Source organism: Streptomyces sp. NPDC003379 (assembly GCF_053589195.1).
Genome location: NZ_JBSFRK010000018.1, coordinates 79,182 through 171,290, shown reverse-complemented (window position 1 = coordinate 171,290; position 92,109 = coordinate 79,182). Strand labels below are relative to the sequence as shown.

General features: G+C 71.0%; 80 protein-coding genes, 2 tRNA genes, 3 pseudogenes and 1 riboswitch (1 of these 86 cut by a window edge). Of the genes and pseudogenes, 42 read left to right on the top strand and 43 right to left on the bottom strand.

The window, feature by feature from the left end:
• Window positions 1-163: 163 nt before the first annotated feature.
• Window positions 164-1,561 (top strand): NADP-dependent succinic semialdehyde dehydrogenase, encoded by a 1,398-nt coding sequence (locus ACWDVB_RS20105; RefSeq protein WP_451519629.1) that lies wholly within the window; start codon window positions 164-166, stop codon window positions 1,559-1,561.
• A 27-nt stretch (window positions 1,562-1,588) separates the two neighbouring features.
• On the opposite strand, the gene ACWDVB_RS20100 is transcribed toward ACWDVB_RS20105, so the two are convergent.
• Window positions 1,589-1,816, bottom strand: coding sequence for a DUF5133 domain-containing protein (locus tag ACWDVB_RS20100; RefSeq protein WP_451519628.1), 228 nt, complete (start codon window positions 1,814-1,816; stop codon window positions 1,589-1,591).
• A gap of 162 nt (window positions 1,817-1,978) precedes the next feature.
• Between ACWDVB_RS20100 and ACWDVB_RS20095 the strand changes: the two genes are divergently transcribed.
• Complete coding sequence (locus ACWDVB_RS20095) at window positions 1,979-2,500, top strand: DUF6328 family protein (protein ID WP_451519627.1); 522 nt, start codon at window positions 1,979-1,981, stop codon at window positions 2,498-2,500.
• A 37-nt stretch (window positions 2,501-2,537) separates the two neighbouring features.
• Here the strand turns inward: ACWDVB_RS20095 and ACWDVB_RS20090 are convergent, their stop codons facing one another.
• Window positions 2,538-3,716, bottom strand: a complete 1,179-nt coding sequence (locus ACWDVB_RS20090) for a 4-hydroxybenzoate 3-monooxygenase (protein WP_451519626.1) — start codon at window positions 3,714-3,716, stop codon at window positions 2,538-2,540.
• A 228-nt stretch (window positions 3,717-3,944) separates the two neighbouring features.
• On the opposite strand from ACWDVB_RS20090, the gene ACWDVB_RS20085 reads away from it, so the two are divergent.
• The 3 genes from ACWDVB_RS20085 to ACWDVB_RS20075 are packed head-to-tail and all read left to right on the top strand — an operon-like array spanning window position 3,945 to window position 5,912.
• Window positions 3,945-4,637, top strand: coding sequence for a HemK2/MTQ2 family protein methyltransferase (locus ACWDVB_RS20085; RefSeq protein WP_451519625.1), 693 nt, complete (start codon window positions 3,945-3,947; stop codon window positions 4,635-4,637).
• Window positions 4,621-4,872: a CDGSH iron-sulfur domain-containing protein gene (locus ACWDVB_RS20080; protein ID WP_451519624.1), complete on the top strand. Its 252-nt coding sequence runs from the start codon at window positions 4,621-4,623 to the stop codon at window positions 4,870-4,872. Before ACWDVB_RS20085 ends, ACWDVB_RS20080 begins: the two co-directional genes overlap by 17 nt.
• Window positions 4,869-5,912, top strand: coding sequence for an iron-containing redox enzyme family protein (locus ACWDVB_RS20075; protein WP_451519623.1), 1,044 nt, complete (start codon window positions 4,869-4,871; stop codon window positions 5,910-5,912). The genes ACWDVB_RS20080 and ACWDVB_RS20075 overlap by 4 nt, the downstream gene beginning before the upstream one ends.
• A gap of 17 nt (window positions 5,913-5,929) precedes the next feature.
• On the opposite strand, the gene ACWDVB_RS20070 is transcribed toward ACWDVB_RS20075, so the two are convergent.
• From ACWDVB_RS20070 to ACWDVB_RS20060, 3 genes are all read right to left on the bottom strand, one after another.
• Window positions 5,930-6,061 carry a hypothetical protein gene (locus tag ACWDVB_RS20070; protein WP_451519622.1) on the bottom strand — a complete coding sequence of 44 codons (132 nt, stop codon included), beginning with the start codon at window positions 6,059-6,061 and terminating at the stop codon, window positions 5,930-5,932.
• Window positions 6,062-6,251: 190 nt separating this feature from the next.
• A complete protein-coding gene (locus ACWDVB_RS20065) occupies window positions 6,252-6,689 on the bottom strand; it encodes a hypothetical protein (protein ID WP_451519621.1) in 438 nt (145 codons plus the stop codon).
• Between the two features lie 118 nt (window positions 6,690-6,807).
• Window positions 6,808-7,773, bottom strand: coding sequence for an LLM class F420-dependent oxidoreductase (locus ACWDVB_RS20060; RefSeq protein ID WP_451519620.1), 966 nt, complete (start codon window positions 7,771-7,773; stop codon window positions 6,808-6,810).
• A 172-nt stretch (window positions 7,774-7,945) separates the two neighbouring features.
• On the opposite strand from ACWDVB_RS20060, the gene ACWDVB_RS20055 reads away from it, so the two are divergent.
• Window positions 7,946-9,082 carry a glutamate--cysteine ligase 2 gene (locus tag ACWDVB_RS20055; RefSeq protein WP_451519619.1) on the top strand — a complete coding sequence of 379 codons (1,137 nt, stop codon included), beginning with the start codon at window positions 7,946-7,948 and terminating at the stop codon, window positions 9,080-9,082.
• A 23-nt stretch (window positions 9,083-9,105) separates the two neighbouring features.
• Here the strand turns inward: ACWDVB_RS20055 and ACWDVB_RS20050 are convergent, their stop codons facing one another.
• Window positions 9,106-9,630 (bottom strand): MarR family winged helix-turn-helix transcriptional regulator, encoded by a 525-nt coding sequence (locus ACWDVB_RS20050; protein ID WP_451519618.1) that lies wholly within the window; start codon window positions 9,628-9,630, stop codon window positions 9,106-9,108.
• 125 nt (window positions 9,631-9,755) lie between these two features.
• Here ACWDVB_RS20050 and ACWDVB_RS20045 point away from each other — a divergent pair, with 125 nt between their 5' ends.
• A complete protein-coding gene (locus ACWDVB_RS20045; RefSeq protein WP_451519617.1) occupies window positions 9,756-11,264 on the top strand; it encodes an MFS transporter in 1,509 nt (502 codons plus the stop codon).
• A gap of 148 nt (window positions 11,265-11,412) precedes the next feature.
• On the opposite strand, the gene ACWDVB_RS20040 is transcribed toward ACWDVB_RS20045, so the two are convergent.
• A complete protein-coding gene (locus tag ACWDVB_RS20040; RefSeq protein ID WP_451519616.1) occupies window positions 11,413-12,990 on the bottom strand; it encodes a carbohydrate-binding protein in 1,578 nt (525 codons plus the stop codon).
• Between the two features lie 260 nt (window positions 12,991-13,250).
• On the opposite strand from ACWDVB_RS20040, the gene ACWDVB_RS20035 reads away from it, so the two are divergent.
• The 4 genes from ACWDVB_RS20035 (at window position 13,251) to ACWDVB_RS20020 (ending at window position 16,774) form a co-directional block, all read left to right on the top strand.
• A complete protein-coding gene (locus ACWDVB_RS20035; RefSeq protein WP_451519615.1) occupies window positions 13,251-13,844 on the top strand; it encodes a TetR/AcrR family transcriptional regulator in 594 nt (197 codons plus the stop codon).
• Window positions 13,841-14,713, top strand: a complete 873-nt coding sequence (locus tag ACWDVB_RS20030; RefSeq protein ID WP_451519614.1) for an alpha/beta hydrolase — start codon at window positions 13,841-13,843, stop codon at window positions 14,711-14,713. The genes ACWDVB_RS20035 and ACWDVB_RS20030 overlap by 4 nt, the downstream gene beginning before the upstream one ends.
• Window positions 14,714-14,809: 96 nt before the next feature.
• A complete protein-coding gene (locus tag ACWDVB_RS20025) occupies window positions 14,810-16,507 on the top strand; it encodes a PH domain-containing protein (protein WP_451519613.1) in 1,698 nt (565 codons plus the stop codon).
• Between the two features lie 84 nt (window positions 16,508-16,591).
• Entirely contained in the window at window positions 16,592-16,774 is a 183-nt protein-coding gene (locus tag ACWDVB_RS20020) for a hypothetical protein (protein WP_451519612.1), read from the top strand.
• A 158-nt stretch (window positions 16,775-16,932) separates the two neighbouring features.
• Here ACWDVB_RS20020 and ACWDVB_RS20015 read toward each other — a convergent pair whose 3' ends face one another.
• The 3 genes from ACWDVB_RS20015 to ACWDVB_RS20005 form a co-directional block, all read right to left on the bottom strand.
• A complete protein-coding gene (locus ACWDVB_RS20015) occupies window positions 16,933-17,517 on the bottom strand; it encodes a hypothetical protein (protein WP_451519611.1) in 585 nt (194 codons plus the stop codon).
• Between the two features lie 388 nt (window positions 17,518-17,905).
• On the bottom strand, window positions 17,906-19,813 hold the full coding sequence (locus tag ACWDVB_RS20010) for a protein-arginine deiminase domain-containing protein (protein WP_451611981.1): 1,908 nt from the start codon (window positions 19,811-19,813) through the stop codon (window positions 17,906-17,908).
• Between the two features lie 166 nt (window positions 19,814-19,979).
• Entirely contained in the window at window positions 19,980-20,135 is a 156-nt protein-coding gene (locus ACWDVB_RS20005) for a hypothetical protein (RefSeq protein ID WP_451519609.1), read from the bottom strand.
• A 51-nt stretch (window positions 20,136-20,186) separates the two neighbouring features.
• On the opposite strand from ACWDVB_RS20005, the gene ACWDVB_RS20000 reads away from it, so the two are divergent.
• Window positions 20,187-20,765, top strand: coding sequence for a phosphoesterase (locus tag ACWDVB_RS20000; protein ID WP_451519608.1), 579 nt, complete (start codon window positions 20,187-20,189; stop codon window positions 20,763-20,765).
• Window positions 20,762-22,327 (top strand): alkaline phosphatase D family protein, encoded by a 1,566-nt coding sequence (locus ACWDVB_RS19995; RefSeq protein ID WP_451519607.1) that lies wholly within the window; start codon window positions 20,762-20,764, stop codon window positions 22,325-22,327. The genes ACWDVB_RS20000 and ACWDVB_RS19995 overlap by 4 nt, the downstream gene beginning before the upstream one ends.
• Window positions 22,328-22,389: 62 nt before the next feature.
• Here the strand turns inward: ACWDVB_RS19995 and ACWDVB_RS19990 are convergent, their stop codons facing one another.
• Complete coding sequence (locus ACWDVB_RS19990) at window positions 22,390-23,067, bottom strand: response regulator (protein ID WP_451519872.1); 678 nt, start codon at window positions 23,065-23,067, stop codon at window positions 22,390-22,392.
• A 13-nt stretch (window positions 23,068-23,080) separates the two neighbouring features.
• A complete protein-coding gene (locus ACWDVB_RS19985; protein WP_451519873.1) occupies window positions 23,081-25,360 on the bottom strand; it encodes a sensor histidine kinase in 2,280 nt (759 codons plus the stop codon).
• Between the two features lie 121 nt (window positions 25,361-25,481).
• On the opposite strand from ACWDVB_RS19985, the gene ACWDVB_RS19980 reads away from it, so the two are divergent.
• A complete protein-coding gene (locus tag ACWDVB_RS19980; protein ID WP_451519874.1) occupies window positions 25,482-28,310 on the top strand; it encodes a hypothetical protein in 2,829 nt (942 codons plus the stop codon).
• 69 nt (window positions 28,311-28,379) lie between these two features.
• Here ACWDVB_RS19980 and ACWDVB_RS19975 read toward each other — a convergent pair.
• Window positions 28,380-28,453 (bottom strand) — tRNA-Pro (locus ACWDVB_RS19975).
• Window positions 28,454-28,560: 107 nt separating this feature from the next.
• Between ACWDVB_RS19975 and ACWDVB_RS19970 the strand changes: the two are divergent.
• Window positions 28,561-28,956 (top strand): annotated as a pseudogene (locus tag ACWDVB_RS19970) (DUF309 domain-containing protein); the annotation flags it as partial.
• A gap of 620 nt (window positions 28,957-29,576) precedes the next feature.
• Window positions 29,577-31,646: an MDR family MFS transporter gene (locus tag ACWDVB_RS19965; RefSeq protein WP_451519875.1), complete on the top strand. Its 2,070-nt coding sequence runs from the start codon at window positions 29,577-29,579 to the stop codon at window positions 31,644-31,646.
• 30 nt (window positions 31,647-31,676) lie between these two features.
• On the opposite strand, the gene ACWDVB_RS19960 is transcribed toward ACWDVB_RS19965, so the two are convergent.
• From ACWDVB_RS19960 to ACWDVB_RS19935, 6 genes are all read right to left on the bottom strand, one after another.
• Window positions 31,677-33,191 (bottom strand): long-chain-fatty-acid--CoA ligase, encoded by a 1,515-nt coding sequence (locus tag ACWDVB_RS19960; protein ID WP_451519876.1) that lies wholly within the window; start codon window positions 33,189-33,191, stop codon window positions 31,677-31,679.
• A gap of 205 nt (window positions 33,192-33,396) precedes the next feature.
• Window positions 33,397-34,584 (bottom strand): thiolase family protein, encoded by a 1,188-nt coding sequence (locus ACWDVB_RS19955; RefSeq protein WP_451519029.1) that lies wholly within the window; start codon window positions 34,582-34,584, stop codon window positions 33,397-33,399.
• A gap of 232 nt (window positions 34,585-34,816) precedes the next feature.
• Window positions 34,817-35,317, bottom strand: coding sequence for a MarR family winged helix-turn-helix transcriptional regulator (locus tag ACWDVB_RS19950; protein ID WP_451519030.1), 501 nt, complete (start codon window positions 35,315-35,317; stop codon window positions 34,817-34,819).
• A gap of 140 nt (window positions 35,318-35,457) precedes the next feature.
• Complete coding sequence (locus tag ACWDVB_RS19945) at window positions 35,458-36,681, bottom strand: NAD(P)/FAD-dependent oxidoreductase (RefSeq protein ID WP_451519031.1); 1,224 nt, start codon at window positions 36,679-36,681, stop codon at window positions 35,458-35,460.
• Entirely contained in the window at window positions 36,678-38,126 is a 1,449-nt protein-coding gene (locus tag ACWDVB_RS19940) for an FAD-dependent oxidoreductase (protein ID WP_451519032.1), read from the bottom strand. Before ACWDVB_RS19940 ends, ACWDVB_RS19945 begins: the two co-directional genes overlap by 4 nt.
• On the bottom strand, window positions 38,123-39,586 hold the full coding sequence (locus ACWDVB_RS19935) for an FGGY family carbohydrate kinase (protein ID WP_451519033.1): 1,464 nt from the start codon (window positions 39,584-39,586) through the stop codon (window positions 38,123-38,125). Before ACWDVB_RS19935 ends, ACWDVB_RS19940 begins: the two co-directional genes overlap by 4 nt.
• A gap of 236 nt (window positions 39,587-39,822) precedes the next feature.
• Here ACWDVB_RS19935 and ACWDVB_RS19930 point away from each other — a divergent pair, with 236 nt between their 5' ends.
• Both ACWDVB_RS19930 and ACWDVB_RS19925 read left to right on the top strand, forming a co-directional pair.
• Window positions 39,823-40,815 (top strand): hypothetical protein, encoded by a 993-nt coding sequence (locus ACWDVB_RS19930; protein WP_451519034.1) that lies wholly within the window; start codon window positions 39,823-39,825, stop codon window positions 40,813-40,815.
• Between the two features lie 60 nt (window positions 40,816-40,875).
• On the top strand, window positions 40,876-42,405 hold the full coding sequence (locus tag ACWDVB_RS19925) for an amino acid permease (protein ID WP_451519035.1): 1,530 nt from the start codon (window positions 40,876-40,878) through the stop codon (window positions 42,403-42,405).
• A 6-nt stretch (window positions 42,406-42,411) separates the two neighbouring features.
• On the opposite strand, the gene ACWDVB_RS19920 is transcribed toward ACWDVB_RS19925, so the two are convergent.
• Window positions 42,412-42,804 (bottom strand): DUF6463 family protein, encoded by a 393-nt coding sequence (locus ACWDVB_RS19920; protein ID WP_451519036.1) that lies wholly within the window; start codon window positions 42,802-42,804, stop codon window positions 42,412-42,414.
• A gap of 95 nt (window positions 42,805-42,899) precedes the next feature.
• On the opposite strand from ACWDVB_RS19920, the gene ACWDVB_RS19915 reads away from it, so the two are divergent.
• Window positions 42,900-43,451 carry a TetR/AcrR family transcriptional regulator gene (locus tag ACWDVB_RS19915; protein ID WP_451519037.1) on the top strand — a complete coding sequence of 184 codons (552 nt, stop codon included), beginning with the start codon at window positions 42,900-42,902 and terminating at the stop codon, window positions 43,449-43,451.
• Here the strand turns inward: ACWDVB_RS19915 and ACWDVB_RS19910 are convergent.
• From ACWDVB_RS19910 to ACWDVB_RS19900, 3 genes and pseudogenes are all read right to left on the bottom strand, one after another.
• Window positions 43,448-44,025: pseudogene (locus ACWDVB_RS19910) on the bottom strand (GNAT family N-acetyltransferase). The gene ACWDVB_RS19915 and the pseudogene ACWDVB_RS19910 overlap by 4 nt on opposite strands.
• Window positions 44,026-44,060: 35 nt before the next feature.
• Window positions 44,061-44,795 carry an SDR family oxidoreductase gene (locus tag ACWDVB_RS19905; RefSeq protein WP_451519038.1) on the bottom strand — a complete coding sequence of 245 codons (735 nt, stop codon included), beginning with the start codon at window positions 44,793-44,795 and terminating at the stop codon, window positions 44,061-44,063.
• A gap of 260 nt (window positions 44,796-45,055) precedes the next feature.
• Window positions 45,056-46,414 (bottom strand): radical SAM protein, encoded by a 1,359-nt coding sequence (locus ACWDVB_RS19900; RefSeq protein WP_451519039.1) that lies wholly within the window; start codon window positions 46,412-46,414, stop codon window positions 45,056-45,058.
• 383 nt (window positions 46,415-46,797) lie between these two features.
• On the opposite strand from ACWDVB_RS19900, the gene ACWDVB_RS19895 reads away from it, so the two are divergent.
• Window positions 46,798-48,462, top strand: a complete 1,665-nt coding sequence (locus tag ACWDVB_RS19895; RefSeq protein WP_451519040.1) for a translation initiation factor 2 — start codon at window positions 46,798-46,800, stop codon at window positions 48,460-48,462.
• Window positions 48,463-48,491: 29 nt separating this feature from the next.
• Here ACWDVB_RS19895 and ACWDVB_RS19890 read toward each other — a convergent pair whose 3' ends face one another.
• The 9 genes from ACWDVB_RS19890 to ACWDVB_RS19850 all read right to left on the bottom strand — a co-directional run bounded on the left by ACWDVB_RS19890 (window position 48,492) and on the right by ACWDVB_RS19850 (window position 59,567).
• Window positions 48,492-49,541 carry an aldo/keto reductase gene (locus ACWDVB_RS19890; protein ID WP_451519041.1) on the bottom strand — a complete coding sequence of 350 codons (1,050 nt, stop codon included), beginning with the start codon at window positions 49,539-49,541 and terminating at the stop codon, window positions 48,492-48,494.
• Window positions 49,542-49,692: 151 nt separating this feature from the next.
• Window positions 49,693-51,897 (bottom strand): tetratricopeptide repeat protein, encoded by a 2,205-nt coding sequence (locus ACWDVB_RS19885; protein WP_451519042.1) that lies wholly within the window; start codon window positions 51,895-51,897, stop codon window positions 49,693-49,695.
• A 34-nt stretch (window positions 51,898-51,931) separates the two neighbouring features.
• A complete protein-coding gene (locus ACWDVB_RS19880) occupies window positions 51,932-52,951 on the bottom strand; it encodes a Gfo/Idh/MocA family protein (protein ID WP_451519043.1) in 1,020 nt (339 codons plus the stop codon).
• A complete protein-coding gene (locus ACWDVB_RS19875) occupies window positions 52,948-53,994 on the bottom strand; it encodes a Gfo/Idh/MocA family protein (protein WP_451519044.1) in 1,047 nt (348 codons plus the stop codon). Before ACWDVB_RS19875 ends, ACWDVB_RS19880 begins: the two co-directional genes overlap by 4 nt.
• Window positions 53,995-54,024: 30 nt before the next feature.
• The gene (locus ACWDVB_RS19870) at window positions 54,025-54,861 is read right to left on the bottom strand and encodes a carbohydrate ABC transporter permease (RefSeq protein ID WP_451519045.1); all 837 of its coding nucleotides are present in this window, start codon (window positions 54,859-54,861) and stop codon (window positions 54,025-54,027) included.
• A complete protein-coding gene (locus tag ACWDVB_RS19865) occupies window positions 54,854-55,798 on the bottom strand; it encodes a carbohydrate ABC transporter permease (RefSeq protein ID WP_451519046.1) in 945 nt (314 codons plus the stop codon). Before ACWDVB_RS19865 ends, ACWDVB_RS19870 begins: the two co-directional genes overlap by 8 nt.
• Complete coding sequence (locus ACWDVB_RS19860; RefSeq protein ID WP_451519047.1) at window positions 55,795-57,051, bottom strand: ABC transporter substrate-binding protein; 1,257 nt, start codon at window positions 57,049-57,051, stop codon at window positions 55,795-55,797. The genes ACWDVB_RS19865 and ACWDVB_RS19860 overlap by 4 nt, the downstream gene beginning before the upstream one ends.
• Window positions 57,052-57,132: 81 nt before the next feature.
• Window positions 57,133-58,284 carry an ROK family protein gene (locus tag ACWDVB_RS19855; RefSeq protein WP_451519048.1) on the bottom strand — a complete coding sequence of 384 codons (1,152 nt, stop codon included), beginning with the start codon at window positions 58,282-58,284 and terminating at the stop codon, window positions 57,133-57,135.
• 149 nt (window positions 58,285-58,433) lie between these two features.
• Window positions 58,434-59,567, bottom strand: coding sequence for an amidinotransferase (locus tag ACWDVB_RS19850; protein ID WP_451519049.1), 1,134 nt, complete (start codon window positions 59,565-59,567; stop codon window positions 58,434-58,436).
• A 424-nt stretch (window positions 59,568-59,991) separates the two neighbouring features.
• On the opposite strand from ACWDVB_RS19850, the gene ACWDVB_RS19845 reads away from it, so the two are divergent.
• The gene (locus tag ACWDVB_RS19845; RefSeq protein ID WP_451519050.1) at window positions 59,992-61,083 is read left to right on the top strand and encodes a mechanosensitive ion channel family protein; all 1,092 of its coding nucleotides are present in this window, start codon (window positions 59,992-59,994) and stop codon (window positions 61,081-61,083) included.
• Window positions 61,084-61,288: 205 nt separating this feature from the next.
• Window positions 61,289-62,215, top strand: coding sequence for a cation diffusion facilitator family transporter (locus tag ACWDVB_RS19840; protein ID WP_451519051.1), 927 nt, complete (start codon window positions 61,289-61,291; stop codon window positions 62,213-62,215).
• Here ACWDVB_RS19840 and ACWDVB_RS19835 read toward each other — a convergent pair.
• The gene (locus tag ACWDVB_RS19835; RefSeq protein WP_451519052.1) at window positions 62,212-63,393 is read right to left on the bottom strand and encodes an MFS transporter; all 1,182 of its coding nucleotides are present in this window, start codon (window positions 63,391-63,393) and stop codon (window positions 62,212-62,214) included. The genes ACWDVB_RS19840 and ACWDVB_RS19835 overlap by 4 nt on opposite strands.
• Before the next feature lie 129 nt (window positions 63,394-63,522).
• Here ACWDVB_RS19835 and ACWDVB_RS19830 point away from each other — a divergent pair, with 129 nt between their 5' ends.
• From ACWDVB_RS19830 to ACWDVB_RS19790, 9 genes are all read left to right on the top strand, one after another.
• Window positions 63,523-63,978: a winged helix-turn-helix transcriptional regulator gene (locus ACWDVB_RS19830; protein ID WP_451519053.1), complete on the top strand. Its 456-nt coding sequence runs from the start codon at window positions 63,523-63,525 to the stop codon at window positions 63,976-63,978.
• A 164-nt stretch (window positions 63,979-64,142) separates the two neighbouring features.
• Window positions 64,143-65,354 carry a hypothetical protein gene (locus ACWDVB_RS19825; RefSeq protein ID WP_451519054.1) on the top strand — a complete coding sequence of 404 codons (1,212 nt, stop codon included), beginning with the start codon at window positions 64,143-64,145 and terminating at the stop codon, window positions 65,352-65,354.
• Window positions 65,355-65,557: 203 nt separating this feature from the next.
• Window positions 65,558-66,325: a hypothetical protein gene (locus tag ACWDVB_RS19820; RefSeq protein ID WP_451519055.1), complete on the top strand. Its 768-nt coding sequence runs from the start codon at window positions 65,558-65,560 to the stop codon at window positions 66,323-66,325.
• A gap of 112 nt (window positions 66,326-66,437) precedes the next feature.
• A riboswitch (cobalamin riboswitch) is annotated at window positions 66,438-66,621 on the top strand.
• 30 nt (window positions 66,622-66,651) lie between these two features.
• Complete coding sequence (locus ACWDVB_RS19815; RefSeq protein ID WP_451519056.1) at window positions 66,652-67,419, top strand: energy-coupling factor ABC transporter permease; 768 nt, start codon at window positions 66,652-66,654, stop codon at window positions 67,417-67,419.
• Complete coding sequence (locus ACWDVB_RS19810) at window positions 67,419-67,817, top strand: energy-coupling factor ABC transporter substrate-binding protein (protein ID WP_451519057.1); 399 nt, start codon at window positions 67,419-67,421, stop codon at window positions 67,815-67,817. Before ACWDVB_RS19815 ends, ACWDVB_RS19810 begins: the two co-directional genes overlap by 1 nt.
• Before the next feature lie 6 nt (window positions 67,818-67,823).
• Window positions 67,824-68,573: a cobalt ECF transporter T component CbiQ gene (gene cbiQ / locus ACWDVB_RS19805; protein ID WP_451519058.1), complete on the top strand. Its 750-nt coding sequence runs from the start codon at window positions 67,824-67,826 to the stop codon at window positions 68,571-68,573.
• Window positions 68,570-69,448, top strand: a complete 879-nt coding sequence (locus ACWDVB_RS19800) for an energy-coupling factor ABC transporter ATP-binding protein (RefSeq protein ID WP_451519059.1) — start codon at window positions 68,570-68,572, stop codon at window positions 69,446-69,448. Before cbiQ ends, ACWDVB_RS19800 begins: the two co-directional genes overlap by 4 nt.
• Window positions 69,449-69,935: 487 nt before the next feature.
• Complete coding sequence (locus ACWDVB_RS19795; RefSeq protein ID WP_451519060.1) at window positions 69,936-70,472, top strand: hypothetical protein; 537 nt, start codon at window positions 69,936-69,938, stop codon at window positions 70,470-70,472.
• A gap of 125 nt (window positions 70,473-70,597) precedes the next feature.
• The gene (locus ACWDVB_RS19790) at window positions 70,598-71,863 is read left to right on the top strand and encodes a hypothetical protein (RefSeq protein ID WP_451519061.1); all 1,266 of its coding nucleotides are present in this window, start codon (window positions 70,598-70,600) and stop codon (window positions 71,861-71,863) included.
• 733 nt (window positions 71,864-72,596) lie between these two features.
• Here the strand turns inward: ACWDVB_RS19790 and ACWDVB_RS19785 are convergent.
• Window positions 72,597-73,319, bottom strand: coding sequence for an NUDIX hydrolase (locus tag ACWDVB_RS19785; protein WP_451518195.1), 723 nt, complete (start codon window positions 73,317-73,319; stop codon window positions 72,597-72,599).
• Between the two features lie 646 nt (window positions 73,320-73,965).
• Between ACWDVB_RS19785 and ACWDVB_RS19780 the strand changes: the two genes are divergently transcribed.
• The 4 genes from ACWDVB_RS19780 to ACWDVB_RS19765 all read left to right on the top strand — a co-directional run bounded on the left by ACWDVB_RS19780 (window position 73,966) and on the right by ACWDVB_RS19765 (window position 77,593).
• The gene (locus ACWDVB_RS19780; RefSeq protein WP_451518196.1) at window positions 73,966-75,156 is read left to right on the top strand and encodes a hypothetical protein; all 1,191 of its coding nucleotides are present in this window, start codon (window positions 73,966-73,968) and stop codon (window positions 75,154-75,156) included.
• On the top strand, window positions 75,153-76,070 hold the full coding sequence (locus ACWDVB_RS19775) for a 5'-methylthioadenosine/S-adenosylhomocysteine nucleosidase family protein (protein WP_451518197.1): 918 nt from the start codon (window positions 75,153-75,155) through the stop codon (window positions 76,068-76,070). The genes ACWDVB_RS19780 and ACWDVB_RS19775 overlap by 4 nt, the downstream gene beginning before the upstream one ends.
• 48 nt (window positions 76,071-76,118) lie before the next feature.
• Window positions 76,119-76,778 carry a hypothetical protein gene (locus tag ACWDVB_RS19770; protein WP_451518198.1) on the top strand — a complete coding sequence of 220 codons (660 nt, stop codon included), beginning with the start codon at window positions 76,119-76,121 and terminating at the stop codon, window positions 76,776-76,778.
• Between the two features lie 470 nt (window positions 76,779-77,248).
• The gene (locus tag ACWDVB_RS19765) at window positions 77,249-77,593 is read left to right on the top strand and encodes a hypothetical protein (protein ID WP_451518199.1); all 345 of its coding nucleotides are present in this window, start codon (window positions 77,249-77,251) and stop codon (window positions 77,591-77,593) included.
• 234 nt (window positions 77,594-77,827) lie between these two features.
• Here the strand turns inward: ACWDVB_RS19765 and ACWDVB_RS19760 are convergent, their stop codons facing one another.
• Together ACWDVB_RS19760 and ACWDVB_RS19755 are read right to left on the bottom strand one after the other, a co-directional pair.
• Window positions 77,828-78,214 carry a hypothetical protein gene (locus ACWDVB_RS19760; protein WP_451611980.1) on the bottom strand — a complete coding sequence of 129 codons (387 nt, stop codon included), beginning with the start codon at window positions 78,212-78,214 and terminating at the stop codon, window positions 77,828-77,830.
• 6 nt (window positions 78,215-78,220) lie between these two features.
• The gene (locus tag ACWDVB_RS19755) at window positions 78,221-78,394 is read right to left on the bottom strand and encodes a hypothetical protein (protein WP_451518201.1); all 174 of its coding nucleotides are present in this window, start codon (window positions 78,392-78,394) and stop codon (window positions 78,221-78,223) included.
• On the opposite strand from ACWDVB_RS19755, the gene ACWDVB_RS19750 reads away from it, so the two are divergent.
• Entirely contained in the window at window positions 78,387-79,259 is an 873-nt protein-coding gene (locus ACWDVB_RS19750; protein ID WP_451518202.1) for an Lsr2 family DNA-binding protein, read from the top strand. The two genes, ACWDVB_RS19755 and ACWDVB_RS19750, sit on opposite strands and share 8 nt — an antisense overlap.
• A gap of 985 nt (window positions 79,260-80,244) precedes the next feature.
• A complete protein-coding gene (locus tag ACWDVB_RS19745) occupies window positions 80,245-83,772 on the top strand; it encodes a DEAD/DEAH box helicase (RefSeq protein WP_451518203.1) in 3,528 nt (1,175 codons plus the stop codon).
• Window positions 83,773-83,896: 124 nt separating this feature from the next.
• Here the strand turns inward: ACWDVB_RS19745 and ACWDVB_RS19740 are convergent, their stop codons facing one another.
• Both ACWDVB_RS19740 and ACWDVB_RS19735 read right to left on the bottom strand, forming a co-directional pair.
• Window positions 83,897-84,463: a hypothetical protein gene (locus ACWDVB_RS19740; RefSeq protein WP_451518204.1), complete on the bottom strand. Its 567-nt coding sequence runs from the start codon at window positions 84,461-84,463 to the stop codon at window positions 83,897-83,899.
• 111 nt (window positions 84,464-84,574) lie between these two features.
• Window positions 84,575-85,774: a HEPN-associated N-terminal domain-containing protein gene (locus tag ACWDVB_RS19735; RefSeq protein ID WP_451518205.1), complete on the bottom strand. Its 1,200-nt coding sequence runs from the start codon at window positions 85,772-85,774 to the stop codon at window positions 84,575-84,577.
• A gap of 290 nt (window positions 85,775-86,064) precedes the next feature.
• On the opposite strand from ACWDVB_RS19735, the gene ACWDVB_RS19730 reads away from it, so the two are divergent.
• Together ACWDVB_RS19730 and ACWDVB_RS19725 are read left to right on the top strand one after the other, a co-directional pair.
• Window positions 86,065-86,367 (top strand): hypothetical protein, encoded by a 303-nt coding sequence (locus tag ACWDVB_RS19730; protein WP_451518206.1) that lies wholly within the window; start codon window positions 86,065-86,067, stop codon window positions 86,365-86,367.
• A gap of 301 nt (window positions 86,368-86,668) precedes the next feature.
• On the top strand, window positions 86,669-87,364 hold the full coding sequence (locus ACWDVB_RS19725; RefSeq protein ID WP_451518207.1) for a site-specific integrase: 696 nt from the start codon (window positions 86,669-86,671) through the stop codon (window positions 87,362-87,364).
• On the opposite strand, the gene ACWDVB_RS19720 is transcribed toward ACWDVB_RS19725, so the two are convergent.
• Window positions 87,343-87,419: transfer RNA gene (locus ACWDVB_RS19720), tRNA-Pro, on the bottom strand. The genes ACWDVB_RS19725 and ACWDVB_RS19720 overlap by 22 nt on opposite strands.
• A 137-nt stretch (window positions 87,420-87,556) precedes the next feature.
• On the opposite strand from ACWDVB_RS19720, the gene ACWDVB_RS19715 reads away from it, so the two are divergent.
• Window positions 87,557-88,327, top strand: a complete 771-nt coding sequence (locus ACWDVB_RS19715) for a transketolase (RefSeq protein ID WP_451518208.1) — start codon at window positions 87,557-87,559, stop codon at window positions 88,325-88,327.
• A gap of 54 nt (window positions 88,328-88,381) precedes the next feature.
• Complete coding sequence (locus ACWDVB_RS19710; protein WP_451518209.1) at window positions 88,382-89,308, top strand: transketolase family protein; 927 nt, start codon at window positions 88,382-88,384, stop codon at window positions 89,306-89,308.
• Between the two features lie 11 nt (window positions 89,309-89,319).
• Here ACWDVB_RS19710 and ACWDVB_RS19705 read toward each other — a convergent pair whose 3' ends face one another.
• Both ACWDVB_RS19705 and ACWDVB_RS19700 read right to left on the bottom strand, forming a co-directional pair.
• Window positions 89,320-89,706 (bottom strand): MmcQ/YjbR family DNA-binding protein, encoded by a 387-nt coding sequence (locus ACWDVB_RS19705; RefSeq protein WP_451518210.1) that lies wholly within the window; start codon window positions 89,704-89,706, stop codon window positions 89,320-89,322.
• A gap of 88 nt (window positions 89,707-89,794) precedes the next feature.
• Entirely contained in the window at window positions 89,795-90,796 is a 1,002-nt protein-coding gene (locus tag ACWDVB_RS19700) for an alpha/beta fold hydrolase (RefSeq protein WP_451518211.1), read from the bottom strand.
• Between the two features lie 277 nt (window positions 90,797-91,073).
• Between ACWDVB_RS19700 and ACWDVB_RS19695 the strand changes: the two are divergent.
• Window positions 91,074-91,424 (top strand): annotated as a pseudogene (locus tag ACWDVB_RS19695) (sugar phosphate isomerase/epimerase family protein); the annotation flags it as partial.
• Here ACWDVB_RS19695 and ACWDVB_RS19690 read toward each other — a convergent pair.
• Together ACWDVB_RS19690 and ACWDVB_RS19685 are read right to left on the bottom strand one after the other, a co-directional pair.
• On the bottom strand, window positions 91,376-91,957 hold the full coding sequence (locus ACWDVB_RS19690; RefSeq protein ID WP_451518212.1) for an N-acetyltransferase family protein: 582 nt from the start codon (window positions 91,955-91,957) through the stop codon (window positions 91,376-91,378). The pseudogene ACWDVB_RS19695 and the gene ACWDVB_RS19690 overlap by 49 nt on opposite strands.
• A gap of 134 nt (window positions 91,958-92,091) precedes the next feature.
• A protein-coding gene (locus tag ACWDVB_RS19685) for a helix-turn-helix domain-containing protein (protein WP_451518213.1) crosses the window boundary here: on the bottom strand, window positions 92,092-92,109 show its end. 546 nt of this gene lie beyond the right edge of the window; the window shows 18 of its 564 coding nt (coding positions 547-564); its start codon lies off the right edge, out of view; the stop codon is at window positions 92,092-92,094.

The following is a 92,109-nucleotide window of genomic DNA, read 5'->3' as shown; positions in this document are numbered from 1 at the left end:
CGCCTCACCACCCCGCCCCGGGGGGGCCGGCCCGCCGCGGGGCGTAGCGCGCCGTCCCGACGGGACGGCGCGCTCCGTTTTCTCCGCATGCCCCCGCGCACGCACCGACCTAGTGTGGAACGGCGGCGTGCCGCCGCCCGGCCCCACTCCGAGGAGGAACGGCATGCCCATCGCCACGGTCAACCCCTCCACCGGCGAGACGCTCGAAACCTTCGAGCCGCTCGCACCCGCGGAGATCGAGCACCGCCTGGCGGCGGCCGACACCGCGTACCGTCACCATCGCACCACCGACTTCGCGGAACGCGCCCGGCTGCTCGGCCGCGCCGCCGACCTGCTGGAGGAGGACACCGACACCGTCGCCCGCACCATGACCACGGAGATGGGCAAGCCCGTCAAGGCGGCCAGGGCCGAGGTGGCGAAGTGCGTCAAGGCCATGCGCTGGTACGCCGAGCACGCCGAGGGTCTGCTCGCGGACGAGCATCCCGCGCAGGCCGACGTGGCGGACTCGGGCGCGTCCCGGGCGGTCGTGCACTACCGCCCGCTCGGGGTCGTCCTCGCCGTGATGCCGTGGAACTTCCCGCTCTGGCAGGTCGTACGCTTCGCCGCGCCCGCCCTCATGGCCGGCAACGTCGGCCTGCTCAAGCACGCCTCGAACGTGCCGAGGACGGCCCTGTACCTGGAGGACCTCTTCCGGCGGGCCGGATTCCCCGAGGGCTGCTTCCAGACGCTGCTCGTCGGCTCCGACGCCATCGAGGGCATCCTGCGCGACGACCGGGTGGCCGCCGCGACCCTGACCGGCAGCGAACCCGCCGGCCGCTCGGTGGCGTCCGTCGCCGGCGACGAGATCAAGAAGACCGTCCTGGAACTCGGCGGCAGCGACCCCTACTTGGTGCTGCCGAGCGCCGACGTGGAGCGCGCCGCGCGGACCGCGGTGACCGCCCGGGTGCAGAACAACGGCCAGTCCTGCATCGCCGCCAAGCGCTTCATCGTGCACGCCGACGTCTACGACGCCTTCCGCGAGCGATTCGTCGCAGGGATGCGGGAGCTGACCGTGGGCGACCCGCTGAGCGAGGACACCGACGTCGGCCCGCTCTCCAGCGAGAAGGGCCGCGACGACCTGGAGCAGCTCGTCGACGACGCGCTGGGCCACGGCGCGACCGCGCTCTGCGGCGGACAGCGCCCCAAGGAGCAGGAGCGGGGCTGGTACTACTCCCCCACCGTCCTCGCGGACATCACCCCGCGGATGCGCGTCCACCGCGAGGAGACCTTCGGTCCGGTGGCCACGCTCTACCGCGTGGCCGACCTGGACGAGGCGGTGGAGCTCGCCAACGACACGCCGTTCGGGCTGAGTTCGAACGTGTGGACGCGTGACGACGCCGACATCGCGCGCTGCGTACGGGACCTCCAGGCGGGCGGCGTCTTCTTCAACGGCATGACCGCCTCCCACCCCGGCCTGCCCTTCGGCGGCGTCAAGCGCTCCGGCTACGGGCGGGAGCTCTCGGGCCACGGCATCCGTGAGTTCTGCAACGCCACGACCGTCTGGCACGGCCCGGCAGAGTAGGCGGCCCGCCGGAGCCCGGGCTGCCGGTCAGGCCGACAGCAGCGAATCGTCCGTGATCCTGGCGCCCGGCAGCCGATGGCTGGCGGCCACGAGCGCCGCGTCGACATCGCTGGTGCCGGTGGCCACGCAGAGGCTGTACGCGACGTCCTCGAACTCCTGGCGCCCTTCGGCGCCGCCCCGGTCGGCGTGCAGCACCGCCAGGGCCTTGTAGCGCTCCACCAGGTCCTTCAGCACGGCGGGGTGTGCCAGCAGCACGGGTCCTCCTTCAGATCTCGGGTGTGAACGTCAGGTGCGACGTTCGCTCAGTGGCCCGTCTGCCCGGGCTCGTCCGGTCGAATCACCGGCGCGGCGATGAATCGGCCGCGGAGTCGATCGTTCGGATTGTCGTTTGCCTGGTTGATGGGCAGACTCGGTCCCGTGGACGCGTCGAACAGCAAGCCGGATCAGGGGCCCGGGGCGGAGTGCGGGGACGACGGCCGCCGCGAGACGGAGACCGAGCGCGCCGACCGCCGCTGGACCGAGCTGATCCAGGAAGTGCGGGTGGCCCAGACCGGCGTGCAGATCCTGTTCGGCTTCCTCCTCACCGTGGTCTTCACACCGCGCTACGCGGAGCTGGGCGATGTCGACCGCACGATCTACGTGGTGACCGTGATCCTCGGCTCGACCGCGACGGGCGCCCTCATCGGCCCGGTCTCCTTCCACCGCATGGTCTCGGGCCGCCGCATCAAGCCGCAGGCGGTGGTGTGGGCCTCGCGTCTGACCTTCGTCGGCCTGATCCTGCTCCTCGGCACGCTGACGGCGGCGCTGCTGCTGGTGCTGCGGATCGCCATCGACGACACCGTGGTGCCATGGCTGGTCGGTGGTGTGGTCAGCTGGTATCTGGGGTGCTGGTTCGTGCTGCCCGCCTGGGCGAGGCACCGGCACACGTCGGCGGGCTGACGGGCGTACGCGCGAGGGGTTCCCCGGCGGCCGTACGTCAGTTGTCGGCGTCCTTGCCGATGTACAGCTCGGCGAAGGCGACCGCCGCGGCCGGCGAGCCGAGCAGTCTGCGCAGGCGGGCGTCTGCCGTGCCCGCCGTGAAGGGGTCACCGGACGAGGGCCCGTGCAGGACGTCCGCGAACCACTGGGAGAACTCCTGGTACTGCCAGACCCTGCGCAGACAGACCGCCGAGTAGCCGCGCAGCCCGCGCTCGTCCCCCTTCTCCGAGTACGCGACGAGCGCGTCGCCGAGCAGCAGCGCGTCGTGCAGGGCGAGGTTCATGCCCTTCGCGGCGATCGGGGCCGTGAGGTGGGCGGCGTCGCCCGCGAGGTGCAGCCGCCCGTACGACATGGGCGCGACCACGTAGTTGTGCATGTCCAGGACGCGCTTCTCGATGAGCCGGCCCTCGACGAGCGGCGGCGCGTCGTCGGCGGCCAGCCGCTCGTGCAGTGCGGACCAGACGCGCTCGTGGGGCCAGTTCGCCGGGTCGTCGCCGGGCGGGCACTCCAGGTAGTAGCGGGTGACCTCGGGGCTCCGCGCCATGTGGGCGGCGAAGCCGCGGGGGTGCAGGCCGAAGACGACGCGGTCCGAGGACGGCGGCGCCTCGGCGAGCAGCGCGAGCCAGCCGACGCCGTAGTCGCGCCGGGCGACCGTGGCGTGCTCGGCGGGCACATGGGCGCGCGTCACACCGCGTGCGCCGTCGCACCCCGCGACGGCAGCGCAGTCGATACGTACGCGCTCACCGGTCACCGCCTCCGTGTACGACACGGAGGGCCGGTCCGTGTCGATGCCGTGCAGGGCGACGTCGCGTACACCGAAGCGGATGTCACCGCCCGCGTCGTCGGCGTACGCCCGCACCAGGTCCGTCACCAGCAACGGCTGGGGGTAGACGAAGTGGCGGTGCCCGGACAGTTCGCCGTAGCGGAACACGTGGCGCCGGCCCGCGCTGCGGAACTCGCAGTCGCTGTGCGCCTGCGCGTGGGCCAGGAGCCGGCCGGCCAGCCCTCGGCTCGCCAGGGCGCGTACCGCCCACTCCTCCAGGAAGCCCGCGCGGGGCCGCCGTTCGATGAACTCCCTGCTCTCCGTCTCCAGGACCACGCACTCCACCGAGGCGGCGCGCAGGATGTTGGCGACGGTGAGACCGGCAGGCCCGGCCCCCACGATGACGACTGTCATGCGCAGAGTATGGCGGCACCGCACCGCGGGCAGGAGGGGCGGGCCCCAGCGCACAGGTGTGGATCACAGCCGCGCGGGCACCCAGTGTCAGGACAGACGCAGGAAGCAATCCGCACTGTTCGTGACAAGTCACTACCTGTGACGCCTCAAGTGGTGACCGGGAGCGAACCGGCGGACCGTGGAAGGAGGAGCGCCCCTCGTGGAGTTCTCTCGGACGGGAGATGCCGCATGACCACGCAGACGCGGACGTCGATGCCACCGCCGGTCCGTCCGGCGCACTTGCTCGCCCCACCAGGTGTCTACGCACCCCAGTACGACACCGAACTGCTGACCCGCGCCCTGCACCGCGAGGGCATCGGCGACGGTGCCTCCGTCCTGGACCTGGGGACCGGCACCGGGGCGCTGGCCGTCGCCGCGGCGCGGCGCGGCGCGCGCGTGACGGCCGTCGACATCTCGTGGCGGGCGGTGCTGACCGCGCGCCTCAACGCGCGTCGGTCCGGACAGTCGGTGACCGTGCGCCGCGGCGATCTGGCGGCGGCGCCGAAGGGCCCGTACGACCTCGTGGTCAGCAATCCGCCCTACGTGCCCTCTCCCTCCCCGGCCCTCCCCCGGCGCGGCGCGGCACGGGCGTGGGACGGCGGCCCCGCCGGGCGGGCGATCGTCGACCGTGTCTGCGACGCGGCGCCCCGTGCCCTGCGCCCCGGTGGTGTCCTGCTGATGGTGCACTCCGCGCTGTGCGGCGTCGACGCCTCGCTCGACCGGCTGGCCCGCCTTGGCATGGACGCCAGGGTGAGCGACCGGGAGTTCATCCCGTTGGGGCCCGTGCTGCGCTCCCGCCGTGCGTGGCTGCGCCGACGGAATCTCCTCGCCGACGACGAGACCCACGAAGAGCTGGTGGTCATCCGTGCCGAACTCCGCTGAACGCCCCCGCCGCGTCACGGTCGATCCCGACGGGCCGCTCCTGGTGGAGGGCCCGGTCGAGGTGGTCGGCGACGACGGCACCGTCTTCGCGTCGCGGCGCTTCGCGGTCGCGATCTGCACATGCCGCCGCAGCCGTACGTATCCGTGGTGCGACACCAGCCACCGGCGCCGGGTGAAGCGCGACGGCGGACGACCGGGTACGGCGGGCGACCGGGAAACGGACCCCGCGTCATGACGGCCGCTGTCGAGTCCCGCCTCCACAGTCCCGAACTCCCGGCCGCGCGCGGCGCTCTGTCCCGCGGCGTGGTGGCCGCGCTGCTGCACGACGAGCCCGTCACGGCCTTCGGGCGGCAGGCGGCGAGCGTCGATCCGTACGGAGAAGACCTCCAGCTCGCCCTGTACGTCCTCTACGAACTCCACTACCAGGGCTTTCAGGGCGTGTCCGACGAACGGGAGTGGGACCCGGAGCTGCTGGCCCTGCGGCACGCGCTGGAGCAGCGTTTCCTCGCGGCCCTCCGTGCCGACGTGCCGTCCGGCGCGAGCGCCGAAGAGGCGCTGGCCGCGCTCCTCGTGGAGCCCGTCGGGCACGACGAGGACAGCGTCAGCCACCACCTCCAACGCGACGGCGAGCTGTGGCAGTTGAGGGAGTACGCGGCGCTGCGCTCCCTCTACCACCTCAAGGAGGCCGATCCGCACGCCTGGGTCATTCCGCGGCTGCACGGGCGGGCCAAGGCGGCCATGGTGGCCATCGAGTTCGACGAGTTCGGCGCCGGGCGCCCCGAGGAGATCCACGCCCGCCTCTTCGCCGACCTCATGGCCGATCTGGACCTGGAGACGTCCTACGGCCACTACACCGACGCGGCCCCCGCCGAGGCCCTCGCCCCGGTCAACCTCATGTCCCTGTTCGGGTTGCACCGGGCGCTGCGCGGGGCGCTGGTCGGTCACTTCGCCTCCGTCGAGGTGACCTCGTCGCCAGGTTCGCGGCGGCTCGCCGCGGCGCTGCGGCGCACCGGCGCGGGGCCCGCGGCCCAACGGTTCTACGACGAGCACGTGGAGGCGGACGCCGTGCACGAGCAGGTGGTGCGCCGTGACGTCGTCGGCGGGCTGCTGGCCGCGGAGCCCGCGCTCAACGCCGACGTGGCCTTCGGTGTCCGGGCCACCGGGTTCCTGGAGGACCGCCTCGGCGCTCGGCTGCTGGAATCCTGGCGGGAGCGGCGCAGCGCGCTGCGGGTGCCGCTGCCGGGTACGCCCGGTACGCCCGGCGCGGCAAGGTAGCCATCAGCCGGCCGTCTTCAGCCCTCGACGCCGGTCGCCTCGTGGGCGGAACCCACCGGTTTCGACTCCCGTTCCTCACGTGCCTCGACGCCGCAGCCGGTGAGAGCACCGGGCATGAGCAGCGCCACCGCGAGCAGACCCGGCCTCATCGCGCGCCCCGGTCCTGGTCTCCTTCGCGGCACGCCGGTTCATGGGCTGCCGCGCCCGCCCGTGGTCCGCGTGGGTGCGGGCAGCTTGCGCCACGATGCCCGCACACCGCCGCGGTGCGTGGAACCCTCGCGGCCGACACGCCCCAGTGCGCCCGATCGGGTCCACGCCCACTCAGGCGCTCTCGTCCACTCAGGCGTTCTGGTGCGGCTCCCCGTGCTCGGCGCCGGTCAGGCGCAGCTGCATTTGGATCTCCTGGTCACCGGAGACAGTGCCGGTGGTCTTGACGTCGAAGGCGGACGCGAGCGCCGCGCGCAGCCGGTCCACGGCCACGGGGGCGCCTTGCAGGTCTGCGGTGACGGGGCCGGAGAGCAGGACGCCGGGGACGGAATCCGGGGTGCGGGAGGCGCGGAAGGAGCCGGTCCAGATGGCGGGGTCGGGCCTGCCCGTCTGGCCGGGGGCGTCGTCTCCGCGGTCGGACGGGAAATGGTCGCAGAGCATCTTGAAGACGGTGTCCGCGTCGGCCGCGGAGCACTCGCCGAGGACGACCTGCACCGCATCCGGGGAGTCGGAGTCAGGCTGCTGGTGCTGCCGCTGGTCGGGGGAGGCTTGGTTCGGTGTGTCGTTCACGCTGACTCTCTCCGGTGGGTCGCTGGTGCGGGGTCGCTGGTGCTGGGTCGCTCGGTCGCTGGTGCCTGACGTGTGCCGGGTACCCGGTGGTGCCCCGGGTACCCGGTGGGTCACAGGGTCATAGGTCGCGCAGTGCGGGCAGCAGGTTCTTCTCGGCCCAATCGATGAAGGGGCGCTGCTGGTCGCCGCCGACCTGGACGAGGGCGATCTCCGTGAAGCCCGCCTCGGCGAAGGGGCGTACGGCCTCGACGAAGTCGTCGACGTCGTCGCCGCAGGGGATCTGCTCCGCGATGTCCTGCGGGGTGACGAACTGGGTGGCGCCGGCGAAACCCGAGGGCCCCGGCAGCTCGGAGTTGACCGGCCAGCCGCCGACGGACCACCGGAACTGGTCGTGGGCGCGGGTGACCGCCGCGTCCTTGTCGGTGTCGTAGCAGACGGGCAGCTGACCGACGCGGGGCTTGCCGCCGCCGCCGTGCCGGTCGAAGGAGTCGAGCAGCTCTGCCTTCGGTTCCGTCGCGATGACGAGGTCGGCGAGGCGCCCGGCGAGTGAGCAGGACCGCCCGCCGGAGACCGCGACGCCGATGGGCGGCAGCTCGTCGGGCAGATCCCACAGGCGGGCGTTCGCCACGTCGAAGTGGGTGCCCTGGTGGTTGACGTTCTCCCCGGCGAAGAGCGCGCGGATGATGCCGATGGCCTCTTCGAGCATCTCCAGGCGGGTCTGCGGGGAGGGCCAACCGGCGCCCACGACGTGTTCGTTGAGGTTCTCGCCCGAACCGAGGCCGAGCCGGAAGCGGCCTTCGGAGAGCAGCTGCATCGTCGCGGCCTTCTGTGCGATCACGGCCGGGTGGTAGCGGACGGTCGGGCAGGTCACGTACGTCATCAGGGGAATCCGTGAGGTCGCCTGAGCGGCGGCGCCGAGCACGCTCCACGCGTACGGCGAGTGCCCCTGCGACTCCAGCCACGGAAAGTAGTGGTCGGAGGTGACCGAGAAGTCAAAGCCTGCCTTCTCCGCCGCGACCAGATCCTCGACCAGAGCGCGGGGCCCGGCTTGCTCAGTCATCATTGTGTAGCCGATTTGCACCATAATTCATCGGTTTGCCGAAATGCTTCCGCTGAAACCTACGACAGCCCCGGGGCCGCCGAAGGAGCTGCGGGCGTGGCTGCGGACGCGACTTGCGGGTACCCGGACCACGGTGGCATCCGCCGCCGCGAGAAGGCCACCGGGAGACGGGGCCACGAGAGAGAGGCGTCGTCGCTTGCGCACAGTAGGAGTGGAGGAGGAGCTTCTCCTCATCGACCGCGAGAGCGGTGAGCCGCGGGCGCTGTCCTCGGCCGTCCTGGCACGGGCCGCCAAGGACGCCGCCGAGGTGTCCGGCACCGAGAGGCACGCCGACGACTACCGCGATCCCGAGGACGAGACGTTCGAGAAGGAGCTGCAGGGTCAGCAGCTGGAGTTCGCCACGCAGCCGCGGACGAGCATGGACAGCCTCACGGAGGAGATCGTGCGGTGGCGCTCGGAAGCGGACCGGCACGCGGGTGACCTGGGAGCGGCGGTCGTCGCCCTCGCCACCTCTCCCCTGCCCGTCAGCCCGTCGCTGAACGTGGGCCGGCGTTACGAGTGGATGGAGGAACAGTTCGGGCTCACCACCCAGGAACAGCTGACCGGCGGCTGCCACGTCCATGTCTCGGTCGACTCCGACGAGGAGGGCGTGGCCGTGATCGACCGGATCCGCCCCTGGCTGTCGGTCCTGGTGGCACTGAGCGCCAACTCCCCCTACTGGCAGGGGCACGACACCCGGTACAGCAGCTACCGCAGCAGGGTGTGGGGGCGCTGGCCGATGGCGGGCCCCACTCAGGTCTTCGGTTCCGCCGAGCGGTACGAGGAGCAGGTCCGCGACATGGTCGCCACCGGCGTGCTGCGCGACCGGGGCATGGTCTACTTCGACGCCCGGCTGTCCCACCGCTACCCCACCGTCGAGATCCGGGTCGCGGACGTGTGCCTGGAGGCCTCCACCACCATCCTGGTCGCGACCCTCGCGCGGGCGCTGGTCGAGACGGCCGCACGGGAGTGGCGCGCGGGGCTCGCGCCGGCCGGGCACGACGTCAGCCTGCTGCGCCTCGCCGCGTGGCGAGCGGCACGCTCCGGCCTCGAAGACACCCTGCTGCACCCGCTGACCATGCGGCCCGCGCCCTGCGGCGAGGTGGTGGCGGCGCTCCTGGACCATGCGCGGGACGCCCTGGAGGAGACCGGCGACCTCGACCTGGCCCGCAAGACGGCGGCGGGCCTGCTGGAACACGGCACCGGAGCGCGCGTCCAGCGGGACCTCGTGGAGCGGACGGGCAGTCTGAGCGCGATGGTCGCGGAGTGCGCCCGCCGCACACAGGCGACGTGAGGAGCGGGCCGGTCCCTTGACCCTTACGGGGTGCTGCGGGGGGCGGGGCTCGCGGCGGGTGACACGGAGCTCGCGGCGGGAGACAGGCGGGTGAGCAGGGCCTGGAGGGTGGCTCGCTCCTCGCCGCTCAGCGCGTCGAGCGCCTGGTGGGTGGCGTGCATGGCGGCGCGGATGTTCTCGACCGCGGCCATCCCGTCCTCGGAGAGGGCGACGTTCTTCACCCGGCGGTCGGTGGGGCTCGGTTCGCGGCGGACGAGTCCGCGGCTCTCCAGGCGGTCGATGATGCCGGTCATGTTCGACGCGTCACAGCGGAACGACGCGGCCATCGAGCGCATGGACGCCGGGCCGCCCCGGCGCAGTACGTTCAGCGCCTTGGCCTGGCTGTAGGTGAGGCCATGCGCGGCAGCGGCGGCGGTCACGTCCGCGTAGAGGCCCGCCATGGAGGCCCAGAGCGCGTCGAGCAGGAGGGCGTTGGACACCTCGGGCTGCCTACCCTCGGGCGTCTCGGCGGAGCGGCTGGAGCGGCTTGTTCCGGATGTCTCGGGCATGGTTCCACTCTAACCCGAAACTTGACGACTTCAACTTTCGATGTTTACCTCTATTCAGTTGCTTGAAGACATCAACCTTCTAGGTTCTGCACCTTTCACCCCGCGCTCGATCTACGGAAGTAACCGTGACACCCACACCTCATGCGGCGCACAAACGCCCCGCCGGAGACACCACGCTCGTCCTGGTCCTCGGCCTCGCCGCCATGATCGTCTCGATGATGCAGACCCTCGTCGTACCGATCATGAGCATCATCCAGAACGACCTCGGCACCTCCACCGCCAACGTCAGCTGGGTCACCACCGCGACCCTGCTGTCCGCCGCGGTCTTCACCCCGCTGCTCGGCCGCTTCGGCGACATGCACGGCAAGAAGCCCACCCTGGTCGGGGTGCTGCTGCTGATGATCGCCGGATCGGTGCTGGCCGCCACCACCAGTTCCCTGCTGTGGCTCATCGTCGGCCGCGTGCTCCAGGGCGCCGCCACCGCGATCTTCCCGCTCGCCCTGTCGGTCCTGCGCGAGGAGATGCCGCCGGCGAAGCTGCACGGCGCGATGGCCATGGTCAGCGGCACGCTCGCCGTCGGCAGCGGCCTCGCCCTCGTCGCGGCGGGCCTGCTCACGCAGGGCTCCGACCCCGACTACCACCGGGTGTTCTGGCTCGCCGCCGGCCTCGCGGTCGTCGCCCTTGTCGGCGTCCTGGCGCGCGTTCCGGCCTCGCGGTCCACGACGGGCGGCCGGACCGACTGGCTCGGCGCGGCGACGCTCGCGGCACTGCTCGTCCTGCTCCTGCTGCCGATCTCGCAGGGACACGAGTGGGGCTGGACCTCCGTACGCACCCTCGGCCTGTTCGTCGCGGCCCTCGTCATGGCGGCCGTCTGGACGCTGGTGGAGCGCAAGGTACGCGCACCCATGGTGGACCTGCGGATGTTCGCCCACCGGCCGGTGCTCTTCACCAACCTCGCCGGGCTGTTCCTCGGCTTCGCGATGTTCTCGCAGTTCATCGGCGTCGCGTATCTGGTGCAGATGCCGAAGGAGCTCACCGGGTACGGCTTCGGGGCCTCGGTCCTGCGCTCCTCGGTCGAGTACCTGCTGCCGACCACCGTGATCTCGCTGATCGCCGCGCAGTTCGGCGGCATGCTGGTCGGGCGGATCGGGGCGCGGTTCACTCTGACCATCGGCGCCGTGTTCGGCGTGGCCGGCTTCACCTGGCTGACCGCCGCGCACGACACCTCCGCGTCGATCATCCTCGCCGGCATGCTGATCGGTGTGGCGATCAGCTTCGGCTACGCGGCCATGCCAGCCCTCATCGTGGCGAGCGTCCCGCATCACCAGACCGGCATCGCCAACGGCCTGAACTCCATTTCGCGCTCCGTCGGAAGCGCGATCGCCAGCGCGATCATCACGTCCCTGCTGGCGTCCAAGACCCTTGAGCACCTGCCTGCCGGGGCGCCCGCCCTGCCCGCCGAGAGCCAGTTCACGCTGAGCTTCGCCCTCGCCGGCATCGCGTTCGTACTGATCGTGGTGGTGGCGCTGGTCGGCCTCACCAAGGGCAAGGTCCGGGAGCGCACGCCCGAGAGGGCGGAGAAGACCGCGAAGGTGGAGAACGTCGAGGAGAAGGCCGAGAGCGTCCCGGCCTGACCCGGCACCAGCACGCCCCCCCCGACCCACCCCGACCGGACGGTCCACGAGACCCGGTCGGAGTGCTGGTCGGGGGGCGATTTATTCGCATCCGGATATTCGTATCCGGGTTGCCTATACGGATTCCGTATACGGATTTCGTGTACGGCTACGGCGTCACTTGGTTGCCGCCGAAGGACACGACCAGACGGCCGTCCGCCGCGAAGGACCATTTCAGTGCGCCCGCGTACGCGGAGCACCGGGATCCGTTCGAGCCGGTCCAGAACTGGTTCGAGCCGTCGGCGTCGCCGACCACCTTGTCGTTCGACCCGCTGCCGGTGCGGCACGAGACGTTGTCCCGGAACACCGTGGTGCCGGCGTCGAACGAGAAGTTGCGCTGGACGTTGCCGATGCCGATGTTGCCCGTCATCGACATCTTGCCGGGGTTCCTGTTGTAGGTGAACCCGTGCTTGCTGTTGTTGTAGGCGATGCTGCGGCGGATGACGTGGTCGACGGCGATGTCCTCGCCGCCGAGCTTGTAGCCGTTGCGGTCGCCGTTGGAGTTCACGGTGCCGTCGGAGAGGGTGCCGTTGTTGTGGGAGAGGGAGTCCTCGATGGTCACCGGGCCGATGGCTCCCGTGTCCGTCTTGGTGTAGAGGTCCCAGCCGTCGTCGATGTTGTGGTGGGCGACGGCGTGGCGAAAGACGTTGCCCGGGCCGGTGGTGAGCTTCGAGGCGAAGCCGTCGGCGTCCTCGCCGTCGGAGTCGGCATTGTCGTGCGACTCGGCGCTGAGGATGAGGTTGCCGGACGGCCACTGGTCGCGCGGGGTGCTGGAGGCCATCCGCGACAGCTGCAACCCGGAGTCACGGTTGTGGCGCGTCACGGTGCGCTCGATGATGTTGCCGCTGCCGCCGACGAAGATGCCGTTGTCACCGGCTCGCTCGACGACGATGCCGTTGACGTGCCAGAACTTCCCGTTGAGGGCGAGCCCGCGGTTGGCCGGGTCCTCGGTCATGGCCGAGAAGTTCAGTACGGGGGTCTCGCCCGGGTAGGCGGACAGTTTCGTACGGGCACTGGAGGCGCCGTCCCTGCCCGGAGGAATGGTGACCGTCGTCGAGTGGCGGTAGGTGCCGCCGCGCAGGTAGATGGTCCCGCCGGGGGTGACGCGGGTGATCGCCGAGGTGAGCGTCGTCGGGTCCGCCTGGGTGCCGACCGCGCTGTCGGTCCCGTTCGGCGCCACGTACAGGGTGCCGGCCGACGGTGGCGGGGTGGTGGTGCCGTCCACCTCGACGTCGAGGTAGTCGACGTTGGGCAGGCCGGCGGAGGTGGTCGGGGTGAGCCGGATGGTGTTGCTTCCCGAGGTCACCGGCACGGTCAGCGTCTTGGTCACCCACGTGCCCCACGCGCCGGTGCCCTCGAACGACGCCGACGCGGCCGTGGAGCCGTTGACCGTGACGTTCGCGGGCCGCGCGGTGCCGGTTCCGTTGGCGAATCGGACCTTCAGCGTCGCCGTGCCCGCCTCGGGCGCGTCCACGGCCACCTGTATGTGGGCGCCGACCGCGTTGTCGCCGTTGCAGAAGCCGGTGCCCGAGTAGCCGGTCCAGTCCGAGTCGATGGTGCCGGTGCAGACCGTCGGGGAGCTCTCGGCCTCGTAACGGGTGGACGCGGCCTGCGCCGTGTTGCCGGACAGAGCGACGAGTGCGCCGGCCAGGAGGCCGGCGGACGCGATGACTGGTGTCAGTTTCACCGTTCGTCTCCAGGTGGATGGGTCGGGGGTTCGGGTATGTGAACACGCTGATTCATCCGGCTGCCGAACCCTTTGCGGGAAAGCGCTTTCGGCGGACGCTAATTGCTCACCGTGAACACGTCAATAGACACGTACGTGATTTATGTTCACGTACACGCACATCGCTCAGCGGGCAGAACAGGACCGCCTCCCGCTTGCCTTCCTAGGAGCCCTAGGTTATATCTAATCGCCCTAGTTCGATCAGGAGGGCAGGAGGACGCATGGCGCGGGCAGGGCTGACGGCGGAGCGCGTGACGGTCGCGGGCGCCGAGCTGGCGGACGAGGTCGGGTTCGACCAGGTGACGATGGCGCGGGTGGCGCGGCGGCTCGGTGTGAAGGACGCGAGCCTCTACACGCACGTGCGCGGCCTGGAGGATCTGCGCGGGCGGATCGCGCTGCTGGCGGCGGACGAGAAGACCATCCGCATCGCGGAGGCGACCGCCGGACGGGCGGGCAAGGAGGCGCTGGTCGCGTTCGCCGACGCCTGGCGGGAGTACGCCCACGAGCATCCCGGTCGCTATACGGCGACGCAGACCTCGATCCGGATCGACCCCGAGCTGGCCGCCCGAGCACCCGGGCCGCGGCGCGCCGTCGAGCTGACGTACAGCATGCTCCGCGGCTACGGACTGGGCGAGCCCGACCTGACCGACGCGGTGCGGTTGCTGCGCAGCACGTTCCACGGGTTCGTCGCCTTGGAGGCGGCGGAAGGGTTCGGCCACGCGCGTCCCCCGCAGCAGTCCTGGGTCCGCGCCCTCGACGCCCTGCACACCCTCCTGGAGCACTGGCCCTCGTCCCGAGAAGGAGAATCCTCATGACCGGCCCGACCATCGGCAGCCTGCGCGTGAACGGCGCGACCCTGCACTACGAAGTGCGCGGCGAGGGCCCGCTTCTGCTGCTGATCCCGGGCGGGACGGGCGGCGCCGCCGCGTTCGACGGGGTCGCCGACGTGCTGGCCGCCGAGTACACGGTCGCGGCCTACGACCCGCGCGGGATGTCCCGAAGCCCGCTGGACGACCCCGAGGCCGAGCAGCATGTGGCCGAGCACGCCGACGACGCCTTCCGCCTGCTGGAACTGCTGTCGCCCGGCGAGCCCGCCCGCGTGTTCGGCTCGAGTTCGGGCGCGATCGCCGCCGTGCACCTGCTCACCGCCCACCCCGAACGCGTCGAACGCCTCGTGGCGCACGAGCCCCCGATGGTGGAGGTACTGCCGGACGCCCAGGAACAGCGCGCGTTCGTCGCCCGCGTGGAGGAGACGTTCCGTACGCAGGGACTCATGCCGGCGATGACCATGTTCGCCGCGGGCTTGAAGAAGGACCAGGAGCAGGACCAGGAGGCAGAGCTGGAGAAGGACGGTGACACCGCCGAGCCGGAGGCCGAGCTGAAGCTGCCGCCGCAGGCAGCGGCGCGGGCCGAGCGGACGATGGCCGACCTGCCGTACTTCGTGGGGCGCATCGTGCCCGCCTTCATGCCCTACGCCCCTGACCTCCACCGGCTGGCGGCGCTGCCGGACCGGCTCGTGCTCGTCGGCGGCGAGGACTCGCGCGGCGAACTGCCCTACCGCTCGGCCGCTTTCCTGGCCGAGCGCCTCGGCACGGAACTCCGGCACTTCCCCGGCGGGCACATCGGCCTGACCACGCACGCTGCCGCGTTCGGCGAACACCTTCGGAAGGCCTTGCGCGCCTGACCCGTCCCGCCGCCCGAAGTCGGCAGCATGCGGGGCACGCAGACTGCCGTACACCGCAGAGGCGGGTGTGGTCCGGCCGATGTCACGATCCCGAGCATGGATATCGCCGGGGAAGTGATCTGCCGACCGTTCCGCGCCCGCGCCCTGTGGTTCTCCGTCGGACTCGGGGCAGCCGGGGCGGGCGTGGCCGTGGTGCGCCTGGTGCGTCCGGGTCGGCTCCTGGACGTGTGGCTGGACTTGTGGCTGGACTTGTGGCTGGTTGTGGGGGTGCTGCTCGCGGTGGTGGGCCTCGCGTCGCTCCACTGGGTCACCGCGGAGGTGCGCGGCGACGCGTACGGCCTGCACTACCGGACGCTGCTGCGTCGCCGGAGTGTGCCGTGGAGCGCCGTCGCCGACCTGCGCGTGCGCCGGAACAACCATCGCAGGGGCACGGTCCTCCGTGTCGGCGTGGCGCTGCGCGACGGACGCAAGCTACTGCTGCCCCTGCCGTACGGCGGCTCGCCCCACGACGAGGATTTCCACCGGCAGTTGGAGGCGTTGCGCGCGCTGCTGCTCCGCCACGGCGCTCCTCGATCGGGCCACCTCCCTGTCGTCTCGAACCGCACCGCCGGATACAGGGGCCCGCTCGGGCCGCTGGTCCTGTGCGTGTTGCTGCTCGCGTGCGCGGGCGTGGCCGCATGGTTCGTACCGGGTACGGCGGCGCGCGAGCGGGCCTGGAAGTCGGCCACACCGTGCGCGACAGGGGCACCCGCCTCGGAGCGGCGACAGAGCAGCGCCGAGCGTGGAAAGGAGTGCCTGAGCAGGCTGCCGGCCGTGATCGCACGGGTCGACGCCAAGGGGCCCAAGCAGCAGAGCCGGTTGCACTTCGCCCGGAGCCGGCCGCTGGAGGGCGTGGGGATTTCATGGGGGGCGGCGCAGGAGTTCCGGCCGGGTGACGAGGTCCGGCTGACGGTCTGGCGCGGCGAGGTGATGGAGGTCGCCGGGGAAGACCACGTATGGCACGCGCATGTCCCCACCGCCCGGGCCCAGGCGGTCCTCGCCGCCGCCTTCGCGCTCACCGCGGGCTGGCCCGGCGCCCTCGCGCTGCAACGGTCACGTGGGCGCCGGCTGCCCGACGACGAGGTCCTGCCGTCGGCTCTGCCGTTCGCGGGCGCACTCGTGGGTACGGCGCTGTGGCTGCTGCCGCTCTGCTACCTCTTCCCCGTGTCTCCGCTCTCCTCCGCCGCGGCGACCGCTTGGGCGGCTGTCGGCTCGCTGGTGACACTGGGGCTCGCCGTCCCGGCGTGGCGCGCCACCCGTGTGCGTACGCCCGGAGCGGCCACAGGTCCCGCGCGGGCGGCTGCGGCGGGGGCGGCGGCGTCGCGGGCGGCCACGGCTGGGACGGCGGCGTTTCTGCCTGCCTGCTTCCTCGAACACACCGACTACAACCCCTACGGCTTCGGCACCCACATCGCTCTCACCGACGACGGGGCGATGGTGACCCCGCATCCCGGCCCCGGCCTGTTCGCGGCCAAGCGGATACCGGTGGAGCGGCTCACGCTCACGAATGTGCGGCGCGCACGGGGCGGCGACGGCGATATCGTCCCGCGCGGCTGGCGCATCGCCGAACTCGACGACGGGGGCCAACCGGTCCGCCTCGCGGCCGCTCCGGCCGACCTGACCCGCGTCCTCCGGGAGCTGGGCCTGGCTATGGGCCCCACTCCACTGGGCCCTCCCCCTCATGGTCCCGACCGGTGCGCTCACCGAGGTCGGGTCCGCCGCGCTCGTCTTCACCCTCCACCGGCGGCTGGGTGACGCTGCGTAGCCGTTCGACGTGCGAGCCGCGGCGGCGCGCCCGACCCTGTGGAGGGGGTCCGATCGTGAAGAAGGGAGCCCATCGTGGGCATCAAGGACCAGTTCCAGGACAAGGCCGACCAGCTCAAGGAGCGGGCGGAGAAGGCGCGTTCCGGTGCGCGGGACGAGGCGTCGGAGCGCGGGCAGCAGGCGCGGGACCGAGCCCAGCGGGGCCGCCAGCAGGCCCAGGACGCCGCCGATGACGCACGGGACCGCTTCGAGTCCTGACGCTTCCGGGTCCTGGCCGTGGGGCGCGCCCCACAAACAGAGATCCCCCGTCTCGCGAGCCGAGGCGGGGGATCCGTGCGGGACCGTGCGGGACCGTGCGGGATCCGTGCTGCGTGCGCCTGCCGGGCCAAGGTTCGATCACCCTGCCTGTTGCCGGGTCATCCGATGGGCTCGCGCATCTCCTCGCGTACCTGCAGGGTCGTCCGCGCGAGTTCGTCGAGGTCGACCGATTCGGGGTCCTGGGTGGCGTTCGCGTCCGTGATCAAGCCCACGCCCACCGCCGTGTTGTCATCGCCCCAGGCGCAGATCGGCACATTGCTCCGAACACCGCCCGCACCCCCTTCCTGGGTGAGCACCTGGCAACTCACCGTGATGTCCGATCCCGTGGGTGTGATGTCCCGCGCGGGCACCGCGACCACGGCGCCCTGCCCCTCGGTGGCGCCCTCCATGACGTCCGCCCGCGCCGCGGCGGGGTCCCTGAACCGCCCGGACATCCCCGAGACGACCATGACAGCGCCTTCCTGCTCGCCCTGGCCTTTGTACTGGGCGACCACCGCCTTCGGGTCACGGACGTTGGCCCGGCTCCGGTTCTCCTCGACGATCGCCCGGCCCGTGGTCTCGGAGAGGTCCTGCGTCAACTTGTACGCTCCGTCGACCAGTTCGGGCCGCACGGTCAAGCGGTACTCCGCCTCGGGGAACCCACCACCGCCATTCACGAACACGACGGCCCCTGCGATGATCACGAGCACTCCTACGGCGCCAGCGGTGATGCCCAGGATCTTGCCGGTTCTGCGCCGGGGCGGCGGCGGAGGCACAGGCGGAGCGGCGCCCCACGGGGCGGGCCCGGGGCCCGCGGGGTATGGGGCGTAGGGCGGTTGCGGCGGCTGCCCGTATGAGGGCGGGGCGGGGCGGAAACCCCCGGACTGAGGCGGCGTGGACATGCCGACACGCTACGACACGCCCGTCCGCGAGGGGCGAGGGGCCTGCCCCTCCTGACCTGCGGGCCTGAGGCCACGCGCAGGCCGGGGACCGCTCGTGCGACGGGGCCGGGGGCGCGTGTGTGAGCGGGGCCGGGAGCGCGTGTGAGCGGGGCCGGCACCCGTGATGGCGTGCCGGGCCCGCCGGAGGGTGTTATGCCGTGGGCCACCACGGCGCGCGGGTGTCCCGCAGCGTGTTGGTGCCGCAGTGCACCTCACCCATGCCGAGGTGGTACGTGTACCAGTCGTCGATGTAGGTCGTGGTGAATCCCGCCTTGGCGTATACGGAGTTCACCGCCTCGGTGAATATGTCCCGGCCGCCGATGACCGGTCCCCACTGCTTGGGTGCCAGATAGCGGGTCGGGCTCAGCAGGACGCCGTTGACCGCGCCGGGGACGTAGGCGCTGTTCGGCCGGACGGCGGCGGCGCTGCTCGCGGCACCGCCCTCGGAGTCCCGGCCGCGGCGCGTCTCGTCGGCGCCGCGCAGCTGGCTGAACTTCTCCAGGGCCTCGGGGCCCATGCGGCGCAGCTTGCGGCTGCCGCTGAGGTCTCCGCTCGCGTCGGAGTCCCGCGTGTACAGGCCGGGCACCTTCACTATCTCCGCGTCGGTGACGCCGGTCTCGCGCTTGAGGATGTCCAGGTTGGCCTTGATGCGCTGGGCCGCCACCTTGTTGTCGGCGTGGAACGAGGCCTTGGCGAGCACCTGGTCGATGGTCTCCTTGGGCGCGGGGACGTCGCTGCCACGCGGGACGGAGAACATCTTCTTCCCGCCGTGCCCGTCCCGCTTGGCCTTGCGGAGGAGCTCCACCCCGGCGGCCGGGTCGGCGACGCCGATGCGCCAGCCGCGCTCGGTGTCGGCGGGCAGGAACTGGACGAACTCGTCCACGTGCCCGACCGCCAGCCACGACGTGTCGAGCAGCAGCGGCGCCTGCACTCCCTGCGAGGACAGGAACGTACGCATCGACTTGGCGGGCTTGGAGCCGGAGTCGGCCCGGTAGCCCTGGATGATGCGGCCTGCCGGGTAGCTCTTGCCGTTCAGCGTGTACGGCGGAATGGTCTCCAGGTTGCCCATGGAGTTGAGCGTCCACTCCTCGTTCACCGTCGGCTTGCCGACCTGCACCACTCCCACGTCCGGGCCGCGCAGCTTCTCGAACAGCTCACGGCCCGCGTCCCGGTCGGGCTGCGCGGACCGGATCATGACCCGCATCGTGCGCTGCTTGCCGCCCGGGCCCGGCATGCTCGCGTAGGCCGGCTCGACGAAGTCCTGTGCCCACGGGTCGTCGTACTTGGTGAAGGTCGTCAGCGGCTTGTCGATGCCGGCGTCCTTCACCTGCTTGGCGAGTTCCTTGACGAACTTGCGCTGGTCACGGCCGTAGGCTCCGGCGCCCTTCATCTTGGTGACGAGGACTTCCTGGGCACGCTGCAGGTGGTGGTGGGTCAGGACGGGCGCGGTGCGCAGCACGACGTCGTCGGAGCGGGGCGTGCCGCCGCCGGTGACCGTGAAGCGGACCTTCACCTCTCCGTTCCACTTCTGGGCGTCGCGCACCACGTCCGTGGCCTCGACGCCCAGTTCGACTCCGGCGCGCAGTTCCGCGGCGGACAGCCGGTCGGCGGGCCGCAGCAGGGACCAGCGGCCGTCGCGCTTGATGAACAGGTGGGCCTTCTTGGTGCCGACGCCGATCGCCTTGACGGTGCCGTGGCTGCCCGCCGGGATCCCGGTCAGCGGCACGGTCTTCAGGCGGGCCAGGTCGGCCGCGTCACGCGCGCCGTTGACCTTGGTGTCGGACCCGTCGTTGCACCGGGCCAGCTTCGCGTCCGACAGGGGTCTGCCATGGGCGTCCTTGACCGGGCAGCGCTTCGCGTCGTCGTCGACGTTCGGCAGCACGATCGCGCCGCGCCGCGCCGTCCACGTGTTCTCGCCCGCCGAGTCGCTCGTGCCCTCCACGTCGACGCTGCCGTCCCGGTTCACATCGGCGCGCATATCGGGCACTTGGGACGGTGCGTCCGGGGCGTCGGCTTCGGCCATGGCCGTGGCTCCCGTGGCCGCGAGCACCCCGGCCATACCGGTCGCAAGAGCGACGCTTCTCCATCTGTGCGTAGGCACAGTTCCCCTCCTCTGTTCCCGGCCCTCTGGTCAGGTGGTCAGCTGGTCGGTCAGCCAGGGCCGTTGACCTTAAGGAGGCGCGCGGGACCGGTGAGGTTGTCAGGGCGTCGGGATTTGTTCGGGATCACAGGATTCGTACGGGACAACGGCAACCGGGGGCGAGGCGCGGCCCGTCGGCGCGGATGCGGATGCGGATGCGGATGCGGACGTGGATGTGGACGTGGACGTGGACGTGGACGTGGACGTAACAGAATTCGCCGTAACGCTTCTCCTGGTTCACGCGCGGCTGGTGGGCTGACCGCGCTCAACCCAACGATCACAGGAGGCGTGCGTGAATCTGGTCGTCAACGGCGACGCGGAGAGCGGGGCGGGCGGTACCGCCGACCCCGTCGCGAAGGTCCGCGGCTGGCAGGTCGCCCAGGGAGCCCCGGCGCTCATCGCCTACAGCCTCGGCGGTGGCTATCCGACCGCGTCGGACCCCGGTCCGGCCCGGCGCGGCAGCCGCTTCTTCTCGGGCGGCAACAGCGCGCGTACCGCCCTGGTCCAGGACATCTCCCTGCCCAGGACCGGCCGGACCGGGCGGCGGGCCGTCGACGCGGGGCGGGTGCGCTACACCGTGTCCGCCTGGCTCGGGGGGTACGCCGGGCAGGAGGACGGCGCCCGGCTCTCCGTGGAGTTCCGTGACGCCAAGGGCACGCCGGTCGCCCTGAGCGTGCTCGGCCCCGTCGGCGCCGGGGACCGTGAGGGCCGCACGGGCCTTGTGGAGCGGACCGCCGAAGCCGCGGTGCCGCCCACCGCCCGCTCGGCGCGGCTGCTCCTCGTCTTCACCCGCAGTGGCGGCGGCACCTCCAACGACGGTTACGCGGACGCCCTCTCCCTCACCCTCAGCGCCGTCGGAGGCCACCGATGACCGTCAACCGCCGTGATCTGCTGAAGGCCGCCGCGGCTGCCGGTGCGCTGAACCTCGCCTGGCCACTGGCGGGAGGGCTCACCCCGGCACAGGCCCGTGAGGCGGCCGAGCGGCTGGGCGCCGAGTACGACCGGGCGCCGTTCACGCTCGGTGTGGCCTCCGGCGATCCGCAGCCGCACTCGGTGCTCCTGTGGACCAGACTCGCGCCCGAACCGCTCGCCGCCGAGCAGAGACTTCCCGAGGTCGTGGAGGTCGACTGGGTGGTCGCCAAGGACTCCCGGCTGCGGCACGTCGTCGCCCGCGGCACCGCGCCGGCGTCCGCGACGCTCGGCCACAGCGTGCACGTGCCGGTGAGCGGTCTCGCGCCCGGCCGCCACTACTGGTACGCGTTCAAGGTGCTCGGCAGGACCAGCCGCGTCGGCCGTACGAAGACCGCGCCGCGCGGCCGAATCTCCAAGGTCACCTTCGCCGCCGCCAACTGCCAGGCCTTCCACGACGGTTTCTACGCCGCGCACCGCGGCATCGCCCGCGAGAACGTGGACTTCGTCGTGCACCTCGGCGACTACATCTACGAGCACGGCCAGGTCGGCGGCGTACCGGAGAAACACGTACGCGACCACGACGGGCCGGAGATCCTCACGCTCGCCGACTACCGCAAGCGGCACGCCCTGTACAAGGGCGACAAGTCGCTGCGCGAGGCGCACGCCGCCCATCCGTGGTTCCTGACCTGGGACGACCACGAGGTCGTCAACGACTACAGCGGCACCGGGGGCGGGGCCGCGTTCATGCGCCGCCGCTCGGCCGCCTACCAGGCGTGGTTCGAGCACATGCCGCACCGCGACTCCTTCGGCGGCATGGCCCTGCCCGACCCCGAGATCCACCGCGTACGCCGCTGGGGCGACCTGCTCGAACTGAGCGTCCTGGACCTGCGCTCGTACCGCTCCGCACAGAACCTGCCCGACGGCACGATCCTCGGTGCCGAGCAGAAGGCCTGGCTCAAGCGCACCGTCGACCGCGCCCCGGACTCCTGGCACGTGTGGGCCAACTCGATCATGCTGAGCCAGCTACGGGGCAGGCCGGGCGGCTCGTACATGTTCACCGACCAGTGGGACGGCTTCCTCGCCGAGCGCAAGGAGGTCCTCGGGCACGTGCACAAGAGCGGCCTGGAGGACCTGGTCGTCATCACCGGCGACTGGCACTCGGCGTTCGTCGACGACGTCCGCACCGACTTCGACCAGCCCGACTCGCCCCTGGTGGGCACGGAGTTCACCGCCCACTCGGTGACCTCCGGCGCCTACTCGCCCGAGTGGAACACCACCAACGGCCCCCTCATGGGCAAGGCCAACCCGCACCTGAAGTACTTCGAGGGCAACCGGTACGGCTACGACGTGTACGAGGTGACGCCCCGGCGCTTCACCGCCCACATGCGCGTCATCGGCGACCGCCGCGACCCGGACTCGCCCGTGACCACGCTGACGAAGTTCCACGTGGACCGCGGCGAGGTCGGCTCGTACGAGGACGAGGGGACCAAGGGGTCGGCTGCGCAGTACCGCAGGGACTAGATCGCGCCCGAAGCCGACCGGCCGGCCGACGGGCCCCCGCCGGTCGGCTTCGGGCGTACGCCTCACCGCGGATCCCCCGGGCTCGTGAGCCCCACCTCGTACGCGAAGATGATCGCCTGTGCGCGGTCCCGCAGGGACAGCTTGGCGAGCAGGGCGTTCATGTGGGACTTGACCGTGGCGCGGCCGATGCCCAAGGACGCGGCGATCTCGGTGTTGCTGAGGCCGCGTGCGACCTCGCGCAGCACGTCGCGCTCGCGGCCGGTCAGGGCGTCGAGGCGGCCGTCGGGGCGGGCCCGCGGGGCGACGGCGCCGGTGGCGAACGCGTCGATGAGGCGCCGGGTGATCTCGGGGGCGAGAAGCGCCTCGCCCGCGGCCACCGTGCGGATGGCGTCGACGAGTTCCTGCGGTTCGCAGTCCTTGAGCAGGAATCCGGAGGCGCCGCCGCGCAGCGCGCTGAAGACGTACTCGTCGCGGCGGTACGTGGTGAGAACCAGGACGCGTACGGGCGGTTCCACCGTGGTCAGCAGGCGCGTCGCCGTCAGTCCGTCCATGCCCGGCATGCGGATGTCCATGAGAACCACGTCCGGGCGGCACGTGCGCGCCAGCTCGACGGCTTCGCCACCGTCCGCCGCCTGGCCCGCCACGGTCAGGTCCGGCTCGCCGTCGATGACCGCGGCGAAACCGGCACGGACGACGGCCTGATCGTCGACGACGAGCACGCGTACCGTCGATTCCTTCATATGGCCTTCCCTGTCATGGGTTCATCTCCGCCGTGTGTCTGTCTTCGTCATGGGTCCGCCCCTTTCGAAGGTGTGGCGGCGCCGTTGCCCTCGGAAGCAGGGGCTGCGCCGCCCCGGGCTCCTCCATCGCATCCAGCAACTCCCGTAGCCCTGCCAACGCCGCGCGTGCCGCTTCCGTGGTCGCCGCCAGGGCTCTGCGCGGGTCGCCGGTCGGGCCGGGATCCGCCTCGGGGCAGGCGGCCAGGCTCAGGCCAGTCTCGGCTCGGCGTACCAGGGACACCGTGTGGGCGACGACCGTCGCGTGGAGGCCCGTGGCGACCCGGCGTCGTTCGTCCGTCACCGCCTCGCCGACCCGCGCGGCGACGGCGTCGAGCAGCCGGCGCTCCCACGGGCCGCCCTCGCCGCGCCGCGCGCGGGCGAGCAGGCCCAGTGCCCAGACGGGCAGCAGCCAGGGCACCGCGGCGAGCCCGAGGGCCGCGAGCAGCGGTACCGCGCCGGGGCCCGCCGACTCCGTGGGGTCGCCCGCCACCGCGAGCCCCACCCCGAGGCCGCCTGCCAGGCCGACCGCCACTGGCGCGGGCCACGTCACGCGGGCCGCACCGTACGCCCCGACCGCGTACAGGGCGATCAGCTCCGCCGTCCACGCGAAGGCGAGCGGGCCCAGCAAGGCGAAGTCGAGCAGCCCCGCGGAGCATGCGGCCGACCAGCCGAGGGTCGTCGTGAGGAGCGCGGCCAGGGCCGTGGCGGGTGCACGCCGACGGGCGAGGAGCGGTGCCGCGTGGAGCGTCAACAAAGCCGGCAGCACGGCGAAATGGCCGATCGTCGGCTCCGGGAGAACCGCGCTCGGCGGAGCGGTGGACAGCAGCAGGGGCAGCGCCACGCACAGCGCGAGCGCCACCGCGTCCGCGATCCGGGCGCGAACCCGCGGGCGTAACCCGGGGAGCGGCAGGGTCGCCTCGACCGTCCAGCCCCCCTCGTCCGTCGGCCCCGCGGCCAGCCGTCCCCCTACCCGTCCCGCCCGCTCCCGCATCCCCGCGAGCCCCCGTCCCGTGCCCAACGGCGCGCCCTGGGTCGCCGCCGCCCGCATCGCTCCCGGCGGTCGCCCGTTGGCCACGGTGACCCGTAACTCCCCTTCGGCGTGCCGCTCGTAGCGCAGGGCCACCGCCACGGGCGCGCCCGCCGCGTACCGCATGGCGTTCGTCAGGGATTCCTGCACGATGCGGTACGCGGCGACGGACGTCTCGCCCGGCAGGTCGCGTGGGCGGCGGCCCTCGATGGTGAGGGTGACGGGGAAGCCGAGGCGTTCCAGGCCCGCGCACAGGTGCCGGACGGACTCGTGGGGCGGGGCGTCGGGCGACCCAGTCTCGTCACCCGCGACGGACGCGACGGACGCGACGCCCGCGACGGACGCGAGGCTGCCCAGGGCGGCGAGGACGTCCCGGCCGGACTCCGCGGCCGCCGCCAAGGCGGGGGCGGCCAGTTCGGGCCGGGCGGCGGCAAGGCGGAGGGCCGCGGCGCTCTGCACGGCGACGCCGGTCAGATGGTGGCCGACGGCGTCGTGCAGGTCGCGGGCCAGACGTTCGCGTTCGGCGGCGACGGCGGCGCGGCGTTCGCGCTCCACCTCGGCGAGACGGGCGAGGAGCCGCGCGCGGCGGGCGGTGCGGTGGTGGCGCAGGCGTCCGCAGAGCACGATCGCCAGATGCAGGAGGGCGCCCGCGAGGAGGTCGTCGAGCAGCGGCCCCGACGCCGGGTCCTCGATGCCGGGAAGCGGGATCCCGCGCAGCGGAAGGACGGCGGTGGCGAGGACGGCGGCACCGAGCGCGCGGCGTGCGGAGTCGTGGGTGGCGAGGGAGAACAGGGCGATCCACAGCGCGCAGGCCGGCGCGGGCGTCACCACAGTCTGCGGCAGCAGCGCCTCTGTGACACCGTCGGCGACGAGGGCAACCGCGAACACCGGAACCGGCGCCCTGCGGCGCCCGGTCAGGACGACCGCGACGACGGCCACCACCAGGACCCCGAGAAGGCCCTGCCACCCGGCCGCACCACCCGCACCGGAACCCGCACCCGCATCCCCGGCGCCGCCCGCACCCGCGGCCCCGGCCTCCCAGGGCGCCTCCGCGAACGTCACCACGGGCGTCCCGTCCGTGAGCGCGCCCGAGAGGAACACCACCAGCAACTGCCCCGCCAACAGCGCCACCGGCAACACCGCGTCGGCACCGCCGAGGCGCCGCCCCGCCGCCGCCGTGCCCACCGCTGCGCCCGGCCTACCCCCGCCCCCAGCTCCCCGTCCCACACATCGACCCTACCGGCGGCGGCCTCCACCCGAAGGTGGAGGCGAGGTGCACCCCGTGGCCGGGGGCAACGCCCTGCCCACGCAGGACGTGACCCGGGCCGAACCACGGTGTCCTGGAAGCATGAGCATCGACCGACGCACAGCTGTCGCGGGCGGCCTCGCCGCAGGGATCGCCCTGACGGCCACGGCCGCCGCGGCGAGGACCGCGCCGCCCGGCAACCTCCGCGCCACCCAACAGAGCGACGCCCCCGTGATCACCGTGCAGGGCGAGAGCGCGGCCCGCACCACGATTCCCACGGCCCGGGACCCGAGAGCGACCGGGGGTGGGCTCCTCGCCCTCGCCACCGCCGAAGCGCCGCCCCCGCACGGCGGTTGGTACGCGACGTACTCCGTGGACGTCCCGAAGGCGGGACCGTATCTGCTGAGGGCGGTCGCGACGGTTCCGGTGGAGCAGCCGCACATCGAGGAGACCGGCTCGTACGTCCGGATCACCGTCAACGACGGTCCGGCGCGGCCCGTCACCCGCTCCCAGCCGTACTGGTACGAGTCCCCGAAGGCCTGGGGCGACCTGTCCCGCCTCACTCTCGGTGAGGTCGAACTGCGCCGGGGCGCCAACACCCTCACGTTCACGGTCGACGGACCCACCGTCCTGGACGACTACACCGGATACCGCTTCCTCCTCGACGAGTTCACGCTCGTACCCGTCCCCGTGGCACTGACGTCCGTGCGGCTCGCGGGGCCGCCCGACAACCTCGGCCACTACCGCGGCGGGGCCGGGGCGGCGCTGCGCCTCGGGCTGAACGCGGCGGCACCGCGGGATCTGACGGTGACGTACCGCGTCATCGACTACTTCGCCCGGGAGGTGGCGTCCGGGACCGTGCGCGTCCCGGCCCGCACCCGAGAAGCGGACGCTCCGCTGCCGGTTCTCGCACCCGGCAACTACCGGGTCGTGGCGGCCCTGAGCCCGGGGCCCGACGACCGGGTCGTCGGCCACTTCGCGCACCTGCCGCCGCGCCGGGCCGTCCGCGGTCCCGCCAACCGCTTCGGCGTGAACGTCGCCACCCACGCCCTCGTGCCGCCGCCCCTGCTGCCCGCCTTCGCCGCCGCGACGGCCGCGATGGGCGTACGCCACGTACGCGACGGAAGTGCCTGGCCCGCGGCCCAGCGCCGGCCGGGCGGGCCGTTCGACAGCCACCTGCACGAGTCGGTCGTCGAGGTCTTCCACGAGCACGGGCTCAAGGTCCTCGAAGTCGTCTCGCCGCCGCCCGACTGGGCGCTGACGCCGACGTCGGTGCCGCTCCCCGCCGACCTGCGGGACGCCTACCGCTACGCCCGGCACCTGGCGGGGCGGGGCAGGCGGGTCACCGCGGACGCGCTCCAGCTCTCCAACGAGCCCGACGTGGACACCACCGCGAGCACCGGCGACCAGCACGCCGCGTACGTCAAGGCGGTGGCGCTCGGCATCGCGGACCAGCCGGGCGGGCCGCCGGTGGTGCTTCCCGGCATCGCGCAGGAGGGCGACTTCCAGGAGCTGATGCTGCAGAACGACGTGGCGCGGTACGCGGACGTGTGGAGCTTCCACGGCTATCCGCCGCTCGACGACACCGACCCCGAGTTCCCGTCGGCGGCGGACGACCAGCGGGAGCTGCGGGACCGGTTCGGGGCGGACACGCCGCTCTGGATGACGGAGTCCGGGACGTTCCTGCCGGCCGAGCCCGGCACGGACCTCTCCCCGGCGATGCAACGCACCCAGGCCCGCTATCTCGTCCTGTCGACGGTGGAGAGCCTGGCGGCGGGCACCGACCGGCACTTCTGGTTCTGCGGGCCGCCGTGCACCGACGAGGGCGTGTCGTTCGCGCTGTTCAGCCGCGACCTACAACCGCTGCCCGCGTTCAGCGCGTACGCGGCGCTGACCGGGCTGCTCGGCGAGGCCAACTACGCCGGAACACTGGCTGAGTTGCTGCCGCGTGCGGCGGGATTCGTGTTCGGGGACGGCGCCGGGCGGACGGTGACGGTGGTGTGCGCGGGGAAGCCCCGGGACGTGGACGTGCCGGTGCCGGACGGGGCGACGCGGGTGTACGACATCATGGGCGCCGCGCGCGGCACCCCGCCCCGCTCGGCGCGCGGCACGGTACGGGTCGCCGCCTCCCGCGACCCCCTCTACCTGGTCACCGACGCCCCGCCGCCGCGCCGCCCGCGGCCCACGGCCGGTGACGACCGGGTGCGGCGCCGTCCGCTCCCGCCCGCGGAGCACATCGTCCTCAGCCAGCGCTACGCGGCCGCGAACGCCGCGCCCGGCAAGGCGGACGGGGACGCCGCACCACCACTCGGCCAGCGGCTCGGCGCCGTGACGCGCATGACGCTCGACGTCTACAACTTCAACGGCACACCGGAGACCGTCACGGTCACCGCGCGGGCCTTCGGCGGCTGGTCGGTGACGCCTCGGCGGGCGCGGGCGCGGGTCCCCGCCCGGGGCCGGGTGGGCGTGGAGTTCACCGTCACGGCCGGCGAGAAGGTCCGTCCTGGCGTCGACCTGCCGCTCGTCTTCGACGCCCTGCTCGGTGCCGAGCCCGTGCCGCCGTCCGTCGCCCGCATCCAGCGCCGCCGCGGCCGGCCGGGCGACCGCCCCGGCAAGCAGCCCGCTCTCGCCCCGGTGATCGACCGGGTGATCGACCGGGTGGTGCCCGCCGCGGGCGTCGGGGCCGGGGCCGGTGGCCCGGATGTGCGGATCACGGCGCGCGTCAGGGACGCGGTGTCCGGTGTGCGTGCGGAACGGATCACCGTCGAGGTGGACGGAAGCCGGGTCCCGCACCGCTTCGACCCGGCCGACGGGAGACTGACGGCGACGGCGCGGCTGCGGCCGGGACGGCACACGGTCCTGATCCGGGCCTTCAACCACGCGCATGCCCCGGCGGCGCGCACGGTGACCTTCCACGTCCGGGGCGCATGACGTCGAGAACGATCAAGGGGCCGTTTCAGATTGCTCTGAAACGGCCCCTTGATCTGCGACTCTCACGAGTCGGGACGACAGGATTTGAACCTGCGACCCCTTGACCCCCAGTCAAGTGCGCTACCAAGCTGCGCCACGTCCCGGTGTGTTCGGTGCGGTGCCCCGCGTGATCACAAGTAGAACTCTACCGCACGTACGAGGGTGCTCCGTTCCCCGGTGACCGCCGTCAGGTACGCGCGACAATCGACGTATGAGCACTCCACCTCGACCGTACGACAGTGGCCCCGACCGCGATCGCGACGCGGAGGGCCGGGCCCGCAACCAGCGGCCGCGCGATGGGCTGGGGCGGCCGTTGCCGTACGGCGCGGACGGCGTGGCCCGGCAGCCCGAGGGGGTCGTGCGCGCGCCCGAGGATTCCGTCACCGAGGCACAGGCCCTGCTGGACGCGGGGCGGCCCTTCCACGCGCACGAGGTGTTCGAGGACGCGTGGAAGTCCGGCCCGGAAACGGAGCGGGCCCTGTGGAAGGGACTCGCCCAACTGGCCGTCGGCCTGACCCACGCGGCCCGCGGCAACACCGAGGGCGGGGCGCGACTGCTACTCCGGGGCGCCGACGCCGTCCAGGCCTGGCACGCCGCAGTGGATAGGAGGAACGCACCGGCCGAGCGGGAGGAGCAGTACGAACCGCACGAACCGCACGGCCCGGACGGTCCGGACGAGCCGGACGGACCAGATGAGCCGCACAAGCCGGTCGAGCCGGACGAGCCGGACGAGCGGGACAGGCCGGATGAGCCGCACCGACCGCGCGAGCGGGACAGGCCACACGGGCTGCACCGGCTGGACGAGCGGGGCGAGCAGTACGGGCCGGACGGGCCGGACGAGCCGGACGAGCGGGATAGGCCGGACGGGACGGACAGGCCGCACGAGCCGGACGAGCGGGATAGGCCGGACGGGACGGACAGGCCGCACGAGCCGCACGAGCCGCACGAGCGAGACAGGCCGCACGGGCCGGACGAGCCCCACGAGCGAGACAGGCCGCACAGGCCGCACGAGCCGTACGGAATCGACGTCCCGGGACTGCTCCGGTGGGCCGAGGCGTTGGCGGCGCTGCTGGAGCGGGAAGAGGCTGCGGTGGACGCGGCTGCGCACGCGCCGCGGTTGCGCGGGGACGCGGCCGGGTAGCCGGGGCGAGGCCGGTCCGTCGTCACCGGACCGGCCTTGCCCCGCATGCACGGGCCCCGGCCCGGTGTGAGGGTGGCCGTGTGACCATGACCGATCAGCCGGCCGCCGCCGCGGCACAGGCGCCGCCCGTCCTCGACCGGCGCCGCCGCAACGTCGTCTTCGTGACGATCATGCTGGGGATGCTGCTCGCCGCACTCGACCAGACCATCGTCGGCACGGCGCTGCCGACGATCGTGTCCGATCTGGGCGGGGCGGAGCACATGTCGTGGGTGGTGACGTCGTACCTCCTGGCGGAGACCGTCGCCACGGTGCTGGTCGGCAAGTTCGGTGACCTGTTCGGGCGGAAGGTCGTCTTCCAGGTCTCGGCGGTCATCTTCATCACCGGGTCGTTCCTGTGCGGTCTGTCGACGAACATGACGCTGCTCATCGCCTGGCGGGCGATGCAGGGCATCGGCGCGGGCGGCCTGATGGTCACGTCCATGGCGCTGATCGCCGATGTCATCCCGCTGCGCGAACGCGGCAAGTACCAGGGCGCGATCGGCGCCGTCTTCGGAGTGTCCACCGTGATCGGACCGCTGCTCGGCGGGCTCTTCACGGACCATCTGACCTGGCGCTGGGCGTTCTATGTGAACGTACCCATCGCGATCGTCGTCGTCATCGCGGCGGCCCGCACGATCCCCCTCGTGAAGTCGGCGGCGCGGCCGGTCATCGACTACATGGGCATCGCGCTCGTCGCGATCGGGGCGAGCGCGCTGATCCTGGCGACGAGTTGGGGCGGCAACGAGTACGCGTGGGGGTCGCCCGCCATCATCGGGCTGTTCGCCGGCGGGCTGATCGCGCTGGCGCTGTTCTGCGTCGTCGAGACGCGCGCCGCCGAGCCGATGCTGCCGATGCGGCTCTTCGCCAACCCCGTCTTCACGGTCTGCTCGATCCTCAGCTTCGTCGTGGGCTTCGCGATGCTCGGCGCGATGACGTTCCTGCCGACGTATTTGCAGTACGTCGACGGGGACTCGGCCACCGTTTCGGGCGTGCGGACGCTGCCCATGGTGGTCGGGCTGCTCATCGCGTCCATCTTCAGCGGCAACGTGGTCAGCAAGACGGGAACGTACCGGATCTTCCCGATCGTCGGCGCCCTGGTGATGGCGCTCGGGCTCTATCTGCTCTCGCTCATGGGGAGCGCCACGAGCGCGTGGCTGGAGTCGCTGTACATGTTCGTGCTCGGCGCCGGCATCGGCCTGTGCATGCAGGTCCTGACGATCGCCGTGCAGAACACCGTCCCATACACGGATCTGGGCACCGCCACCTCGGGCGTGACCTTCTTCCGTACGCTGGGCAGCTCGTTCGGCACGGCGGTGTTCGGCACCATCTACGCCAACACCCTCGCGCCGAACCTCAAGGACGGGGTAGCGGCGGCCGCCGGTACGGGCGCCGCGGATCCCGCGACGATCGCGAAGGCCGCGCAGAACCCGCAGGGGCTGCACGACCTGCCGGGCCCCGCGGCGGCGCCGGTCGTCGAGGCGTACGCGGACACGCTGCACACCGTCTTCCTGTGGACCGTCCCCGTGGCGCTCCTCGGCTTCCTGGTGGCGCTCTTCCTCAAACAGGTGGAGCTGCGCGACAGCGCGCGCATGGGCGCGCCCGACATGGGCGAGGGCTTCGCGCAGCCGAGCACCGGGGACTCGGGGCACGTCCTGGAGCGGAGCGTCGCCGGGATCGTCCGCAACGTCGGCATGAACACCGCGCGCGGCATCATCCAGGGCTCCGACACCCGTCTGGACATCGCGGGCGCCTGGGCGGTCATGCAGGTCTCGCTCTTCACCCGGATGGTGGGGTACGCCAGTCTCGGGCTGATCGCGGCACGGCGCAGGATTCCGGCCGAGGTGCTCGTGCCGGTCTTCGACCGCATGGTCGAGGAGGGGTATCTGACCCGCACCGGTACGTACTTCTCACACACGCCCGCCGGAGCGCGGGAGGCGGAGGTCATCGCCGGGGCGTGGTCGTCCTGGCTGGCCGAGGAGATCGAGAAGGACCTGGGACGGCCGCCGGACGAGGAGCTGACCGCGGCGGTGGACACGATCGCCAAGCGGCTGCTCGCGGAGGACCTGGAGCAGGGTCTCGCCTCCGAGACGGCGGGTACCTCGGCCGCGCGCCGCTGAACGGGGCTCAGCGAGGTCCCACCCACGGAGTCACGTCGTGTAGTGGGTGCGCAGTTCCCGCTTGAGGACCTTCATGCTGGGGCCGAGCGGGAGCGCGTCGGTGAACTCCAGGCGGCGCGGGTACTTGTGGCGGCCCAGGTGTTCCTTCGACCACGCGACGATCGCGTCCGCGTCCCCGGCCGCGCCGGGCGCCGCGACGACGACGGCGCAGATCTCCTCGCCGTGGACGGGGTGGGCCAGGCCGATCACGGCGGCCTGCGCGACGTCGGGGTGGCGCATGAGGACCTCCTCGACCTCGCGCGGATAGACGTTGAAGCCGCCGCGGATGATGACGTCCTTCTTGCGGTCGACGATGGTCAGGAAGCCCTCGGCGTCCTTGGTGCCCAGGTCGCCGGTGCGGAACCAGCCGTCGACCAGCGCCTCCGCGGTGGCCTCGGGGCGGCCCAGATAGCCGGAGAAGACGTTGTGGCCGCGGACCACGATCTCCCCGAGCTCGCCGGTGGGCAGCAGCTCTACGCGGTCGTCGACGTCGGCCCGGGTGATCTCCACGTCGACTCCCCACAGCGGGTGGCCGATGCTGCCCGCCTTCGTACCGAAGTCGGGCTGGTTGACGGAGGCGGCCGGGGAGGTCTCGGAGAGCCCGTACCCCTCGTAGACGGGCGTGCCGAAGGCCTCCTCGAAGCGTTCGAGGACGGCGACGGGCAGCGAGGCGCCGCCGGAGACGCACAGCCGCAGCCTCGGGAGTTCGGGGGCGGTAGCGGCGGCCGCCACCAGACCCACGAACATGGTGGGCACCCCGTGGAAGGTGTTCGCCCCTTCCGCCACCATCAGTTCGATGGCGCGCGCTGCGTCGAAGCGGGGCAGCAGGACGAGGGTCGCGCCGGCCCGCCAGGTGGAGTTCATGGAGACGGTCTGGCCGAAGGCGTGGAAGAGGGGCAGCGCGCCCAGCGCGACGTCGTCGGGCCGGACGTCGTTGGCGTCGAAGGCGTTGACGGTCGCGTTCATCACGAGGTTGAAGTGGCTGAGCACCGCGCCCTTGGGGACGCCGGTGGTGCCGCTGGTGTAGAAGATGACGGCCGGGTCGTCGGCGTCGCGGGTGACGTACGTGGTCAGGGGCTCGGCGTCACGGGCCAGCTCCTCCAGCTCGCCCTTCGCACCCAGCTCCAGCATGCGTACGCCGGTGGCCTCGGCGGCCACCGCGCCGGTCGGCGCCTGCGCGGGGTGGCAGAGGAGGAGGCTCGCACCGCTGTCGCGCAGGACGTGCTCGACCTCCTCCGCGGCGAGCAGCAGATGGACGGGGACGACCACTCCCCCGGCGGCGAGGATCGCGTAGTAGGCCGTCGGGAACTCGGCGGTGTTCGGGGCCATCAGGGCGACGCGGTCCCCCGGCCGCACGCCGAGCTCCGCGAGGGCAGCGGCCTGGGTGCGGGCTTCGCGCCACAACTCCTTGAAGGAGAGCCGCAGTTCGCCTTCGACGAGGGCGGTGCGGTCCGGGTGGCGGCGGGCGGGTTCGGCGAGGATCGCGGCGAGGGACAGCGTTGCCATGGCGGGTGGTGCTCCGTTTCCGTGCGGCCTTGCGGTGGTTCGGACTGCTACTCGGACCGTTGCTCGGACCGTTGCTCGGACCGTTGCTCGGACCGTTGCTCGGACCGTTGCTCGGACCGTTGCTCGGACCGTTGCTCGGACCGTTGCTCGGCGGGGCGCGCCGACGGCGGCGGCGCGCCCCGCCGGTTCAGTCGCGCCCGCCGGTTCAGTCGCGCTCGACGAGGAGCGCGCTGCCCTGGCCCACGCCCACGCACATGGTGGCGAGGCCGCGCGAGGCGCCCGTGCGGCGCATCCGGTGCAGCAGCGTGGTGAGGATGCGGGCGCCGGAGCAGCCGAGGGGGTGGCCGAGCGCGATGGCGCCGCCGTAGGGGTTGACCAGCTCCGGGTCGATGCCGAGGGCGTCGACGCAGGCGAGGGCCTGGGCGGCGAACGCCTCGTTGAACTCCGCCTCCTGGAGGTCGCCGACGCTCCAGCCGACGCGGTCGAGCGCCTTGCGGGTGGCGGGGACGGGCCCGATGCCCATGACGTCGGGGTGCACGCCCGCCGATGCCCCGGCGGCGTACCGCCCGAGGGACTCCAGGCCCAGGTCGTTCAGGGCCTCCTCGCTGACGAGCAGCAGTCCCGCGGCGCCGTCGTTCATCGGTGACGCGTTGCCCGCGGTGACGGTGCCGCCCTTGCGGAACACGGGCTTCAGGGCGCCGAGCTTCTCGTACGAGGTGTCCTCGCGCACGCATTCGTCCGTGTCGACGACGATGCCGTCCGGCCGGGTGACGGGGAGCAGCTCGTCGTCGAAGTGGCCGTTCTTGCGGGCGGCCGCGGCGCGCTGGTGGCTGCGGAGCGCGAAGGCGTCCTGGCGCTCGCGCGACACGTCGTGGCGCTCGGCGACCTCCTCGGCGGTCTCGCCCATCGCGAGGACGCCGTGCAGCTCCTTCATCCTCGGGTTGGTCAGGCGCCAGCCGAGGCGGGTGTCGGCGGTCTCCATGCGGTGCGGCAGCGCCTCGTCCGGGCGTTGCAGGACGAAGGGGGCGCGGCTCATCGACTCGGAGCCGCCCGCGAGGACGATGTCGGCCTCACCGGCGGCGACGGTGCGTGCGGCGGTGGTGACGGCTTCGAGCCCGGAGGCGCAGAGCCGGTTGACGGTCGCGCCGGGCACGGACTCCGGGAGGCCGGCGAGGAGGGCGGCCATGCGGGCGACGTTGCGGTTGTCCTCGCCCGACTGGTTGGCGGCGCCCCAGTAGATGTCGTCGATCCGGGCGGGGTCCAGCTGCGGTATGTCGGCGAGCAGTCCTCGTACGACGCCTGCGGCGAGGTCGTCGGGGCGGACGGGAGAGAGGGCGCCGCGGAGCTTGCCGATGGGGGTGCGGCGGGCGGCGGCGAAGTGGACGGTGCGCACGATACGGCTCCGGATCGTTTTGCGGGTCTCGCTGCGTGGACTGTGGGTCCCGCTGCGTTAATTAGCGCTGCTAGTTTTGGAGTCTATGCGCAGGCGGGGGCTGTGGGAAGAGGCGCCCGCAGAGGGAGCGGCTGCGGGAGGAGGCGCCGCCGGGAAGCGGCTGCGGGGAGGAGGCGCCGCCGGGGAGCGGCTGGGGAGGAGGTCCCCGAGGTCCCCGCCTCGGCCCCGCCGCCTACGACTGCGCGCGCCCCAGTTCCGCGAGGCGGGTCAGGGCGGGCAGGGCGTCCGTGATCGCCCGGCGCTGCTCGGGGGTCAGCTGCTCGACGAGCGGTCGCAGGTGCCGCGACCGGTCGGCGCGGCGGGAGCGGCCGACCTCGCGGCCCGCGTCGGTGATGTGGACCAGGACGGCACGGCCGTCGCTCGGGTCGGGGCGGCGCTCCACCAGGCCGTCCCGCTCCAGGCGGTTGATCAGCTGGGTGATGCCGGGCTGGCTGACCTGCTCGGTCTTCGTCAGCTCGGTCAGCCGCCTCGGGCTGCCGCCGAACGCGAGGGTGTCAAGCACCGACAGAGTCGTGAACGGAAGCTTCTCCAGTACCGGGAGGCGGATGTAGAAGCGGTTGAAGTTCTCCAGCGCCGAGGTGAAGGCTTCCACGTCCAGGGCGCTGTCCGAGTCGCTCTTGAGGTCGGCGTCCGGGGCGCCGGCCAAGGCGGTGTGCAGTTCGTCGTTCGACATGTCGTCCACTCTAAGAATGCGTCGCTTACTTATGTAAGCTTCTTATGTTGTTCGGGTGGACGTGGCATGGGGGCAGGGCGAGTCCGCTACCGCCGCCGTGATATTGGGTCCGCTGAAGGTTAATGGGTCCGGCCGAAGCCTCAGGGCGCGAGGGAGATCCGTACGGCGCCGCCGCGCACATCCACCCGGTCGGCCCAGCTCCCGGTGATACGGAGAGGCCGGTTGGGGACCGCCGGACGTCGGCGGCGGGCGCGGTGCAGGGTCCTGCCGTCCTGCGTGATCTCCAGCGTCGGACGCGTGACGAACTCCGTCGTCCGCAGGGTGAACCCGTCGCCGGGCTCCTCCAGGGTCAGCCGGTTGGGGGCGACCCAGGCGAGCGGGGCCGTGACCCGCAGCGGGACCGAGGCCGGGGGCCAGTCGCCGTCGGAGAGGTAGCGCCGCACGGCGGCGGAGACGGCCGCGCCCTCGCGCGTCACCACACGCGCGGGTTCGACGGCGTGCAGTACGTCGCCCACCGCGAAGACGCCCCGCTCGGCGGTGCGGAAGGCGCTGTCGACCGCGGGGCCGCGCGTGCCGGGGTCGAGCGGCAGGCCGCCGCGCCGGGCCAGCTCGTGGTCGGGGACGAAATCGCCGGTGAAGACCACCGTGTCGCAGGCGACGTACGCCGTCCTGCCGTCCCGGTGCCGCAGCCGGACCCCCGACAGACGCCCTCGCCCGAGGAGTTCGGTGACGGTGGCGTCCGTGAGCAGGGGGATGCCGTGCCGCAGCCGGGCATCGGCGGCGCGGCCCGGCGATGCCTGGTGGCGCGGGTGCTCCGTGACCAGCGCGGCGACCTCGACCCCGGCGAGCCGCAGCGTGTCCAGGGCGGCGAAGCTCACCGGCTCGGCGCCGACCACGAGGGCCCGTGTGCCGATCGGCTGCCGGTGGACGTGGACGGCCCGCCGCAGCTCCCCCGTGGTGTAGACGCCGGCGGGTCGCGTGCCCGGCACCAGGCGTGCGCCGCGCGGCCGTTCGCGCGCCCCCGTGGCGAGGACGATGGCGCGGGCGGTGATCCGCTCCAGGCCGAGCGGGCTCGTGGTGTCCACGGTGAGCGGGCCGGACCAGTCCGTGACGGTGACGCCGGTCCGCAGCACCGCGCCGACGCCCACCGCCGCCGCCACACAGCGCTCCGCGTACTGCGGCCCGGTCGTCCCGAGGCGGCCGAACCCGCCGTGCGCGCGGTGCCGCGGGGCGCCGCCCGCCCGCTGTTCCCGTTCGACCACCTCGACCTCGCCCGCGCCCGCCCCGGCGAGGCCCACGGCCGTGGCGAGGCCCGCCGGTCCCGCGCCCACGATCAGCACGTCGACGATGCGCTCACGCCTCATCCGGACACCGCCTCCCGGCCCTGTTCGAAGAGTTCCCGCACCTGGGCCCCGCAGTGAGAGCCCTGGCAGCGTCCGCCACGCGCCCGTGTGCGGCGCCGCAGCCCGTCCGGCGAGCCGGGCGGGACGGTCGCCGCGAGGGCGTCGCGGATCTCACCGAGCGTCACCCGCTCGCAGTGGCAGACGATGGTGCCGTACGCGGGGTCGGCGGCGATGAGGTCGGCGCGCTGGTAGGGGCGCGGGAAGGCCTCGCCGAGGTTCGGCATGCGGACGGGCGGCAGGTCCCTGGTCCCGGTGAGGTCCAGGCCCGTGGCGCCGAGGAGTTCCGTGACGTGGGCGGCGATGGCCAGGGAGGCGGTGAGTCCGGTCGAGCGGATGCCGCCGACCGTGACGTAGCGCTGTTCCTTGTGGGCGCTGATGCGGTAGTCGTCGTGCTCGGTGGCGGCGCGCAGTCCTGCGTAGACGGCGGTGACCTCCTCGTCAAGCAGTTCGGGGAGGATCCGGCGGCCCTTCTCGCGCAGCGCGGCGATGCCTTCGGCGGTCGAGCCGGTGGCCGTCTTGTCGTCCAGCTCCTCGGCGGTGGGCCCGAGGAGGACGTTTCCGTACACGGTCGGGGCCACCAGGACGCCTTTGCCGAGCGCGGTGGGGACGGGCAGCAGGATGTGGCGCAGCAGCCCGCGGGCGAACTTGTCGAAGACGATGAGCTGGCCGCGGCGCGGGGTGACGGTGAAGTCGTCGTGGCCGAGCAGGCGGTCGATCGCGTCGGCGTGCAGGCCCGCGGCGTTGACGAGGTGGCGGGTGCGCAGGGGGCCGCGGCTCGTGGCCAGCTCATGCCGGTCCGGTGCCGCGTCGACATGCTCGACGCGGCAGTTGAGGTGCAGGTCGACGCCGCCGCGCACCGCTTGAGTGGCGTACGCGAGGGTGGTCGTCCAGGGGCAGATGATGCTCTCGCCGGGAACGTCGAGGGCGCCGAGTGCGCCGGGCCCCAGGTGCGGCTCGCGGGCCCGGACCTCCTCGGGACCGATGATCCTCGCTGCTCCGTAGCCGTTGCGGACGGCCTTGTCCAACAAGCCTCCCAGGGCGCCCATTTGACCCTCGTCCCAGGCGACGAGCAGTGCGCCGACCGGCTCGACGGGGATGCCGGACTCGGCGGCGTAGGCGGCGAGGAGCCACTGTCCCTCGCGGACGAGGCGTGACTCAAGGGAGCCGGGCACGGCGTCGAAGCCGGTGTGCAGGATCGCCGTGTTGGCCTTGGACGTGCCCTCACCGACGTCGTTCGCGGCGTCCACCAGGGCGATGCGCAGGCCGCGGTGGCGGGCCAGCTCGCGGGCGATGGCCGCGCCCACGACTCCGGCGCCGATCACGGTCACGTCGTACGTCACGTCCGGCGGCGCCCCGCGCCGCAGCACCCGCCCGGCGCTCCCGGCTTCCGCTCCGGCCCCCTTCATGAGGGTCCGCGTTCGAGAAGTGCCGCCACGGCCGAACGGAAGCCCGCGAGGCGCTCGGCCGCCCGGTCCGCGCCGATCCGCGGTTCGTAGACGGCGGCGGGCCGCCAGGCGGGGACCGCGTCGGCGAGCGGGAGGGCGGGGTCCAGGCCGATACGGGCGACGGCGGCCGCGCCGAGCGCGGTGACATCGGGCAACGCCGAGACCTCGACGGGTATTTGGAGCAGGTCCGCCTGGGTCTGCATGAGCAGCGCCGAGCGGGTCAGGCCGCCGTCGACCCGCAGGCTCGTCAGGGGCTCGCCCAGGTCGGCCGCCACCGCGTCGGCGAGCGAGGCGACCTGCGCGGCGATGCCCTCGCACAGGGCGCGGACCAGGTGCCCGGCGGTGGTGTCCAGGCCGAGCCCGGTCAGCGAGCCGCGCACGTCGCCACGCCACCAGGGGGCGGCGAGGCCGACGAGGGCGGGCACGAAGGTGACGCCGCCCGCGTCCGGGACGGCGGAGCCCACGGGGTCGATGTCCTCGGGGCCGCCGATCACACCGAGGTCGGTGAGCCAGCGGACGGCGGACGCGGCGGTGTAGACCTGCCCGTCGAGGCAGTAGCTGCTCTTCCCGTCGAGCCGCCAGGCGACACAGCTGACCAGGCCCGAACCGCCGCGGCGGGGCCGTTCGCCGGTCTGGGCGAGCAGGAACGCCCCTGTTCCGTACGTGCACTTGGCGCCGCCCGGCTCCGTCACGTGCTGGGCGAGCAGCGCGGCCTGCTGGTCGACGAGGAGCCCGGTGAGCGGGATCTCGGGGCCGAAGGCGGTGGTGGTGCCGACGGGCCCCGCGGCGTCGACGACGCGGGGCAGGCGCTCCCCGGCGAGGCCGTAGAGGTCCAGGGCGCGCGGTGACCAGGTGACGTCGTCGAGGTCGAGGAGCTGGGTGCGGCCCGCCGTGGCGGCGTCGGTGACGAAAGCGCCGGTGAGCCGGTGGACCAGCCAGGCGTCGCTGGTCGTGACCACACCCCGCCGGGTGAGGTGGCGGCGTATCCACGCCATCTTGGGCGCGGCGAAGTAGGGGTCGAGCGGCAGGCCCGTGAGGTCTCTCAACTCTTCGGCCTGGTGGGCGAGTTCGGCGCAGATCGGCGCCGCGCGGCGGTCCTGCCAGACGAGGGCTTCGGTGAGCGGTTCCCCGGAGCCGGGGTCCCAGGCCAGGACCGTCTCGCCCTGGTTGGCGAGGCCGACGGCGGCGACCGGTTCGCCCGCGTCGGCCAGTGCCCGCCGTCCGGCGTCGACAACGGAGGAGAGCAGTTCGGCGGGGTCGACCTCCACCAGGCCGCCGGGCAGGAAGCGGGGGCGCACGTCGGCGGCGCCCGAGCCGATCACGCCGCGCTCCGGGCAGACCACGAGGGCCTTCGTCCCCGAGGTGCCCTGGTCGACGGCGAGCACGGGCCGCCGCGCCGGAGACCGCTCATAGGTGATCACCGCGGAAGCCTGCTACAGGGGGCCGGAGGGCGTCAAGGGATCGGTACGTCAGTAATGGCACGTCAATTGACCGATCGGCGCGCCGCTTTGACAGAAGTGGGTCATAAAAGATCCAGGAAGTGCCCTGAAACCGGAAAGGCCGGATCTACACTGACCGCCGAGCAGCATCGTCAACCCCTCAGCTGACCCCGCCAGTTCACACTCTCCCTCCGCCCTCTTCCCCCAACAGAGGACTCATGCCCATGCCGTCAGGCCGCCCGGTGTACCACCCGGCGGGCCACGACGAACCGCTGCGCGCGGTGCTCCAGGACCTCAAGGCGGGCCGCTGGGTCTCCACGCGCAATCTGCTGACCGAGACGCCCGACTGGGGTCTGTGGACACAACGTACGCAGATACTGGCGGCCGCCGTCGCCGGTTCCGACGTGGTGCTCGCCTGGCGCGCCGAGGAGCCGCGCAGCGCGTCGGCGGCCGTCCTGCACAGCAGGGTCCTGGTGGAGCGGGCGCTGCGCGCCCACCGGGCGGGGCACCGGCACACCAACGACCTGTGGCGCGACGCGGTCGCCGCGTGCGCCGCAGCGTCGTCCCTGTCGCCGGAGGACCCCGTGCCGTGGATCTGTCTGCTCGCGCTGGCCCAGCTGGACGTGGGGCAGCGGTGGGACGAGCACCGGGTGGCGCCTCCGGAGCCGATGCTCTTCCCCGGCCCGTGGCAGCTGCTGGCCGAGGCCGACAAGCGCGACCCCGGCAACCGCGAGGCGTACCACCGGATGCTGCAGTTCGCGTACGGGCGCCACGCCCGGGGCCCGCTCACCGAGGCGTACAACTTCGTGCAGTGGGCGGCGGCGGCCGCTCCCGCCGGTTCGCCGCTCCATCTGCTGCCGCTGTATGTGCGGGTCGAGCGCTACCGCAGGGAAGCCGGCCACGAACGGGCGCTGGACCTGCACTGGATCTCGGAGGACGCCACGCGCGCCGCGCTGCGCGCCCTGCAGCTGTGGTTCGACCACGCGCTGCCCTCGGCGACCTCGCTCCTCGACCTCAACCACCTGGCGCACGCGCTGTGGGGCGCGCACCAATTCCACGACGCGTCACGGGTCTTCAAGGCGCTCGACCCCTTCTACACGGTCGTGCCGTGGACGTACCGCACGCACTCCCCCGGCGACGCGGACGCGGCCGCCGAGGTCTTCGTCCAGGCCCGCGCCCGCTGCTCCGCCGTCTCCCGCGGACCGGGCTAGGCCCCGCTTCTCTCCCCGCTCCCCCTCACCCCTCACCGCTCACCCTCCGGAGGTCCACACGTGTCCCGCACCACCTGGTCGTCGAGCACCGTCCCAGCGCCCCCACGCCAGGACGAGGAGGAGAGACTCAGGGAGCTCGGCTACCAGCCCGTCCTGGCCCGCCGCATGGGCGGGTTCGGCAACTTCGCCATCAGCTTCTCCGTCATCTCCATCCTCTCCGGCTGCATGACGCTGTACGGCTTCGGGCTGATCACCGGCGGCCCGGCCGTGATGCTCTGGGGCTGGGCGGGCGTCGGCCTCTTCGTGCTCTGCGTGGGCCTCGCGCTCGCCGAGGTCACCAGCGCGTACCCGACCTCGGGCGCCCTGTACTACATGGCCGACCGGCTCGGCGGCCGCCGCTGGGGCTGGTACACAGGCTGGCTGAACCTGCTCGGGCTGCTCGGCGCGATAGCGGGCATCGACTACGGCGCCGCGCTCTTCACCGGCGCCTTCTTGAACCTGCGGTTCGGCTTCACGCCGACCCCGGAGAAGACCTTCCTGATCTTCCTCTGCATCCTGCTCCTGCACGCCCTGCTGAACCTGTTCAACGTACGTCTGGTGAGCCTGCTCAACTCGATCAGCGTGTGGTGGCACGTGGCCGGTGTCACCGTGATCGTCGGCGTCCTCGCGATCGTGCCGGACCACCACCAGTCGCCGTCGTTCGTCTTCGGCGAGTTCTTCAACGGCACCGGCTGGGACAACCCGCTCTACGTCACGGCGATCGGCCTGCTCCTCGCCCAGTACACGTTCTCCGGGTACGACGCGTCCGCGCACCTGTCCGAGGAGACCTCCAACGCGTCGGTGACCGCGGCGCGCGGCATCGTGCGCGCCATCTGGGCGTCGTGGATCGCCGGTTTCGTGCTGCTCGCCGGGCTGACGTTCGCCATCCAGGACTACGCGGGCACCCTGAACACCGACACCGGCGTGCCGCCCGCGCAGATCATGATCGACGCGATCGGCGAGTCCGGGGCGACGGCGCTGCTGCTCATCGTGATCGTGGCCCAGCTGTTCTGCGGCAACGCCGAGACGGCCGCCGCCAGCCGGATGGTGTTCGCGTTCAGCCGCGACAACGCACTGCCCGGCTCCGCGCTGTGGCGCAAGGTCAGCTCCCGCACCCAGGTGCCGGTGCCCGCGGTGTGGCTGTCGGTGGGCCTGGCCGCCGCGATCGCCCTGCCGTCGCTGTACTCGGCGACCGCGTACACCGCCGTGACCGCCATCAACGTCATCGGCATCACGCCCGCCTACGCCATCCCGATCTTCCTGCGGCTCCGCGCCGGCGACCGCTTCCAGCCAGGCCCGTGGAACCTGGGCCGCTGGAGCAAGCCCATCGGCTGGATCGCGGTGCTCTGGGTGGCGTTCGTGACGGTGCTGTTCTGCCTGCCGCAGGCCTCGCCCGTGACGGCCGACTCGATGAACTACGCGGTGATCGCGCTGGCCGTGGTGCTGGTCCTCGCCACCGTGTGGTGGTTCGTGGCACGCCGCTCCTACAGCACGCCGCAGGCGTACGGCTCCGACCGGGAACAGGCCGAGGTCGCGGAGGGCATCGTCTGAGGCGGGTCAGCTCCGCGCCTCCTCGTGGCGGGCGGCGCGGCGGGCCCCGGCCAGCAGCAGCCCGCTCGCGACGAGGAGGACCGGCCAGGGCGTGAGCAGGAGGATCACGGCGTCGGCCACGGTCCACAGCCCCAGCGTCCAGGCGATGAACGACGGTGGCGTGATGCCGCGGCGCTCCAGCCACAGCACCATCAGCCCGACCACGACGAGCGGCACGCCGAAGCTGCCGAGACTCAGCCAGTACGCGCTGCTGGCCGGGCCCATCGCGGAGAGCTCGTCGTGCCACAGCTCCCCGCCGAACCACGCGCCGGCGTGGTCCGCGGCTCCCTCCACCGTCAACGCGCCGATCGTGTGCGCGGCTCCGTAGAACACGATGAGCCGGCCCGCCCATTTGATCATCACTGCTCCCCTGCCCTTGTACGGTTGCGTACAAGACCGAGAGTAGACCTGTTATACGGGCCCGTACAACTGCTGGAAAGATAGGTGGACCACCGATGGGCGCGCTGCGCACGCCACGCGAGAAGTGGATCGAGGAGGGGCTGCGGGCGCTTGCCGCGGGCGGCGTCGAGACCGTGCGCGTCGAGGCGCTGGCCAAGGCGCTGGGGGTGACCAAGGGCGGGTTCTACGGCTACTTCGCCAACCGCGGCGCGCTGCTGGAGGCCATGCTGGACACCTGGGAGCGGGAGTGCGTCGACGACGTCCTGGACCGGGTGGAGCGGGAGGGCGGCGACGCCCGGGAGAAAGTGCGGCTGGCCGGGCGGCTCACCTTCTCCGGCGACCGCCTGCTCCCCATCGACCTGGCCGTCCGCGACTGGGCCCGCCGCGACGGGGCCGTCGCCGAACGCCTGCGCCGCGTCGACAACCGGCGCATGGAGCTCGCGCGCGACGCGATCAGCACCTTCTGCACCGACCCCGACGAGGTCGAGGCCCGCGCCCTGCTCGCCTTCTGCATGGCCATCGGCAACCACTTCCTCGCCGCCGACCACCCCGGCCGCACCCGCCCCCAGGTCATGGCCCGCGCCTCCGACCTCATCCTCGGCCTCTAGAACGACGTCCTCGGCTGCTGGAAAGCGGGGCGGTCGTTGAGGATCCGCTGGAACAGCCGGTGGTCGCGCCAGGCGCCGTTCATGTAGAGGGACTCCGGCGCGACCCCGTACTCCTGGAAGCCGCACTTGGTCAGCACGCGCTGCGAGGCGGCGTTGTCGAGCAGGGTGCCCGCCTCGACGCGGTGCAGGCCGAGCCGGCTGTCGGCGACCTCGCAGACGTGACGCGTGGCCCGGAGGCGAGGCCCCGGCCGACCTGCTCCGCGTCGATCCAGTAGCCGAGGACCGCGCTGCGGGCCGGGCCGAGCACGATGTTCACCAGGGCGGCCTGACCGACGATCTCATCGCCCTCGACGAGCACCCACTGCGCGCTCCGGCCCACCCGCGTCTCCTCCAGCTGCCCCCGGACCCGGTCGGCCTGGCCCTCCACGGTGTAGAAGGCCTCGGGCCGGTCCGGGTCCCAGGGGGCGAGGTGGGCGCGGTTGCGCCGATAGGCGCGGGCGAGCGCCTCGGCGTCGTCTAGCGTGACGGGCCGTATGAGGACGTCCGTCGTGAGTGCTGCCTCTCCACCGATCACGAGACCAGCGTACGAGGGGTCCCGCTCGGGGAGCGTCAGCGGCCGCCCGCGACCCGCAGGACCGTGCCCGTCGTGTACGAGGCGTCGTCCGAGAGCAGCCACGAGACAGCCGCGGCGATCTCCGAGGGCTGACCGGAGCGCCCCATCGGGATGCCCGCCGCGAGCTTCGCGGGTCGCTCGGGGTCGGCGTGGAACTCGGTCCAGATGACGCCGGGGGCGACGGCGTTGACGCGGATGCCGTCCGCCGCGACCTCCTTGGACAGGCCGACCGTCATGGTGTCGGCGGCGCCCTTGGCGGCCGCGTAATGGACGTACTCGCCCGGCGAGCCGAGGGTCGCTGCCGCCGACGAGACGTTCACTATCGCCCCGCCGCCGTTCGCCTTCAGCTCCCGCACCGCGCGCCGGGCACAGAGCAGATACCCGAGTACGTTCACTTCGAGCGCCCGGCGCATCCCTTCGGCGTCGGCGTCGGCGAGGGGGCCGACGGGGCCGCTCACCCCCGCGTTGTTGACGAGCCCGGTGACCGGGCCGAGCTCGGCCGCCGCGACGTCGAAGAGGCGGTCGACGTCGGTCTCGTCGGCGGTGTCGACCTGGACGGTGACGCAGCGGCGCCCGGCGGCGCGGACCGCTTCGGCGGCCTTCTCCGCGGCGGCCTCGTCCGAGCGGTAGCCGATGACGACGTCGTGACCGTCCTCGGCGAGGCGGGCGCTGACAGCGGCGCCGATACCGCGGCTGCCGCCGGTGACGACGGTGACGGGGTGGTGCTGCACGGGGGCCTCCGGCTGTGGGTGACTGAACTTGCGTGCCGTCCGCTTGCCGGGGGCACGGGATCGCTACTGGCCGCCGCTTCGCGGCGATGTTTCCCACCCACCCGCCCGTTTGCCCCGCATCGAGCGGTGAGGTGCCACGGCCTGGGGTCGTCCAAGGCTCGATGCGGAGTTACGGGCGGGTGGGTGGCATACATCGCCGCGAAGCGGCGGCCTGGTGGGGCCCCGGCCGACAGATGACGCCGGACAGCCCCAGGACAGGCTTACCGCCCCTTCGAGGGAACGACGACGTCCTCGGGGGCGGCCTCCTCCGCGGACAGGCTGTCCATGAAGGAGCTGACCGAGAAGACCGCGTTGCCGGGCCCCGCGGGACCGTACCCGGGCGGCGACGTCAGACCGTTCGCCTCCATCGTCGCGCGGTAGGCCTCAAGGAGCCGCACGTGATACTCCAGCGGAGCGCCCTGCGGATTCGCCTTGCCGAGCGGCGTCGTGGGCTCCGGGCACCACGTGGTGAAGCGGGGCGTGATGCCGCGCGACATGAAGTACTCAAGCCCCTCGACGGTCGAGTCGATGGCCTCGTCGACGGTCTTGAAGCCGAACGGCTCCGCCATCTCCACGCCCGCCACGAAGTTGGGGATCACATTGCGCGGGCCGAACACCTCGGCGGAGTCCAGGATGCGGCGGTGCCACTCGTCGCGGCCGACGTAGCGCTCCTTGCCGGGGCAGTACCGCTCGAACAGATACGGGTCCCACACCTCGTAGTTGGGGTGGTAGATCCGCACGCCGTAGTCGTGGAAGCGCTGTACGTCCGCCTTGGGCAGGGCCTGCGCGACAACCTTGCCGATCCAGCGGCCCGGGAAGCGCTCCTCGATGGCCTTCGCGTACTGCCCGTAGAAGTCCGCCTCGTCCTTGCCGCCGACCTTCGAGGTGACGGCGCCGCCGGTCAGCGTGTACGCGGTGGAGGACTTGTTGGTGTCGTACTTGTCGATGATGGCGAGCGCCTCAAGGACCTCGTCGACGGGCTTCACGCCGGTGTAGGGGCGCCCGGCGGCCTTGTGCTGGCGCCAGTTGTGGTTGATGTCGCAGTACTGGCACTCCTCCTTGGCGCCGAAGTACTGGCAGACCCGGAAGACCGTCAGATAGATGAGGTAGCCCCACTGGATGGTGGGCGCGACCTCCATCACGGACTTGCCGTTCTCCAGCGTGTGCCGGTAGTAGTCCGGCATCGGCGGCAGGCCCACGTCGGAAATGCGGACGCCGTCCAGGTAGAGGCCGAGCACGCCGTCGTCGTCGGCCGCGACCCGGTAGGGCGACGACGGGTTCACGCGAACGGAGACGACGGTGCGGCGCAGCCCGTACGGGCCGCCGGTGAGGACGATCTCCTCCGGCGGGCGGCGCAGCGCGGCGGCGCCCAGCTCGGGCAGCGTGCCGTGGTCGAAGGAGAAGATGAAGTACGACTTCGGCTTGATCTCCCCGCCTTCGTTGTCGCTGAGCGCCGACTCGTCGAAGGCCATGCCGCCACGCAGCAGATCCTCCTTGATCACGGCTTCCCGCGGCACGTGCGGGAACCGCTCCATGAGTGACTCGATGAGCTGAGTACGGCTCTCGCTGCGGCTTGGCATGGGCCGGGCACCTCTGATCCTGTCGGTCGGTCTGTCCCGACCACGCTAGTACCCGCCCGGACCGCTCCGGATCCGACTCCGGTCGCAGGCCGCATCCACCGCGGGTCTAGACTTCAGGTGGTGTGCCGTCACCGCGGCCGACACCGGCGCGCGGCCGCCCGGTACGATCTCCGGCATGCCGCCCGCCGACCCGCACATACCCGCACCGAACTGCGGAAACGGGCCCTGCGCGGACGCAGCCCCCACTAGAATGAACACTGCCGCAGCGGGGCAGCGGGGCAGCGGGGCAGCGGGGCAGCGGGGCAGCGGGGCAGCGGGGCAGCGGGGCAGCGGGGTCCCTTACGACTGCTCGTCCCGAGGGTGCTTCCCGCCGTGAGAGGCACGTGCTCTTCGCCGCACGGTCGGCGACCGCCCTGTACCGGCTCCTCGACACCCTCCCCGTCTTCGCCGGCGACCACCGCGTCCACCGCTGGTTCACCCTCGTCCCCGGCTCCGACTTCGACGCCGATGCCCTCGCCGCCGTCGAACGAGCGGGCGGCCGCACCATCCCGTGGGCGGAGGCCCTGCTCCGCCGCCACGATCTGATCCTCGCCGCCAGCCCCAAAGGCGACCTGCACCGGCTGCGCGGACCGCGCGTCCTGCTGCCGCACGGCGCGGGCTACAACAAGGCGCTCGCGGACGACGATGGCCATGGCGACTCCGCCTCCGGCCTCGACCGCACACTCCTGCTGCGCGACGGACGCCCCCTGGCCGCGCTCCACGCCCTCGCCCACCCCACCCAGGTGGCCCGCCTCGCCGAGGAGTGCCCGCCCGCCGCCGCGGTCGCGACCGTCACCGGCGACCCCACCTTCGACCGCGTCCTCGCCTCGCTGCCGCTGCGCGACCGCTACCGCGCGGCCCTGCGCACCCACGGGCGGAGACTGCTCGTCCTCACCTCCACCTGGGGCCCGCGGTCCCTGCTCAGGCGCCGGCCCGACCTGCCCGCCCTGCTGGTAGGGCTCCTGCCGCACGACACGTACCAGCTGGCTCTGGTCCTGCACCCCAACGAGCACTGCCGGACAGGAGAGTTGGAGCTCCGCGAGCAGCTCGCGCCCGCCGTCGCGGCCGGCCTCGTCCTGGCCCGCCCCCACGAGGAGTGGGCCACACTCATCGTCGCCGCCGACGCCCTGATCACGGACCACGGTTCGACGGCCCTCTACGCCGCCGCGGCCCGGGACCTGCCGATGCTCGCCGCGTGCGACGGAGCGGACGAGCTGATTCCCGGCACCCCCATGGCCGACCTCCTCGCCCGCATCCCCGCCCTCGGGACGCCCGCGGACGCCGCCGACCTGGAGCGGGCCCTGGCCGCGTGCCACCCTGGCACGCCGAGCGCCGCGGCCGCACCCGCCTTCGCCGAGCGGGGAAACGCCCTGCGCCGCCTGGGCCAGGAGCTCTACCCCCTCCTCGGTCTCACCCCGCCGGCCGGCCCGCCCGAGCCGGCCCCGCTGCCCGAGCCGGCGCCCGCGTCACGTACGCCCGCCGCCTTCGCCGTACGCGCGACCATCACGGCACCGGACGGTGACGCAGGCCCTGCCGAGGTACGCGTGGAGCGGCGTCCGGCCGCCGCCGACGCGGCCGCGCACCACCTGGCGGCCGAGCACGGCCTCGCCTCGGGCTTCCAGCTCCAGAGCGCGGGCCTCCTCTACCGGCGTACGGTCCCCTCCGCCGTACCCGCTCAGGGCGAGACCTGGACCGCCGACGCGTGGACCACCCACGTCCTCGCCACCTATCAGGGGCTGCGGACGGCCGCGGTGATCCTGTCCGCAGCCCACTGTCTCCTGCGCAGAACCGGCGGCGCCCTGCTGTCCCTGCGTATCGAGCCCAGCCACGAGAACGGCCGTCTGGTACGCGCCGACCCGGCCGCCGCCCTCTCCTGCGCCCACGCCTGGCTGGCCCACCACCGCCCGCCGCCCAAGGTCCCGGTGGCCCTGAACTGCGCCATCGCGGGCCGCACCCACCTCGCGGTACTGGCCCCGGCCACGGAGCGGGAGGCGCGGCTGGAGGCGTGAGGGCGGCTCCCCGCCGGGACCTGCCTGTGTCAGACCGCCGACCTGTCCCCCGCCGCACGTCGCCTGAGCGCCGGCGTGGTGAGTGACCGCGGAGTCCAGACGCCGTCCGGCGGGTAGACGTCGGTGCCTGGCGGGACGATCTCGTCGATGCGGTCGAGGGCCGCGTCGTCCAGTACCACGGAGGCGCCCTTGAGCGTGTTCCGCAGTTGTTCCATCGTGCGCGGGCCGATGATCACCGATGTGACGGCCGGGTGCGCGAGCGGGAAGGCGGTCGCCAACTCCGGCAGGGTGCAACCCACTTCATCGGCCAGGGCGACGAACTGCTCGACGGCCTCCAGCTTCGCGGCGGTGCGCGGCGCCGACGGGTCGAAGCGGCCCGGGTTCAGGGTGGGGCGTCCGGTGCTCAGGTCGAGGTCCCGGCCCTTGCGGTAGCGGCCGGTCAGGAATCCCGAGGCCAGCGGGCTCCACGTCAGCACCCCCATGCCCAGGCGCCGCGCCACCGGCAGCACATGCTTCTCGATGCCTCGGGCCAGCAGTGAGTAGGGCGGCTGCTCGGTGCGGAACCGCTGGAGTCCGCGGCGGTCGGCGACGTGGTGCGCCTCGACGATCTCCTCCGCGGGGAACGTGGAGCATCCGAACGCCCTGATCTTGCCCTGGCGCACCAGGTCGGTCAGGGCGGAGAGCGTCTCCTCGATGTCGGTCGTGGGGTCCGGCCGGTGCACCTGGTACAGGTCGATCCACTCCGTGCCCAGCCGCCGCAGGCTGTCCTCCACCTCGCGGACGATCCAGCGCCGTGAGTTTCCGCCCTTGTTGGGCCCGTCTCCCATGGCGAAATGGACCTTGGTGGCGAGTACGACGTCGTCGCGGCGGCCCTTCAGCGCCTTGCCGACGATCGTCTCCGACTCTCCGGCGGAGTACATGTCGGCGGTGTCGACGAAGTTGATGCCCCCGTCCAGCGCGGCGTGGATGATCCGGACGCAGTCGTCGTGATCGGCGTTGCCGACGGACCCGAACATCATCGTGCCGAGGCAGTAGGGGCTGACTTCGATGCCGGTTCCGCCCAGAACGCGGTGGCGCATGCAACTCTCCTCGCGGGCCGTCCAATTGACCTCTTGAACGTCCGCGACCTTACGTCCTGGAGTCCGCTCCAGGGCAAGCACGAATAAGCCCGCCGCCGCGGCGCGCCCGCCCCTCAGCTCCGTCCGTCAGCCCCGTCCCTCAGCCCGCCCCTCAACCCGCCCCTTCCTGGAGCCCGCCACCCCGCACCCGGACCTCCTCCGCCCGCGCGTGGAACTCCCGGGCCCGCACCGCGTCCCCGGCCTCCTCGGCGAGCGCGGTCAACGCCCGTAGTGCGCGCAGCTCCTCCTTGGCCGAGCCCCGCTGCCGCGCGGCGGCCAGCGCTGAGTCGAACAGCGTCCTCGCCTCGTCGAAGCGGCCGAGGCGGGCCAGCGCGCGGCCCAGTTCGAAGCCGGTACGGCCCGTCATGCGGGCCCTGCCCAGCGCGTGGGCCTCGGCGTGGGCCCGGGCGAGGAGGGTGGCCGCGCGGTCCGGTTCGCCCAGTTCCAGGACGGCCTGGCCCAGGCGGTACGTCTGCAGCATGGCGCCGTACGCGTTGCCGATCTCCGTGTGGATGCGCCCCGAGGCCTCGAAGTCCGCCGCGGCCGCCGCCCAGTCGCCCCGCGCCGAGCTCAGCATGCCTCTGAACTCCACGACGGAGGCGCGCAGTTTACGTTCCCGCGCACCGTCGCCCAGCGTCTCCGCGGCCGCGGCGGCCAGGCGCAGCTCGGTCGCGGCCTCCTCATGGCGGCCCTGTTCCCACAGGGGGCGGGCCAGCTGGCAGCGCATGCGCACCAGCGCGGCGAGCGGGTGTCCGGCGCGCAGCGCGGCGTCGCGGCCGGCCTCGAAGGCCTCCAGGACCTGGGTGTGGTGCGGGTGGTCGAGGTAGTGCGTCCACAGGGGTTCACACAGCGACCAGGCCTCCTCGTCGAGACCATGGACGCGTGCGATGCGCACGCAGTCGAAGAGCGCGAGCCGCTCCCCCTCCAGCCAACGCGCCGCACCCGCCTTGACCCGCGTTCCCTCCACGAGCCCTTCGTCAGCCAGCCGCACATCCGCCGGCGGCTTGCCAGCCCGCGCCTCATCAGCCCGCCCCCCGGCGTCACCGGCCCCCGCGGCGAAGTCCACGGCCGTGAAGTCCACGTCGGGTGTGTCCGGCAGCGCGGGTACCGGGGTCGCGAACGTCATCCGTGGGCCGGCCGCGAGGGCGTCGGCCCGCTGTGCCTGGCGCAGGTACCAGCGCACGACGCGCCGCCCGGCCTCGGCGGCCTCCCGCGTGCCCCCGTCGTGGCGCCGCGCGCAGCGCGCCGCGTGGGCCCGCAGCAGGTCGTGCAGTCTCAGTCGGCCGCCCCGGCCCCGGGAGAGGAGGCTGGCGCGGACGAGTTCCCCGAGGGCGTCCTCCGCCGCGTCCCGGCCCCGGCCGAGGAGCGCGGTGGCGGCGTCGGGGTGGACCGTCGGGCCGGGGTGTGCGGCGACGAGGCGGTAGAGCGCGGCCGCGTCCGGGGCGAGGTCTTCGTAGGCGGCGTCCCAGACGGCCTCCACCATGGGAACCCCCTTCCCTTCGAGGTCGGCGGTGAGCTGGGTGATCAGCCGGGAGATCCTGCGCGTCTCGTGCTTGCGCAGCAGCGTGGCGGCGACTTCGAGGGCGGCGGGCAGACCGCCGCAGACGCGGGCGAGCGCGGCGGCCGACGCGGGGTCCGCGGTCAGCCGGGGGTCGCCCGTGATGCGGTGCAGCAGCCGCTCGGCGTACACCTCTTCGAGCGGGCCGACCGGCAGCTCCAGATCGACGCCGCCCTCCACGTCGTACAGCCGCCCCTGGCTGGTGACGATCACCAGACCGGCGGCGCAGGAGGGCAGCAGCGGCGCGATCTCCGTGCCGAAGCGGGCGTTGTCGACGACGAGGACGAGACGTCTGGTGCCGGTCTGCTCCCAGTACTGGCGGCGGCGCCGCGCGAAGGTGCCCTCCAGGAGGTCGGTCACCTTGAAGGAGCGCAGCAGCTCGCCGAGTACGTCCGTCAGGTCGACGCCGCCGTCACGACGGTGGTCGTCGAGATCGACGTACCGCACGACGCGGTCGCCGTCCCCGGCGAGGCGGTGCGCCAGATGCACCGCGAGCGCCGTCTTGCCCACGCCCTGCACACCGGTGATCGAGACGACCAGGGGCCGGCCCACGGACCTGGGGCTGCCCGCGGCGCTCAGCACCCGTGCGCGCTCGTCGTCACGGTCCTCGAAGTGCCGTACGTCCGGCGGCATGTGGACCGGGAGCACGCCGTCTCCCTCGGGAGCGGCGTGCATGTGCAGCTCGCCCACGCTCCCCGCCTGGACGACCGTCCCCACCCGCGCCTGTCCGCCCACACTGTTCCGCGTCCGTTCGTCCACGGCACAACTCTAGGCGCCCGCGCGGGCGTACGCCTCAGCCCGGGGCGATCTCCACCGGGGCGCCGCCGCGGGACGACGCGTATCCGGCCGCCACGACGCGCAGGGTCCGCAGGCCGCCCTCCCCGTCGGCGACGTCCATGCCGCCCTCGCCGGGCCCGTACAGGAAAGCGCGCAGCATCCGCTCGTCCAGGTCGACGCCGAACGGCAGCTCCGTGCCGCGCCCTTGTCGCTCGTTGAAGCCGTGCACCTTCTGGTCGAAGGCGTCCATCTCCAGCGTGGCCCGTTCGCCGACGACGGTGAGTTCGAGGCCGCCCCACGAGTGGTGGGACCGAGGGTGGGACCAGCTGCAGTCGACGGTGGCGACAGCGCCGTTGGAGTACGTCACGCTGACCAGCCCGGCGGTCTCGACGGCGACCTCGTCCGCGTACAGGAGGTTGTTGGTCTGCGCGTAGACCTCCACGGGGCGGGCGTCCCCGAAGAGGTCGTCGAGGAGGTCCGCCAGGTGCACGGTGTGGTCCATGAGGGCGCCGCCACCCGCGAGTTCGGGGTCGGCGAACCAGCGGCGGTCGCGGTTGGGCATGGCGCCGTTGTTCGCACCGGACACCGCGAGGACGCGCCCCGCCACACCGGAGTCGACGGCCGCCTTGACGGCCGCGTACGCGGGGCTGAAGCGGACGGGGAAGGCGACGGCGAGCCGCACCCCGGCGGCGCGGCAGGCGTCGACCATGGCCTCGCCGTCCGCCACTGAGGCCGCGAGGGGCTTCTCGCACAGGACGTCCACGCCGTGCGCGGCGGCGAGTTCGACGAGCGGGCGGTGGCGGGCGTTCTCGGAGCAGACGATCACCGCGTCCGGCTGCCAGGCGAAGGCGTCCTCGTACGTCTGCGCGTACGTGACGCCCAGTTCGTCGGCGAGCGCGCGGCCCCGCACCTCGCCGGGCGCCGCGAGATCCGTGTCCGGGTCGCTGCCGAGGGTCTCGACCCCGGGCATGCGGGCGAGCAGCCGCAGATAGCCGGCCGCGTGGACGTGGGCGAACGACAGGACGGCGACCTTCATCGCGCTGCCTCCACGGTCTGCTCGGTCTGCTCGGTCTGTTCGATCTCGATGACGCGGCCCGTGCTGCTGGACTCCACCGCGGCCTCGGCGATCCGCACGGCTTCGACCCCGTCGCGGGTGCTCACGCGCGGTGCGGGACCACCGGGCCGCCAGGACGCGGCGAACTCGCGGAGTTCGGCGAGGAAGGGGCTCTCCGTCATGGGGCTGGTCGGTATGCCCTCGCCCGCGGCGCGCACGCCCTGCGCGGTGATGCGGAAGCCGGGCACGGCGGTGGAGTCGTGGTGCAGCAGGCCGCCCGCGCCCGCGACCCGGAACGTCGTACGGAATGGCTGGTCGGGCAGGCCCCAGAGCCCGCTGATGTGGCTGACGGCGCCCGAGGCGTGGGTGAGGACGGCGGTCGCGGTGACGACCTCGGCCGGGGTGCCGGTGGCGTGCTCGACGCCGCGGGTCCTCGCGTGTACGCGGACCACGTCGCCCGCGAGCCAGCGGGCGATGTCGATGTCGTGGACCATCAGGTCCATGACGACCCCGCCGGACTGGGCGGGATCGCCGAACCACGGCGCCCACTGGGGGCGCGCCCCGCCGCGCGTGAAGCGCAGTACGGCGAGTTCGCCGAGGTCGCCCCTGGCCACGGCCTCGCGCAGCGCCGCGTACGCCGGGAAGTAGCGGACCACGTGGGCGGGGTGGAGCCGTACCCCTGCCGCGTCGGCGGCGGCCGCGATCTGCTCGGCGTCGCGTGCGGTGAGGGCGAGCGGTTTCTCACAGACGACGTGGCGGCCCGCCGCGATGGCCGCGAGGGCGAGTTCCTTGTGGGTGGGGGTGGGGGTGCAGACGTCGACGGCAGTCACCTCCGTGAGGAGGTCGTCGAGGCTGTCGACGGCGCGTACGGATGAGGGCCGGTGCTCGGCGTATTCGGCCGCGAGCTTCTCCGCGGAGCCGTCGACGGTGTACACGCTCACCCGGGCGCCGAGCGCCAGCCAGCCGGGCAGATGGGCGCGGGCGATGCCGCCCGCGCCGAGCATGCCTATGTGAAGCGGTGGCATAGAGAGGGGCTGCCTTTCCTCGGGACATGCTCAGCTCTTCGAGCCGGACAGGGCGACGCTCTGGACGAAGTGCCGCTGGAGGAAGACGTAGACCAGCAGCATGGGCAGGCTCGCGATAAGCGAACCGGCCATCATCACGGGGTAGTTGGTCTCGAACTGGCCCTCCAGGGAGGTCAGTCCGGCGCTGATCGGCATCTTCGCCGGGTCGGTGTTGACGATCAGGGGCCACAGCAGATCGTTCCAGGACCACATCGCGGTGATGACGGCGAGTGCGGCCAGGGCGGGCCTGATCAGCGGCAGCATGATGGACCAGAAGATGCGGAAGGAGCCCGCGCCGTCGATGCGGGCGGCCTCCTCCAGTTCCTTGGGGAGCGTGAGGAAGAACTGGCGCAGCATGAACGTGCCGAACGCGCTGAACATGCCGGGCAGGAACAGCGCGGGCGCCGAGTTGAGCAGCCCGAGCCCCTGGATGATGTCGTACTGCGGGAGTACGAGCAGTGAACTCGGCACCATCAGAACGGAGAGGAAGAGCGCGAACAGGACGTTGCGGCCCCGGAATCGCATGCGGGCGAAGGCGTAGGCGGCGAGCGAGCAGAACACCAGCTGGCCGAGGGTGCGTCCAAGCGTGTTGAGCACGCTGTTGGTGAGCATTTCGCGGAACGGCAGCGCGCTGAAGACTTCTTCGAAGCTCGCCCGGTTCCAGTTGTCGGGCAGGAAGGTGGGCGGCACGCGGGAGGTCTCCGCGAGGGTCTTGAGCGCGGTGAGCAGTTGCCAGAGGAACGGGAAGACCATCACGAGCGCGCCCAGCGAGAGGACGGCGTGGGTGGCGATGGACCCGGCGCGCCCGCGCTTTCGGGTGTCAGGCATAGTGCACCCACCTCTTCTGGAGCCGGAACTGCAGAAATGTCAGGGCGGCGATGAGGAGCATGAGCAGGAAGGCGAGCGCGGCCGCCGCGCCCTGCGCGTTCTCGACGAACGCCCATTTGTAGAAGAGGCCCACGACGGACTGCGTATCGCCGATCGCGGGGTTCTTCTCGGCCATCATGATGTAGATCAGGTCGAAGGTCTGCAGCGAATTGATCATGCAGATGACCGAGGCGAAGAAGATGGTCGGGCTCAGGAGCGGGAGCGTGATCGTGAAGAACCGGCGCAGCGCCCCGGCCCCGTCGATCTCCGCGGCTTCGTAGTAGTCCCGCGGAATTCCCTTGATGCCCGCCATGAAGATGATCAGGTAGTAGCCGGTGGTCGACCAGACCATCACCGTGCCGATCGCGTAGACGGCCGTGGACGGGTCGGACACCCAGTAGTGCCGGTCGGCGCCGAACCGGCTCAGGATTTCGTTGAGGAGCCCGAAGTCGCCGTTGTAGAGCCAGTTCCAGACGAGTCCGACGGCGACGGGCAGCGTCACGAACGGCACGAAGTACAGGGCGCGGTAGAGGGCGACGCCGCGCAGGCCGCGCCGGTTCAGGAGGGACGCGACGACGATCGCGATCGGCAGGGCGGTGAGCCCTATCAGGCTGTAGATGAGCGTGTTGCCGAGCGCCTGCCAGACCGTGACGTCCTTCACGACGCGGACGTAGTTGTCGGTGCCTATGAACGTATGGCCGCCGAACGCCCCGAATTCGGTGAAGCTGAAGTAGAAGGTCTGGAGCAGCGGCCAGAAGTAGAAGGCGGCGAAGCCGAGTCCGAGCGGTGCGATGAAGAGGTAGGCGGTGCGCTGACCTCGGGGCTTGGAATGGCTGCCGGACGTGGCGGCCGTACGCCCCGCCGCTTTCGAGGCCGCCGTGGCGGGAAAGACACTCATGAGGCGCGTTCCTCCTTCAGGGCCCGGTCCATCTGCTCACCCAGCGTGCGGGCGGCGCTCTCGATGCCGCCCTTGCCGCTGAACGCGGCGCCGAGCAGCGGGTATTGGAGGTTCTCCCAGACCGCGGTGTTCTCGGAGCTCGGATAGGGGACGGCGTACTTCTGCATCTCGATGAAGTGCTTCAGGTCGAATTCGGGCATCGACTTGAGCCAGGCGTCCTGCGTCCCTTCGTATGAGGAGATGGTGGCGCCCGCTTTCGCCTGGATCTCGGCCGCCTCGCGTCCCGCCATGAAGTGGACGAATTTCCAGGCGGCTTCCTTCTTGCGGCTCTTGGCGGAGATCACGTTCGCCAGGCCGTGGATGATGGTGGCCCTGCGGCGCCCCTTGGGCAGGACGGCGATGCCGCCGTGATCCTTCAGCGCGGGCACGGCGTACATCTGCCCCGCCATCGCGGAAAGGTCGTAGTTCATGGCGACCTTCTCGGACCAGTAGCGCACACGCCCGATGGACCCGACCATCGCGCTCTGCGGGGGCGACCAGCCCCGGTCGATCATGTCGGTGAGGAAGCGCAGGCCCTCGATGGACCGCTCGTCGCCGAAGCCGGAGCGGCCGTCCTCGAGGACGTATCCGTCGGCGCCGCAGATGGCCGGGTAGATCTTCATCTGCCGTTCCATCTCGGCGGCGAAGCCGTGCACGCGCCGCCGGGGGTCGGTGAGTTCGGCGGCCGCGTCCCGTACGTCGTCCCACGTCCAGGTCGCGTCCGGATACTTGATGCCCGCCTTGTCGAAGAGTGCCTTGTTGTACCAGAGGCCGATGGTGTCGAAGTCCTTCGGGAGGCCGTACTGCGTGCCACGGTAGGCGTAGAGCTTCACCAGGGAGTCCGGGTGGCGGTCCACGGGTGTGGCGTCGGCCTTGATGTGTCCGGAGAGCGGTTCGAGGACGCCGCCCGCCGCGTACAGCTGGAAGTTCACCGCGTTCATCCAGAAGACGTCGGGGGCGGTGCCGCCGCGCATCGACGTCTTGAGGGTGGTCCAGTAGCTCGCCCAGGGCGTGAGCTCGATGCGCACGGAGATCCGCGGATGCTTCTTCTCGAAGGCGGCGATGATCTTCTCCATGCCCGGCGCCTGCGCCGGGTCCCACATCCCGTACGACAGCGTGGTCCCGCCCCCGCTGTCCGCGCCGTCGCCCCCGCCGGAGCAGGCGGCGAGCAAGGGGGCGGCCAGCGCCCCGCCGAGCAGAGTCCTTCTGCGCATACGTGCCTTCGCCTCCCAGGAAGTCGTCGGGCGCCGGCCGGGCCGCCGAGGGCGCGGACAGGGCCGCGCGCCGCGGTGCCGCTACGACGCCGTGTCCGCGAGCAGTTCCTCCTCCACCTGGTCGAGCGCCTTGCGTACGGCGCCGATGGCCACGCCCCGTTCGCCGAGCGAGCTCAGCGCGATGCGCGGGACGTGCAGGGTCAGGGGGCGCAGCCGCTCTTCGAGCAGCGGCACCAGATGCCGGCCGACGGGGGTGGCCCCGCCGGTGAGCACGATCAGTTCCGGGTCGACGGCGAGCGCGAGGGCCGCGACGCCCGGGGCGAGCCGGTCGGCGAAGTCGGCGACGGCGGCGAGCGCGCGGGGGTCCCCGGCCTCGGCCGCGCGGGCGAGCGCGGCCACTTCGGACTCCCCCGTACGCCGGGTGTCCGGCAGCCGCAGGGCCTCCTGTGCGGTGCTCATGCCGAGCAGCGGCAGCATGCCGAGCTCGCCCGCGCCGCCGCGCCTGCCGCGGTGCAGCCGCCCACCGATGGTGAGGCCGCACGAGACGCGGTGTCCGGTGAGCACGCAGACAACGTCGCTCGCGAGGGTGGCGGCGCCCCGCCACATCTCGGCGAGGACCGCGAGGTTCACGTCGTTCTCGACGAGGGTGCTGCCCGGTTCGCCGTCCGACAGCAGCCGCCCGAGGTCGACGCCGGACCACTCCGGCACCACCACGGAGGTGACGACGCCGCCGGCGTCCACCATGCCGGGCACTCCCACGCAGCGGGCGAGGAGGGTGGCGCGGCGCGGTACGTGGGTTCCGAGGAAGGTCTCCATCGCGTGGCGCAGCAGGTCGAGCCGGGCGCCGCCGCTCAACCGCGGGTTGATGTCGTGGCGTTGGGCGGCCAGGACGGTGCCGCCGAGGTCGGCGAGGAGCAGCACCATCTTGTGCAGCCCTATGTCGACGCCCAGGACGTGACCGGCCTCGGTGCGGAAGCGGAAGCGCCGCGCGGGCCGCCCGGGCGAGCGCTCGCCCACCGCCTCCGCGGCCTCGCCGGCGAGGCCCCGCTCGGCCAGTTCCTCGACGGCGGCTTCCACGGTGGGGCGGGAGAGGCCGGTGCTCGCGGCGAGTTCGGCGAGGGTCTGCGGGCTGCGGCGGTGCAGGGCGCGCAGGACGACGGTGGTGTTCAGCCGTCGCAGGGCGACCAGATCGTGCCCTCGTGCCGGATCGTGCCCTCGTGCCGAGTTCCGCACCGGTACTTCACCCCGAACCCACGCCGTATCAGCCCAGTTGACGGGCCGGAACGCCTATCGGCCCGCCGAGTTCGGTAGGACACTTTCATATCTGTTCCGGCGCGGGAAGCCCTGCGACCGAATGCGTGCGGCCGTGCGGTGACCGGCGGTCAGTCGAAGTACGACTCCAGCGTGCCGCGGCGCCGGACATCGAGCGTCGCGCAGTGGAACGAGCCGCCGAACGGCGCGTAGTGCAGCAGGTCGCACGGGATCGGTTCGAACCCCCACGCTTCCAGCGCGCGCAGCATGCCGGTGTGGTGTCGCTCCGCGATCACCCGCTTCTCGTCGAGCATCAGCACGTTCATGCTGAGCCACTTGCCGCACATCGAGGTCATCTTGAGCAGATGCTGGTCGATGGGGTCGGGTTCGGGGGCGATCAGGACGTCCCACGAACTCAGCACGTCGGGCAGGCGCTCCACGTCGATGTACTCGGGGTTGACCAGGACCTTGCCGGGCGCGAGCAGGACGAACGTGGTGTCGATGTGCATGGGCGTGCGGCAGCGGCTCTCGATCTCGTGGATGCGGTAGCCGGGACCGAGATGGCGGCGCAGCCATTCGATGCCCATCAGGTTGGTGACGTTGCTCCGCGTGACGAACAGATCGCGGCCCGCGCGCACGAAGTCCGCCGCGTCGAATACCGGCTCGAACTCGGTGAGGATGTAGCGCATCGGCTCACCGGCCTCGGGAGGGCTGAAGTCCTTGTCGTACAGCGCGTCCGTGAGCTGTGGCCTCGGCGCCGCCGTCCAGCGCGCGCCGCGCCGGAAGTAGTCCTTGAAGAGTTCGCGATAGGAATGGGTCTCGAAATACCGGCACGGCCACGCCATCGGGGTCTCGATGATCTCGTCGCCGACGACGAGCATGCCGTCACGCGGACAGGAATTGCAGAATCCGCGCGACGACCAGTCGGGGGTGGCGAAGCGCTGCTTGTGATCGACCGCGTCCGGGCGCGTGACCGTGACGCCGAGGGACCGCAGGAGAGCGATGAACTGGTCGAGTTCCTGCTGCGCCGGCTCGATCAGCCGGTGCGGATACTCGAAGCCGGCGGCGAGCCCCTGCAACCGGGCCGCCCAGGGCGGGATGTTGCAGGCCACGACCGGGTGGCTGGAGGGGATCGTCGCGCCGTCGAGACGGCCGACGACGACTTCCTCAAGGGGGTCCCACTCATTGTGCGAATTGACCGGCGAGACGAGAGGTTCGTCGCCTGTCTCCCCCGCATGAATTCCGGGCCTTTGCACTACCGTCATGCTCAACCGCTTCCGCTCGCAGAAACCAACGGCTCACCGGACTCGACGCCGCACGGGGAAGAGTTCCCACAATGCGTCGGGCGTCGAGTACCAGCATCCGCGATATTCATGCCATTGCCAGCTCTGACACCGTGTCAGGGCCGACCGGTCGACAGACGTGACCGATTCGTGAAGATCCAGGTGGGGGTATGCGCACCGGCCGTGCGCGGATGGGGCAGGATGACGACCGCGCCGGGCCGGCTCCCCGTTCCGGCGTGACCGAACCCCCGGAATCGAGCAGGTATCACAAGGTGACGACAGATCACATACGCGGCGTGCAGGCGCATTCCCCCTCCCCCTCACACTCGCCCTCGCCCTCGCCCTCGCATTCGTCCTCGCATGCGCCCTCACCCTCGCTCTCGCCCCGTACGACGGGAGTGAACCGATGACCCGTGCGCTCACCCTGCACGACTGGCTCGTGGCCGGGATCGCGGTGGTCGCCGGCGTCGCGGCCGGACTGCTGCTGCGCGCGCTGCTGCGCTGGCTGGGCGAGCGGGCCAGCCGGACCCGGTGGAGCGGGGACGACGTCATCGTGGACGCCCTGCGCACCCTCGTGCCCTGCGCGGCCATCACCGCCGGGCTCGCCGCCGCGGCGGGCGCGCTGCCGCTCACCTCTCGGACCGGACGCAACGTCACGATGACGCTGACGGCGCTGCTGATCCTGGCGGCGACGCTGACGGCGGCCCGGATCGTCACCGGCCTGGTCAAGGCCGTGACGCAGTCACGCTCCGGGGTGGCGGGCTCGGCCACCATCTTCGTGAACATCACGCGGGTCATCGTGCTCGCGATGGGCTTCCTCGTCGTCCTGCAGACCCTCGGCATCTCCATCGCCCCGCTGCTGACCGCGCTCGGCGTGGGCGGTCTCGCCGTCGCCCTCGCGCTCCAGGACACCCTCGCCAACCTCTTCGCGGGCGTCCACATCCTCGCGGCGAAGACCGTGCAGCCCGGTGACTACATCCAGCTGAGCAGCGGCGAGGAGGGCTACGTGGTCGACATCAACTGGCGCAACACCACGGTCCGTCAGCTCTCCAACAACCTCGTGATCATCCCGAACGCCAAGCTGGCCAGCACCAACATGACCAACTTCAGCCGCCCCGAGCAGGAGCTGTCGATCATGGTGCAGGTCGGGGTCAGCTACGACAGCGACCTTGAGCAGGTCGAGCGGGTCACGACCGAGGTCGTGGACGAGGTGATGAAGGACATCACGGGCGCGGTCCCGGACCACGAGGCGGCCATCCGCTTCCACACGTTCGGGGACTCGCGGATCAGCTTCACGGTGATCCTGGGCGTCGGCGAGTTCAGCGACCAGTACCGGATCAAGCACGAGTTCATCAAGCGCCTGCACCAGCGCTACCGCGCCGAGGGCATCCGGGTCCCCGCCCCGGTCCGCACCGTCACCGTCCAGCAGGGCGAGCTGCCGCCGCCGCTGGGCATCCCGCACCAGCGGGACATCTCGATGCCGCCGCGGGTGCACTGAGTAGCTGCCGCAGGCCATGAGCAACCACCGCGGGCGCGCTGAGCAACTGCCGCAGGCAATGAGCAACCACCGCGGATGCGCGGAGCTACCACCGCAGGCAATGAGCAACCACCCCGGCCGCACTGCGCAACCACCCCGGCCGCACTGAGCCGACTGGCCGTCCGCTCGGTGGCGGGCCCCGCGACGGCGTGATCCACTCGCGGGCATGGGGCACGACCACGGCCCGTCCGCCGCGACGACGGGCGGCACGCTCAGCGGGACGTACCGCGGCAGGCTGCTGTGGACCATCGGCATCAGCGCCTCGATCACCGTCATCCAGGTGGTCGGCGCGCTCCTGTCCGGCAGCCTCGCGCTCCTCGCCGACGCCGCGCACAGCCTGACCGACGCGGTCGGCGTCTCCCTCGCCCTCGGCGCCGTCACCCTCGCCCAGCGCGCGCCGACACCGCGGCGCACGTTCGGGTTCTACCGGGTGGAGATCTTCTCGGCGGTGCTGAACGCGCTGCTCCTCGTCGCCGTCTTCGTATGGGTCCTGTGGTCGGCGATCGGCCGGTTCAGCGAGCCGGTGGAGGTCAAGGGCGGCCTGATGTTCGCGGTCGCGGTCGGCGGACTCCTCGCCAATCTGGTGGGCCTGTGGCTGCTGCGGGACGCCAAGGAAAAGAGCCTCAATCTGCGCGGCGCCTACCTGGAAGTCCTCGGGGACGCGCTCGGCTCGGTCGCCGTCATCGTGGGCGGCCTGGTCATCCTTCTGACGGGGTGGCAGGCCGCCGACCCGATCGCCTCGATCGTCATCGGTGTACTGATCGTGCCGCGCGCGTACGGGCTGCTGCGAGACTCCGTCCACGTCCTTCTGGAGGCGACCCCGCAGGACGTCGACCTCGGGGAGGTACGGCGCCACCTCTTGGAGGAGCCCGGTGTCGTCGCCGTGCACGACCTGCACGGCTGGACCGTCACATCGGGGATGCCGGTCCTCACCGCGCACGTGGTGGTCACGGACGCGGCCCTCGCGGGCGGATACGACGCACTCCTCGCAAGGCTCCAGCGGTGCGTCGCCGGACACTTCGACGTGGCGCACTCGACGCTCCAGCTGGAGCCCGAGGGGTACGTGGAGGATGGCGGGGCGCTGCACAGCTAGGCGTCGCCGCCATGCCGGGTGAGCGCCCACAGCACGAGCCCGACGCAGCTGAACGCGGCACCCAGTGCGCAGACGGCGCCCCACCCGGCCACCGTGTAGAGGGAGGTCGCGGCGATGGCGCCGGTGGCGCTGCCGATCGAGTAGAAGACCATGTACCCGCCGATCAGCCGACTGCCAGCGTCCGGGTGCAGCGCGTAGATCAGGGTCTGATTGGTGACATGGACCGCCTGCACGGCGAGGTCGAGAAGGATCACCCCGGCGAACAGCGCCCAGAGCGAGCTGCGGGTGAAGGCCAGCGGCAGCCAGGAGGCGGCGAGCAGGGCCAGGGCGATGCCGGTGGTCCGCCGGGAGAGTCCGCGGTCGTTCAGGCGGCCCGCCACAGTCGCGGCCAGCGCGCCGACGACACCGATGAGACCCAGCGCCCCGATCGCGCTGTGGGACAGGAAGTACGGGGCCTCGCTGAGCGGCAGCGCGACGCTGCTCCACAGGGTGCTGAAGGCGGCGAAGACCAGCAGACCGAACAGGGCCCGGAGCCGCAGCAGCCGTTCCCGTGCGAACAGGGTGACCGTGGAGCGCAGGAGCTGTCCGTAGCGCAGGGTTTCCGGCGGAGCGTCGCTGTGGCGCGGCAGGACTCGGTACAGGACCAGGGCGAGCAGGGCGGTGAGCGCCGCCGAGGCGAGGTAGACGGAGCGCCAGCCCGCGAGATCGGCCATGAGGCCGGACGCGGTGCGGGCGAGCAGGATTCCGATGACCACGCCGCTGGTGACCAGCCCGACGACCCGTCCGCGCCCGGCGGCGGGGGCCAGTGACGCCGCGTAGGCCACCAGCGTCTGCGTGACGACCGCGAGAAGCCCCACCGCGGCCATGCCCGCGAGCAGGACCGCCGCCGTGTGGGCGGCGGCCACCGCGGCCAGCGCCACCACCAGGAGCAGCAGTTGGGCGACGATGAGCCGTCGCCGGTCGGCCATGTCGCCCAGCGGCACGAGGAAGAAGAGCCCAAGACCGTATCCGACATGCGTGAGGGTGACCACGCTGCCGACGAGTGCCGGGCTCATGGCGAGGTCGTGGCCCATGGTCACCAGGAGCGGCTGGGAGAAGTAGACGTTGGCCACGGCGGCCCCGCAGGCGACGGCGAAAAGTATGACGACGCCACGGGACAGGACGAATGGGCCGGGCATGAGGGCTCCTCCACGGATACGGATCCGGTGATCTGGTTTCATATTGCCACCAGCAATGGTCGACCGTAGCTTCCCTGGTAGCATGTTGCAACCAAATTGCCCCTGAGAAGAGACAGGAGTGAGCACGCCATGGTGACCAGAACGCGCTTCGACGACAGCGACTGCCCCGTCGCCCGGTCCGTGGACGCGATCGGCGACTGGTGGTCCCTGCTGATCGTGCGCGACGCCTTCGACGGAAGCCGACGCTTCGGAGAGTTCCAGCGCAGCCTCGGCGTGGCGAAGAACATCCTCACCGCGCGCCTGCGCACCCTGGTCGCCGGCGGCGTCCTGGAATCCGTCCCCGCCTCGGACGGCAGCGCGTACCGCGAGTACGTACTGACTCCGAAGGGCAAGGCGCTCTTCCCCGTCATCGTGGCACTGCGCCAGTGGGGCGAACAGAACTTCTTCGCCCCCGGCGAACCGCACTCGGAGCTGGTCGACCGCCGACAGGGACAGCGCCTGCGCGCGCTGGAAGTGCTGTCCGAGGACGGACGGCGGCTGAACCCCGACGACACCGCCGTCCACAAGGTCTCTCACGGGGCTTGAGGACGAAGCGGGAGCGCGCCTGACGTACCGGAGCCCGTCCCGCGCGAGGGATTCCGGGCACCGCCGCGGAGGCCCATGATGTGGGTCAGGCGAACGGGGGTCTCGTCATGGGTGTGCGCGTCGGCTCAGGAGCCGTTCGGATTCCGGTCTGGGCATTCGCCGTCGTGGGATTCGTCCTTGTGGTGGGACTGTTCGTCGGCGTACGAGGGCTCGCGTCGCCCGGAGGCGGGGCGCGGGGAGGCGGAGGCGGCAACTCCGCGAGCGGCGGCTCGGGCACCGACGGCGGCGGCACGAGCACCACGAGCACCACGGGCACGGGCGGGAACGGACGGTCCGGCTCGGACGGCGGAAGCGGCACGACGGGCGGTACGTGGCAGACGGGCGGGTCCGACGGCGACGGGAACGGCAGCGGGGACGGAGGCAGGGACGGCGACGGCGACGGCGACAAGAGCGGGAATGGAAGTGGGGACGGAAACGGGAACGGTGGCGGGAAGCCGCCCGGCTGGCTTCCGTGGGGCCCCAAGTCGCCCAACACGGACACCGAACCGGAGCCGGACAGCGTGTACGACGATCTCCAGACGGGCAAGTGCCACGAACCATACGAGATTGCCACCGACCCCGCCGAACAGACGGGCGGCGGGAGCCCGGGCTCCTGGAAGGTGATCGAGGGGCTGGCCGGAATCTGCAAGGCCGCGCGGGGCGAGTCGGACGGAATGGACATCGCGACGAAGGCGGACGCCTGGCTCCGCGCCTCCGACTACCGTCCCGGCGGCGCCGGTCAACTGTGCAAGGACGGGGACGCCCTCGGAGTCCTGCAACGCTTCGTCACGTACTACCGGCAGCATCCCGGCGAACGTGTGGCGCTGCGTGCCGCCCCGTCGGGCACCAGGGCCTGTGAGAGCCACCTCGCCGTCACGGACGACAGCGTCGGGCCGGACGGCACGATCAATCTCCACGGCACCTGGCCGGACCCGCCGGCCACCGTGGAGCTGCGCGCCGCGGAGTTGGCGGAACCGGTCGTCCTGGAGCCCTTCGGTGACCCGGAGGACCCCAGCAGGTGCTGCAAGGACGCGCTGTTCGCCGTCGACCTGCCGGGCAAGGACGGCTTCGGCGGACGCCGTCCGACGTCGGTCGACGTGACGCTGGTGACGAAGAGCGGGGCGCGGCTCGTCAAGGAGGCGGCGTTCACCATCGACTGGACCGGCATCGACCCACCGCCCCCGCCCGGCCCGTCGGGCCCGAGCCCCTCGATATCCGACCGCGCGTCGTCCCCCGGCGTATCGTCCGACCCGTCCGTCCTGTCCGACCCGTCCGACCCGTCCGACCCGTCCGACCCGTTCATGGCATCCCTGACGTCAGACGCGATCTCCCGATGAGCGGTCCTCCGCCCCCGCAACGGCTCCCTGCCCGGGACCCTGATCCCGGGGGACCCGTACCCGGGGGGCCAGGCCCCGACCCGGCACCCAGCCCCGATCCACCACCCCCACCACAGCCCCCACCCCCTGCCACACCCGGCACCACCCCCGCCCCCGGCGCCCACGTCGGCTGGGTCGAGAGCATCGGAGCCGTCGGGTCTCTCGTGACGCTCCTCACCGCCGTCCTCTTCTACTTCGGCTGGGCGAGCACCGACGCCGAGACCAGGGCCCTCGGGCTGCGCGACACCGTCTTCCACCTCTCCACCAGCGACTATCTGCTGCGGAGCGTCGGCGCCCTGTACGTTCCGGCCTGGCTCGCGGCCGGCGCCGCCCTCGGCGCGCTCGGGCTGCACCGCTGGGCGGCGGGCGAACCGGAGAGGCTCACCCGCGCCGTGCGCGTGCTGCGGTTCAGCTGGACGGTGCCACTCATCCTCGTACCGCTGTATCCGCTCAGCCCCTGGCTGTTCGACCTGCTGCTGCCGCTCACCGCGATCGGCGGCTTCGCGCTCAACGCGTACGCCCGCACCCGCGAACGCCGCGACCTGCGGCTGTGGGGGCTCACCCTCTTCGTCTGCGTCCTGTCGCTGTTCTGGGCCGTGTCGGCCTACGCGCAGATCGCGGGCCGGGGCCGGGCGGAGCTGACGGAACGCACCGTCCGCAGCGACTTCCCCGCCGTCGCCGTCCTCAGCGAGAAGGACCTGATGATCCGCGGCGGCGGCAGCTGCTTCCGCCGCGTCACGGAGAAGGGCAGCAAGTACGCGTACGAGTACGCCGGGCTGCGCCTGTTCCACGTCTCCGGAGACCGCGTCTTCCTCGTTCCCCGCGACTGGACGCCCGGCGACGGCACCCTCTACGTCCTCAAGGAGGGCGAGGGTCAGCGCGTCGACCTGCTCAGCGGACCCGGCCGCCGGGAACGGGAGTGCCGGGGGTAGCCCGGCCTGCTGTTGCTGCGACCGAAGGTCCAGGCGTACGCCGCCGAGGGCGCGCCCCGTCCGCACCTCTTCGGCACTCCCCGTGCAGGTTGTCAGTTCGATCAGTCGCAGATTACTGTCACCACGCCTTGGTGAACGGGAAATCCGGTGTGATGCCGGTGCGGCCCTCGCCACTGTGATCGGGAAGTCCGGCTCCAGCCCTCGCGGCAGCCACTGGGTGCACATGCGCCCGGGAAGGCGGAGTCCGGTCGGTACGACCCGTCAGCCAGGAGACCGGCCAAGGCGCGTTGTCCATCCACGAGGTGCTGGAGAGGGTCTGCTGAACCATGCACATAGCCGAGGGTTTCCTCCCCCCGGCGCACGCGATCGCCTGGGGCGTAGCGTCCGCGCCGTTCGTCGTCCACGGAGTCCGCTCCCTGACCCGTGAAGTCAAGGAACACCCGGAGAGCACTCTGCTCCTCGGCGCGTCCGGAGCCTTCACTTTCGTCCTTTCCGCCTTGAAAATCCCCTCCGTGACGGGCAGTTGCTCGCACCCGACGGGAACCGGGCTCGGCGCCATCCTGTTCCGGCCGCCGATCATGGCGGTGCTCGGCACCATCACGCTGCTCTTCCAGGCCCTGCTGCTCGCCCACGGCGGGCTCACCACGCTCGGCGCCAACGTGTTCTCCATGGCGATCGTCGGGCCCTGGGCCGGATACGCCGTCTACCGGCTCCTCAAGCGGTACGACGTGCCGCTCATGGTCGCCGTGTTCTTCGGCGCCTTCGTCGCGGACCTCTCCACGTACTGCGTCACCAGCGTCCAGCTGGCGCTGGCGTTCCCCGATCCGAGCAGTGGATTCATCGGCGCCCTCGGCAAGTTCGGCGGCATCTTCGCCGTCACGCAGATCCCTCTGGCGGTCAGCGAGGGACTGCTCACCGTCGTGGTGATGCGGCTGCTCGTGCAGTCCAGCAAGGGCGAGCTCACCCGGCTCGGCGTACTGCTGCGGAGCAAGCAGTACGCCGGGGCGAAGGCAGGCACGGAGACCAGGTCGCAGACCGACACGGAGACCGACACGGAGACCGACACGGAGACCGAGACGGGGGCCAGCGCCTGATGAGCCGGAACGCGAAGATCAACACCTTGCTGCTCGTCATCGTGGCCGCACTCGCGGTGCTGCCCCTGGCGCTCGGCCTCGGCGACCACAAGGAAGAGCCGTTCACTGGCGCCGACGCCCAGGCCGAGTCGGCGATCACCGAGATCAAGCCGGACTACAAGCCCTGGTTCTCCCCACTGTACGAACCCCCGTCCGGGGAGGTCGAATCGGCGCTGTTCGCCCTGCAGGCGGCCCTCGGCGCGGGCGTCCTCGCGTACTACTTCGGGCTGCGCAAGGGACGCCGCCAAGGCGCGGAACAAGCGCGAGCCCATGACGACACCGCCCCCGCGGAGCCGGAGATCCGCGCGGAACAGCGTGCCGACGCGCAGGGCACGCGGCCCGAGGCCGGGCAGGTCTGACCCGGCGTGCTACCCATTGACGCGGCGGCGCACAGCAGTCGCTGGCGCCGCCGCCACCCCGTGGACAAGGCCGTGCTCGGGCTCGGCCTCACCGTCCTCGCCATCTCCCTGCCGCCCTGGCCGGGCGCCGCCCTCGTACTGATCGCCGCGCTCACGGTGCTGCTCGGCCCGGCGGGCGTGCCGCCCCGCAAGCTGTGGCGCGCCTACCGCGTACCGCTCGGCTTCTGCGTCACCGGCGCCCTGACCCTGCTCGTCCAGATCGGCGGGCCCGACGGGTTCGTCACGCTCGCCGACAGCGGCCCGGCGCGCGCGGGCGGTCTGCTGCTGCGGACCTCGGCGGCCTCGCTGGGGGTGCTCCTCTTCGCCTTCACCACGCCGATGTCGGATCTGCTGCCGCGCCTGGTGAAGGCCGGGGTGCCCGCGCCGGTCGTGGACGTGGCGCTCGTGACGTACCGGATGAGTTTCCTCCTCCTGGACTCCATGAGCCGGATCCGGCAGGCGCAGGCCGCACGGCTCGGCCACACCACCCGGGCCGCCGCCTGGCGCTCCCTCGGCGGTCTCGGCGCCACGGCGTTCGTACGGGCCTTCGACCGGGCGAGCCGCCTGCAGGCCGGGCTCGCCGGACGCGGCTACGACGGCACCCTGCGGGTGCTCGTGCCCGAAGCCCGGATCTCACGGCGCTTCGTGGCCGCGAGCGTGGCCCTTCTCGTGGCCCTGGCGGCCCTCACCCTCGTACTGGAAAGGTTCCTTCCATGAGCGAGCCGAGCGCTCCTCGCGAGCCGGGCGACTCCTTGGTCGCTCTACGCGGTGTCTCCTACGCGTACGAGGACGGGCCCACCGTGCTCAGCGGCCTGGACTTCGATGTCGCCGAAGGGCGCGCCCTCGCCCTGCTGGGGCGCAACGGCAGCGGCAAGACCACGCTCATGCGGCTGCTCAGCGGCGGACTGCGGCCGGGCTCCGGCGTGTTGACGGTCGGGGGCACCCCCGTGACGTACGACCGCAAGGGCCTGACGCGGCTGCGCACCACGGTCCAGTTGGTCGTCCAGGACCCGGACGACCAGCTCTTCGCCGCCTCGGTCGAACAGGACGTGTCCTTCGGTCCGCTGAACCTGGGACTGCCCCACGCCGAGGTCAGGACAAGGGTGGCCGAGGCGCTCGCCGCGCTCGACATCACCGCCCTGTCCGACCGCCCCACCCACCTGCTCTCCTACGGCCAGCGCAAGCGAACCGCCATCGCCGGTGCCGTGGCGATGCGTCCCCGGGTGCTGATCCTCGACGAGCCGACGGCGGGCCTCGACCCCGATGGCCAGGAACGTCTCCTCACCACCCTCCAGCGGCTGCGGGACGCCGGGACGACCGTGGTCATGGCCACCCACGACGTGGACCTGGCCCTGCGCTGGGCCGACGACGCGGCACTGCTCACCCCCACGGGCGTGCGCAGCGGACCGGTCGCGGAGACGCTCGCCCACAGAGAGCTCCTGTCCCTGGCCGGACTCCACCTGCCGTGGGGGATCGCGGTCCGCGAACTCCTGCTCCGCCAGGACCTGTTGCCCGCCATGGACGACGGTCCACGCACTCCGGACGAGTTGGCGCGGCTGTTCACGCCCTCCCCCACGAGGAAGGCTCACTGAAGCGGTCGAGCGGCCGTAGTTCCACAGTGATACGGAGCCCACCGCAGAGCGCGGGGTGAGGGTGAGCGTCCGTCGTGTGCCTGGCTGATGGTCTTGACGATCGCCAGGCCGAGGCCGATGCCGACGCCGATGCCGACGCCCGCGTGGTCGGCGTGACTTCGCCGGCCAGCTGAAGCCGAAACCGGCGAGAAGCTCACCCCGGCGCTGGCCGCGACACTCACACCGGCAGCGCCCACCGGCCGGTGGCGGCAGGAATCTGCTGGTGAACATCGCGACCGCGTGGACCGTACCGCCGCACCGCCGCACCGAATCCCACGGCAACGAAGCCAGTCGCTCTGTCACCCGATCGGGGTGTTTGACAGCGAACCCAGGCCTCCCACCCGGGGTCGCCCCGAGTCCATCAGGATTCGTCGGACGCCCACCTCATCGGCGGTCTACTGTGCGGACACGCCGCGCTGACCGCCGCGGTCGCATGAGGAGGAATCCTGTGTCATCACCCTGTGACCCCCAGTACGCTCCCGTCGGTGATGTGGGCGCAGCGCTCATGATGATCGACTCCCGGCTCAAAGAGATCCATGCCGGCAAGACCGGGACCGACCCCGAACAGCAGGCGCTGATCGACCAGTACATCGCGTCCCTGGGGCCCGGGGAAGCGGAAGACCTGCTGGACGGCGCGTGCACACTCATCTACATGTTCATGCAGTGGCTGTGGAGGGCCTACGAGGATCACGACAGGGACGTCATCGAGTACGTGGTGCCCAACCTCGTGGCCTCGATGCGCATGATGCCCAAGAGTGTCCCTCCCCAGACCATCCCCACCATGGCCGGCCTGCTCGTCGCCGCGGGCACCGGCCTGAGTCCCAGCCTGTGGCGCCAGCAGTACGGAGACTGGACCAAGGAAGAGCTGACTCCCCTGGAAGCCACCACTCTCCTGCTCGCGGAGCACATCAACCGCCTCACCGACGACCCCGACTTCGCCACTCGCATGGTCACCAAAGCTCTGTCGAGTGCGGACGAACACTGAAGTTGCGCGCCCTCCGCCGGAGCCCCTCGCGGGGCTTTGTTCGCGACTGACCTCCTGTTCCCCTGTTAATCTCGCACAGGATTTCGAATCAACTGACGGGGTGGCATGTGAGGAAACAGTTGTTCGTGTTCGGCGGCGCACTGATGGCCGCCCTCGCAGCGGTTCCCGCGGGGGCGGCACCGCTCCCCCGGCCACCGCTGGTGAGCCTGAACGTCTCGGGCGACCACTACGCGCTGACCGAGAAGACGAACCCGTACCAGACCCCGCCGGCTGCCGAGTACGCGCCCGTGGGGATCGACGGAGCGCTGTCGGGTACCGACCGCACCGCGATGCTGGGGAGCGGCGATCCGGAGTGCGCGGCACGCGCCGACGCGCTGCCGCGACCGACCGTGCCGACCAGCGCGGCGTACTGCTGGGACACCGTGATGCAGGGAAAGCAGGGCGCGGAGAACGCGCACCTGATGCCCTGGGTACCGCAGGGCATCGCCACCTCCGGCGAAGCACAGCTGAGCGGCATCCCTGTCGGCGGGAACGACCGCGCCGCGGTCGTGAGTTGGACGTGGCAGAACACCAAGCAGGACCCGGTGACGGACCCCAACAACCCCCCGCCGCCCAAGAAGGACTACCGCCACAACTCGGTGAAGCTGGCCTTCGTCAACCTGGACGACATGAAGTACCGATTCGTGCTTCCCGTGTGGGTGGACGAAGCGGGCGTGCAGCGGCGGATCTACGGGCACGGCGGCGGACTGGCCTGGTACGGCCCGTACCTGTTCATGTCCAGCACCTCCAACTGGGAGGGTCAGCCGGGCCCTGACGCGGGCAAGGCCGGAGTCCGCGTGTTCGACACCCGCAAGATCTACCGGAAGAAGGACGGAGGCGGCGGCGACTACCAGTACGTACTGCCGGAGGTACGGCACTACGTCTCCGGCGGCGCCTCCTTCGACTACGTCTCGCTGGACCGCAACAGCGCCGGCGGCGCCAGCCTGGTGGGCGGCAACTACAGGTCGTCGTCGACCACGGGCAGTTACGCGGGCACCGAGGTCTACCGCTACCGGTTCGGCGACGACTACCGGCTGAACCGGACGCCCGTACAGGGCTGGAAATCCACCGTCCCCCCGGACAACGCCGACGCGATCAGCGACGTCCAGGGAGTCCAGGCCAACGGCGACACGCTGTACTTCAACATGTCGAAGGGGACCGTGGCCAACCGCCGCTTCGCCACGGCCGGTGTCGGCGGGGCCGCGCCGGACTGGACGATCAAGTCCCGCAAGGACTGGTCGTACCGCCCCCAGGACCTCTCCCTCTGGTACGCCACCAACGAACTCTGGAGCCTGACCGAGGGCGAGGAGGACAGGGTGCTCTACTCGGTGAAGCTGGACGCCCTGAAGTAGGAGCGGCCGATCTGGCCCCCTCGATTCCCCCAAAAAGGTCAGGGGCCGTTTCAGATTGCTCTGAAACGGCCCCTGACCTGCGACTCTCACGAGTCGGGACGACAGGATTTGAACCTGCGACCCCTTGACCCCCAGTCAAGTACGCAATGGCGGTTCGGAGTTCTGCACCCCGGTTGACGGCCGTACGACGCCATACGCGGAGGTACGGCGCCGCTGGCGGCCACCCGGCAGATCCGCCCCCGTCGGCCTGCTCCCTCACACTCCCAACCCCACCGGTGCTGGCACCAGGGAGTTCACCGCAGGCCCCACGATGCCGGACGTCGCCCTGGTGACGTGCGAGGCCCGGGCTCAAGGGGCACGCAAGTTCCGCACGTCCGGGTACGTCACGTGGGTGCAGCCGCCCGCTTCGTCCCGCAGGTGCGTCGCGGGAAGGGGAATGCGCGGACCAGCTTGGGAGAGGCGCGGGCAGTCGTCCGGTCGTGCGGTCACAGGTACTCACGAGAAGGTGCTCCCGAATATGGTGGATGTCCTGTCAACTGGTGTATCAAGCCAGCAGAACGCCCAGGGAGCGGCCCTGATCGCCTTGTCGGTAGCTCAACTAGGGGTCACGCGACCGGAACCGGTGATGACTACCGAACACTGTCCTATCCGATATTGCTGGAAATCCTCGGACGTTCGTTGAGTCGATCACGGCCGGAACACTTCTCGCGTGTCAATTGACACCCGAGGTGGGCTACGTAGTACACCCGGGGCCGCGCATCAGCGGCGGATTGAGCAGCCATGCGTTCCCCCGGCGGTAGAGGGCCGCCGGGCGACCTGTGGAGGGGAGCCGCTGTTCCCCCGTGGGCTGCACAAACCCTGCGGTGTTGAGTACTTTGCGGCGGAAGTTGCTCGGGTCCAAGTGTTGCCCCCAGATCACTTCATAGACCTGGCGCAGCTCACTCAGGGCGAAGGACTCCCCGCAAAAGGCGGTCGCGACAGCGGTGTACTCGAACTTCCCGCGGACCTCCTCCAGTGCCTCCGCGAGGATGGCCGAATGATCGAACGCCAACTCAAGGTTCTCTTCAGCTAGTTGTGGCATGGAAGCCCAGTAGGCTCGCCTGGCGTCGGTACCGCCCACGGGAGCGGGAAGATCTGGCCCCAACGCGAGATAGGCGATCGTGACCACCCTCCCCCTTGGGTCGCGTCCAGGATCTCCGTAGGCACCGAGCTGCTCCAGGTGCAGCCGACTGCCGTCGATCCCGGTCTCCTCCCGGAGCTCCCGCAGCGCCCCCTCGCGCAGGGTTTCGTCCTTCTGTACATAGCCGCCGGGCAGCGCGGCCCGGCCCAGGAAGGGCTCCAGTCCACGCTCGATCAGGAGCACCATCAGCTGATCGCCCCGGACGGTGAAGATCGCCAGGTCCACGGTCACCCACGACGCCTCCACCTCAGTGGAGTCCTTCAGCCAGTCATCCACCAGAACCCCTAAAGGTCGCATTGACTTAAACACCATCGGCGCTTATGGTCCCATAGACCTTAAGCCTACGAGGCAGGGGCAGAGCATGTTCAGTTCCCATGCGCCACCGGCCAAGGCAGCGACCGATGAACCCACTGCCGCCACCCGCCACTTATGCACCGGCGTGTACGTAGACGAACGATTTCGAGACCTCGTGATCAACGAGGTGTGCACCGCGCCACACCGAAGGGTCGCCCCGTCCTACGGGTTCGACATCGTTCCCGTCATGCACCACGCGTGGCGGGCCGCCGCCCTGAGCGCAGTCCTACGTGTGACTGTGGCCGGGTCAGTGATCGCCCCTGCTGTCGCGGGCGCCCTGCCTGCCGCCGTCCTCGTCACCTGCGGCCTCGCTCTCCTGTGGCTGCTCCGTCTCGCCGCGCTGCTCCGGGACCTTGACCGGGAGCCGAGGCCTCGGCGGAAGTCCAACCGCCGAGGCCTGGGGCCGGTGCGAGCCGGCCGTCGGCGCCTCTTCAGGCTGCTTTTCCCCCGGAAATACTCGGAGAGGGCGCGTGCACTCAGACGTATCGGGTCGGCTGCTTCGTCCCTGACACTGGCGGGCCTGGTCATCGCACTTACCCATCCGGACCACGCCACCACGGCCCTCCACGTGGCCGTAGGAATCACGCTGATGTGCCTCGGTATTGGAGCCACGCGTCAGCTGATGCTCAACTACATTCTGCGCGCGCCGACTCTTCGGCCCTCACGCTTGTCCGGTCGTCAACGAGCCGCTGATGTACAGCAGCAACACCTTTGCGCCGTGTACCGCCGCCCCCGTCACAGCGAGGACGAGGACGAGGACGACATCACTGTGTTCACGCTCTTCGGGGACGAGTCACCGTTCGTCGGGGCCGGCGAACTCGTCTACCAGTGGAACCCGCCGATGAGCATCCAACTGCTACGTCCCGGCGGCGACGACGATGCACCGCTTCATGAACGCGAGCATCCAGTACCGCCCTTCCAAGCACACGAACTGGTCGAGTACCTGCGCGAAGCGGTTCAGTTGCTGGATACCGACAGCGCGGACGTGCGGCTTCCCGCACAGGTCCGCGACCGTGTCTACGTAGCCGAAACGGATGTGGCCGTGGACCGTTCACTTCTTCCGCAGAAGTTCAGTGAGGCCGACCTGCGCGTCATCATCAACACGCCCGGATCCAAGCAGCACCACTTCCTTGAGGTGACAACGCCTGCGGAGGGATCGGAATTCGTCGCGACCGTCCTGTTGCACGTCAGCCTGCAGGGACGCACCTTGAGTATCTCCACGGCAGCGTGCGTCCTCGCCCATACGCCGAGATCGTTTCAGCGTACCGCGGAGTTCGGTCAGCACGGATTCACCGCCGTCGTCTGGGCGGCATTCCGCGAACTGATCACATTGCCTTCCGAGATCCAGCGCTCATGGCGGCTCGTCCTCTACCTCTACGTCTTGGGCAAGGCAGTCGTGTTCCCCCGCGACCTCACTTCCACACCGATCCGCAACATTTTGATCGGCAGCCGGGTAAGCATACGGGAGAGGTCGGCCCAGGCATGGTCCAAGATTCAGCTGGAAAAGAGCGACATCCTGGGCCGGATGAAGACAATCGAACAACGGTTGCTCCACGCTGCCGGCGACTTCCTGTACGCCAACGATGTTGACATATCCGAATTCAATGACCGCGCACTCAAAATCATCAACAGCGGCATCTTTAACTTCGGTGACAACAACAACTTCAACAACAACGCCGTGGGCAACTCAGCTCAGGTCGGCGTCTCCGCAAACCAGCCTGCAGGTCCCAACAACCCCAGCGGTGGAGGAAGTCAGTGATCACCAATCGAGGCATCGTCAGCAACGGCGACAACAACAACTTCAGCAACAACGCCGTCGGAGAACACGCCCATGTCTCCGTGGCTGGCCCCTCCCCCCACGCTGACCGCCCCACCGACGCCGGAACGGCCGACGAACGGACCACTGTATGGGACGTTGGAGTGGTAACGATCCTCAGCGAGGAACTGCGTTCCGTGGTCGATGAGTTAAAGCTGGTGCGCCACAAGAAACCTGGCGGGTTGTACTTCTACCGAGGTGAACACACCACCCCAGAGGGCACCGTTCGCATCGTGGCTACTCAGAGCCAGAGCCAGGGACAACGATCGGCGATGGCTGCCCTGGACAACCTACGCCGCCACTACGCGCCTCGGCTGTGGGCCCTGGTAGGAGTAGCCGGCGGTATCCATGACAAGCACGCCCGCATCGGCAACGTCATCGTCTCCACCGACATCGTCTACTACGAGAATCGCAAGATCAATCCGCGTGGGGACGTCCGCCGCCGCGGGGAGCACCGGCAGTCACCGGCACCGGTCGTTCATGCGGTGAACGCCTTCTTCGCGGATCACGGCACCCCGGCACGCATCCTCGGCCAGCTCTCCACGCACGCCTCGGAGGAGTTCGAGGTCTACCCGGGAGTGATCGGGTCCGGTGAAGCCGTCATCGCCGACCGCGAGAGCGAAATCCGCAGCTACCTCACGGACTACCACGAGAAAGTCCTGGCGGTGGACATGGAAGCCGGCGGACTGAGCCAGCACTGGCAGGAGAACTCCCTCCACGAGGGAATCAACCCCGGCTGGATCGTCATCCGGGGCGTATCCGACAACGCCGACGACGAAAAGGGCCACGGGTATCACGAACTCGCGGCTCGGAACGCCGCGCACATCCTGCGGCACCTCCTGCCTTATCTCTGCTGACCGCGAAGTCAAATAGTCGTGATCACGCGCGCACAGGGAGAGGCTCACATGACTGCTTTTCTGTTCGGGATACTCAGCTCTCTGGCAGCCAGTGCAATCTTGCTCCTCCTCGGCTTCCTACGCGGTGCACGCCCGCTGTGGTGGCTGATCGCCGTCTGCTCCTGGTGCACCGGCACTGGACTCGGCCGTGTGTACCGCCATCAGTCGTCCGCCGAGAAGGACATCGCACGCGACCTTGGCCGGGCTCGCTGGATCAAGGTCATGGCAGGGCGTGGCAACGTGCTCACCCGTGAGGTCTTCTCTCCTCTGTGGTCGGGCGAGCTGTCCCCGGAGTCCGTCCAGGTTCTGCTGCCCGACCCTCGCACGCAAGGCGACTCCTGGCTTGAGCGGCGCTCGCACGACATACGCCTATTCGATCCCGGCTTCACTCCCGGCCTGCTCAGGAACCAGGTCCGGACGAACATCGACTACCTCGCCCATGCAACCCGCACACAACGCAACTTCGAGCTTCGCAGTTTCAACCTGCCTAATAGCTGCCGCGTCATCGCAACGGACCGGGCCGCCTACCTCACCTTCTACAACAGCTCCGCTCACGGCAGGAACTCCCCGTGTCTCTACGCCCGGGCCTCCGGACTCCTGTACTCCATCGCCCTGCAGCAGTTCGACACAGCCTGGAGGAACAGCTCGCCCGCACTCCGGACGCCGTAGGTCTGGCACGGTTCTTGGCGGGTGCTTCATCCCGACGGTGGGCTTCCCCGCCACCAGTTTCAGTGTCCCCGGCGCTAGCCCGTCGGTCCGGGGCGAGGGTCTCGGAGGGGTCCTTGCCATGGAGCACCCTCGCACGTCTCACTCGCTCCGGAGCACCTCACGAACGCGAGTCAGGTCCGGGCAAGTCGACCGCGTGACAGTCCCCGCGCAGTTTGCCGAGGGCATCCCCCTCGATGTGCGACAGGCGCCGGGCGCCCCTTCTGCCAGTAGACGGTGGGAAGGATAGCCGCGGGCCGACCTGTCGGGGCGTACCCGGCCGACGACGCCAGTCTCCGTCTACGGGCGAAATAGGGCTCGCCCCTCCACGTGTATCGCAACACCGCCCACCTGACGTCACTCTATGCGTTCTTCCGCAGGAGACACCCATACGTCGCTAGGATCCGGCCCTCAACACACTCCTTGGGAAAACCATGCACCGCACCCCCGTCGCTCTACTCGCCGCCTCTGCGCTCGCGCTGGCCAGCTGCTCCAGCGCTGCGGACAGCGAACCGCCGAAAGCCACCGCAACCGTCATAAAGACGCCTTCACTCTCGGCCACTGAGCAGCGGGAAGCCTGCGTCGACGCGTGGTCCAACGCCTTGCAGAAGGACGCAGATACCGATCTGGATCAGGAGCCCGCGGAGTGCGACGGCCTACGGGAAGACGATCAGATGGACAGGTACATGGAGGGCCTGCAGAAACGCAACGCGATCAATCGGGGCGACGTGCAGGAGTGCTTGGACGATCCACCGTGCACGAGCTTGCCGATCCCGTAGGGCCCTTACGGGAAGCGGCGCCAGCGCCGCGGGTATTCGCCCGTACTCGCCTTGTCCGCCCCGGAAGCCGCCAGACTGTCCGCATGGCCTACGACCTCACCAAGAGCAGAAGCACTGGCCCGCCCGGTGAACGCAGCCGTGCCTGCGATCAAGCGAAGTGACTTTGCGGCCTTCTGTTCCGGAGAATACGGCGTTCTGGAATCCTCCGCCGAACAAACGCTCGGAACTTTGCGTTCACTCGGTCTCCTGACTCAGGTAGGCACCGATACTTTCGCGACAACAGAACTCGCCGCTAGCTGCCTCGCGTCCGACGAGGCTCTGGACTTCGTTCGTCTGCTGCACCTCAGCGTCGCCTTGCTGGGAGAAACCCTTGATGCCTTGGAAGATGAGGCGCACACGGCCACACTCCATCGCGTTCTCGCAGAGCGATACCCCGACGTGCAGCTCACCCGGGAAGACGTCGCACGCCGTATCGCGCTCTTCCTGGAGACCGGCCTCGCCGAGCGCATCGGACTTACCGTCCGGCGAACAGAGTTGGGGACCGCACTGGTCCACACGTTGCCACTCCTCGAGCCCGCGAACTCCGACTACCCCGGCAACGCTGATGAAGGTGTTACCCAAGGAGGCTCAGCCGAAGCTGCCCTGACCGATACCGGCAAGCGCAGCTTCGGCTTGCCGGCCGCCGAAGTCGTACAGGCCGCCACCGACAGCGCCGACTACCAACGATTTGAACAGGCTGTTGCGGCTGCATTTCATGCACTTGGTGTCGACGTCGCGGCCGAAGACGACCGATGTGGTCATCCAGCTATGGCAGTCGCCGACCGACCGGCAGCGCGTCGCAGTCGAAGCCAAGACGGACGGCGCAGGACTGGTGACCGATCAGGACGTCAAATTCTGGAGACTGGGTGAACACCGCGAACGCCACCTGGCGCAGAGCACCCTCCTGGTCGGCCCCCAGTTCGACGCCCGGGTCACACAGGAAGCGGCAAGGAAGAAGGTGGCTCTGCTCACCGCGCGAGAGCTCGCGGATGCCATCACGCGCCACAGCCGTACACTGCTCTCGCCGCGCGAGATCGCGGCGATGGTGACCGCCGGAGAAGAAGCAGAGGCACTGGAACTCACCTGGCGGGAGGCGGAACGGCGGCAGGAAACCCTAAGCCTGGTACTGCACACCCTGTGGAAGAGCGGGAACGATCCCGTTGACATCCGCTACAGCGCCGGGGTGCTGGGGGTCAGCGACATCTGGCGAGAAACGAAGGGAGTACTTGAAACCCCTCTGGACAGCAGCGAGATCGAGGAGGCTCTAACGTTCCTGGTGTCTCCCCTCATCGCTGGAGTGGAACAACAGGGCGGTAACCATGTCGCCACGGCGCCCCCCTCTTTGATCGCCTCCCGCCTGCGGGCGCTGGCTGCTGTCATTGAATCGGCCGGCGGGGAAGGGCCCCGCTGGAGGCATAGAGGAGAGGAACCTCCCACTCCTCCCAAAGGATCAGGTCCTGAGCCGTCTGGGAATCCGTCTGTGCCGCGGCAACAGGATTCATGCGCAGACGTCACAGCGCCTCTGGTCCGCGCATGGGCCAAGGCACAGGGACGCGCCGTCAACGAACGGGGCAGACTGCCGCAGAACCTGGTCAAGGAGTACAAACAGGTCCACGGCCGTGAATGAATGACCGAGCAGGGTGGTTCACATCTCACCGACCCAAACGATCAATGGGATCAAGGCTACCGACTCACGTGAGTCGGTAGCCCACGTCCTGAACTCACCCCCCTCCGCCTCACCTTCGGCCGGTCCGCTGCCTAACGCTCCCGATTCGCTCGGGCCTTCCGCGACCTGGCCAAGAACATCGACCAGGACGGTGAGCCGCGCCCACGCTGCACCGGCGAGGAAATGGCGCTGCACCTAGCCCTGGTCCGCGGGCCCCACCCTTGCGCACCGAACAACCCCACATCGTCACCCGCGCCCTGGCCGGCCTACCCAACCACCCCTCCGACTGGGCCTGGGGCTCCGCCCGCGAACTCCTCCTCGAAGACCATGACGTCCTCATGCTCTTCGACAACGCCCTGAACGGCATCGGAACGCCCTCGACAACGACGTGCACCAGTACGCAGGCATCGTCAATCTCTGGCAGGACACCGGGTCCTCCCCTTCGACGCCTCCGACACGGACTCCATAGAGACCGGCTGAGCGAGGACGAACGGCGCGCGAACCACCCGTCCAGGCAGCGGCCGCCTGGACGACACTCAACCTGCCCGAACTTCTTAATGATGATTACTCCAAACGGATCAACACCGCTAGGCTGCAAGGGCTGTTGACATGACAAGCCGTCACCGACCCGACAGGACGGTGGGATCGGGATACCGTGAGTTCTTCAGGATGGCCTGGCACTTCGCGTACGTCGACGACAGTGGCGGATGCAAGCGGATCGCGCGCTGAGCAAGCGCGCCGCGCTGGAATTCTCCGGATGTGGCGGGCGGCAGAGTACTTCAGTCCGCCCGCTGTGGATCGCGTTGATCCGTCCCAGAATGTCTTCGCGGCGTGTCCGGGGCGGCCGCTAGCCTGGGAGCCCGGTTCGCCGCTGTCCTCCCGGCCCCTGCATCCTCGTTGTGTCTGGCAACACACCGTCTACGCGGGTGTCTTTGACATCTCCCGGATGCGGGACGTCCTGATGGAGGCGTTCCGCTCGCCGGGCGAAGAAGCCGACTTCGACGGCCGAATCTCGGGTCAGAGCGCCTTGCTCAGCTTCACCATCAACCAGGACGGTCGGCTGATCAAGGGGAGCGTGACACTGTCGTCCTGCGGTTGGGCGGTGAGTCGCACGCTGGCCCCAGGCCCTCATGACAAGGCGTGGCTGGAAGGCTTCGAGGTCAGTGAGCGCACCCTCGTCGAGACTCTGCTCGATGTGGCCGACGGCCACATTCCAGTGCACCAGGACCCGGTCCCGGCCCCAAGTCAGAACGGGCCGTCCGGTGATCTCGCACGTGGCGAGGGTGCTCCGGAACTGTCGGGCTGTCCCGTCGCCGGGCTCATGTCCTCACTGGTGACTGCCGCGGTGAAGGGTGGAATCAGTGGTGCTGCGGAAGTTGCTGCGGCAGGGCTTGGGCTCGGGCCGATTGCGGGCGCGGCGGCCGCGAACATCACCGAGGAGCTGGGCGGCGCCTTGCTCGACCGAGCCAGGCAGAGCAGCCAGGGGGACGACGACGGCAGCGAGGGGGCGGCAGACCGGCTCGAGCCCCCGCTCGAGGTCGGCACCAAGCGCCTGGACATTCATGACCTCGTCGCTATCACCCGCTGGGTGACCCAGCAGCTCGGCGTCGGCGAGGCACTGGCGCCCGACTCGATTCGCGTCAAGAGCCAGCAAGTGCGAGAGGATCGGGCGGACGAGGCTGGCAGCGATGCGCTCATGAACAGCTTCTTCGCCGAAGATCTCGCCCGGGTGGCCGACGCCGTCACCGGGGGCGACGCAAATCAGGCTCTCGTCAGCTTCCTCACGCCCGAGGAGTCCGTTGATCCGGCCACCCGGGTCGACGTACGCACCGGGCTCCTCGACGTACTCGGTGGCGTTCGGCCCGATCTGACACCTGCGGGCCGGTGGCCGGCCGAGACGGATCAGCCCCTTGCGCTGAGCCAGCAGTTCGCCGTCAACCAGATCATGAACCGGCTGGGCGGGGCGGACGCGTCCGGTTTGTACGCGGTGAACGGCCCGCCGGGCACTGGGAAGACGACTATGCTGCGGGATCTCGTCGCCGCGATCGTGGTGCGCCGCGCAGAGCGGCTCGCCGAGCTGGCGACTCCGCAGGACGCCTTCCGCAAGAAGCCACTGACCTGGGAGACCGACCCGGTGAGTGGACGCAGATCGGTCAGGAAGCTCCGACCGCTGATCGACGACCTCACAGGCTTCGAGATGGTGATCGCCTCGTCGAACAACGGCGCGGTGAAGAACGTGACACTGGAGATCCCTGCCGAGAAATCCGTCGGACCCAGCTGGCAGGAGCATGCCGCCTACCTCCGGGAACCCGCCGGCCTCCTGCTCGACTCCACCCCGGCCTGGGGCGCGGTCGCCGCGTGCCTGGGCAAGCGGCAGCTGCGCTCCGACTTCGTCGAGGCGTTCTGGTGGGGGCAGCCGAAGGATCGACGGGCCCAGGCCGCCGACAGCGGCAGCCCGCCACGGGGCCTTCGGCAACTGCTCACCGATCACATCAACGCCGAGCGCGGCGCCGCTGCAGCGCAGGATGATCCGCCGCTGTCCGCGCTCTCCTGGGAGCAGGCCACTGCCCGCTTCCGCACCGCGCGGGCGAAGGTCGACGCTCTGGTGCGGGAGCGGACACGCCTGGCCGATCTGGCAGAGCGGCTGGCGGTGCCCGACCCGCTCCTGGAGTCGCTCCGCTCGGGCGTCGCGGACTTCCGCCGATCGCTCGCGGGCCTTCAGGACCAGTACGAGCGGCAGCGCGCCGCGATCGCTGCAGCCATCGGACGGGCCGAAGAGCAGCGCCGTCACGTTGAACGAACGGTGGAGGTCTGGCGGGGGGCGGAAGAGATCGTCGGCCGAGCAGCCGGGACAGTCGGGGACACCGAGGCCCGGCTGCGAGAGCAGGATGCCCGCCACCCCCGACCCGGCCTGGTTCGCCGCGTCCTGGGCCGCGGCGCTGTGGCTCGTTGGGAGGCCCAACGGGCGCCGTTCGTCGCGCGACTCGGCGAAGCGGATGAGCTGTTGAGGCAAGCGGAACAGGCACACGGGCAGCGCGATCACGAGCTGCTCGGCGAGCGCTACCGGCTTCAGCAGCTCACTGCCACGACCAATACCCTGCAGCGCGAAGCCCGTTTGGCCTTGGGGCAGTTGGAGCGGGCCAGGGCGGACATGGCCGCCGGTGAGCAACAGGTTCACGCACGGTTGGCGAAGCTCGATGCGGAGCAGCAAGAGCTGGAGCGGACTCGGGAGCGGTGGGGAGCAACGTTCCCGGGCGAGGAGTGGCTGGCCGGCCCGGACGACCGGGCGGCGATGGAGACGCGGGAGCTGTCGGCGCCATGGATGGATCCGGAGTTCGCCTCTGCTCGCACCCAGCTGTTCCTCGCCGCCCTCGACCTGCACCAGGCTCTGCTCGCCGGAGCCGCGAAGACCGTCCGGGAAAACCTGTTCGCCGCGATGGAGGTGATCAAGGTGTCGGCTCCGCCGGGCCTGCCGGCCGCGACAATCCTCGCGTCCTGGAAGATGCTGTTCCTCGTCGTCCCGGTGGTGTCCACCACCTTCGCTTCGCTGAGTCGGATGTTCGAAGGGATCGGCCGTGAGTCGATCGGCTGGCTCCTGATCGACGAAGCGGGACAGGCCGCCCCGCAGCAGGCCGTGGGGGCGCTCTGGCGTAGTCGGCGAGCTGTCATCGTCGGCGATCCGCTACAGCTCGAGCCAGTCGTGACGCTGCCGCTGACCGCGCAGAAGCGGCTCTGCCGCCACTTCGGTGTGGACGGGCAGTGGGCGCCGGGGGCGGGATCGGTGCAGAGCCTTGCCGACCGGCAGACGCGGTACGGGACGTGGCTCGGCGGGGAGGAGCAGGGCCCGGTGTGGGTCGGTTCACCGCTCCGAGTCCACCGGCGCTGCGACCGGCTGATGTTCGACGTCAGCAACGAAATCGCCTACGACGGGATGATGGTCTACGGCGTGAACGAGCGCCACGACGACGGGGTGCCCCTCCACCGGAGCGTCTGGCTGCACGTGCCGTCCGCGTCCGCTGGCGGGAAATGGAACCCCGAAGAGGGCAACTGTCTGGAGAAGACGCTGCGACTGGTGGAGCAGCGAATCGCGGAACAGCCCGGGGCGGAGCACGCGGATATCCCCCGGCGCCTCGGGGAGTCGGTGTTCGTGGTGAGCCCCTTCCGCGAGGTCTCGACAGCACTGCGCCGCTCGGCCGCGTCACAGTTGCCGCAGGCACGCGTGGGCACCGTGCACACGACACAAGGCAAGGAGGCCGACATCGTCGTGATCGTGCTCGGTACGGCCGCGAACGCAGCCGGCTCACGCCAGTGGGCAACAAAGAGCCCCAACCTGCTCAACGTCGCCGTCACCCGGGCCCGCCGCCGACTGATCGTCATCGGCGACCGGACGACCTGGTCGCGCCACCAGTACTTCTCCGCCCTCGCCGCACATCCGCTGCTCCATCACGCGAACGCGGCCGACTGGCAGCGGTGATCTCTCAGGCCTGACAGAGCCCTCAGGGAACGCCCGCTGCTTCGGCCCCTCTTGCCATCCCCATGATCCTTTTCCGTACCGACGGAGCGTCGGGCGGCCGAGAACAGTACCCGGCAATGCGGCTTCAGATCGAGGCCTGGTCCACACCGAGGTCGTGCCGCATGGCATGCCGCAGTTGGCTCAGCAACGCCCAGGACACCTCAATGTCCGTCTCGAACGCTACGAGTTCACGTTCACTCGTCGGTGGTTGCCCATGGAGTCGTATGAGTCGGCCATAGCTGGCATTGAGTTGTTGGTTCACATCCCGTGCCGCTGAGAATACTCCCGGAGGCAGAATCATCTGCGCCTCCGCATAGCTGTCCCGATGGGCCAGACGCCGGGCCTCGAGCTGCTCCCTGCACTCATCCGCATCGGTACTGGAGCGCAGGGCATGCATCAGGTTGACCTGAGCTGTCTGGTATTGGCGAGCTGCCGTATTGAAGCCGATGTAGCAAGCACGTCTCAGATCAATCAGTTCGCGACGCGCCGCCTCCGCCAGCTCGGCCCGCCGCATCTGTTCGGTGTGCTGACGTTCTTCTCGCTGGGCGGATGCAAGGGCCTGCAGCTCCATCCGCTTGGTCTGATCCGCCCGTCGTTGCGTAAGGAGAGCCGCGCCGAGTGTGCCCAGAACACCAGCTACAGCTGCCGCCAAAGTAACCCACTCCTTACCCACCACACGCTCCCCCTTACGCTCGCCTCGAGTGTGGATTGCGCCCGACTCTATCGATGCGCGGCTGGGCGCTTATTGGTGCACTGCCAGCCGCTACAGCAGGGGCTGATCGGATAGCAGCGTGCTGGGGACCATCCGCAGGGCGGGATGACCGTCGGGCTCTGAGCCGGTGGGGTCGAAGCAGCGGTTCTGGGGGATGTCGAGCACGGTACAGACGCCGCCGTCGATGGCCGCGGACGATGTGAAGACGAGCCCGTCGACGGGGCGTTGCGCACCAAAGACCTTGAGCAGATACTCGGTGACGATCTGTGTGGGCACATAGGCGAGATGCTCGTGGCCGTCGGTGTCGGCGCTGATTCGCTCGGTGAACTGGTGCAGGAAGTTCAGCGCATGCCGCACATGCGACCGGTCTGTGTCGAAGATTGTCGGAACCGGCGTAAGTCGGGTGAAGTCGATCACCGTGCACGGACGGGTGGTCTCGAACGCGGCGCTAGTAACACGCCACCCCCGACCGGCGACGTGCCTCGCCACTTCGTCGATCGCGGTCTGGCGGCTGTCGGCCCCGTAGAAGAGAGGGATGCCTGCCGGGCTCATCCTGTTGGGACGGCGGGCCTGTTCGGGCAGCGCGGTTCCCAACTCGCGTGCACTGCGCGGGTGTTCGTCGGCCTGATGCGCACGCGCACGCCACAGACGTTGCCCGGGGTCAAGTTCTCGCACGAGTCCTGCGTCGGGAATGAGGTCGCCGAGCGCCATCAGGACGTCTGCGGCGGGAATCTCCCCTCCGCCGAGATAGGCCTCCTTCTCGTGCGGCGGAGCCAGCCAGAACACGTGCCGGGTCCGATACTTCACCTGCTCGCTGAAGCGCTCCCAGCCGTCCAGCAGCGCCTGGTCCCTGCGCGGTTCAACGAAGTGGCGCCGCACCCAGACATCGTCAGCCCGCGCGGCTTGCCGTACAGCCTCCTGCAACGCCTCGGGAACCAGCACGTCCGCGTACTCGTCGACCAGCTCACCGCCGTCCCAGCTCTCGGCCGGCACCAGCTCGCCCCCGAAATAGGCAAGTTCGCCGCCTGCCAGTCCGTACTCGGTGTGCAGCCCATCGAAGAACGCCGCCAACAGAGTGTCGAGCGGGGCAGCCGGCCCGCCTGTGCAGTAGTCGCAGGCACCGTCCGTCACAGCATCCGCGGTGATCTTCCGCGCAAGCGCTTCGTCGCCCACGCACTGAGCACAGACGTAGCCGTCACCGAAGTCCCATCCCTGCTCGACCTGCGCCTCCTCCACCTCGTACGCGCCCATGGCCCGAACCGTAGCCGAACCCAGAGGCGGCGCCCTTGGGGCGGGCTCTGGACAGCAAGTTCCTGTAGCCAGCGTGCCATCCAGACTTGACGTCCAGTCGCGCCCCACATGGGCCGCCCTCCGCCCCAATGGCGCACACGTCGCACCATGCGCTCCGTCAAGGGATCCGTGCAGGTCACATGCCCTTCAGCCCCTGTTGTGGTCGTACGGTGGCCGTTCGCCGCGAACTCTGCGCGCTACAGGCTCACTCTGAAAGCACAGGTGTCACACCACGCCAGGGAGTGATCACCATGCGCACTCACCACGCGACAGGCCGTGTCTACCGCCGCTGCCGCGACCAGCAGAAACACCAGCTCGACACGCACTGCCCTCTCCTGAATACCGACTCCAAACACGGGACCTGGACCTTCGCCGTCGAAATCCCCGCCACCCAGACCGGCGGCCACAACCGCACCGTGCGCCGCGGCGGCTTCCCCACCCAGGACGACGCCCGCACCGCCCTGCACCGCTACCTCGCCGGCCGCAGCATCGGGATCAGCGCCGACCCCAACCAGACGCTCGAGGACCACCTCATCCAATGGCTCGCCGCATAAAAACTACGACTCAAACCCGCCACCTGGATCCGCTACCGCGACTACACCCGAAACGATCTCATCCCCGCCCCGGGGGCCATCCGTCTCGATGACCTGGCCTACGAGCACCTGCACCACTTCACGCAGACCCAACTCGCCGCCGGGCGCGGCCAGCAGACTGTCTGGCACATCCTCGCCACCCTCTCCAGCGCTCTCGGCGAAGCCGTGCGAACCCACCGCCTGCCTGTCAACGTCGCCCGACCTACCGTGATCCCGCGCCCTGCTTCGGGCAGAGCGCACCATCTGGACCACCGCCCAGGCCGTGCGCTTCCTCCACCACTGCCGGAGACGTGACCCGGACTTCGCCGACCTCGCCGAGCTCCTCATCGGCACCGGACTCCGCCGAGGCGAAGCCCTCGCCCTCCACTGGAACGACGTACACCTCGGCCAGAACCGGCTCTACACCCGCTGGACCCTGTCCGCCGTCGACAACAACAAGCTCGTCATCACCACCCCCAAGACCCGCGCCAGCCGCGACTGGGTCGCCCTGTCACCCCGCGTGAGTGCCGTGCTCGACCGCCGCCGCAACGCCTCACTCGCAGAGGACCCCACCGATCCTGAACACGGGAACGGATTCGTCTTCTCCCGCCCGGACGGACGCTCCTGGCACCCCGAATGGGTCCTCAACCACTTCCACGACCTCACCCAACAGGCCGGCGTCCCCCGCTGCACCCTCCACGACCTGCGCCACCTCGCCGTGACCATCGCCATCAGTGAAAACGTCAGCCTGTGGGCTGTCTCCCAGACCGCACGGCACTCCACCATCTCCACCACCGCGAACATCTACGCCCACCTCACCCGACGTACCGCCCACCAAGCCGTCGACGCCATCGCCGCCGCCCTAAACCGCGAAGAGCGTCGCGACCACTCCACGACCACCAACAGAAAAGGCCGCTCCCGCCTAATGGCGAGAACGGCCTCCGACCTGCAAAAAGCTGGTCGGGACGACAGGATTTGAACCTGCGACCCCTTGACCCCCAGTCAAGTGCGCTACCAAGCTGCGCCACGTCCCGTTGCCCGTGTGACCTGGGGTTTCTCCCTGGCCGAACGCGCACCGAAACAATACCGCACTCTGACCGGTGATCGCTCACCCGTTTCCCGGGGGCCGGCTCTTGACCTCAAGTGCAGTTGAGGTTGCACGCTGCTCGGCATGACGACGACCACGGAACGCGGACACGGACACGGACACGGACACGGATACGGATACGGGTACGGGTACGGGTACGGGTACGCAGACCTCCCCCGGCTCATGGGGCTCATGACAGGGGACGAAAAGCATGGGCCCGCCGCGACGTCGACGCTGGACGCGCTCTGGGTGCTCTACGACCGGGTGCTCCGCGTCACGCCGGAGCGGATGGACGACCCCGCGCGCGACCGGTTCCTGCTGTCCAAGGGGCACGGGCCCATGGCCTACTACGCCATCCTCGCCGCCAAGGGCTTCCTGCCCGTCGACTGGCTTGAGGGCTTCGGGTCGTACGACTCTCCGCTCGGGCACCATCCGGACCGGGTGCTGGTGCCCGGTGCCGAGATCGGCAGCGGGTCCCTTGGGCACGGGCTGCCGATCGCCGTGGGGACGGCGCTGGGGCTGAAGGCACGTGGCCTCACCGAGCCCGGCGTGTGGGTGCTCGTCGGGGACGCCGAGATGGACGAGGGCAGCAATCACGAGGCCATCGCCTACGCGGGTCCGGCCGGCCTCGACCAGCTGCACGTGCTCGTGATCGACAACGCCTCCGCCAGCTACACCAGGCCCGGCGGGATCTCCGCCCGCTTCGAGGCCGCCGGGTGGTCCGCCGAGACCGTCGACGGGCGGGACCACGACGCGCTGTACACGGCCTTCACGGCACCGCACCCGGGCCGGCCGCGTGTGGTGGTCGCCCGGGTCGAGCCCAAGGAGTACGCGGGCGAGCCCAAGCCCGCGTGAGCCAAGCCGACGCCCCCTCCCCCATCGCCGTACCCCCGGAAGGACCCCTCTGCCATGGACACCATGCGTGACCGCTTCGCCCCTGTCGTCTCGCGGCTGCTCGACGAGGATCCCCGCGTCGCCGTCGTCCTCGCCGAGATCGGCAAGGACGCCTTCGAGGAGGCGATGCGCAGGCACCCGGACCGGGTGATCAACGTCGGGATCAGGGAGCAGCTGCTCGTGGGGGCGGGCGCCGGGCTCGCGCTCGCCGGGCTGCGGCCCGTCGTACACACGTTCGCCAGCTTTCTCGTGGAGCGCCCCTTCGAACAGATCAAGCTCGACTTCGGGCACCAGGGCCTGGGCGGCGTCCTGGTGAGCGCCGCCGCGTCCTTCGACTGGCCCGCCGGCGGCTTCACCCATATGTCGCCCGGCGACGTCGCGCTGCTCGACACCCTCGACGGCTGGACCGTTCACGTGCCGGGCCACCCCGACGAGGCCGAGACGCTTCTTCGGCACGCCGTCGCGGCGGGCGACGACAAGGTGTACGTACGTCTGTCCGCGCAGTCCAACTCCCGGCCGCTTCCCGTGGACGGCGAGCGGTTCCTCACGGTGCGGGAAGGGCACGGGGGGCGTGAGGGGCGCGGAGGGCGTGACGGTGTGGTGGTCGCCGTCGGGCCGATGCTCGACCAGGTCCTCGCCGCGACGGAGGCGCTCGACGTCACCGTGCTGTACGCGACGACCGTGCGGCCCTTCGACGAGCAGGCGCTGCGGCGGGCCGTGGGTGCCGGGGAGGCCGCCGATGTGGTGGTCGTCGAGCCGTATCTCGCCGGGACCTCGGCCGGCGCGGTGAACGACGCGCTCGTCGATCTGCCGCACCGCGTGCTCGGCCTGGGCGTGGGCCGCCGTGAGCTGCGCCGCTATGGGCAGGTCGAGGAGCATCTGGCCGCCCACGGCCTCGACGTGCGGTCGTTGCGCGGGCGGATCAGCGGCTTCCTGGGTTGAACGGTGAGCGGTCAGTCCCACTCCGCGGCCAAAACCCCCAATCCCGGGTGTTCTTCGAGGAGTCGGGGCGGCGCGGCCTGGCGCCAGGAGTCGGACAGGATGTCGGTGAGCTCGTCCGTGTCCAGCGCCGCGAGGCGCACCCGCACCCATGCCGAAGCCGCCTCGTGCGCCGCGACCCAGAACTTGTCCGGCTCCGCGAGGACCAGTTCGTCCCGCTCGGCCTTCGGGCACCGCACCGCGATGGACGTCTCGTCGTCCGGAACCGTCACGAACATCTTTCCGGACACACGGAACGTGGGCATGCTCCACGCGATCTTCTCCGCCGTGTCGGGCAGGGCGAGGGCGATGCGGCGCACGTCATCGGAGGTGACGCGGGTTCTGAATCTGGACTTCGACATGCCATGAACCGTAACCAACGCCACTGACAGTCACCTGCCGACCGCACGGTCTCACGTCTCACCGCATCTCACCGCATCTCACGGCGTCTCACAGCACCCGCTTGTCCAGCCAGGCCGTCAGGTCCTCCTGGACCTCGTCCCTGTTGGTCTCGTTGAGGATCTCGTGGCGCGTGTCCGGGTAGCCCTTCCATGTGAGGTCCTCCAACCCGACGTAACGGAAGTCCTCCAGGAGTTCATGGACGAGCGTCATCCGCTGGTTGCAGGGGTCCTGCTCGCCGACCGCGACGTGGATCGGCAGATCTGCGGGCACGCGCGCGAGGTTGCGGGGATCGTTGATCTTGCGCAGGCCGCGCACCCAGTCCAGGGACAGTCCCGCGGAGAAGGCGAACCCGCAGCGCTCGTCGGCGACGTACGCGTCGACCTCCGCCTCGTCCCGCGAGAGCCACTCGAAGCCGGTGCGATGGACGTACGGGTCGTTGAACGAGGCGAAGAGGTCAGGGACGTACGAGGAGGTCGCGGCGCGGCCGTGCTCGGCGATCTCGTGTTCCAGGCGGGCGATCGACTCCTCCGGCTCGGCGCCGGGCAGCGAGCGGAACGTGCCCGAGAGGATCACACCCGCCAGATCGTCGGCGTACTCCTGGGCGTAGTCCCGCGCGAGCATCGAACCGAGGCTGTGTCCCAGGAGGAAGTACGGCAGGCCGGGGTGCAGGGTGCGCACCTGGTCGCCGATGGCCTTGAGGTCGTCGACGATCGCCCGCCAGCTGTCGGCCTCGTCGGAGCCGTCCGGTCCGGAGGTCACTCCGTAGCCGCCCGTTGCCTGCGCGGTGGCGCCATGGCCGCGGTGGTCGGAGGCGACGACGCCGTAGCCGTGGGCGGTCAGGTGGCGGGCGAAACGGTCGTAGCGCAGGGCGTGTTCGGCGGCTCCGTGCGCGATTTGGACGTAGGCGCGCGGCCTGCCGTCGGCCGGCAGCCAGGTGTACGTGGCGACGGGCACGCCGTCCGCCGCGTTGAGCAGTCCCGCGGTATAGGTGGCGGAGGAGGAGGCGGCGGAGGAGGTGGTTGCGGTCTCGTCGGATCGGTGGTCGGACATCAGGCGGGCTCCCTGAGGTGCTTTCCTGCGGGTGGGTTCTGGGGGCGGTCCCGTAGACGATTCCCTAAAGGCGACTTCCCTACAGGCGGTTCCCCGTAGGCGGCTCCCTGCGTGCGGATGGTGTCCGCAGGCGGCTAGTTTCCGCGTGCGGGTGGTTCTTCCGCGTGCGGACGGACGGGCGGTCCCCTTCGGCTACGTTTTCTCCGGCTCAGCCTCCCCCACACGCGGGACCTCACACCGGCCACGCGCCGAACCGTCTCCGCGTCCGCCCCTTCCCAGCCTGTACGACATCCTCGTCGCGGAGACCGACCCGGAACTGGTCGGCTTCGAGCTGGACGTGTACTGGGCGGTGAAGGGCGGCGCGGATCCGGCGACGTACTTCCGGCGCCACCCGCGCCGCTTCCCCGCGCTGCATGTCAAGGACATGGCGGCCGACGTCGGTTCGGGGACGCTCGACTTCGCCGCGATGTTCGCCCACGCGCGCGTGGGCGGCGTCCGGCAGTGGCTGGTCGAGCACGACAGCCCGACGGATCCGTTCGCGACGGCGCGCAACAGCTACGCCCATCTGGCGGCGCTGCGCTACTGCAGCGTCTCGGACGTTTCGAACACTTCGCCGAGACGCTTGTAGAACAGGGTCGTCGCACGGAGAGTCCCGGCCGGGTCCGTCGCGTAATCCGGGATGGTCCCGGCCCTGCTCCACCCCTCCTTCGCGTAAAGGGATTCGGCGGGGCTGCCGGTCTCGGTGTCCAGGACGAGGAGGGTCACGCCCGCTCGCACCGCCGCCTCTTCGGCGGCGGACAGGAGCGCGCGGGCGAGGCCCTGCCCGCGCGCGGACGGGTGGACCATCAGTTTGGCGATCTCGGCGCGGTGACGGCCGTTGGGCTTGTCGGTGAACGCGACGCTGATGGTTCCGGTGAGGCGTTCGGCGTCGCGGGCGGTCCAGACGGCGAGGCGCCCCTCCTCGACCGCCGGAGCCAGCCCGCGCCACCAGGCGGCCGCGGCGGTACGGTCCAGATCCGCGAGGAAGCCGAGCGAGGCGCCGCCCCGCACGGTGTCGGTGAGGAGACCGGCCAGGTCGTCCGCACATTCCTTGAGCCGGCCCGCGTCGAGGCGCGACAGGGACGCGGGGGAGGCCCCAAGATTTGAGGCAGTCCCGGGCACGGGGGCGGTCCCGCGCACAGGAGCAGTCCGGGGCACGGGAGCAGTCCCGCGCACAGGAGCAGTCCCGGGCGCGGGAGCAGTCCCGGGCGCGGGAGCAGTCCCGGGCACAGAGGCAGTCCCAGACACTGAGGCAGTCACGACTTCACCACCAC

What these genes read in the sequence shown, in the direction of transcription:
- ACWDVB_RS19770 (WP_451518198.1), top strand. Translation starts at nt 76,119, where the DNA reads ATGACTGCTTTTCTGTTCGGGATACTCAGCTCTCTGGCAGCCAGTGCA.
- ACWDVB_RS20105 (WP_451519629.1), top strand. Translation starts at nt 164, where the DNA reads ATGCCCATCGCCACGGTCAACCCCTCCACCGGCGAGACGCTCGAAACC.
- ACWDVB_RS20090 (WP_451519626.1), bottom strand. Translation starts at nt 3,716, where the DNA reads ATGACAGTCGTCATCGTGGGGGCCGGGCCTGCCGGTCTCACCGTCGCC.
- ACWDVB_RS19875 (WP_451519044.1), bottom strand. Translation starts at nt 53,994, where the DNA reads ATGCCACCGCTTCACATAGGCATGCTCGGCGCGGGCGGCATCGCCCGC.
- ACWDVB_RS19800 (WP_451519059.1), top strand. Translation starts at nt 68,570, where the DNA reads ATGAGCGAGCCGAGCGCTCCTCGCGAGCCGGGCGACTCCTTGGTCGCT.
- ACWDVB_RS19990 (WP_451519872.1), bottom strand. Translation starts at nt 23,067, where the DNA reads ATGAAGGAATCGACGGTACGCGTGCTCGTCGTCGACGATCAGGCCGTC.
- ACWDVB_RS19815 (WP_451519056.1), top strand. Translation starts at nt 66,652, where the DNA reads ATGCACATAGCCGAGGGTTTCCTCCCCCCGGCGCACGCGATCGCCTGG.
- ACWDVB_RS19945 (WP_451519031.1), bottom strand. Translation starts at nt 36,681, where the DNA reads ATGAGGCGTGAGCGCATCGTCGACGTGCTGATCGTGGGCGCGGGACCG.
- ACWDVB_RS19860 (WP_451519047.1), bottom strand. Translation starts at nt 57,051, where the DNA reads ATGCGCAGAAGGACTCTGCTCGGCGGGGCGCTGGCCGCCCCCTTGCTC.
- ACWDVB_RS19845 (WP_451519050.1), top strand. Translation starts at nt 59,992, where the DNA reads ATGACCCGTGCGCTCACCCTGCACGACTGGCTCGTGGCCGGGATCGCG.
- ACWDVB_RS19920 (WP_451519036.1), bottom strand. Translation starts at nt 42,804, where the DNA reads ATGATCAAATGGGCGGGCCGGCTCATCGTGTTCTACGGAGCCGCGCAC.
- ACWDVB_RS20030 (WP_451519614.1), top strand. Translation starts at nt 13,841, where the DNA reads ATGACCGGCCCGACCATCGGCAGCCTGCGCGTGAACGGCGCGACCCTG.
- ACWDVB_RS20035 (WP_451519615.1), top strand. Translation starts at nt 13,251, where the DNA reads ATGGCGCGGGCAGGGCTGACGGCGGAGCGCGTGACGGTCGCGGGCGCC.
- ACWDVB_RS19755 (WP_451518201.1), bottom strand. Translation starts at nt 78,394, where the DNA reads ATGACCACATCGGTCGTCTTCGGCCGCGACGTCGACACCAAGTGCATG.
- ACWDVB_RS19835 (WP_451519052.1), bottom strand. Translation starts at nt 63,393, where the DNA reads ATGCCCGGCCCATTCGTCCTGTCCCGTGGCGTCGTCATACTTTTCGCC.
- ACWDVB_RS19840 (WP_451519051.1), top strand. Translation starts at nt 61,289, where the DNA reads ATGGGGCACGACCACGGCCCGTCCGCCGCGACGACGGGCGGCACGCTC.
- ACWDVB_RS19700 (WP_451518211.1), bottom strand. Translation starts at nt 90,796, where the DNA reads ATGTCCGACCACCGATCCGACGAGACCGCAACCACCTCCTCCGCCGCC.
- ACWDVB_RS20070 (WP_451519622.1), bottom strand. Translation starts at nt 6,061, where the DNA reads ATGAGGCCGGGTCTGCTCGCGGTGGCGCTGCTCATGCCCGGTGCTCTC.
- ACWDVB_RS19710 (WP_451518209.1), top strand. Translation starts at nt 88,382, where the DNA reads ATGGACACCATGCGTGACCGCTTCGCCCCTGTCGTCTCGCGGCTGCTC.
- ACWDVB_RS20050 (WP_451519618.1), bottom strand. Translation starts at nt 9,630, where the DNA reads ATGCCCGAGACATCCGGAACAAGCCGCTCCAGCCGCTCCGCCGAGACG.
- ACWDVB_RS19960 (WP_451519876.1), bottom strand. Translation starts at nt 33,191, where the DNA reads ATGGCAACGCTGTCCCTCGCCGCGATCCTCGCCGAACCCGCCCGCCGC.
- ACWDVB_RS19965 (WP_451519875.1), top strand. Translation starts at nt 29,577, where the DNA reads ATGACCGATCAGCCGGCCGCCGCCGCGGCACAGGCGCCGCCCGTCCTC.
- ACWDVB_RS19930 (WP_451519034.1), top strand. Translation starts at nt 39,823, where the DNA reads ATGCCCATGCCGTCAGGCCGCCCGGTGTACCACCCGGCGGGCCACGAC.
- ACWDVB_RS19765 (WP_451518199.1), top strand. Translation starts at nt 77,249, where the DNA reads ATGCACCGCACCCCCGTCGCTCTACTCGCCGCCTCTGCGCTCGCGCTG.
- ACWDVB_RS19745 (WP_451518203.1), top strand. Translation starts at nt 80,245, where the DNA reads ATGCGGGACGTCCTGATGGAGGCGTTCCGCTCGCCGGGCGAAGAAGCC.
- ACWDVB_RS19870 (WP_451519045.1), bottom strand. Translation starts at nt 54,861, where the DNA reads ATGCCTGACACCCGAAAGCGCGGGCGCGCCGGGTCCATCGCCACCCAC.
- ACWDVB_RS20075 (WP_451519623.1), top strand. Translation starts at nt 4,869, where the DNA reads ATGACGGCCGCTGTCGAGTCCCGCCTCCACAGTCCCGAACTCCCGGCC.
- ACWDVB_RS20025 (WP_451519613.1), top strand. Translation starts at nt 14,810, where the DNA reads ATGGATATCGCCGGGGAAGTGATCTGCCGACCGTTCCGCGCCCGCGCC.
- ACWDVB_RS19995 (WP_451519607.1), top strand. Translation starts at nt 20,762, where the DNA reads ATGACCGTCAACCGCCGTGATCTGCTGAAGGCCGCCGCGGCTGCCGGT.
- ACWDVB_RS19950 (WP_451519030.1), bottom strand. Translation starts at nt 35,317, where the DNA reads ATGTCGAACGACGAACTGCACACCGCCTTGGCCGGCGCCCCGGACGCC.
- ACWDVB_RS19830 (WP_451519053.1), top strand. Translation starts at nt 63,523, where the DNA reads ATGGTGACCAGAACGCGCTTCGACGACAGCGACTGCCCCGTCGCCCGG.
- ACWDVB_RS19940 (WP_451519032.1), bottom strand. Translation starts at nt 38,126, where the DNA reads ATGAAGGGGGCCGGAGCGGAAGCCGGGAGCGCCGGGCGGGTGCTGCGG.
- ACWDVB_RS19735 (WP_451518205.1), bottom strand. Translation starts at nt 85,774, where the DNA reads ATGGGCGCGTACGAGGTGGAGGAGGCGCAGGTCGAGCAGGGATGGGAC.
- ACWDVB_RS19900 (WP_451519039.1), bottom strand. Translation starts at nt 46,414, where the DNA reads ATGCCAAGCCGCAGCGAGAGCCGTACTCAGCTCATCGAGTCACTCATG.
- ACWDVB_RS19730 (WP_451518206.1), top strand. Translation starts at nt 86,065, where the DNA reads ATGCGCACTCACCACGCGACAGGCCGTGTCTACCGCCGCTGCCGCGAC.
- ACWDVB_RS19715 (WP_451518208.1), top strand. Translation starts at nt 87,557, where the DNA reads ATGACGACGACCACGGAACGCGGACACGGACACGGACACGGACACGGA.
- ACWDVB_RS19980 (WP_451519874.1), top strand. Translation starts at nt 25,482, where the DNA reads ATGAGCATCGACCGACGCACAGCTGTCGCGGGCGGCCTCGCCGCAGGG.
- ACWDVB_RS19890 (WP_451519041.1), bottom strand. Translation starts at nt 49,541, where the DNA reads ATGCGCCACCGCGTTCTGGGCGGAACCGGCATCGAAGTCAGCCCCTAC.
- ACWDVB_RS20010 (WP_451611981.1), bottom strand. Translation starts at nt 19,813, where the DNA reads ATGGCCGGGGTGCTCGCGGCCACGGGAGCCACGGCCATGGCCGAAGCC.
- ACWDVB_RS19880 (WP_451519043.1), bottom strand. Translation starts at nt 52,951, where the DNA reads ATGAAGGTCGCCGTCCTGTCGTTCGCCCACGTCCACGCGGCCGGCTAT.
- ACWDVB_RS19865 (WP_451519046.1), bottom strand. Translation starts at nt 55,798, where the DNA reads ATGAGTGTCTTTCCCGCCACGGCGGCCTCGAAAGCGGCGGGGCGTACG.
- ACWDVB_RS19810 (WP_451519057.1), top strand. Translation starts at nt 67,419, where the DNA reads ATGAGCCGGAACGCGAAGATCAACACCTTGCTGCTCGTCATCGTGGCC.
- ACWDVB_RS19915 (WP_451519037.1), top strand. Translation starts at nt 42,900, where the DNA reads ATGGGCGCGCTGCGCACGCCACGCGAGAAGTGGATCGAGGAGGGGCTG.
- ACWDVB_RS20085 (WP_451519625.1), top strand. Translation starts at nt 3,945, where the DNA reads ATGACCACGCAGACGCGGACGTCGATGCCACCGCCGGTCCGTCCGGCG.
- ACWDVB_RS19850 (WP_451519049.1), bottom strand. Translation starts at nt 59,567, where the DNA reads ATGACGGTAGTGCAAAGGCCCGGAATTCATGCGGGGGAGACAGGCGAC.
- ACWDVB_RS20060 (WP_451519620.1), bottom strand. Translation starts at nt 7,773, where the DNA reads ATGGTGCAAATCGGCTACACAATGATGACTGAGCAAGCCGGGCCCCGC.
- ACWDVB_RS19705 (WP_451518210.1), bottom strand. Translation starts at nt 89,706, where the DNA reads ATGTCGAAGTCCAGATTCAGAACCCGCGTCACCTCCGATGACGTGCGC.